Annotated in this window: 91 protein-coding genes (1 of these 91 running past the window's edge); 44 read left to right on the plus strand and 47 right to left on the minus strand. The window is 46.1% G+C overall.

What is annotated here, in order from left to right; translation table 11 throughout:
* On the minus strand, window positions 1-584 hold a 584-nt coding region (locus HCZ42_RS10540), incomplete at its 3' end, for an Ig-like domain-containing protein (RefSeq protein WP_254868938.1).
* Between the two features lie 498 nt (window positions 585-1082).
* Here HCZ42_RS10540 and HCZ42_RS10545 point away from each other — a divergent pair.
* Window positions 1083-1322, plus strand: coding sequence for an RNA recognition motif domain-containing protein (locus HCZ42_RS10545; protein WP_167420663.1), 240 nt, complete (start codon window positions 1083-1085; stop codon window positions 1320-1322).
* Window positions 1323-1429: 107 nt separating this feature from the next.
* Here HCZ42_RS10545 and HCZ42_RS10550 read toward each other — a convergent pair whose 3' ends face one another.
* Window positions 1430-2977 (minus strand): long-chain-fatty-acid--CoA ligase, encoded by a 1548-nt coding sequence (locus HCZ42_RS10550; RefSeq protein ID WP_167420664.1) that lies wholly within the window; start codon window positions 2975-2977, stop codon window positions 1430-1432.
* A 388-nt stretch (window positions 2978-3365) separates the two neighbouring features.
* Entirely contained in the window at window positions 3366-3545 is a 180-nt protein-coding gene (locus tag HCZ42_RS10555; protein ID WP_167420665.1) for a hypothetical protein, read from the minus strand.
* Window positions 3546-3746: 201 nt separating this feature from the next.
* Between HCZ42_RS10555 and HCZ42_RS10560 the strand changes: the two genes are divergently transcribed.
* A complete protein-coding gene (locus HCZ42_RS10560) occupies window positions 3747-4220 on the plus strand; it encodes a peroxiredoxin (protein ID WP_167420666.1) in 474 nt (157 codons plus the stop codon).
* A gap of 164 nt (window positions 4221-4384) precedes the next feature.
* On the opposite strand, the gene HCZ42_RS10565 is transcribed toward HCZ42_RS10560, so the two are convergent.
* The 3 genes from HCZ42_RS10565 to ppiC all read right to left on the minus strand — a co-directional run bounded on the left by HCZ42_RS10565 (window position 4385) and on the right by ppiC (window position 5907).
* Window positions 4385-4771, minus strand: a complete 387-nt coding sequence (locus tag HCZ42_RS10565) for a tautomerase family protein (RefSeq protein ID WP_167420667.1) — start codon at window positions 4769-4771, stop codon at window positions 4385-4387.
* Between the two features lie 250 nt (window positions 4772-5021).
* Window positions 5022-5270: a DUF3297 family protein gene (locus tag HCZ42_RS10570; protein WP_053407419.1), complete on the minus strand. Its 249-nt coding sequence runs from the start codon at window positions 5268-5270 to the stop codon at window positions 5022-5024.
* A gap of 358 nt (window positions 5271-5628) precedes the next feature.
* Window positions 5629-5907 carry a peptidylprolyl isomerase PpiC gene (gene ppiC / locus HCZ42_RS10575; RefSeq protein WP_008074841.1) on the minus strand — a complete coding sequence of 93 codons (279 nt, stop codon included), beginning with the start codon at window positions 5905-5907 and terminating at the stop codon, window positions 5629-5631.
* Window positions 5908-6109: 202 nt separating this feature from the next.
* On the opposite strand from ppiC, the gene HCZ42_RS10580 reads away from it, so the two are divergent.
* From HCZ42_RS10580 to HCZ42_RS10590, 3 genes are all read left to right on the plus strand, one after another.
* Window positions 6110-7045, plus strand: a complete 936-nt coding sequence (locus tag HCZ42_RS10580) for a chemotaxis protein (RefSeq protein WP_167420668.1) — start codon at window positions 6110-6112, stop codon at window positions 7043-7045.
* Window positions 7046-7237: 192 nt separating this feature from the next.
* On the plus strand, window positions 7238-8254 hold the full coding sequence (locus HCZ42_RS10585) for a diguanylate cyclase (RefSeq protein ID WP_167420669.1): 1017 nt from the start codon (window positions 7238-7240) through the stop codon (window positions 8252-8254).
* Window positions 8255-8446: 192 nt separating this feature from the next.
* Entirely contained in the window at window positions 8447-8713 is a 267-nt protein-coding gene (locus HCZ42_RS10590) for a putative hemolysin (RefSeq protein ID WP_167420670.1), read from the plus strand.
* Here the strand turns inward: HCZ42_RS10590 and HCZ42_RS10595 are convergent, their stop codons facing one another.
* Window positions 8714-9571: a YdcF family protein gene (locus tag HCZ42_RS10595; RefSeq protein ID WP_175579473.1), complete on the minus strand. Its 858-nt coding sequence runs from the start codon at window positions 9569-9571 to the stop codon at window positions 8714-8716.
* Between the two features lie 139 nt (window positions 9572-9710).
* Between HCZ42_RS10595 and HCZ42_RS10600 the strand changes: the two genes are divergently transcribed.
* Window positions 9711-11081 (plus strand): L-serine ammonia-lyase, encoded by a 1371-nt coding sequence (locus HCZ42_RS10600; RefSeq protein ID WP_167420671.1) that lies wholly within the window; start codon window positions 9711-9713, stop codon window positions 11079-11081.
* Between the two features lies 1 nt (window position 11082).
* Here HCZ42_RS10600 and HCZ42_RS10605 read toward each other — a convergent pair whose 3' ends face one another.
* Together HCZ42_RS10605 and HCZ42_RS10610 are read right to left on the minus strand one after the other, a co-directional pair.
* On the minus strand, window positions 11083-11961 hold the full coding sequence (locus HCZ42_RS10605; protein ID WP_167420672.1) for a LysR substrate-binding domain-containing protein: 879 nt from the start codon (window positions 11959-11961) through the stop codon (window positions 11083-11085).
* Window positions 11962-12020: 59 nt separating this feature from the next.
* Window positions 12021-13424, minus strand: a complete 1404-nt coding sequence (locus HCZ42_RS10610) for an FAD-dependent oxidoreductase (RefSeq protein WP_167420673.1) — start codon at window positions 13422-13424, stop codon at window positions 12021-12023.
* A gap of 324 nt (window positions 13425-13748) precedes the next feature.
* On the opposite strand from HCZ42_RS10610, the gene HCZ42_RS10615 reads away from it, so the two are divergent.
* Window positions 13749-15224: a peptide MFS transporter gene (locus tag HCZ42_RS10615; protein WP_167420674.1), complete on the plus strand. Its 1476-nt coding sequence runs from the start codon at window positions 13749-13751 to the stop codon at window positions 15222-15224.
* 90 nt (window positions 15225-15314) lie between these two features.
* On the opposite strand, the gene HCZ42_RS10620 is transcribed toward HCZ42_RS10615, so the two are convergent.
* From HCZ42_RS10620 to HCZ42_RS10650, 7 genes are all read right to left on the minus strand, one after another.
* Window positions 15315-15674 (minus strand): DUF3316 domain-containing protein, encoded by a 360-nt coding sequence (locus HCZ42_RS10620; protein WP_167420675.1) that lies wholly within the window; start codon window positions 15672-15674, stop codon window positions 15315-15317.
* A gap of 342 nt (window positions 15675-16016) precedes the next feature.
* Entirely contained in the window at window positions 16017-16922 is a 906-nt protein-coding gene (locus tag HCZ42_RS10625) for an EamA family transporter (RefSeq protein ID WP_167420676.1), read from the minus strand.
* A 58-nt stretch (window positions 16923-16980) separates the two neighbouring features.
* Complete coding sequence (phnR, locus tag HCZ42_RS10630; protein ID WP_167420677.1) at window positions 16981-17685, minus strand: phosphonate utilization transcriptional regulator PhnR; 705 nt, start codon at window positions 17683-17685, stop codon at window positions 16981-16983.
* Between the two features lie 9 nt (window positions 17686-17694).
* Window positions 17695-19413, minus strand: coding sequence for a putative 2-aminoethylphosphonate ABC transporter permease subunit (locus HCZ42_RS10635; protein ID WP_167420678.1), 1719 nt, complete (start codon window positions 19411-19413; stop codon window positions 17695-17697).
* 24 nt (window positions 19414-19437) lie between these two features.
* On the minus strand, window positions 19438-20550 hold the full coding sequence (locus HCZ42_RS10640) for a putative 2-aminoethylphosphonate ABC transporter ATP-binding protein (RefSeq protein WP_167420679.1): 1113 nt from the start codon (window positions 20548-20550) through the stop codon (window positions 19438-19440).
* Between the two features lie 141 nt (window positions 20551-20691).
* Complete coding sequence (locus HCZ42_RS10645; RefSeq protein WP_167420680.1) at window positions 20692-21102, minus strand: GNAT family N-acetyltransferase; 411 nt, start codon at window positions 21100-21102, stop codon at window positions 20692-20694.
* Between the two features lie 107 nt (window positions 21103-21209).
* The gene (locus HCZ42_RS10650; RefSeq protein ID WP_167420681.1) at window positions 21210-22220 is read right to left on the minus strand and encodes a putative 2-aminoethylphosphonate ABC transporter substrate-binding protein; all 1011 of its coding nucleotides are present in this window, start codon (window positions 22218-22220) and stop codon (window positions 21210-21212) included.
* A 293-nt stretch (window positions 22221-22513) separates the two neighbouring features.
* On the opposite strand from HCZ42_RS10650, the gene phnW reads away from it, so the two are divergent.
* Genes phnW through phnX form a run of 3 tightly spaced genes read left to right on the plus strand, consistent with a single transcriptional unit; the run spans window position 22514 to window position 25858 of the window.
* Entirely contained in the window at window positions 22514-23629 is a 1116-nt protein-coding gene (gene phnW, locus HCZ42_RS10655) for a 2-aminoethylphosphonate--pyruvate transaminase (RefSeq protein ID WP_167420682.1), read from the plus strand.
* Window positions 23630-23631: 2 nt separating this feature from the next.
* Window positions 23632-25026, plus strand: a complete 1395-nt coding sequence (locus HCZ42_RS10660) for an aspartate aminotransferase family protein (protein WP_167420683.1) — start codon at window positions 23632-23634, stop codon at window positions 25024-25026.
* A 10-nt stretch (window positions 25027-25036) separates the two neighbouring features.
* Entirely contained in the window at window positions 25037-25858 is an 822-nt protein-coding gene (gene phnX, locus HCZ42_RS10665) for a phosphonoacetaldehyde hydrolase (RefSeq protein ID WP_167420684.1), read from the plus strand.
* A gap of 59 nt (window positions 25859-25917) precedes the next feature.
* Here phnX and yjjG read toward each other — a convergent pair whose 3' ends face one another.
* Complete coding sequence (gene yjjG, locus HCZ42_RS10670; protein ID WP_167420685.1) at window positions 25918-26592, minus strand: pyrimidine 5'-nucleotidase; 675 nt, start codon at window positions 26590-26592, stop codon at window positions 25918-25920.
* Between the two features lie 95 nt (window positions 26593-26687).
* On the opposite strand from yjjG, the gene HCZ42_RS10675 reads away from it, so the two are divergent.
* The 4 genes from HCZ42_RS10675 to yiaY all read left to right on the plus strand — a co-directional run bounded on the left by HCZ42_RS10675 (window position 26688) and on the right by yiaY (window position 30050).
* Window positions 26688-27617: a LysR family transcriptional regulator gene (locus HCZ42_RS10675; protein ID WP_167420686.1), complete on the plus strand. Its 930-nt coding sequence runs from the start codon at window positions 26688-26690 to the stop codon at window positions 27615-27617.
* Between the two features lie 124 nt (window positions 27618-27741).
* On the plus strand, window positions 27742-27876 hold the full coding sequence (locus tag HCZ42_RS22035) for a hypothetical protein (protein ID WP_303047957.1): 135 nt from the start codon (window positions 27742-27744) through the stop codon (window positions 27874-27876).
* Window positions 27877-27949: 73 nt separating this feature from the next.
* Window positions 27950-28600, plus strand: a complete 651-nt coding sequence (elbB, locus tag HCZ42_RS10680; RefSeq protein WP_167420687.1) for an isoprenoid biosynthesis glyoxalase ElbB — start codon at window positions 27950-27952, stop codon at window positions 28598-28600.
* A 301-nt stretch (window positions 28601-28901) separates the two neighbouring features.
* Window positions 28902-30050: an L-threonine dehydrogenase gene (gene yiaY, locus HCZ42_RS10685; protein WP_167420688.1), complete on the plus strand. Its 1149-nt coding sequence runs from the start codon at window positions 28902-28904 to the stop codon at window positions 30048-30050.
* A gap of 104 nt (window positions 30051-30154) precedes the next feature.
* Here the strand turns inward: yiaY and HCZ42_RS10690 are convergent, their stop codons facing one another.
* Complete coding sequence (locus HCZ42_RS10690; RefSeq protein WP_167420689.1) at window positions 30155-30673, minus strand: NUDIX hydrolase; 519 nt, start codon at window positions 30671-30673, stop codon at window positions 30155-30157.
* Window positions 30674-30838: 165 nt separating this feature from the next.
* Here HCZ42_RS10690 and HCZ42_RS10695 point away from each other — a divergent pair, with 165 nt between their 5' ends.
* On the plus strand, window positions 30839-31837 hold the full coding sequence (locus HCZ42_RS10695; protein ID WP_167420690.1) for a 2-hydroxyacid dehydrogenase: 999 nt from the start codon (window positions 30839-30841) through the stop codon (window positions 31835-31837).
* A 58-nt stretch (window positions 31838-31895) separates the two neighbouring features.
* Here the strand turns inward: HCZ42_RS10695 and HCZ42_RS10700 are convergent, their stop codons facing one another.
* A complete protein-coding gene (locus HCZ42_RS10700) occupies window positions 31896-34256 on the minus strand; it encodes a Lon protease family protein (RefSeq protein ID WP_167420691.1) in 2361 nt (786 codons plus the stop codon).
* Between the two features lie 200 nt (window positions 34257-34456).
* Between HCZ42_RS10700 and HCZ42_RS10705 the strand changes: the two genes are divergently transcribed.
* The gene (locus tag HCZ42_RS10705) at window positions 34457-34951 is read left to right on the plus strand and encodes a hypothetical protein (RefSeq protein WP_167420692.1); all 495 of its coding nucleotides are present in this window, start codon (window positions 34457-34459) and stop codon (window positions 34949-34951) included.
* 32 nt (window positions 34952-34983) lie between these two features.
* A complete protein-coding gene (locus HCZ42_RS22185) occupies window positions 34984-35091 on the plus strand; it encodes an ABC transporter ATP-binding protein (RefSeq protein WP_439848997.1) in 108 nt (35 codons plus the stop codon).
* Between the two features lie 105 nt (window positions 35092-35196).
* Here the strand turns inward: HCZ42_RS22185 and HCZ42_RS10710 are convergent, their stop codons facing one another.
* The gene (locus tag HCZ42_RS10710) at window positions 35197-36096 is read right to left on the minus strand and encodes a LysR family transcriptional regulator (protein ID WP_167420693.1); all 900 of its coding nucleotides are present in this window, start codon (window positions 36094-36096) and stop codon (window positions 35197-35199) included.
* A gap of 341 nt (window positions 36097-36437) precedes the next feature.
* Here HCZ42_RS10710 and HCZ42_RS10715 point away from each other — a divergent pair, with 341 nt between their 5' ends.
* The 6 genes from HCZ42_RS10715 to HCZ42_RS10740 all read left to right on the plus strand — a co-directional run bounded on the left by HCZ42_RS10715 (window position 36438) and on the right by HCZ42_RS10740 (window position 45004).
* Window positions 36438-38129, plus strand: coding sequence for an L-lactate permease (locus HCZ42_RS10715; RefSeq protein WP_167420694.1), 1692 nt, complete (start codon window positions 36438-36440; stop codon window positions 38127-38129).
* Between the two features lie 229 nt (window positions 38130-38358).
* Window positions 38359-39495: an FMN-dependent L-lactate dehydrogenase LldD gene (gene lldD, locus HCZ42_RS10720; protein ID WP_053407384.1), complete on the plus strand. Its 1137-nt coding sequence runs from the start codon at window positions 38359-38361 to the stop codon at window positions 39493-39495.
* A 164-nt stretch (window positions 39496-39659) separates the two neighbouring features.
* On the plus strand, window positions 39660-42497 hold the full coding sequence (locus tag HCZ42_RS10725) for an FAD-binding and (Fe-S)-binding domain-containing protein (RefSeq protein WP_167420695.1): 2838 nt from the start codon (window positions 39660-39662) through the stop codon (window positions 42495-42497).
* A gap of 137 nt (window positions 42498-42634) precedes the next feature.
* A complete protein-coding gene (locus HCZ42_RS10730; protein ID WP_167420696.1) occupies window positions 42635-43423 on the plus strand; it encodes a PhzF family phenazine biosynthesis protein in 789 nt (262 codons plus the stop codon).
* A 197-nt stretch (window positions 43424-43620) separates the two neighbouring features.
* Window positions 43621-44220 carry a class I SAM-dependent methyltransferase gene (locus HCZ42_RS10735; RefSeq protein ID WP_167420697.1) on the plus strand — a complete coding sequence of 200 codons (600 nt, stop codon included), beginning with the start codon at window positions 43621-43623 and terminating at the stop codon, window positions 44218-44220.
* Window positions 44221-44383: 163 nt separating this feature from the next.
* Window positions 44384-45004 (plus strand): PGAP1-like alpha/beta domain-containing protein, encoded by a 621-nt coding sequence (locus HCZ42_RS10740; RefSeq protein WP_167420698.1) that lies wholly within the window; start codon window positions 44384-44386, stop codon window positions 45002-45004.
* A gap of 79 nt (window positions 45005-45083) precedes the next feature.
* Here HCZ42_RS10740 and HCZ42_RS10745 read toward each other — a convergent pair whose 3' ends face one another.
* The 9 genes from HCZ42_RS10745 to HCZ42_RS10785 all read right to left on the minus strand — a co-directional run bounded on the left by HCZ42_RS10745 (window position 45084) and on the right by HCZ42_RS10785 (window position 68583).
* Window positions 45084-45287 carry a hypothetical protein gene (locus HCZ42_RS10745; RefSeq protein ID WP_167420699.1) on the minus strand — a complete coding sequence of 68 codons (204 nt, stop codon included), beginning with the start codon at window positions 45285-45287 and terminating at the stop codon, window positions 45084-45086.
* Between the two features lie 367 nt (window positions 45288-45654).
* Window positions 45655-45867: a transcription antiterminator/RNA stability regulator CspE gene (cspE, locus tag HCZ42_RS10750; protein ID WP_167420700.1), complete on the minus strand. Its 213-nt coding sequence runs from the start codon at window positions 45865-45867 to the stop codon at window positions 45655-45657.
* A 334-nt stretch (window positions 45868-46201) separates the two neighbouring features.
* Entirely contained in the window at window positions 46202-48952 is a 2751-nt protein-coding gene (locus tag HCZ42_RS10755) for a M16 family metallopeptidase (protein ID WP_167420701.1), read from the minus strand.
* A 236-nt stretch (window positions 48953-49188) separates the two neighbouring features.
* Window positions 49189-50034 (minus strand): mechanosensitive ion channel family protein, encoded by an 846-nt coding sequence (locus HCZ42_RS10760; RefSeq protein ID WP_167420702.1) that lies wholly within the window; start codon window positions 50032-50034, stop codon window positions 49189-49191.
* 66 nt (window positions 50035-50100) lie between these two features.
* Complete coding sequence (locus tag HCZ42_RS10765; RefSeq protein WP_167420774.1) at window positions 50101-51012, minus strand: OmpA family protein; 912 nt, start codon at window positions 51010-51012, stop codon at window positions 50101-50103.
* A gap of 9 nt (window positions 51013-51021) precedes the next feature.
* Window positions 51022-54555 carry a hypothetical protein gene (locus HCZ42_RS10770; protein WP_167420703.1) on the minus strand — a complete coding sequence of 1178 codons (3534 nt, stop codon included), beginning with the start codon at window positions 54553-54555 and terminating at the stop codon, window positions 51022-51024.
* Window positions 54556-54602: 47 nt separating this feature from the next.
* A complete protein-coding gene (locus tag HCZ42_RS10775) occupies window positions 54603-65591 on the minus strand; it encodes a DUF11 domain-containing protein (protein ID WP_254868939.1) in 10989 nt (3662 codons plus the stop codon).
* 379 nt (window positions 65592-65970) lie between these two features.
* Window positions 65971-67200, minus strand: coding sequence for a peptidase T (gene pepT / locus HCZ42_RS10780; RefSeq protein WP_167420705.1), 1230 nt, complete (start codon window positions 67198-67200; stop codon window positions 65971-65973).
* 174 nt (window positions 67201-67374) lie between these two features.
* The gene (locus tag HCZ42_RS10785; RefSeq protein ID WP_167420706.1) at window positions 67375-68583 is read right to left on the minus strand and encodes a NupC/NupG family nucleoside CNT transporter; all 1209 of its coding nucleotides are present in this window, start codon (window positions 68581-68583) and stop codon (window positions 67375-67377) included.
* Window positions 68584-69086: 503 nt separating this feature from the next.
* Between HCZ42_RS10785 and HCZ42_RS10790 the strand changes: the two genes are divergently transcribed.
* Window positions 69087-69533 (plus strand): exoribonuclease R, encoded by a 447-nt coding sequence (locus HCZ42_RS10790; protein ID WP_167420707.1) that lies wholly within the window; start codon window positions 69087-69089, stop codon window positions 69531-69533.
* Between the two features lie 68 nt (window positions 69534-69601).
* Here HCZ42_RS10790 and HCZ42_RS10795 read toward each other — a convergent pair whose 3' ends face one another.
* Window positions 69602-70321 carry a carbonic anhydrase gene (locus HCZ42_RS10795; protein ID WP_167420708.1) on the minus strand — a complete coding sequence of 240 codons (720 nt, stop codon included), beginning with the start codon at window positions 70319-70321 and terminating at the stop codon, window positions 69602-69604.
* 276 nt (window positions 70322-70597) lie between these two features.
* On the opposite strand from HCZ42_RS10795, the gene epsC reads away from it, so the two are divergent.
* Together epsC and HCZ42_RS10805 are read left to right on the plus strand one after the other, a co-directional pair.
* On the plus strand, window positions 70598-71359 hold the full coding sequence (gene epsC / locus HCZ42_RS10800; protein ID WP_167420709.1) for a serine O-acetyltransferase EpsC: 762 nt from the start codon (window positions 70598-70600) through the stop codon (window positions 71357-71359).
* Window positions 71360-71368: 9 nt separating this feature from the next.
* Window positions 71369-72256, plus strand: a complete 888-nt coding sequence (locus tag HCZ42_RS10805) for a VOC family protein (protein ID WP_167420710.1) — start codon at window positions 71369-71371, stop codon at window positions 72254-72256.
* Between the two features lie 40 nt (window positions 72257-72296).
* On the opposite strand, the gene HCZ42_RS10810 is transcribed toward HCZ42_RS10805, so the two are convergent.
* Window positions 72297-73223 carry a LysR family transcriptional regulator gene (locus tag HCZ42_RS10810; protein ID WP_167420711.1) on the minus strand — a complete coding sequence of 309 codons (927 nt, stop codon included), beginning with the start codon at window positions 73221-73223 and terminating at the stop codon, window positions 72297-72299.
* A 220-nt stretch (window positions 73224-73443) separates the two neighbouring features.
* Here HCZ42_RS10810 and HCZ42_RS10815 point away from each other — a divergent pair, with 220 nt between their 5' ends.
* Entirely contained in the window at window positions 73444-74313 is an 870-nt protein-coding gene (locus HCZ42_RS10815) for an NAD(P)-dependent oxidoreductase (RefSeq protein WP_217702292.1), read from the plus strand.
* 14 nt (window positions 74314-74327) lie between these two features.
* A complete protein-coding gene (locus tag HCZ42_RS10820) occupies window positions 74328-75839 on the plus strand; it encodes an aldehyde dehydrogenase family protein (RefSeq protein ID WP_167420713.1) in 1512 nt (503 codons plus the stop codon).
* 92 nt (window positions 75840-75931) lie between these two features.
* Here the strand turns inward: HCZ42_RS10820 and HCZ42_RS10825 are convergent, their stop codons facing one another.
* Complete coding sequence (locus tag HCZ42_RS10825; RefSeq protein WP_167420714.1) at window positions 75932-77500, minus strand: sensor domain-containing diguanylate cyclase; 1569 nt, start codon at window positions 77498-77500, stop codon at window positions 75932-75934.
* Between the two features lie 301 nt (window positions 77501-77801).
* Between HCZ42_RS10825 and HCZ42_RS10830 the strand changes: the two genes are divergently transcribed.
* Complete coding sequence (locus tag HCZ42_RS10830) at window positions 77802-78731, plus strand: alpha/beta hydrolase family protein (RefSeq protein WP_254868940.1); 930 nt, start codon at window positions 77802-77804, stop codon at window positions 78729-78731.
* A gap of 56 nt (window positions 78732-78787) precedes the next feature.
* Here HCZ42_RS10830 and tdh read toward each other — a convergent pair whose 3' ends face one another.
* Both tdh and HCZ42_RS10840 read right to left on the minus strand, forming a co-directional pair.
* Window positions 78788-79819: an L-threonine 3-dehydrogenase gene (tdh, locus tag HCZ42_RS10835; RefSeq protein WP_167420715.1), complete on the minus strand. Its 1032-nt coding sequence runs from the start codon at window positions 79817-79819 to the stop codon at window positions 78788-78790.
* Window positions 79819-81015, minus strand: a complete 1197-nt coding sequence (locus HCZ42_RS10840; RefSeq protein ID WP_167420716.1) for a glycine C-acetyltransferase — start codon at window positions 81013-81015, stop codon at window positions 79819-79821. The genes tdh and HCZ42_RS10840 overlap by 1 nt, the downstream gene beginning before the upstream one ends.
* A gap of 198 nt (window positions 81016-81213) precedes the next feature.
* Here HCZ42_RS10840 and HCZ42_RS10845 point away from each other — a divergent pair, with 198 nt between their 5' ends.
* Window positions 81214-82134: a LysR family transcriptional regulator gene (locus tag HCZ42_RS10845; protein WP_167420717.1), complete on the plus strand. Its 921-nt coding sequence runs from the start codon at window positions 81214-81216 to the stop codon at window positions 82132-82134.
* 44 nt (window positions 82135-82178) lie between these two features.
* Here the strand turns inward: HCZ42_RS10845 and HCZ42_RS10850 are convergent, their stop codons facing one another.
* From HCZ42_RS10850 to HCZ42_RS10870, 5 genes are all read right to left on the minus strand, one after another.
* Window positions 82179-83630 carry a PepSY-associated TM helix domain-containing protein gene (locus HCZ42_RS10850; protein WP_167420718.1) on the minus strand — a complete coding sequence of 484 codons (1452 nt, stop codon included), beginning with the start codon at window positions 83628-83630 and terminating at the stop codon, window positions 82179-82181.
* Between the two features lie 115 nt (window positions 83631-83745).
* Window positions 83746-84105: a hypothetical protein gene (locus HCZ42_RS10855; RefSeq protein ID WP_167420719.1), complete on the minus strand. Its 360-nt coding sequence runs from the start codon at window positions 84103-84105 to the stop codon at window positions 83746-83748.
* Between the two features lie 130 nt (window positions 84106-84235).
* A complete protein-coding gene (locus HCZ42_RS10860; RefSeq protein ID WP_167420720.1) occupies window positions 84236-84619 on the minus strand; it encodes a cytochrome b562 in 384 nt (127 codons plus the stop codon).
* Between the two features lie 246 nt (window positions 84620-84865).
* On the minus strand, window positions 84866-85522 hold the full coding sequence (locus tag HCZ42_RS10865; RefSeq protein WP_167420721.1) for a hypothetical protein: 657 nt from the start codon (window positions 85520-85522) through the stop codon (window positions 84866-84868).
* Window positions 85519-86526, minus strand: a complete 1008-nt coding sequence (locus HCZ42_RS10870; protein ID WP_167420722.1) for a 5'/3'-nucleotidase SurE — start codon at window positions 86524-86526, stop codon at window positions 85519-85521. Before HCZ42_RS10870 ends, HCZ42_RS10865 begins: the two co-directional genes overlap by 4 nt.
* Window positions 86527-86971: 445 nt before the next feature.
* Between HCZ42_RS10870 and HCZ42_RS10875 the strand changes: the two genes are divergently transcribed.
* The 6 genes from HCZ42_RS10875 (at window position 86972) to HCZ42_RS10900 (ending at window position 94860) form a co-directional block, all read left to right on the plus strand.
* Window positions 86972-89851, plus strand: a complete 2880-nt coding sequence (locus HCZ42_RS10875) for an HD domain-containing phosphohydrolase (RefSeq protein ID WP_167420723.1) — start codon at window positions 86972-86974, stop codon at window positions 89849-89851.
* A gap of 365 nt (window positions 89852-90216) precedes the next feature.
* On the plus strand, window positions 90217-91719 hold the full coding sequence (gene zwf / locus HCZ42_RS10880) for a glucose-6-phosphate dehydrogenase (RefSeq protein ID WP_053407357.1): 1503 nt from the start codon (window positions 90217-90219) through the stop codon (window positions 91717-91719).
* Window positions 91716-92432 (plus strand): 6-phosphogluconolactonase, encoded by a 717-nt coding sequence (gene pgl / locus HCZ42_RS10885; RefSeq protein WP_167420724.1) that lies wholly within the window; start codon window positions 91716-91718, stop codon window positions 92430-92432. The genes zwf and pgl overlap by 4 nt, the downstream gene beginning before the upstream one ends.
* Window positions 92433-92471: 39 nt before the next feature.
* Entirely contained in the window at window positions 92472-93920 is a 1449-nt protein-coding gene (gene gnd / locus HCZ42_RS10890; RefSeq protein ID WP_167420725.1) for a decarboxylating NADP(+)-dependent phosphogluconate dehydrogenase, read from the plus strand.
* A gap of 79 nt (window positions 93921-93999) precedes the next feature.
* Window positions 94000-94314, plus strand: a complete 315-nt coding sequence (locus tag HCZ42_RS10895; protein WP_167420726.1) for a DUF4144 family protein — start codon at window positions 94000-94002, stop codon at window positions 94312-94314.
* 408 nt (window positions 94315-94722) lie between these two features.
* Window positions 94723-94860 (plus strand): hypothetical protein, encoded by a 138-nt coding sequence (locus tag HCZ42_RS10900; protein ID WP_167420727.1) that lies wholly within the window; start codon window positions 94723-94725, stop codon window positions 94858-94860.
* A gap of 134 nt (window positions 94861-94994) precedes the next feature.
* On the opposite strand, the gene HCZ42_RS22040 is transcribed toward HCZ42_RS10900, so the two are convergent.
* Together HCZ42_RS22040 and HCZ42_RS10910 are read right to left on the minus strand one after the other, a co-directional pair.
* On the minus strand, window positions 94995-96476 hold the full coding sequence (locus HCZ42_RS22040; protein ID WP_167420728.1) for a methyl-accepting chemotaxis protein: 1482 nt from the start codon (window positions 96474-96476) through the stop codon (window positions 94995-94997).
* An 11-nt stretch (window positions 96477-96487) separates the two neighbouring features.
* Window positions 96488-97015: a PAS domain-containing protein gene (locus tag HCZ42_RS10910; protein WP_254868941.1), complete on the minus strand. Its 528-nt coding sequence runs from the start codon at window positions 97013-97015 to the stop codon at window positions 96488-96490.
* 565 nt (window positions 97016-97580) lie between these two features.
* Between HCZ42_RS10910 and HCZ42_RS10915 the strand changes: the two genes are divergently transcribed.
* Window positions 97581-99698 (plus strand): HAMP domain-containing methyl-accepting chemotaxis protein, encoded by a 2118-nt coding sequence (locus tag HCZ42_RS10915; protein WP_167420729.1) that lies wholly within the window; start codon window positions 97581-97583, stop codon window positions 99696-99698.
* Between the two features lie 234 nt (window positions 99699-99932).
* Here HCZ42_RS10915 and HCZ42_RS10920 read toward each other — a convergent pair whose 3' ends face one another.
* Window positions 99933-101693: a sigma-54-dependent Fis family transcriptional regulator gene (locus tag HCZ42_RS10920; protein WP_167420730.1), complete on the minus strand. Its 1761-nt coding sequence runs from the start codon at window positions 101691-101693 to the stop codon at window positions 99933-99935.
* A 338-nt stretch (window positions 101694-102031) separates the two neighbouring features.
* On the opposite strand from HCZ42_RS10920, the gene exaC reads away from it, so the two are divergent.
* Window positions 102032-103552, plus strand: a complete 1521-nt coding sequence (exaC, locus tag HCZ42_RS10925; RefSeq protein WP_167420731.1) for an acetaldehyde dehydrogenase ExaC — start codon at window positions 102032-102034, stop codon at window positions 103550-103552.
* Between the two features lie 24 nt (window positions 103553-103576).
* On the opposite strand, the gene HCZ42_RS10930 is transcribed toward exaC, so the two are convergent.
* From HCZ42_RS10930 to HCZ42_RS10945, 4 genes are all read right to left on the minus strand, one after another.
* Complete coding sequence (locus tag HCZ42_RS10930) at window positions 103577-103768, minus strand: hypothetical protein (RefSeq protein ID WP_167420732.1); 192 nt, start codon at window positions 103766-103768, stop codon at window positions 103577-103579.
* Between the two features lie 157 nt (window positions 103769-103925).
* Entirely contained in the window at window positions 103926-105080 is a 1155-nt protein-coding gene (locus HCZ42_RS10935; RefSeq protein WP_167420733.1) for an HD-GYP domain-containing protein, read from the minus strand.
* Between the two features lie 187 nt (window positions 105081-105267).
* Window positions 105268-106047, minus strand: coding sequence for a sulfite exporter TauE/SafE family protein (locus HCZ42_RS10940; protein WP_175579478.1), 780 nt, complete (start codon window positions 106045-106047; stop codon window positions 105268-105270).
* Between the two features lie 154 nt (window positions 106048-106201).
* Window positions 106202-107032 (minus strand): DUF6279 family lipoprotein, encoded by an 831-nt coding sequence (locus tag HCZ42_RS10945; RefSeq protein WP_167420735.1) that lies wholly within the window; start codon window positions 107030-107032, stop codon window positions 106202-106204.
* A 290-nt stretch (window positions 107033-107322) separates the two neighbouring features.
* Here HCZ42_RS10945 and HCZ42_RS10950 point away from each other — a divergent pair, with 290 nt between their 5' ends.
* Complete coding sequence (locus HCZ42_RS10950; protein ID WP_167420736.1) at window positions 107323-109815, plus strand: bifunctional diguanylate cyclase/phosphodiesterase; 2493 nt, start codon at window positions 107323-107325, stop codon at window positions 109813-109815.
* A 151-nt stretch (window positions 109816-109966) separates the two neighbouring features.
* Window positions 109967-111562 (plus strand): BCCT family transporter, encoded by a 1596-nt coding sequence (locus HCZ42_RS10955; protein ID WP_167420737.1) that lies wholly within the window; start codon window positions 109967-109969, stop codon window positions 111560-111562.
* Between the two features lie 20 nt (window positions 111563-111582).
* Here the strand turns inward: HCZ42_RS10955 and HCZ42_RS10960 are convergent, their stop codons facing one another.
* Window positions 111583-112317: a UTRA domain-containing protein gene (locus HCZ42_RS10960; RefSeq protein ID WP_368484184.1), complete on the minus strand. Its 735-nt coding sequence runs from the start codon at window positions 112315-112317 to the stop codon at window positions 111583-111585.
* Window positions 112318-112534: 217 nt separating this feature from the next.
* On the opposite strand from HCZ42_RS10960, the gene HCZ42_RS10965 reads away from it, so the two are divergent.
* The 4 genes in view from HCZ42_RS10965 to HCZ42_RS10980 are tightly spaced (at most 9 nt apart) and all read left to right on the plus strand, a layout consistent with a single transcriptional unit that may run on beyond the window.
* A complete protein-coding gene (locus HCZ42_RS10965; RefSeq protein WP_167420738.1) occupies window positions 112535-113602 on the plus strand; it encodes an ABC transporter substrate-binding protein in 1068 nt (355 codons plus the stop codon).
* 9 nt (window positions 113603-113611) lie between these two features.
* Entirely contained in the window at window positions 113612-114418 is an 807-nt protein-coding gene (locus HCZ42_RS10970; RefSeq protein WP_167420739.1) for an alkaline phosphatase family protein, read from the plus strand.
* Complete coding sequence (locus tag HCZ42_RS10975; protein WP_167420740.1) at window positions 114415-115317, plus strand: ABC transporter permease; 903 nt, start codon at window positions 114415-114417, stop codon at window positions 115315-115317. The genes HCZ42_RS10970 and HCZ42_RS10975 overlap by 4 nt, the downstream gene beginning before the upstream one ends.
* A protein-coding gene (locus HCZ42_RS10980; protein ID WP_167420741.1) for an ABC transporter permease crosses the window boundary here: on the plus strand, window positions 115304-115343 show its beginning. The gene runs 749 nt beyond the window's last position; only the first 40 of its 789 coding nucleotides appear in the window; the start codon lies at window positions 115304-115306; its stop codon lies off the right edge, out of view. The genes HCZ42_RS10975 and HCZ42_RS10980 overlap by 14 nt, the downstream gene beginning before the upstream one ends.

Here is a 115343-nt window from a genome sequence, read left to right on the forward strand (position 1 = left end):
GTTGGCGCTTCGTTACCAGGAACGGTGGTATCAGCGACAGTGACTGCCACTGAACTGGCATCGCTCGCCAGCCCTTTATCATCATAAGCAACCGCGCTGATTTGGTGGTTACCAGCAACCGCGGTCCAAGTTACACTAAATGGTGCGCTGGTCGCTTGACCAACAACAACACCGTCAACTAAAAAGTCGACGCTAGCTACGTTACCGTCACTGTCGGCTGCATCGGCAGCAAGCGTGACTGCATTACCAACTTCTAAGCTATCTGTCGCAGTTGGTGAGGTTAGGCTCACTGTTGGCGCAACATTTTCACCGCCACCAGATGTTGTACAGCTATCTAGAAGTCTCCATTGAGCGTATTCGCCTTCAAAAGATTCCGGATCTTGATTTTCTGTCCAGTAGTTTGCTTGGTAGGCTTTACCATTGTACTGGACCTGATCACCACCGGTATAAATGACATTAGTTTGCCATTCTTCCAATGTAGAACAATCAACCGCCGCATAGCTGTTAAATGCCATAAGGCACGAAGCGGTTAAAGTGCTAAGAGTGAAGACACTCTTGGTCACTTTTGCTCGATGTAATCCCATAAGTCTTTCCTTAAGTTACTGTTTCATGTAAATAAAGCCTCCAGTCCTTACTCTGAAAGCTCTAATTTCTTTCACAAAACAACTTTAGGGAAGATGGCGAAATTCACACCGAATAAAGTGAAGAACTTCAAAATAACTCGCAAACAGAACGCACGATCACACAAACAGAACAGCGTTATTTTGCATCAATAACTAATTATTGGGATTTTCTTGCACGACAGAAAACCTGCTCATCATTTTGCCAACAAACTGAAAACCAGTTGTCACAAAATAAAAAAAACGCTCGGCAAAAATGTCATGCGTTAATTCTCTTCGAAATTCAGTTTTTCGTACTATTTATTTTGCCATACGAGGTCAATATATAACCGACATCGAGAGAAAACTCCCCCTGTGTGCGTTGTTATGGCTATATTATTTTATGATTAGTGAATTTTTGTTGGTCAGTGGCGCTGTTCCTGAGACAATGCTGCCGATTTTCTAAACCGAGACTGGTTCAATATGAAACTTTTAGTTCGCAACTTGGCACGTTCAATTACTGAGCAAGAGCTCCGAGTCCTTTTTTCTAAACATGGTTCAGTAACTATATGTAATCTTGTACTGGATCAGGAGACTGGCCAATCGAAAGGATTCGCTTTTGTTGAGATGCCAGACGACGCTGAAGCAAACAAAGCGATGCGAGAGCTGAACATGACGACGATCGATAAGAGCAAAATTCGAGTACGAGTGGCCGACAAGTAACTCGTTCAATGTTTTGTGTGAAAGCGTACGTTTAAAATAACTATTCTTTTAGAATAACTAAGGGCTACCAAACGGTAGCCCTTTTATTTCGAAATATACGATAGGTGTTAAGCTGCAGGTGTGTTGAGTTCAGATTTCAACTCACGCTTAAGAATTTTACCAGTTGCACTCATTGGTAACTGCTGACGAATTTCGACAAACCTTGGGTATTTAAACGCAGCAAACTGCTCTTTACCCCATGCTTTCAACTCATCCGCTTCAATGTATTGCCCTTCTTTTAACACGACAAACGCTTTAATCTCTTCACCGTACTCGTCGTTTGGAATACCAAGCACAGCCACCATCGCGACCGCAGGGTGTGTCATAAACACTTCTTCGATTTCACGTGGATAGACATTGAAACCACCACGAATGATCATGTCTTTGACCCGATCGACAATAAACATATTACCCGCTTCATCAAAACGACCAATATCACCAGTGTAAAACCAGCCATTCTTGATTGCTGTTGCTGTTGCTTCAGGGCGGTCAAGATACCCTTTCATCACGTTATGACCACGAACAATAATTTCACCTTCTTCACCAACTGGAAGTTCCTTACCTTCAACATCCACCACTTTTACTTCAACCCCTTGAACTGGCTGCCCAACAGATCCTGGGATACGTTCACTATCTAGATGGTTGAAACATGCAATTGGGCTGGTTTCTGACAAACCGTATCCTTCAAGAATTGGTACATCAAAACGCGCTTCAAAAGTACGAATCACTTCTTTCGGTAAAGAGGCGCCACCACTGATCGCAAGACGAAGCGAAGAAACGTCACAATCGAGATCTGCGTGATTTAGCCCGATGTACATCGTCGGTACACCAGCAAAAATATTGACCTTATGTTTCTCAATAAGTTGCAGTACCAGTTTCGGTTCAAAGCGCGGCACAAGTACCAGTTTTGAGCCGCTCAATACCCCTGCGTTAAGGTGTACAGTCTGACCGAACGTATGGAAAAGAGGTAGCGTGATTAGGTGAACTTCACGCCCTTTGCTCTGCATGATGTTTTGCGCGACCATCGCATTCATCACAATGTTGTTCTGCGTTAACTCTGCACCTTTTGGCAAACCTGTTGTGCCCGAGGTGTAAAGGATTACACAAACGTCTTCAGCATCACGAGGCACGTAATCTGCTAGCGGTTCAACGTCATGAGTGAATGCAGTCAGTGTTGGTAAGCCATTGTAATCATGCTGGCTTTGGTCTTGCGTCATAACAATCATCTTTTCGCAACCCTCGACCGCTTCAAATGCTATTTTGCCTTCTTTCGCCATTGGTAACTCGGGCGTACCTTCAAAGCAGAAATAGAATTTGGCTTTTGAATCCTCAAGGTGGTACTTAATCTCACGGGATTTTAACAGGACGTTGAGTGGCACGGCGACCGCTCCCGCTTTCTGAATCGCAAAGTAAACCAAAGGAAAAAACGGCAAGTTAGGGCAACTGATGGCAACTCTATCGCCAGCACCAACACCACTCTGAATCATTGCGTTGGCAATCTTTCCCGCCATAGCGTCAAACTGTGCGTATGTCAGTTCTACGTCGCCACACACTAAAGCTATTTTATCTGGTTTACTGGCAGCATTACGCTGTAGAGCAGCAGCTAGATTCATCATTTTTGCTTCACCTTTTTTGTTTTTCTTGAGTTACCTTGAGGATTAATACATGCGTTTAAAATTCTCGTTTCAAAGCTATTACTCAATAGGCGAAGTTTTATGTCAACAAAACACTTCCAAAATGTTAATCAATTGTGATCTGGTCAGTAAGAAATCGAATTTTACAAAATTCATTGAGGATAGCGATATACACTCAATTTCATTCAAATAAGGAATTAATAACCAATCATTAATAAGTATGAAAAATGAAAGTTCGAGCACATCGCGTGGCACAAAATTATATGCTAAGGCATCATTATCAGAAGAATTAGAACAAAGGGCGCCAATTAACACAGACGAAAAACCTAGCCCCACGTTCAGTGTCGGTGATGAAAGTCCAGCTCAGTCACTATGACTGGTGCTGTGGGTCATACAATGCAAAAGATTTAGGGAGGAAAAACTCACACGCTTGCCTGTCAGCGGTTGTAGGTTGACCCCACGCTCCACAAAGGTCTTTTGCATTGTCTTTGGTTCGGGTGAACTGCTTACAAGTGCCGCAACGTGGTACTTTTGTCGCTTTGCTGGTCATTATTTTTCCTCTCGAACGTACTATTACAAACTGTAATCAAATACCACGCTTGGTTAGTTGATTTAAGCCAACTCCGCAACCGATCGTTCAACGAAGCCACTGATGATCACAATCAAAGCGTATACCCTTATTTTCTGTCGGTGGTTATCACGTACTATCAAAACTAAACTAGTAAGACCCCAACCATGAAGGAAAACCAAAATGATTCAACAAGGTCAAGCTCTACCAGCAGCGACGCTCAGCCAACTGACAGCTGATGGAATGGTTAATCATCAAGTTACTGAGCTTTTTGCCAACAAAAAAGTGGTGTTGTTTGCTGTTCCGGGTGCGTTTACCCCTACCTGCTCTGAGTCTCACCTGCCCGGTTTTGTGGTTCTAGCGGACCAAATTAAGGCAAAGGGCGTCGATATTATCGCGTGTGTTTCCGTTAATGACGCATTTGTTATGCAAGCGTGGGGCGAAGCTCAAAATGCGAATGAAATCATGATGCTAGGCGATGGAGATGCAAGTTTCACTAAAGCGCTAGGTCTAGAAATGGATACTGCTGCTTTTGGTGGTGTGCGTTCTCAGCGTTACGCAATGGTGATTGAGAATGGTGTGGTGACACAGCTTAATGTTGAAGAGCCCAAGACATTTAAAGTGAGCAGCGCTGAAGCGATCCTCGCGAGTTTGTAATCCTCTTCCAAAGGCCGCTGAGCTATTCAGTGGCCTTTGTCATCCCATGCTCCCCTAGCCAATACTAACCGCGCGAACCCCTAGCTATGTATGGGTTTCCAGTGAGCAGCGCTCGCCCACTTGTGGATCATACTCAGCGTACTTTTATCTTTGATGTAGATAACTTAGACCTTAACTTTATAAGTTAAGTCTTTGACTTCATCACCAGTCATGCCCCTAAATCCCCAGCAGTGTGCTGGCTGCTCTTTTATGATGATCTCGATATCCACTGGCGAGATACCGAGTTCTGATTCGATGTTGGTAAACAGGGCTTTGATCAATGCCTTCTTCGTGTCTACTTGGCGCCCTTCCATCATGTTAATTTCAATCACAGTGTACGCATCTGAGCGGCCGCTGGGATAGAAGAAATTGGCTTTATCCATCGGCATAAACCGATGGGCTCGCTTGTCCTCAGGAAATCCCAACACCTGAGTCATTGATTGTTGAATCGCATCTGATAATTTGCGCGTGATGGGACTCAACTGCTCACGTATTCCATATATGACAATCAAAATTCTTCCTTAAATATATCGTGTATAGGTGCGTTGACTACGTTACGACGCCATCTGGTTAAAAGCGTCAGTATGCGCTTACATAAGTCATTAATGTAACTAGGTAAGTTCTTAGATACAACGCATTCATTGGTACGTTGAACCTATTGAATAAGGAGAGATTGGAAATATAAAAGAAGGCAGATGGAAACATTCAATACATAGAACCAAAGCGCTCTATGTATTGAAAAGAAGCAAAGTGGTCTTCGGTTTACTTGTAAAACGCTTCGACTTCACCTTTTAATTTGATCAGCATTGGATTACCAAAGCGATCTTTCGCTTTAGGTGAAGCAATTTTTACCCAACCTTCACTGACGCAGTATTCTTCAACATCTGTACGCTCTTTTCCGTTCAGACGGATACCGATGTGATGCTCAAAGCACTCAGCAACAAAGTGAGGGCTGCGAGGGTTACCCGCAAGGCGGTCTGGTAGTGTTGGTTTTGCGTTATTTTCGCTCATTTTTATGACCTGAAACAGTTAACTAGTGCGACATTCTAGCCAATGCCTGCCAAGCACTCAACAAACTTCCACGCCTTTTATTCGTGCCGTTCCCAGCAAACGTACAAAAAGACCGAGCAGATACACGAAGAGGTTTTGATACTTCCAAATGAAGGCAGACCTTGCTCACAAGCGGTTACCAGAATAAATCTTAGAAACCAGTTTGGCGTTTGAAAAGGGAAAAGATGAAAACGACAGGAAATAGTCGCTGGGACGAGGTTACTTAGCCATATGAAGCAAGAAATAAACGAGACATGAAGCAAGAAATAAACGAGACCAACAATGACGTGGTCTCATTCAGCAATCAATGAAGTCGTTTCTATGTGCGGTACAGCACTTTCACCACATGCCAACCGAACTTAGTTTTTACCAAATGCGGGACCAGCGTTTCACCAGAAAAACAGACTTTATCGAATTGAGGCACCATTTGACCGCGTTTGAATTCACCTAGGTCGCCACCACGTTTGCCAGACGGACAAGTTGAATATTTTTTTGCCAGCGTTTGAAACTTCGCGCCTTTTTTCAACTGCTTGATGATGTCTTCTGCCTGCTCTTTATGCTTCACAAGGATATGAAGTGCTGCTGCGGTATTTGCCATAGTATCGCCTTTGGTACCTAAATTAATCGGCGCGATTGTAGCGAATTCAATACGTATATTCACCCTTGAATGTAGGATGGCATACACTAAAAGGCGATTAAGCGCTCATTCAGCATCGAATTTCTCGCTTCTTCATTGAACAAGTCGTTAAATACATTACTATCTAATAAGACCCACAACTTTTGTGCACACGAGAATTTTCATGGCTAAGATCGCAAGCAAAGCAAATCAATCGCAAGGTATGTTGATGTTTACACTGACATCAAACAAGCAATTGTTCGCAATCGGCACGCTCAAGGTACGAGAGATTGTTCCTTTCCAACCTACGACTCAGATCCCCTACTCACACCATCATGTCGTCGGTACCATTACACTAAGGAATAAAACCATCCCGGTAATTAATATGCCTGCAGCGATTGGTTTTAGACCGATTCAACCAGAGGAATATCAGTCGTGCTATCTGATTGTGACTGATTGCTTACGTACCGTTGTGGCCTTTATGGTGCGTTCGATTGAGAAGATTATTGACTGTGATTGGAAGAGTATCGAGTCAGCGCCGAAGTCGACTGGCAGCAACGTTTTTGTCACTGGTATTACTCGCTACAACGATAAGATCGTTCAGATGCTAGATGTTGAATTGTTACTGTCGAAGATCTATCCACAGTACGAAACAACCTATATTCCAATGCTAACTGACATCGAACGCGAACGACTTAAAGCACTGAACATCCTGTTAGTTGATGATTCGTTGATTGCACGTAAACAACTTTCAGATGCATTGGATAGTATCAATATTCCGTATCAGGTGTGTAATAACGGTCTGGAAGCGCTCGAACTAATGCGAAGCGAAGCAGCACAGGGCAATCCGGTTAGCCTTCTAGTGAGTGATATTGAAATGCCCGGGTTAGATGGCTACGAATTGTCGTTCGAAGTACAAAGTAACGACAGACTCAGCAATGCTTATATCATTCTACACACCTCGTTATCGAGCGAGATATGTGTTGAACGAGCTAAGCAAGTTGGTGCCCATGAAGCACTAGAGAAGTTTAACGCAGGCGACTTAATCAAAGCCATGTTACGCGGCGCGGCGAAACTTGAAACAGGCTGTGTCACTGAACATATCGATGTCGATGTCTAGTCTTACCTCTCAAAACCCGCTGGCGTCGTTGCTAGCGGTTTAAACTCTACTCGGTAGAATGTCTCACTTTTGAGTTTTAGCTCTGATAAATAACATCGTTAGCGTCTATTTTATTGATATCAAATCAAGCAACTAGTTGCTAAATCGGCTAACCTTATTGCGATTACACTTCTAACTTAACTCTTATTCAGAATGACCGATGATGATTACAAGAGATCGACTGCTAACTTGAAAAAAGCGGTTCCTCTTATGATGAAGCACCACGTAGCAGCGACCCCGGCTAACTATGCTTTGTGGTATACCTATGTCGATAATGCCATTCCTCAACTGACTCGAGACCTTGACGAAGTGCTCGACTTGTATGGCGTATGTCCACCTGCAGCCGGTGCTCAACTTTACAGCAATTACGTAGCAAAACGAGCAGATACCAACATCAAAGATTTGCGCTCAAATATCGAGCTTTTGGTTGGTCAAGTCGCGTCCACAATGGCAGACACTTTAGTTGACACTTCGCAATTCTCAGAAATGATCGACAAAAGCTTCAAAGATATTGAAAAAGTCGAAGACGAAAACATGTCGCTTGAAGCAGTGATGAAGGTCGTTAGGCAGCTAGTCGATGAATCTAAAGAGATCCGTCACTCCACTAAGTTCCTCAACAACCAACTAGAGAATGCCAGTGAAGAGATTCAGCGGCTGAAGCAGCAACTCGCGGACGTGCAGAAAGATGCCCTGTTCGATAACCTGACGAGCTTATACAACCGTCAGTCGTTCGATGCAGACCTTCGCACTTTATGTAACGCTGGCAGCAGCTTGAGCTTAGTGTTAACCGACGTTGATAACTTTAAGAGCTTTAATGACAATTACGGACATTTGTTTGGTGATTCAGTTATTAAAGGCATCGCAAGACGTTTACAACTCAGTTCCCGAGACGGTATCCATGCTTATCGCTTTGGTGGTGAAGAATTTGCGCTTATCGTACCAAACAAGCCGCTACAGGTTGCCTGCCACTTCGCTGAAAACCTACGCCGATCGATTGAGAAACTGGCCATCAAAGACCGCCGCACCGGCAAACAGGTCGCGAACATTACTGCCTCTTTCGGTGTTGCAGAGCTTCACCCAGGAGAAGGCCCAGAAGCTCTCATTGAGCGAGCAGACGACATGCTTTACGAGGCTAAAAACCTTGGCCGAAACAAAGTGATGCCAGCTTAATTAGCTTTGCTCTCCATATAATCAGCTGCTCGGTTTTTATAAACTTGAGCAGCTAATACAAATCGTACTAAAACGCACTAATCTCATTTTTAATTTCTGCTTTAGCTAACGCTTTTGACAAGCACCAAACAAAACTTATTCACTCTCCCCTATACTGCAATTAAGTGTTTGACCCTTAACGGAGAAATAATAATGAAAAGAACACCTATTTTCTGCGCAATTGCTGGCGTGGTGTTGTTGGCGGGATGTTCAAGTGAACCGGATGAATACGAAGTAAAAGACTACCAGTCGATTGCAAATCCAGCCTCTGTATACTGTGTTCAGCAAGGTGGTGAATTGGAAACGGTGAATGAAAACGAGATGCGTGTGACCTACTGCGTATTCTCAGATGAAGACCGCACCGAACAGTGGGAATACTACCGCAATAACCACGATGAAGAAGGCAATCCTAAGCAGTAATTAGTGTGCTTGAGTGACCACTTCTGGATCCAATTGACGATTCAAAGTGGTCAACTCGTCGTGAAACTGTGCTAAATACCCTGCGACACTTTGCTGCGAACACGTCTCATCAACGCTCTCTATCACCTTTTTTAGCACTTCTATTCGTTTGACTAACTTAGGTTCTTGAACAAGCGCAGTCAATACAGACATTGTCCGCTGAGCGGTTTGAGTCACTTGGTGTAAAAGCCCTCGTTGAATAGGGAAGTAAACGCCCCTTACTACCCCCTCCAAGAAAACCCGAAAGACAGTCAACTCATCGAGTGCGAGAAATATCTGCCCTGCTTGGTTAGCGTGCGGATAAGGCACGCTGCAGTGGTGTTGAACGTCAGTCGAAATTGAGACATGTAGCCCCGCTTGTTGGCACTTCTCCAGCAACACTCGCAGCAAACCTTGTTCGTCCATTAATTCTTGGATTTGAAAGATGCGTTGTAAGTGGTAGTCATTACTGACAAATACCGCATTGACTCGCTGCCCTTGCTGCAATAAACCACTGGAAGTCAATTTTTGCGCGGCATTGTGGATGTTTTCAATTGTATTTAGTGACTGATCTTCAAGCAGTGTTTTATAAGATGACTGAGAAGAGTGGGTATTGAGCTGTTGGTAGTACTGATACATCGCCGAGGCTTCAGAGAGCGTTTGCCCTTTGGTCACGCCACCACAAAACACCAAAACACTAGTTGCTGGGTTAAAACGTGCGAGGAATGCTGGTAACGCTTCCACTCGTGAACGCCCTTCCGCTGTCAATGCGTTGTTTTGTAATCTTTTGCCAAGAACCAGAATGACATCGCGAATACACTCTTTATTACCACTTCTCAATTACGAACTCCTATTCAAAGATAGCTGTACAAAATCAACTTTTGTCTGTAGCTTAAATGAGTTAACAGTATGTTAACTATAATTAAGAGAGCCTGACCAACGGGCCATTACGCATGTCGATAACGTAGGAAAGAAGTCAATGCTGTCAATCTTTGATATTTTCAAAGTGGGAGTCGGTCCTTCCAGCTCACACACCAATGGCCCTATGATTGCAGGGTATCATTTTACTCAACAACTTGCTCCAGCCATGAGCCAAGTTACGCGCGTTCAAATTGATTTGTATGGTTCTTTATCTTTGACGGGTAAAGGCCACCACACAGATCGCGCCGTCATTCTGGGCTTGATGGGAAACAAACCTGATACGATCAAAATGACCAGCGCCAAGCAAGCACTGCAAGACGTACTAGATGGTCAAGGGCTCACTCTGCCATGCGGGCATGACATTGAGTTTTCGTATTCCACAGATTTGCTTTTCCACAGTGAAAACCTACCTTTGCACGAAAACGGAATGCAAATTACCGCGTTCGATGCTTCAGGCGAAGAACTGGCTAAAGAGACATATTACTCGATTGGCGGCGGCTTTATTGCGACAGCAAAAGAACTTGAACACGGCAGTGAAGAAGAACCTGTCAGCGTCCCTTTCCCATTCAAAAGCGCAGATGAAATGCTCGCTGTTGCGGAGAAGCACGGCTACAGCTTAGGCGGAATGATTCTACAAAACGAACTGAGCTTTAAAAACCAAGATGAAATCGACCGTAAAGCTGAGCAGATTTGGAAAGTCATGTCACTTTGTATGCAGCGTGGCTTTGAAACCGAAGGCATTCTTGAAGGCGGATTAAACGTTACGCGACGTGCTCCTAACCTATTGAAAAAGCTTGAGGCTAACGCTGCGATAGAAAATGACCCGATGGAAATCATGGACTGGATTAACCTATTTGCGTTTTCTGTCAGCGAAGAAAATGCGGCAGGCGGACAAGTAGTGACCTCTCCAACCAACGGTGCAGCGGGCGTTATACCAGCAGTGCTAATGTACTACCACCGTTTCATCAAAGAGCTGGATTTAAAACAGATCAAGGACTTCCTCGCTGTTGCAGGCGCTATCGGGATTCTCTACAAAACCAACGCGTCTATCTCGGGTGCTGAAGTGGGATGCCAGGGTGAGATTGGCGTGTCCTCATCAATGGCGGCAGCAGGTTTAACCGCACTGCGCGGCGGCAGCAACGAGCAAATCTGTATCGCTGCTGAAATTGCAATGGAACACTCGCTAGGCATGACCTGTGACCCAATTGGTGGCTTGGTACAAGTGCCTTGTATCGAACGTAATGCGATGGGCGCAATGAAAGCGATCAACGCATCACGCATGGCGTTAAAACGCACCAGCAAGTGCTTGATCTCACTTGACAAAGTCATCGAAACCATGTATCAAACAGGCAAAGATATGAACAAAAAATATCGCGAGACATCATTAGGTGGTCTAGCGGTAATCCACATGGCGCCGCCGTGTGAATAAGTCATTTTTGCGATGTCAGTTGTCGCTGTAGCCACTTAACAAAGCATACCGCACTCGCTTTATGCGGCTGATGGTTAATTAAATAGTGCCCTCCTTCTGTGGGCACTTTTTGTTGCCATAGCTGTGTAAGGCTGCCTTTAGTTAAGTGTTTCTGAACCAAAATATCTTTTACCAGCAATAGACCTAAGCCCTGTATTGCCGCATCAATTGCCAGTAGTGAATGGTCAAGCTGTAAGCATGGCTTGTTAAACCGTCCTATGTAACCTTGTGCTGCAAACCATTGCTCCCAACCTTGGCTATAACCCGTTGTGGCAATTTTTCCCGCCGCAACAATATCCTCTAACGTTATGTGATCCACATTCAAATAATCTGGTTTCGCGACCACCAACCAAGACTCGTCCACAAGACGCTCTGCATTGTGTGGGAGTGGGTGGCCAATACCATTCACAATTTCAATGTCCGTGGCCATACTGCCATTTGGAAACGCGCTTGAGGTGGTAGAGATCTTTAAATCAATATCAGGGTGATGACGGCGAAAGTCTGCTAATTTTGGTATCAACCACTGAGCACAAAAACTCTGTGCGATATTCAGGCTGACCGTGTCACGTCTATCTCGTTCAAACAGCTGCTTGGTCCCCGCCGACAAACAGAAAAAAGTATGGGTAAGTAGCGGCAGGTAATATTTGGCGTCTTCCGTTAGCGAGAGTTTAGCGCCAGTGCGTTCAAACAATACAGCACTGAGGTAGCCTTCAAGCAGCTTTACCTGCTGGCTAACCGCGGCTCTGGTAACATTCAGCTCTTCAGCGGCTTTCGTTAAGCTTTGGTGACGCGCGGCGGATTCGAATGCGCGCAACGCATTGAGTGGAGGTAAGAATCTCATATAAGGGCACAGTTAAAATGTTAAATTTGCCCTGCCTGTATTACACAAATATGATAGTGCTACATTTTGTCGGCTTTGCCCGCGGCACCGGCTAGTTTCGCCAACCATTTATCCAGTATTAAAGGCGGCTCTTCGCGATCTTCTGCCGCTTCTTTACGACGGACTGCATTGCGTACCAACATCGCCCCCATCCACCTAAATGGCTCTGGCGGGAATGTACCTAGAGGCCCTTTTGCCAATCCACATTGCGTCCACTCATTATCTAAATCCAATGCCATCGAAGAGAGAATTTTGCCACCGATACGGGTTTGCGCCACGCCATTGCCCGAATAGCCAAAGCCATACACTATATTTTTTTGCTCTTGTAGGTTACCGAAGAATGGCAAGCCAGTCGTCGAGCGATCAGAACCACCCGTCCAGCTGTATGCAAACTCACCGACTTTCAGTTGAGGAAAGAGTTTTTGAAACGATTGACTGAGTAAGTCCAGGTAACGTGTTTGACGGTTAAACATCGGATCAACTTTATTCCCAAACGAAAAGTGGTTTCCACCTTTGCCTAACATGATGCGCCCGTCCTTAGTATCGCGGTAGTAATGAACAAAAATTCTTGAATCCACTACTGTCGCACCTTGTTTCGGACCATGCTTTTTGAGCAACTCAGGGATGGGCTTAGTGATGACCATATCCGACGAAACAACCACAATACTGCGTTTAAACTGTTTAAAATGTTCAACCATCCACGCATTCAGTGCGAGCACTACTTTCTTTGCGATCACTTTGCCAAGTGGAGTATGAACGGTAGCGGGCTGACCGAAGTCCAACTTTGTCATCGGGGTATGTTCATAGATTTCTACACCTAGATCTAAAGCAACACGTCTAAGTCCACGAGCTAGCAGCGCGGGCTGAACACTAGCAGCTGCAGGAGAAAAGTACCCTTCAACATGCTGTTGTGAACCCGCTAGTTCAGCAATGTCTTGATCACGGCATTTAGACCAACTGTTGATGTTGTGCTTTTTAAGTTCACTAATGACTGGCGCCATAGTGCCTTGCTGTGCCCAATTGGTGGCCGTGTAGTAAGTGCCATTAAGGCAAAGCTCGGCGTCTATCCGCTTATCACGACAAAACTCATCAATTTCGTAAATGGCTTGCTCAGATTGTTGAACTAACCACGCTGCTTGTTGTTCGCCAAACAGGCGCTTTAAGGTTGGAAACTTAGTTGACCAAGTCAGCATACAACCACCATTCGCACCCGATGCGCCGCTGCCACATAAGCCTTTCTCTAAGATTACGACTTTCTTTTCAGGCGCTTGTTGCTTTATGAGGATTGCACTCCACAATCCAGTATAACCGCCGCCGACAACTGCAATATCAGCGTCATCGATTTGCCCTTTTAGTGGAAGCGACTGCGAGGATACTTCAGTTTCTAATGCTTGTTTAAACCAGTAGGAAGGTTGAGATTTCATAATAATGCTCTCAGTGAACGTTTTATTCACTTTAGCCAACTTGCTCTCCTTACCATAGCGAGCATATCTAACGGTTTGCGTAAGAATTTCTAACGCGGATATTCAACCAGTGAGTTATTGCGTGATCACACATACAAGCAAAAGTGGTCTTTAATGTGCTACGCAATCGTTTTGGATCAATTCCATTACAAAAGTTTATCCGAATTTAATAAAAAATCGTGCATAAAACCGGTTATCTGCGATAATTGTTTCAAATTATTACATACTAAAAATTAACAATTAATTGGTTTTTAATCCCAATTTAAAACCAAATGAGAGGCTGTTATGTGGAATAAACTCAACAAATCCATGATGTTCTGCCAAGCGATGTTTGGCTTATCATTCTATGGTGTGATGGTTATTTTGACTCGTTTCTTCTTAGAAGATTTAGGGTATAGCGAGGCCGATACCATGATGGTTGTCGGCGCATTTTCATCAATAGGACCACTTTTCGCGATCGCAGGTGGCTTTATTACCGACAAGTTTTTGGGTGCTTATCGCTCACTGACCATCGCGTACGGTACATTCGCAACTGGATATACCCTGCTTGTGCTTGGTGCATCAACGACTAACGTTCCATTAAGCTTGGTTGGTATCGCACTCGCGAGTTACGCTCGTGGTTTAATGTCTCCTTCATACCCAAGTCTTTACAAACGTACCTTTGCTTCTGAAGAAGACTTCGAGAATGGCTACCCTGTGAATTACTCTGTAAACAACGTAGGCGCACTGCTGGGTCAGTACTTGTTCCCAATGTTTGTGTTAGTGATCGGATTCCATGGCAGCTTCATGCTCTCTGCTGCTATGGCGGGTCTGGCGTTCATCACTCTCGTTATCTTTAACAAGCGACTGGTGGGTGTAGGTGCAGATATTGACCAAAAACCGGTCAGCATTAAAAACTGGGCTGCATTTTTGTCACTTTCTGTCGCAATGGTTGGTCTGGTATTTTTCATGTTCTCTAACATGACCATCGGACAAAACATTGTCTACGCGATTGGCGCAGCCGCGATTCTGTACTTCATCAGTTTGATGTTTAAATCGGGTAAATCCGATGCACTCAAAATGGGGACGATTTTGATCATGACGGTGCTGACCACGTGCTTTTTTGTGTACTACGGTCAGATGATGACATCAATGACAATGGTAACCATCAATACCATGCGTGGTGACTTGTTTAACCTGATCCCTATCGCACCAGAGGCGTCAATGGCGATGAACCCACTTTGGTGTATTGTCGCTGGCCCTGTCTTAGCGATGACATTCTCTTCATTGGAAAAGAAAGGCATTAACTTCTCTACAGCAACTAAGATTGGCTTCGCCTTTATTCTAACTGCGATTGCATTTGGTATTCTCACTATGGCAGTAACAAACATTGGAACAGATGTTGTGATCCGCCCTGAAATCTTCCTAGCGATTCACTTCTTCCAAGCATTTGCAGAAGTGATCGTTGGTAGCCTAGTGGTGGCATTTATCCTATCTGTCGCGCCAAAACATATTGAAGGGTTCTCAGTTTCACTCTTCTCTGTTGCTATGGCTCTTAGTGGTATCGTAGGTGCGGTATTCTCTACGTCTATTGCGCTTGAGAAAGGCCAGGAAATCACTCAAGACATCGTCAAGAATGTGTACGGCGACTACTTCCAGTTATTGACTGTTCTTGCTGTCGTTATGGTTGTGATCGCATTTGCCTCATCGTTCGTCATTCGCAAGATGCTGGAGTCTGCAAAACAAACGACCGAAGCTGAGCTGATTGAAGCAAAAAGCTAATTACGAGAAACAGATTTAGATAGTAAAAAGCCCCAAGCAAAAATGCTTGGGGCTTTTGTATTAGCAACGCATTAAACATCGTTCGAGTAACTATTCACGTTCTCTGAAACGATAGGTATATTTTACGTTCATAACAGGTTGATAGGCGATATCACCGTTACTTGTCATTACTTCTTTGATTGTAATCTGTGAATCAAGCAACTCTACAGATCTTTTGTCGACAAGGTCATTGCTGTTTAGAGATGCACTTTGACGTAATTCGCGAGGAGATTGTGCATTCACATCTTGAAGCATCATTTTACCAGCAGCATATGCTGCTTCTTTACTTGCAACTGGTTCTCCCGCCATACTACTAGTAGTTATACGTGTTTCATAAGAACCGGATAACCCCGCAGCAAATGAAGCTGTACTAACGAGAACTAAACCAACTAAAGATAGTACCTTAATCATAACTTGCTCCTTCCTTACCAATAGTTGAACTGAATCCCGCTCAACTTTCTATTTCTAAATGGTACGTAACATTGGACCGTAATGGATTCGAATAAATTGCACCTATTCGTCAGCTTTTTTGAACTAGCCAAATAAGAGCTAAATCTCTATAAACTATCCACTTTTGGTCTACATTATGCTTAAGAAATAATGTGCATTATTTCATTCAGTTGTTGCTTTGATTCTAGAATTAAGAAAGATAACCGTTCGCATCTAATAGAGTAATTGGTTATAAGATACACACTAAATATCATATAAATACCAGCAGTATCGGATATTAAGCACGAAAAACGGTGGACTTATCTATCGCAATGCTACCAATACCAAACCAAGTAGTATCATCACTGAACCAAACACCCGGGTAAGCAGTAATCTTTCAGACAAAAAGACGACGCCCAAAACCATGCCGATCACTATGCTCAATTGGCGTAGTGCTACAACGTAGCTAACATTTTCAGTCATCGTCATTGCCAGCAAAACCAGTCCATAGGTCGTCGACATCATAATCCCAGCAATCGTTGCTGAGCGACGGATTTGCCACGCTTCAACGATATCAACCCAAGATTTGCTCAGAGTCAGATAAATGACAAAACAAAGTGATATCGACCAGAACTGAAGTCCTAGATAGAAAATCGCGCTGCTAACATCACTGACTTGAGAATGAAACGTCTGGTCGAGTACCAATAATGCCTCTTTGTCGACTACAGAGTAGCCTGCGGTTCCTATCGCCGCGATCACCGCCCAGACCACGCCAAGATGCACATAGTTACGAACGTTCAGTTGACTAAAAGACTCCAAAGGGACAAACAGACAGCCAATGGTGATCAGTAAAAAGCCGAACCAAGTAAAAACCGTCAGCGAGTAACCCAACAAGACGGTTGCTACGCCGACCATTAAAACAGGTAGCGCACGAGCAATGGGATAAACCACGCCAATATCGGCTTGTTTATACGCAAATCCCAGTCCCAATAAGTAGATCATCTGAGCAACGCCACTGATGACAAGTAAATACCAAAACTGAGTTGGCATCGCCGCTAGACCGACGATATTGAAGTACCAAATGAGAAACGGTGATAGCAGCAAAGCCGCTGCAGTAGCACTCGATAGGAAAAATGCAGGTCCAGACGCAGTATTACTTTTACTAAGAAGATTCCAGCCAGCATGCAGAAAAGCAGAAACCACCACCAAAATGATCGCCAAGAGCGACATATCAAATCCTTATAAAAAAGGCTTCCTTGTGGAAGCCTCGGTCCTATTGCTGAAAGGGTTAACGTTGAAGCTCTGCGAGAGACTCAATACTGATCGCATCATGACGCCAATACTCGATATCGCAGTCGATCAACTCTCCATTTTGGTCATAGTTGATGCGTTCGACCACCATTGCAGGCGTCCCTGACGTGGCTCTTAGCGCTTGGGCTGTTTCACCTAAAAGCGTGCTGGTAGAAATCCGGTAACGCGTTTTCTGGTAAACCACGCCAAAATGCTCACGATAAATGTCGGTGAGCGAATTTGAGAGGTCGAAATCTAACAAGTTAGGAAACAACTCTGGGCGGATATAGTTGGTGACATAAACAACTGGACGCTCTTCCAAGAACCTCACTCGGTCGACACGATATACATCAGAGAAAGGCTGAAGATTCAGTAAACTTGCAGCTTGCTTGTTAGCTAGAATCCCTTTCGCCGCGACCACTTGCGTTTTAGGCACTCGATTTTGCGCCAGCGCCATATTGGGAAAGTTCAGTGTCTGAGTGGGATCGTATTTCAAAGGCTCAGGAGAAATAAACCAACCTCTCCTGTCTTCTCGATAAATTCGCCCTTCTGCTTCCAACAGGGACAACGCTTCACGCAAAGTTACACGTGTGGTATCAAATGATTCTGCCAACTTTCTTTCTGCTGGTAGTTTCTGTCTTGGAGACAACAAACCCGATTCAATTTGTTCGACAATGGAGTCTTTAATTTTAACGTACTGCACTTATTGTCCTTATCTGTTACGCCACGCTTGTGTTCGATTCTCTAACCATTTGCCCAGCGTCATGTGAAGCAACTTCGCTACTGCAGCCGACAGCATAATCATGACTGCCATTGCCGCCGCTGACCCCGTTTGCCCTGCATCGTCCATATTCAAAACCGATACCGAAGCAGGAATGGTGTCTGTCGAATAGATAAATACTACCGCAGAAGTGGTGGTTAATGCATTAATAAACAGGTAGCTAGCGATATCTAGAATCGCTGGCATACAAACCGGCAGCGTTACTTTTAAAAACAGCTTGTACTGCGGAAGTTTCACTGACGCAGCCGTCGCCTCTATTTCAGCAGGAATCTGCTTTAATGCTGTCAGTGCTGTCATGTGGCCAACGGTGTAATAATGCACCACTGTGTTAGCGACAAGAAAAGCCATCGTGCCATAAAGTACATTCAACGGGTTATTCACATCATTGAAGTAAAAGATATAACCTAGGCCTAACACCATACCGGGTACCGCCATCGGCATTACACTCAGCATCTGCATCACTTGTCGAACAGGAGAAAATGCACGCCCTTTTTCAATGCAATACGCACCAACAAAAATGATCGTGGTTCCTATAATCGCCGTCCATGTCGCGAGTGATAGAGAGTTAAAGTACGGGCTCCAGCCGTAAGTACTCATTTCCGCAAAGTTATAGTTGTTGAGGGTCAATGCTGTATTCCACGGCCAGAAAGTGACTAGCGAGCCGTATACCGCCATTCCTAACACAGCAACCACCGCACAAGAAATCAACGTGCAATAGACCAAACACACACCATCACGCACTGGATTCGGCTCGGGCTTGTAAGGCACTGAACGAGTATCGAACAGGCTTTTTTGTTTTCTCTGCACCCAGCGGTCTGCGGTAAAAGCAAACAACGCTGGAATCAACAATACGATACTGGTGACAGCCCCCATCGAAAAATTCTGCTGCCCGACAACTTGCTTAAAGATATCCGTGGCCAGAACGTTGTAGCTACCACCGATCACTTTTGGCACACCAAAGTCACACACCACCAGCGTGAATACCACAATCAAAGTGCTGATAAGACCATACTTAGCGGCAGGTAATGTGACGATAAAAAAGGTTTTGAACGGAGAAGTTTTTAGCGCACGCGCAGCTTCATACAATCTCGCATCCGATGTGCGCAGAGAGGTCGTCATGATCATCAACGCGTGTGGAAACGTCCAGAATATCAGACCAAGAGAAATACCAATTAAACCGTAAATTGAGTGCCCAGCTAAGAGTTCTTTTGCATTCCCCTGATTACCAAACAAGAAAATCAGACTGATGGCCGGAAGCAGAGACGGAGCTAAAATTGGTGCGGTCCCCAATACGTGAAATAGGCCTTTGAAAGGCATGTCAGAGCGGGTCAATGCGTATGCATAGCCAAATGACAACACACCGACGACAACGGTCACTAAAAGCCCGATTTTGAACGTATTACCAAGTGATTGCCAAAGCGCAGCTTGTGAAAAATAGTTGGCAAAATTTGCCAAACCAACAAAGTCCCCAGCACTGTTTTGCACACTTTTTACCATCATTGCCCATAGCGGCATAACGATAAACAGCACCATCAATACAGACAGTAGAGTCAAGAGCGCAAACAACACTACATTGTCACGGCTCAAACGACTTACCCACCCAGTTGCGCCTAGTGACGAGTTCGAAACTTTCATCGTTGGGTTACTCATAGTAGAAAACTCCAGGAAGAGGAACTACGCGGCGTTTTTTTTTAACTCAGAAGGGGTAGTCGCTGGATAAGCCAAGTTCCCTTGCTGTGCAAACTTCACGTATCGCAACTCGCCGACTGTTAAATTAAGTAGCTGCACCGCCTCGCCTGTTATATCAGCGTAAATTGGCGTTGCATGTTTATCGTCTTGTAGTTCGCACTCAACACGATAAAACGCCCCCAAAAACTCGCATGACTTGATACGCACAGGCAAAGCATCTGTGGCACTTTGAACAATTCGGACCCCTTCAGGGCGAACCGCAAGAGTAAAACGGTCGCCGCGCGACAAGTCGTAATTATTTACCTCAGGCAATGGCAACAAAGACTCCGCTACACGCAGGCTGGTATCGGTAGCTAAAGAGGCGTCGATAAAGTTCATTTTGCCAACAAATCCCGCAACAAAACGCGTCGCTGGACGCTGATAGATCTCTTGCGGCGTGCCGACCTGCTCAATCACACCGTGGTTCATGACCACGATGCGATCCGCCATGGTCAACGCTTCATCTTGGTCGTGTGTGACCATAATCGTCGTGATACCCAGTTTGCGTTGCAGCTTACAGATTTCATCACGCAGATGAACGCGCACTTTTGCATCGAGTGCAGACAAAGGCTCATCAAGAAGCAGTAACCCTGGCGATAATGCCAGTGCGCGAGCTAAAGCAACGCGCTGTTGCTGGCCACCAGAGAGTTGATTAGGAAACTTATGCGCAGAGGTTGGCAAACCTATCATCTCAAGCCAGTAGTCCACTTTTTCTAACGCGTCTTTGGTCGACATCCCTTGGTTTTTCAAACCAATAGCGATGTTCTCTTGAACGGTCAGATTGGGAAACAGAGCGTAAGACTGAAAGACAATGCCGAAGTCTCGCTTTTCAGGTGGCAGGAACGTGGTATCTTGGCCGTCTTGTTGAATTGCACCAGAAGTTGGTAAATCTAGGCCTGCGATTGCTCTTAGCAATGTGGTTTTACCGCAACCTGAAGGGCCAAGAAAGCAAACAAATTCACCTTTTTCGATCGCCAGTGAGATTTGCTTTAACGCGGTGAACTGTCCAAATTGCTTCACCACATTATCAATTTGTAGGTAAGGTTGGTTAGTTGACATAACACACTCTCCAAATGGTATATACCAACCTTAAATCTGCTTTATTGCAGTCGAATGACAAATTTATAGACGAAAGATGACAGCAAGATGAAACCGGAAACCGTATGGAGAGAAAACTCGTTAGATGCTAAGCCGTTATCGCTAGTCGTGCCATTCAACCGACATTCTGAAATAAGGGACGTCCCCTTTATAGAATCGCTCACCACATTTATTCATGGCAAAACGTTGATACAAACCAGCCGCCGTTTCGCGTGCATCACACCACAACTGACGGACCTGCTTCGCTTGTAAATCGCTGATGATTCTTTGCAAAACCTGACTGCCGATACCTTTACCTTGATATTCATGCAAGGTCGCGAACTTTCTTAACCGCGCACTACCGTTTTCAATAAATATCGATGCAACACAAACTAATTTGTCGCCGTCATATGCCCCATAATGCAGCCCTTGTTCGTCTTCTTCAACACGGCAAAACTCTTCGCTTTTACTTGGCCACAGCACAACAAATCGTATCGGCAGCGTTTCTTCTGCGCTGATTATTTTAATCTTCATAATGTTCCCTATTTAACCGAACACTAATGTGCCTTGCTTTAATACAGAATGCAAAAAGGAGAGCACAGGCTCTCCTTTGATTATTTGTCTTTATCTGATTAAACTGATTACGATTTAGGTTCAGATTTCGCGTCAAACTTCTCTGACCAAATCGCTAAAATATCGGCGCGCTTACTACCCATTTGCGCAAAATCCATCTTCGCCATATTAGCTTGTACGTTCGGGAAGTTCGATACTGTCGCTTTTACGTCTTTGTGAGCAACAACTGGGTACATTTCTACGTACAGCTCGTTCGCCGCTTTCGAAATTGACCAATCGACCACGCGTTTAGCCGCATCAGACTCTTTTACCAGACCAACCGCTTCTGATTCCCAGCCAATACCTTTTGGCGTAATCACATCCAAAGGCGCGCCCTGAGTCTTCAACTTCGCACCACGGCTTGCCATAGAGATACCAATTGCGACTTCACCCATCCCCGCTTGAACACATGGCTTAGAACCAGAGTGGGTGTAATGTGCGATATTGTTATCGAGCTTTTTCATGTAATCCCAAGCTTTGTCTTCACCCATATTTTGCAGCCATGCAGAAACCTGCATGTAACCCGTACCTGATGATGCAGGGTTTGGCATCGCGATATGACCTTTGTAAACTGGCTTGGTTAAATCTTCCCAGCTCATTGGTTTTGGCAAGTTTAATTGCTTAGCCACCACTTCGTTGAAACACACCGCATTAAAGAACGCATCGTTGCCAAACCACGCTTGGTTCGACTGAGGGTCATTCAGGCTAGCATTAAGCTCATTTACACCTTTTGGCGTGTAAGGTTTAAGAATACCTTCTTCTTTTAGTAACGCCATCGAAGAACCAGCCAAACCCCAAACGACTTCTGCACGAGGGTTGTTTTTCTCTGCCAGCAGTTTTGCGGTCATGATGCCTGTTGAATCACGTACCCACTTGATCGTTACGTCTGGATTTTCTTTTTCAAACGCCGATTTGTACTTGGCCAGAATGTCAGTTTCGAAAGCGGTGTAAACCGTCACTTCCTGTGCTGCGAACGCATTTGTTGCCAGCAGTGAAACCAGTGCAGCTAGCGATCCTTTCATCAAACGGTTTTTCATCATCTTCTCCAATTTAGACTGTTTCGTTTGAAGACCACTTGTTTAACGCTTCGCACTAACAATGTGGTCTGTACCAGTTGATGATATCCACCCTAAAATCTGTTTGTGACAAAAGCATGAACAAAAAATGGCAGTTGTGCGAAACAAAGACCAAATCGATTTTCGATAAATTTTCCTGCTGGTTTGATATTAAAGTTTTATGAAATCCGCCTGCGAGCTATTTACTCCGATTTTTTGCTGCTGATAAAGTACCAATAAATTCTGGTATACACCAAAAAAACAAAACGGATATTGTCATGAAGAACGAATACTTATTGCTGACCCCTGGACCACTATCAACATCGGAAACGGTACGCGAAGCTATGCTTAAAGATTGGTGTACTTGGGATGACGAATACAACAAAGACGTGGTCGAAGTAATTCGCAACAAGCTGGTTAAACTGGCGACTCAGCAAGATGGATACACCAGTGTGCTCATGCAAGGTAGCGGCACTGCATCTGTAGAAGCCACCATCGGTAGCATAATTGATAACAATGGAAAGCTACTCGTGGTCGACAATGGCGCTTACGGCGCTCGTATTGCTCAGATTGCCGACTACCTAAATATCCCATTCCATGTCGTTTCTCCTGGCGAAACATCACAGCCACACTTGAACGAGGTAGAAACGGCATTGGCATCGGATACCGCGATCACTCACGTCGCGATAGTCCACTGTGAAACCACCACCGGCATGCTAAACCCGATTGAAAGGATTGCAGCATTGGCAAAGCAACACAACAAAACCGTGATTCTCGACGCGATGTCGAGCTTTGGTGGCATTCCAATGGACATCGGCGAGCTTGGCATCGACTTTATGATCAGCTCTGCCAACAAGTGTATTCAAGGCGTACCTGGCTTTGGCTTTGTAATTGCAAAACAAGATGAACTCGAAAAATGCAAAGGCCGCGCGCGTTCACTAAGCCTAGATTTGTATGACCAATGGCACTGCATGGAGGCCAACCACGGCAAGTGGCGCTTTACCTCACCGACTCATACCGTGCGCGCATTTTACCAAGCGCTGCTCGAACTTGAGCAAGAAGGCGGTATCGACGCCAGACATCAGCGCTACCAAACAAACCAGCAAGCGTTAGTCGAAGGCATGCGCAAACTTGGCTTCAAGACACTGCTGAGCGATGAACTTCACTCGCCGATCATCACCTCTTTCTATTCCCCAACAAGTAACGCTTATGAATTCAAACGATTCTACGCTCAGCTCAAAGAACATGGATTTGTGATTTATCCGGGCAAAGTCTCTAACGCCGACTGTTTCCGTATCGGCAATATTGGCGAAGTCTACCCAGAAGACATCCAACGCTTAATCCAAGCGGTAAGCAAGTCTATGTACTGGGACGATAACGTGACGGCAGCGTAACCATGGATAACAACGTACAACCGACCCACTTTCGTAGCGAAGGCGATATCAATACCACGCCTGCACGCGACAAATGGAACAAATCGATTGCAGACCCAAACACCCAATCGCTGCTGAAAAGAGATAGTGATGTGTTTCTACATCAAGCAATGTCCACGCCGTGCCTAGACTCACTCGTAAGCGCAGAAGGTATTTACCTGCAAGATACCTCTGGTAAGCGCTACATGGACTTTCATGGAAACAATGTCCATCAGCTTGGCTATGCTCATCCACATATCATTAAGAAAGTGCAAGAGCAGATCGCCAAACTGCCTTTTTCACCTCGTCGTTTCACCAATGAAATCGCGGTTCAATGCGCAGAAAAACTCACAGAAATCTGTGGTGGCGAATTAAATCGAGTGTTGTTTGCACCTGGTGGAACCTCAGCGATAGGTATGGCGCTCAAACTTGCGCGTCATATCACTGGCAACTACAAAGTGGTCTCGTTGTGGGATTCTTTTCATGGTGCATCACTTGATGCCATTTCGGTCGGAGGTGAAGCCTGTTTTCGTCAAGGCATGGGACCATTAATGGCCGGTGTAGAGCGTATTCCACCAGCGGTTTCTTATCGTGGCGCGTTTCCATTCAATAACGATTCCTCAAATGAGAGTGGCGATGTCCACTATGCCGATTATCTTGAGTACGTCATCGAAAAAGAAGGTGGCGTTGGCGTTTTTATCGCAGAAGCCGTACGTAACACCGACGTTCAAGTACCAAGTAAAGCCTACTGGAAACGGATACGAGAAATCTGCGACAAGCATAATGTCATGCTGATCATTGATGACATTCCTAACGGTATGGGGCGCAGTGGCGAATGGTTTACCCACCAAGCTTACGGTATCGAACCCGATATCCTTTGTATTGGCAAAGGCTTAGGCGGTGGATTAGTACCGATTGCCGCGATGGTCACCAAAGACAAGTACAACACCGCAGAGCAAATCTCTATGGGTCATTACACCCATGAAAAAAGCCCAATTGGTTGTTCGGCTGCACTTGCGACAATCGAAGCCATCGAGAACGAAAATCTACTAGAGAAAACCAAAAACGACAGCAAATTCATGCGCGATGAACTGCTACGCATGAAAGAGCGGTACCCATTGATAGGCGACGTGCGTGGAATCGGATTGTTGTGGGGTGTGGAGTTGGTCATTGATAGAAAGTCCAAACAACGCGCCTACGATGAAGCAGAAGCCGTGCTCTACCAATGCTTGAGCAACGGCCTTAACTTTAAAGTCTCTCAGGGCAATGTGATTCAGCTTAGCCCTCCGCTGATCATTACTCGACAACAACTAAAACAAGCGCTGGCAATATTTGAACAAGCCATTGCTGACACATGTAAAGAATACAACTACTTATAAGGGATAACAGATGACTCTTTCTCCTTCACCGCTGCAAGCCGTCATTTTTGACTGGGCAGGCACCATTGTTGATTTCGGATCGTTCGCGCCAACCAGTATTTTTGTTGAAGCGTTTAAACGTGGTTACGACTTTGACATCACACTCGATGAAGCGCGTGAGCCAATGGGCCTAGGCAAATGGGACCACATCCAAGCCGTGGGCCGTTTACCGAGCGTCGCCAAACGTTGGCAAGCTCAGTTTGGTCGAGCAATGAATAGTGACGATATCGACCGTATTTACGCCACATTTATGCCGTTGCAGAAAGCCAAAGTGGCTGATCATGCTGCGCCAATTCTTAACGCCATTGAGGTTGTAGAGGGGCTTAAGCAGCGTGGCATCAAAATTGGATCTTGCTCTGGCTATCCTCGCGAAGTAATGGACGTTCTTATCCCAGCGGCGGCCGATTACGGCTACAAGCCTGATTACGTGGTCGCGACTGATGATTTACCTCAAGGTGGTCGCCCGGCCCCGTTTATGGCACTGAAAAACGTAATTGAATTGGGCGTCACTAACGTATCTGCCTGTATTAAAGTCGATGACGCAGCACCCGGTATCGATGAAGGTCACAACGCTGGCATGTGGACGGTGGGTTTGTTGCTGTCCGGCAACGAAGCAGGACTAACGTTCGAAGAGTACCAATCTGCGAGTGAAAAAACGCTGTCAATCGCACGTGAAAAAGCCCGAGCAAAACTCAGCAAAAGCGCACCGCATTACCTGATCGATACCATTGCAGATCTACCTGCGGTCGTGACTGAAATCGAACACCGAATCGCTGAGGGTGAACGTCCTTAAGTAACAAAAAAACGGGCGCCCTTTCTCAAGAGCGCCCGATAACTCATCTCTGTAAAACCTTAAGCTACCAAGATGTTTTTCAATTCATGTAATGAGTTTACGGTGTAGTTCGGCGCAATGCCCTGTACTTGCTCTGCGCTATTTGTATTCAACCAACAAGTCTCAATCCCAAAGTTGATCCCGCCGAGGATGTCGGAATGAGGATTATCACCCACCATCAGAATCTTGCTCTTACACGGATTACCCATCACTTCTAATGCGTGGCTGAAAATACCCGCGTCCGGTTTCGCAACACCCACCTCTTCAGAGATAATTACGTGGTCAAAAAACTCGGTCATGCCGGTGCGCTCTAAACGAATCGCCTGAAGTTCGGTAAACCCATTAGTAATGATGCCCATTTTGGCTTTGCCTTGCAGCGCTTCCATCAACTCTTTCGCACCCGGTAACAAGGTACAAATATCGGCCATCGCTTCTAAAAAGGCGCGGTTCAGCTCTTGAGTCGTCGTTTCGAGCTTAGCTGCCCACTCTTGAAAACGAGTATGCTTCAACTCGTGTGCAGTGATTTTTCCGTCTTGATAATCCACCCACAGCGGCTTATTAATATTCTGGTAATGCTCAAAATCTTGCTGGGTAAAATCAACACCTTTGCGAGAGAACATTAGCTGCATCCCTTTAAATGCATCAAAGTGGAACAGGGTCTCGTCAGCGTCAAATAAGATCCAATCGTACTTCATTTTTCTCTCCTCAAATTGGCCCTGCTAGTGTAGATTGTTTTCTATTAGATGATAATCTAAGAACACAGAAAATAATTGTAAACTAAAACTCAACTATGCACGCATTCTCATCTATTCCTGTTTTTGTTGCCGTCGTTGAATGCGGTGGGTTTTCACCAGCGGCGAACAAACTCAATATTACCAAGTCGGCGGTAAGCAAACGCATCAACCAATTGGAAGATGAACTGGGAATTCGACTACTCAATCGCACCACTCGAAAACTGAGCCTTACTGAAGCAGGAAAACGCTACTACGAGTATGTTTCGCAATCTCTTAATCTCGCGCAGCAAGGCATTGATGCGGTTACTGAGCTGCAGGGGAACCCACGCGGAAAGCTCAAGCTTACGGCGCCGATGTCATTTGGTGTATTGCACGTTGCACCTTTAGTTGCGGAGTTTCTCGCGCTTTATCCTGATGTGGAAATCGACCTGCAACTTGAAGATCGCATGGTGGATTTAGTCCAAGATGGTTTCGATTTAGGTATCCGTATTGGCAACCTGCCCTTGTCTAACCTCGTAGCAAAACGGCTGACACCCTGTCGCAGTGTGCTTTGTGCCTCGCCAAATTATCTGGATCAACACGGTTTACCGAGCAAACCTTCCGACCTATCCAATCACAACTGTTTGCAATACACCTATTATCGCGGAGGCTCTGAATGGGTGTTTGAGTCTATGGGTAATGAGTTCCGAGTCGTACCCAAAGGACGCCTAACCGTCAACAACAGTGAAGCGATCCGAAGAGCCGTCATCGAAGGCGTTGGTATCGCTCAGTTACCGACATTCATCGTCGCCAAAGACATTGCAGAGGGGAATCTCATTCCAGTGATGCAAGACTATCAATTGCCAATGCATGCGGTTTATGCGGTATTCCCAGAGCGTAAACACATGCCCGTCAAAGTGCGGACGTTTATTGATTTTATTAGTGAACGCTTAGGCGCGGACAACCCTTATTGGGACAGCATGATCAAAGACACGCTGAATCTGTGATCCAATGCCCACGAATAGCAATCCAACAACTTTCTTCACCAAATCATGATGTTAAGCAAGCAGGCGCAGATTAGAACCACTACCATTGAGCCGTTGTATTAAGCCAGCCAAACTGGAGTCTGCGATGAAACACTTTCTACCATCCAGCGTTATGCTCACCCCATTTGTAGTAAAACACTATCCAGCTCAGGATGAAGAGACCGAGATTGAAGCGCAGCAAGAAGACGAGCTGAAGCTCGTTGACGAAGAGGAAGAATGAGATCCACTTCAGGTCGAAAACGCTGAAAATCATCTAACCTAGATAGCGTTAAAGACAAAAGGAAATCTGAACAATGAAAAAAGTAGCCGTCATACTCAGTGGTTCCGGTGTATTTGATGGAGCAGAGATTCATGAAGCCGTTCTTGCGTTGCATGCGATTGAAAAACAAGGCGCGACGTGGCACTGCTTTGCACCAAATATCGACCAGCTCCACGTCATTAACCACAAAACCGGCGAAGAGATGGACGAGACGCGTAATGTGTTAGTAGAAGCGGCACGTATCGCACGCGGTAACGTTGAAGATGTCGCCAAATTAAACCCAGACGAGTTCGATGCCCTACTACTACCGGGCGGTTTTGGCGCAGCAAAAAATCTGACTGATTTCGCTGTCCACGGCGCAGAATGTAGCATCAATACCCACGTAGCGTCGGCTTGTCGCGCTTTTGCTCAGACCAACAAACCTGCGGGCTATTTGTGTATCGCACCTGTTATTATTCCGATGATCTACGAAAACGGTGTCAAAGGTACCATAGGTAATGATGCTGCGACTGCTGCCGCGTTCAACACCATGGGAGGAGAACACGTAGACTGTACGGTTGACGAGATCGTGTTTGACCAAGAACACAAAGTGCTATCGACACCTGCTTATATGCTAGCCAATTCGATTTCAGAGGCAGCTTCTGGCATTGAAAAACTCGTGAGCAAACTGATTTCCCTCGCCTAAAGTTGTATATTTATTCAACAAAAGCCCTTTAAATTTCTGTTTAAAGGGTTTTTTATTTTTACATCTATCAACAGCCTGCAACTCATCCAACCAAAAACCTGAACAAGCAACCCACATTAAGTCATTAAAAATAAATAACTTTATCAGTAAAATTATACAATTGAATGCATATCACAATTTCACATCAAACTACTCATTAAGAAGTAGGAGATTAAGTGAGTTCATCTATACTCAGTGAAAATATATGCAACCAAAAACTTATAAGCTCTTTCCAATAAACACATAACAATGGAGTAATACAATGACGAGTGCATTTTTCATCCCTACAGTAAATTTGATGGGCGCAGGCTGTCTTAAAGACGCAGCAGACAGTATTCAGTCAAAAGGTTTTAAAAAAGGTCTTATTGTTACCGATAAAATCCTTAACCAAATCGGTGTCGTTAAGAAAGTCCAAGACCTTTTGACTGAACGTGACGTCGAAACTGTAGTATTTGATGGCACACAACCTAACCCGACGATTTCTAACGTTAATGACGGCCTTGCGCTGCTGAAAGCGAATGACTGTGATTTCGTTGTCTCTTTGGGCGGTGGTTCACCACACGACTGTGCAAAAGGCATTTCTTTAGTTGCGGCAAACGGCGGGAAAATCGGTGATTACGAAGGCGTAGACCAATCAGCTAAACCAATGCTACCTCTAGTTTCTATCAACACCACGGCAGGTACTGCCTCTGAAATGACTCGTTTCTGCATCATCACTGATGAAGAACGTCATATCAAAATGGCAATCGTAGATAAGCACACCACTCCGCTAATCTCGGTGAACGACCCTGAGCTAATGCTTGCGAAACCAGCGTCTTTGACTGCCGCAACGGGTATGGATGCACTGACTCATGCGGTGGAAGCGTACGTTTCAACTGCGGCAACGCCGATTACTGACGCTGTCGCAATTAAAGCGATCGAACTGATTCAAGCTCACCTACGTACTGCAGTAAAAGACGGCGGTAACCTAGAAGCTCGTGAACAAATGGCTTACGCGCAATTCATGGCGGGTATGGCATTTAACAACGCATCACTTGGTTATGTTCACGCGATGGCACACCAATTAGGTGGTTTCTACGACCTACCACACGGTGTGTGTAATGCAATTCTTCTACCACACGTGCAGCGTTACAACGCGCAAGTCGTGCCTGCTCGTCTACGTGACGTTGCAAAAGCACTAGGAGTGAACGTTGAAGGTATGACGCCAGAGCAAGGTGCAGACGCAGCGATCGAAGCTATCGTGTCACTAGCGAAAGATGTTGGCATCCCAGCAGGCATCCAAGAGCTAGGTGCGAAGGCGGAAGACATCCCAACGCTTGCTGACAACGCACTAAAAGATGCTTGCGGTTTCACTAACCCTAAACAAGCGACGCACGAAGAGATCACCGCGATTTTCGAAGCTGCGATGTAATCTCTCGCGTAATCCAATACGGATTAACGACAGATCAAAAAGCCCTCGACGTATCTCGAGGGCTTTTTCTTTGTTGTTTGTTAGTATTTGGTATGCGCAGCTTGTTAAAGCATTTCTTTGGCAATCAAGTGCAGCAGATACGTTTCACGTTCGATGCTCATGCCTTTCTTCGGGCTTTCCGCGATGGTTTTTTCGTTGTGAGCAATCGCATCATGGATGTTGACCCAAACCGGCTTCATACCGTTTTTAACTTCGTAATCTTCATACGCCGTTTCGCCTAACTGCGCATCAATTTTGCAGCTATAGCAGTATGACGTCATGTGCATCACGTCTGCATCGTCTTTGTACCAAGGACGAAACTCTTCATAAATACCAAAAGGCTTGATGTTATGAATGTTGCGCGCGCCCGTTTCTTCCTGAAGCTCTCTGACCATACCAGCAATCACATCTTCACCTTCGTCCAAGCCACCACCAGGAATGGTGTAGTCATGGTAACGCTCGGTGTAGAGCAATAAGATTTTCTCACCTTCGACGACAATCGCACGTGCCGCTTTGCGCTGAAAAACAGTTTTGTCGTCCAAGTGTTCAATATCAGGGTGAACGGTAGTTTTTAGATGTCTCATGACTGCTGCTTGTTAGTCGAATTTGCGCAGATTCTACCACATCACCCTGTGCTCTCAAGCTCACGAGTCAAGAATGAATCCACAATAAATTGATGGTTTAATTTTTTACTATTTAGAGGTTCAATAAGAGCAATTCCCTCCAACATCTATTTTGAGAGGCTCTTTATGTTAGATGTCGCATTATTCAGCACTAAATCGTATGACGAAGTATCATTTCGCCAAGCCAATAAACAATTTGGCTTCAATCTTCATTTCCATGATTTCGCTTTAACACCAAAAACCGCCAAAATGGCGCAAGGTTCGCAAGTCGTCTGCCCGTTCGTGAATGACGATCTATCCGCTGAAGTGCTTAAGTCGCTTTCCGAACATGGGGTCAAGATGGTCGCCATGCGCTGCGCTGGGTTTGACCGCGTCGATTTGGACGCAGCCAAACAACTCGGCATCCAAGTGGTTCGCGTACCAGCTTATTCACCTGAATCTGTCGCTGAGCACGCAGTGGGCCTAATGATGAGCCTCAACCGCCGCTTCCATAAGGCTTATCAGAGAACCCGTGACGCGAACTTCTCGCTCGACGGTTTGGTAGGCTTTAACTTCCACGGTAAAACCGCAGGCGTCATTGGCACGGGTAAAATCGGTATCGCGACAATGCGCATTCTTAAAGGGCTAGGCATGAACATTCTCTGTTTTGACCCGTATGAAAACCCGCTCGCGATTGAAATGGGCGCGACTTACTGCAGCAAAGATCAGTTGTTTCAACAGAGTGATGTGATCACGTTGCATTGTCCAATGTCTGAAGAAAACTACCACTTACTCGATGAGAAAGCCTTCAATCAAATGAAAGATGGTGTGATGATCATTAACACCAGCCGTGGTGGATTATTGGATGCGTCTGCGGCGATCGAGGCGCTAAAGAAAGGCCGTATCGGCGCACTGGGTTTGGATGTGTATGAGAATGAGAAAGAGCTATTCTTCCGTGACAAATCTAACGATGTCATTGTCGATGATGTATTCCGTCGTCTATCCGCGTGTCACAACGTGCTGTTTACTGGACATCAGGCATTCTTAACCGACGAAGCGCTCGGTAATATCGCTGATACAACACTCGGTAGTGTTGCTGCGTTCCAAGAGGGTAAACTCTCTGGCAACGAACTGATCGAGTTCTAAGCATCAACAGATAAACTAAGGGCTTCCAATCGGAAGCCCTTTTTGTTGGTACTTTTAGTTACTTGCGTAGTGAATTGAGTTTCGCCTGAGCAATACCAAAGACGGTATTGATCGGGTAGCTGCCCTCTTCACTCAAAGTACCGGCTGGTTTACCCATAAATAGCTCGATTGCCTCAGTCACGTGGTCAATCGCCCAGATATGGAACTCACCTTTTTCGACCGCTTTCACCACGTCTTGTCTTAGCATCAGATTGTGAGTGTTCGCGCGAGGGATAATCACCCCTTGTTCGTGGCTGCGACCTTTGATGGTACACACATCGAAGAAGCCTTCGATCTTCTCGTTCACCCCGCCAATTGGCTGTGCTTCACCAAACTGGTTCATTGAGCCAGTAATCGCAATATCCTGACGGTTTGGTTGTTTCGAGAACGCGGATACCACGGCACAAAACTCTGCCATACTCGCGCTATCTCCATCCACGCCACCATAAGATTGCTCAAAGGTGATGGTGGTATTGAGCGGCACCTTCGCGGTTTTGCCGAACACCGATGACAAGTAGGCACTGAGGATCATTACCCCTTTGGAGTGAATGCTGCCGCCAAGGTCAACGCTGCGCTCAATGTCGATCACATCACCTTCGCCGTAACAGGTCGTCGCGGTAATGCGGTTTGGTGCACCAAACATATATTCGCTGGTACTTAACACCGATAACGCGTTGACCTGACCAATCGCCGTACCCTCAGTTTGGATCAGCGTCGTACCATTGACAAAGCCTTCCATCACCGTATCTTTCAAGCGGCTGACTCGCAGCTCTTGGTTTGCCAACGCTTCCTCTACATGGCTAGAGCGAATCATGTTTGAGTTCGCCTGTTTGGCCACATAATTGGACTCTCGAAGCAGGTTTGCGATGTGCGCGGAATGCAAAGAGAGCTTGTTCTGATCACCCGCTAATCGAGAACTGTGCTCAATAATGCGCGCAATCGCTTTGCGGTCACAATGCAGCATGTTGTTGTCATTGACGACGCTGGAAATAAAGCGCGCGTAATGCAGTTCAGATTCATCGGTACGCGTCATCTCGTCTTCAAAATCCGCGGTTACTCTGAACAATTCGCTAAACTCCGGATCGTAGTGCTGCAGCAACTGATAGGTACGGTAGTCACCGAACAAGATGATCTTCACATCCAAAGGAATCGGTTCTGGATCGAGTGATACTGTGCCAGTAAGGGTGACTTCTTTCTCCAGCGAGGTATAACTCAACTGGCGAGCACGTAACGCTCGTTTGAGACCATCCCAAACATATGGCTGTTCCAATACCTTTTGCGCATCCATTAACAGTACGCCGCCGTTCGCTTTGTGAAGACTGCCCGGACGAATCAACGAGAAGTCCGTAAACACGGTACCTTTGAACGTTGCAGTTTCGACATAACCAAACAACGAGTGGTAGTTCGGGTTCTCTTCCACCACAATCGGGAAGTCTTCTTCTTTACGGCTTACTAGAACGTTAATCTTGTAACGGCGCGGCAGTCTCTTATCCAGTGACGCACTGGCAATTTCTGCCTGCTCTTCACTTTTCTCTAAGAAAATATCGGCGTTTTCAACAATGTCTTTTTGTAGGTCTTTTAGATAAGACTTAATCTCTGGATAACGAGAATAGTCTTTCTTCAACTGCTTAATGAAATGAGCAATAACGTCGAGCGTGACTTCGTCGTTAAGCTTTTTGATCTTATCGCTGTACGACTCTTCCCATTCTGTCAGCTGTCTAACCATATCGCGCAATTGCACTTCTAGCGCATCAATGGTATCGCTGAAGTGTTCTTGCTCTTTTTTGCTCAGGTTGTCAAAGCTCTCTTCGGTGTGCATCTCTTCGCCATTCATTGCGACGAATTGATAGTCACCTTGAGTGGTGATGGTCAGGCTGATGCCTTGGGCTTTCGCCTCTTTGGCAATCTGTGCCAACTCCGCTTCTTGTTTTTGCGCCAACTGGTTTTTCAGTTTGTCTGCGCGGCTGTAATAGATTTCATTGTCGAACGCGAGTGGCAGCGCGTTGAGCAGTTTAGAGATGAGTTTCTCGATGTCTTGTCTGAATCGACTGCCCACTCCACACGGCAGCTTAAGTACCTTAGGTGTACGGACGTCATCAAAATTCGCCACATAGCACCAATCGTAAAGGTCATTTACGTCGTGTTTGTGTCGATTCAGATAACGCAAGATCATGGTGCGCTTTCCGAGCCCGTTCTGGCCAATCGCGTAGATGTTGTAGCCCTTCTCTTTGATCGACATCGCGAACTCAACCGCTTTCTGCGCGCGTTTCTGACCGACGATCTCATCGATTGGCGCCAACTCTTTTGTCGACTTGCTTGGCAACATTTCTAGCTCAGCAGCGTGGTAAAGCTTGCTAGCTTCTAGCCGTTGAATAGCCATCTCAAATTTCCTTATTATTCTAATATTCCACTAGTTTAGGCTAGATTTGGTTATATTTTAGTGACTTACGCACTATTTAAGTTCAAGTGATTAAATATCCACCAACTTATTTTTAATTTTTATTTAAATAATAATTATTTGCAATGGAGAATTAATTGCATTTAAATATGCAAGAACGTAATTCTGGTGGAGTATAAAACATGGATCTACAGCAGTGCTGGACTCACTATCTCAAAGCTGAACAGTTATTGGAACAAGGTCACTGGCCCGAAGCTCACTATCTGTATGATCAGGTGCTTTGCCACCTTCCAAGTCATATCCAATCCGCGCTCGATTGCAAAGAGACCAAGCCGTGTCAGTTTAGCTGTCTGCTTACTGGTTTGCGTGATGCCGCGGTATCGCAATCGGAAATTCTCAACAAACTAGGACAACACGACCGAGCGTTTGAACAGCTCAATCAAAGCTACGCACTACTGCAGTTCCTCTCGATTGAAAGCGCTGACTTAGTCAAAGCGACCTACCATATTCTGGATAAAAACAGTGAAGAGTTATTACAGCGTATGTCGGCCTTTTGTAGCGCGCAGCGTAACGCACAGTGGATGCTTGAGTTCGAACGAGTACAAAGAGCACACCACCATTTTGCATCGCTAAAAGCCCACTCCCCGATACCAGAAAGCGTTCGTCTCGTTCATTAAAATAAAGGAATACCCATGTCACAGACGAAGTTATGGAACAAGGAACGGCAGCTGAGATATTCCACAATCCACAAAGTGACTACACCAAAAAGCTCATTACAGCGTCGTTTGATTTGGAACATCCAGACAAAGTTGCCTAGAGCCAAAAGAGTTTCGGTTTGGCCGCCGAGTTCTATCAATCTATCGCTTCAACATTAGATTGGTAGCCAACATGCCGACGCAAGGATGCGTCGGCTTTATTGTTTCTAGAAGTAGTGAGAAATGGCCAAGTATCGTGTGCGGATATGCTCGATAAGCAATTTCACTTTGTTGGGCGGCTGACGGGTAAACGGATACACCGCATACACACCTAAGCGCTTGCCAACCTGTTCTGGGAACAAATCAACTAGCTGCCCGTTGCGTAAATCGTGGTAAACCAAACACCTTGGTACATACGCGATGCCATGCCCGCCGAGCGCCGCTTTTCGTAGTGCCGTCGCGTTATCGGTATTAAACGTACCTGAGACACCGACAATGTAGTTGCCCTTTTCGCCCTTAAATTCCCATTCACTCGCGCCAGTAGTTTGATAAGCGTATTGCAAACAGTTGTGGTCAACCAAGTCTTCGGGGCGGGCGGGTTTTGAGTTTCGCGCAATGTAGGTCGGCGAAGCACACACTACCCATTGAGAGTCGAGAATATGTCTGGCGATCAAGCTGGAATCTTCCAGATAACCGGTACGAATGACCAAGTCGTAACCGCCTTCAATTAAGTCGACAAAGCGGTTATTGAGCGACATATCGACGGTTAAACCCGGGTGCATGTTACAAAACTCCGCCACGGCATCGGCCAAAATTAAATCACCCGAAATGCACGGCACCGACATTTTGATGTGACCGCTTATATTCTCGCCAAAACCTGAAACCGCATCCATAGCTTCAAGAGTGGCTTGCTTCACATTTTTGGCTCCGTGTGTCAGCGCCTTTCCTGCCTCTGTGAGGGTTAATTTACGCGTAGTTCGATATAATAATTGAACGCCTAACTCCTCTTCTAGACGGGCAATTCTTTTGCTAACTACCGAATTTGTAAGACTATTTGCCTCTGCAACCTTACTAAAGCTGCCCATCTCTACTACCTGTGAAAACAGGATTAAATCGTCTGCACGCATCGCATTATGCCATTTTTGGAACTAATTATTTTCATTATTTCCCTATATCAAAAAAAAATAAAGGGGTAGATTCACCGCGAATTAACACAATTATCACAATCATAAAATCGAAGAGATTCTCAAGAATCCTGATTTAAGAAAGTAGTACCAATCTGGATAAGTAGTTGTACGGATAATTGCATCGAGGCGAATCACTTAACGCTCAACAAAACTAGGTTAATCTTTGGTTATCACAATTTTAATTACCAAGATCAACTCAGTCCTAAGTGAAGTCTAACAGCAATACGCGACCGAATGCTTATTTAGATTGGTATCCCAAGCGTGCAAGAGGATATGTACCAATGAGTGAAACGTTATTAGCCCTTGTGGCCTTCTCACCAATCGTGGTGGCGGCCATTTTACTTGTCGGCCTGAACTGGCCAGCAAAACGCGCGATGCCAGTCGCGTTCGGATTGACTGTTGTTATCGCCCTATTCTTCTGGGACATGACAACAAACCGTGTACTTGCGTCGGTTTTCCAAGGTTTAGGCATTACTGTCTCTGTATTATGGATTGTGTTTGGCGCAATCTTCCTACTCAACACACTTAAGCATACGGGTGCGATTGCAACAATCCGTAACGGCTTTACCAATATTTCTCCAGACCGCCGTATTCAAGCGATCATCATCGCATGGTGCTTTGGTTCATTCATTGAAGGCGCATCAGGCTTCGGAACGCCAGCGGCAATCGCGGCACCTCTGCTAGTTGCGATCGGCTTCCCTGCACTAGCAGCGGTACTGATGGGTATGATGATCCAGTCGACACCGGTTTCATTCGGCGCGGTGGGTACGCCTATCATCGTTGGTGTCAGCAAAGGTTTGGATACACACAACATCACGGAATCGCTACTGGCTAACGGTTCAACGTGGGAAGCATACGTACAGCAAATTACCTCTAGCGTTGCACTCATCCACGCGACAATCGGTACCTTAATGCCAGTTCTAATGGCGATGATGCTCACGCGTTTCTTCGGCAAGAATAAGAGCTGGACGGAAGGTCTGGATATCCTGCCATTTGCTATCTTCGCAGGTTTGTCGTTCACCATCCCGTACGCACTAACAGGCGTTTTCCTAGGCGCGGAATTCCCATCTTTGATTGGTGGTCTATTTGGTCTCGCGGTAGTGGTATCTGCGGCAAAACGTGGCTTCCTGGTACCAAAATCAACTTGGGATTTCGAAGACGAGAAGAAATGGCCAGCAGAGTGGTTAGGTTCTCTGAAAGTTGAGAAAGAAGAAACGCTGGCTCAACCAATGAGTATGGCAAAAGCATGGCTACCGTACGTATTGCTTGCTGTCATCCTAGTGGCGAGCCGCGTAAGCACAGACTTCAAAGCGATGCTAACGGGCGTAAGTGTTTCATTTAGCAACATTCTTGGCGAAGCAGGCATCAGCGCTGCTGTCCAGCCGCTATACCTACCAGGTGGCATTCTGGTGTTCTGTGCTCTACTTGCGGTTCTTATTCAATCTCGTAGCGCTACACCACTGATTAAAGCAGCGGGCGAATCAAGCAAAACACTGATTGGTGCAGGCTTTGTACTGGTATTCACTATCCCGATGGTGCGTATCTTCATCAACTCAGGCATCAACGAAGCTGACTTGGCAAGTATGCCAGTTACCACAGCAAACTTTGCAGCGGGCTTGGTTGGTGAAGCCTTCCCTGCGCTAAGTGCAACCATCGGTGCTTTGGGTGCTTTCATCGCGGGCTCTAACACGGTTTCAAACATGATGTTCAGCCAGTTCCAATTTGAAGTGGCACAAACGCTGACTATCTCAAGCGCAACAGTAGTGGCTCTACAAGCCGTCGGTGCTGCGGCAGGTAACATGATTGCGATTCATAACGTAGTAGCCGCGTCAGCAACCGTAGGTCTGCTAGGCCGCGAAGGTGCGACGCTACGCAAGACCGTTATCCCAACATTCTACTACCTTGTAGTAACGGGCATCATCGGCATGGTCGCGATTTACGGCTTGCAGATTACCGACGCGTTAATGAAATAACACTATAAGTTTTGGCGCTAATGCCTAATCCCCTGACAAGAGCGGACACTAGTGTCATTTTTAGCGGGTATTAGCGCCTTCTTCACATTAGATATCGATTTAGCCTTCACCAGAAAGGCTTATAACTAAACTGCTGTTACACATCGCTTCTCTTAACCGGTAAAGCGACATTTAAGTAAAGACCAGCTCAGCTTTCCTTGAAAGCACAGAATTAATAGGACTGATTATTATGATTATCTCTGCTTCAACAGATTACCGCAAAGCTGCTAAAGCCAAGCTACCTCCATTCCTGTTTCATTACATTGACGGTGGTTCATACGGAGAACACACCCTAAGACGTAACACGGAAGATTTGGCAGAGATTGCCCTAAAACAGCGTGTACTTAAGAACATGTCTGATCTGAGCCTAGACACTGAAATCTTTGGCGAAAAGTTTGCACTACCAATCGCACTATCTCCGGTAGGCCTAACAGGTATGTACGCACGCCGTGGTGAAGTTCAGGCAGCAAAAGCCGCAGAAAAGAAAGGCATCCCATTCACAATGTCGACCGTTTCTGTTTGTCCTATTGAAGAAGTCGCACCCGCTATCGAACGCCCTATGTGGTTCCAACTTTACGTACTGAAAGACCGTGGCTTTATGCGCAACGTTCTTGAGCGCGCGAAAGCAGCAGGTGTAACAACGCTGGTATTTACGGTTGATATGCCTGTACCGGGCGCACGTTACCGTGACATGCACTCTGGTATGAGTGGTCCTAATGCGGCATCGCGTCGTGTTTTCCAAGCAATGCGCCACCCACAATGGGCATTTGATGTTGGTCTATTCGGTAAGCCACACGACCTAGGTAACATCTCAACGTACCGTGGTGAACCGACTAAGCTAGAAGATTACATCGGCTGGTTGGGCGAAAACTTCGATCCATCCATCTCTTGGAAAGACCTAGAGTGGATTCGTGACTTCTGGGATGGCCCAATGATCATCAAAGGTATTCTTGACGTTGAAGACGCGAAAGACGCGGTGAAATTCGGCGCGGACGGTATCGTCGTATCTAACCACGGTGGTCGTCAGTTAGATGGCGTAATGTCTTCAGCGAAAGCACTACCAAGCATTGCGGACGCAGTGAAAGGTGACCTGAAGATTTTCGTTGACTCTGGTATCCGTACGGGCCTAGATGTGGTTCGTATGCTGGCGATGGGTGCAGACTGCGCAATGCTAGGTCGTTCATACATCTACGCACTTGCGGCGCAAGGTCAGATGGGTGTTGAAAACCTTCTTGACCTGTACGAGAAAGAGATGCGCGTAGCGATGACGCTAACAGGCGCGAAGAGCATTCAAGATTTGAATCGCGACTCGCTAGTTAATATCTAAGATGTAATTGAATAGGTGTCACAGCAATCTCAACCATTGTGTGGCACCTTTTTTATCGCTGGCACCAAGAATAAAAAACAATCATGCCAGTGCCGCCAACCAAAATAGGTAACTAAAACGCACGCTTAAATAGGTTGGTATACATACACAACAAGGAAGCAATGATGGCGAATTCAATAACACCAGCCACCTACGAGCAATTGGAAGTACTACTCGCTCTGCATATCGAACCAGAACGAATCATCACTCAAGAAGCGAAACGCTTAGCTTACGGCACCGACGCGAGTTTTTATCGCTTGGTGCCGAAAATCGTTTTAAGACTCAAGAGTCTCGACGAAGTCATCTATGCGATTCAAAGCTGCCGTGAGATGGGCGTACATTTCACTTTCCGCGCAGCGGGTACGAGTTTGTCCGGTCAAGCCGTATCAGACTCGGTACTAATCACCCTAACCGACGATTGGCGCGGCCACGAGATCATCGACAACGGCGATAAAATCATTCTACAGCCGGGCGTAATCGGCGCTGACGCAAACAAATACCTCGCTCCATTCCAACGCAAAATTGGACCAGATCCAGCGTCAATCAACACTTGTAAAATCGGTGGTATCGCAGCGAACAACGCCAGCGGTATGTGTTGTGGTACCGCGCAGAACTCTTACCGCACCATCGACAGCATCAAAGTGGTATTCAGTGACGGCACTCTACTCGATACCGCAAGCAAAGAAAGCATCGATGCGTTTAAAGTCACCCGCCCTGATATTATCGAAGGTCTACAAAGCTTGGTAGCCGAAACACAGAGCAATCGAGAGCTGAGTGAGCGTATTCGCCACAAGTACCGCCTTAAGAACACCACAGGTTACGCCCTTAACGCGCTAGTAGATTTTAGTGACCCGATTGAAGTGCTTGAACACCTATTAATTGGCTCAGAAGGTACGCTCGGTTTTATCGCAGAAATCACCTACAACACCGTAATCGAACACGCACACAAAGCGTCCTCATTGCTGGTATTTGCCGATATCGAAGAAGCGAGTAAAGCGGTCACCACCCTTTCAAAAACGCCTGTTGCCGCGGTTGAGCTGATGGACGGTCGCGCGCTACGTTCCGTTGCAGATAAACCGGGCATGCCAGCATTTATTCCAAAACTGGATTTAGAAGCAGCGGCACTGCTGGTTGAATCGCACGCCAGCAGCCAAGACGAATTAGAAAAACAATGCGAGCAGATCCTGGGCTCACTGAGCGATTACACCATTATTGAGTCAGTGCCTTTCACCTCGGACGCTAAAACGGTCGCGACGCTGTGGGGCATTCGTAAAGGCATGTTCCCTGCTGTGGGCGCGGTACGTGAAGTCGGCACGACAGTAATCATCGAAGACGTTGCGTTCCCTGTGGAAAACCTCGCCAACGGTGTACGTGATCTACAGGCCTTGTTCGACAAATACCATTACGGCGAAGCGATCATTTTTGGCCATGCGCTAGAAGGCAACCTGCACTTTGTCTTCACCCAAGGATTTGAGTCCCAAGACGAAGTCACCCGTTATGGCGGCTTTATGGATGATGTGGCAGAGCTGGTTGCGGTGAAATACCAAGGCTCATTAAAAGCAGAGCATGGTACCGGCCGAAACATGGCGCCGTACGTTGAGCTTGAATGGGGCAAAGATGGCTACGCGCTGATGCAACGTATTAAGACACTGTTCGACCCAGAAGGTTTGCTCAACCCTGGCGTCATCATCAATGACAGTCCAACCTCGCATATCGAGAACCTCAAACCGATGCCAGCTGCGGATGACATTGTTGACCGCTGTATCGAGTGTGGTTTCTGTGAGCCCGTGTGCCCATCACGCACGCTAACGCTCTCTCCGCGACAACGTATTGTGTTGTACCGCGAACTACAAAGACGCCGCGCCCAAGGCGAGGATGTTGAAGCGTCTGAGCTTGAGAAAGTGTTCGAGTACCAAGGTTTGGACACCTGTGCGGCAACTGGCTTATGTGCTGATCGTTGCCCGGTAGGCATCAATACTGGTGATTTGGTTAAGCAACTTCGCACCGCTAAATACCAAAAATTCACCCCGATTGCGAAGTGGACGGCTGACCACTTCACCACCACCACATCGCTCACGCGCGCATCGTTAAAAGCAAACCAAATCGCGGTGAAAGTACTGGGTGAAAGTGGCGTCTCGAAACTGGTAAATGGCGTGCGCAAACTGAGCCACAACAAAACGCCAATCTGGCTACCAGAAACACCGCAATCCAATACACATAAGTTGAATGATGCGCTTGAGCTTTTGGTTCGTTCAGATAAGAAAGTGGTTTATGTCCCGTCCTGTGCCTCTCGCACTATGGGCCAGCAATCCGACGCGCAAGACCAACGTAGCCTGACCGAAGTGACATTGTCGCTGATTAAGAAAGCGGGCTTTGAGGTGATCATTCCTGAAGGCATTAATGACCAATGTTGTGGTATGCCTTACGACAGTAAAGGCATGACGGATATTGCGACCACCAAATCACAGCAACTCGAACAAGCGTTGTGGAAAGCAAGTTTCGAGGGTGAATACCCAGTGCTAATGGACACCAGCCCTTGTGCCAAACGCAGTATCGAGAACTTCACTCAACCGCTAGAAATCCTTGAGCCAACCGGTTTTGTCTCTAAGTACCTGTTGCCGCATCTTGATATTGCCCAGAAGCAAGAGACCGTGATGCTACACGTCACTTGTAGTTCAAGAAGGATGGGACTGGAAGGCGACATGCTTAAACTGGCCAAAGCGTGTGCGAGTGACGTTATCTTACCAGAGCACATCTCATGTTGTGGTTGGGCGGGCGACAAAGGGTTTACTACTCCAGAACTTAACGCCGCAGCGGTACACCCGCTAAAAGAGCAAGTACCGAATAACTGTAGCCGTGGTTTTAGTAACAGTCGCACGTGTGAAATTGGCTTGTCGCACCACAGCGGCATTCCGTATCAGTCCATTTTGTACTTGGTTGATGAAGTCAGCTCATCACGCTAACAACTAAACTCTGGAGACTTGCTTCCTTAGCGCAATGTGAGGATGCCGAGCAAGTCTCCGCCTTTTCTGGCATTGACTTATCCCCATCCGTAGTATCAAATCATCTTTTAAACTAATTTCATATAAAGGGAACCAATATGATACTGGATATGTTTGTGTGTGATGCATTTACTCAAGAAAGGTTCAAAGGTAATTCTGCCGCCGTCGTGCCTTTACTAGACTGGCTTAGCGACGACGTCATGCTCAACATAGCCAAAGAAAACAATCTCTCAGAGACCGCCTTCGTCAAACAACTTGGCCTTGGTCACTATGAGATTCGTTGGTTCTCCCCTATTTGTGAAATCGAGTTTTGTGGCCATGCAACGCTCGCAGCTTCTTACGTTTTATTTCAACACTTTGGCGTCGAAGACCGCATTATTTTCGATACTCGCTACGTTGGCCCACTTGAGATTGAACGTGACCATTCTGGAAAGATCTTAATGGACTTCCCGTTGCGAGAACCAAGTGACACGGAAGTGCCTGCCGAGCTACTGCAAGGTCTATCACTGCCACCGGTCGCTGTACTGAGAAGCCCGCAAGCCTACTTCGTGATCTATGATGATGAACAGGACGTACTAGACGTGGTATCAAAGTGTGACCGTCTGAAACAGCTCGCGCCGTATGATGTGGTGGTAACGGCCCCTAGCAGCGATTACGACTTTGTCTCGCGTTATTTTTGGCCTGCAAATGGCGGCATCGAAGACCCTGTAACTGGCTCAATTCACGCAGGCCTTGCGCCTTACTGGGCAAAACGCTTGGGCAAAAATCACCTTATTGCGTATCAGGCGTCTGAACGCGGTGGCACGCTGTATTGCCATGTCACTGCAGATAAAGTGACCGTCTCAGGTTATGCTGTTTTGTATTCCCAAGGACAAATTCATATTTAATCGCACCCTTAGTTGGGCTAATACCAATCACAGTAAGTAAATGATCAGATATAGCGAAGGAACACCACTTGAGAACAAGGCTAAATTTTTCGATTAGTAGTTATTCTACAATCAAAAATTTCAACGCAGTTATCGAGTGTTTGAACAAGCTAGAGCGAGCAGTTATTTACTACGATTGGTATAAGTAGAGGTCTAAAGTGAAACCGATAGAAATTGGCGAAGCGTACGACAAGATTGCGCACCTTTGGGAGCACGCCAGCTTTAACCGCATGAATGGTGTAGAGCAGCATAGAAGAGCGTTTAAGTTTGCCAAAAACCGAGGTAAAGCACTCGATATTGGCTGCGGCTGCTCCGGACGTTTTATCGACTTGATGATAGAAGAAGGCTTTGAACCGACAGGGCTTGATGTCTCAACTAAGATGCTAGATTTGGCGAGACGACGACACCCGAATGTCGAGTTTATCCATAGCGATATTTGTATCCATCAACCTCTGGTAAAATACGACTTTATTACCGCTTGGGACAGCATTTGGCATATTCCGCTCGATGAGCAACGCGCGGTGATTACTAAGATTATCGGCAGCTTGAGTATTGGCGGCGTATTTATTTTCACATTCGGTGGTACAGACCAGCCGGGCGCGCATACCGATGACTTTATGGGACCAATAGTCTATTACTCGTCACTCGGTACGCAAGGATTCCTGAGCTTAATGTTGGAACTGGGTTGCACCATTCGTCACTTGGAATTTGACCAATACCCAGAGTTGCATACCTACATGATTGTCGAGAAAAGCTAACGACATCCAATCTACTTCGCAGCAAAACTAGCCTAACCTGTTTTGCTGCTCATTTCCCCAAGCTGTTTTTTTAAGTAACTATTTTCATATTTTGTGCTGATACGACTGGATAACACATTCTAAAACCGCGTATCTTATGCTTATCAGTTGTGCGGAGAGTTGTATGAAAATTATCATTTTACATGGGTTGTACATGCATGGGATGGTCATGCAGCCTCTGAGCCGCAGCCTAAGAACGTTTAACTATCGAACCAAGGTGCTGACGTATAACAGCGTTGCGATTAACAAACACAAACTGTTCCGAGAGATCGACGAGGCACTTAGCGCAGAGACACCCAACGTGTTGGTCGGTCACAGTTTAGGCGGACTTGTTATCAAACAATACCTTGCCTCACGTAAACCAAGTGCGAAAGAGATCTCGCATGTCGTTACTATCGGCTCACCGTTAAATGGCGCCTCTATCGTGACACGTATTCAAGACTTGGGATTGGGAAACATCTTAGGTAATTCGCCAAACTTTGGTTTAAAAGAGCATTCCAGCCGCTGGGATTTTCCACAAAAGCTCGGTAGTATCGCGGGCACTATGCCGATCGGTGCGCGAGCGTTGTTTTTAATGGATAATCAAAAGCCGTCAGACGGCACCGTTACGGTTGAAGAAACAAAAATTGAAGGGATGACAGATCATATTGAGACCACCAGCAGCCACACTAGCCTTATCTATGTGGCATTCACTGCAAAACAAATCGATTACTTTATCCGTCATAATCGGTTTCTACATAAGTAGGTGGGATAATTGTGACAATAATGATTAGAAGCGTTCTATCAGAAGCCGCTTATAAGGAAAAATGAGTTTCCTGTATAACCTACTTCTTTGAATTGATGAATCGTTCTGCGCTTGCGAATAAAGTGTCACACTTTTTCTTCTGCGTGGCATACTCGGAAGTACCTTCCGGTAAAGAATCAAGAACTTCTTTAGCACTTTGATATTCTCCAACCATCACTGCAAATCGGTCTTCAAAATCACTTTTGCGCATTTTTTTGCTTGGTTTTCTTACTGGTTTTCTCATATCGCCCTCTCACTTATAGATCCCATAGTTTCTTCTGTTCACGTTCTAACAGAATATCTTCGATCTTTTTTCTTATTGTATGAATACTGTCTGGAATTGCTTCTTGGACATGATTTTTCACTTTCGCTTTTTTCGAATTACAACGCGTTAATTTCTTTTTCAAAGGTTAATCTCTTTCTTTGACAAAATATAAAAAGTTCCCAAGAAAAACCTTGAGAACTTTAATTTAACCAGTAGTCTACAATTCTAAAAATGAATTTTTAAATCAAAGAAGCTGGTATTTACTCTGGAGTAAAATATGACGCGTTAGCATCGCGCCATTTAACTGCTGTATAGTCGCCAACCAAATAGGTTGTGCTAAAAATACTTACAGTACAGTAACGTTAGCAGCTTGAGGGCCTTTGCCGCCTTGCTCAACGTTAAAAGAAACTTTTTGGCCTTCAATTAATGTTTTGAAGCCGTCATTAGCGATTGCTCTGAAGTGAACAAACAGATCAGCACTACCATTATCTGGTGTGATAAAGCCAAAGCCTTTTGATTCGTTAAACCATTTAACTAAGCCAGTTGTTTTATTTGACATATATATCTCGATAGATTGATTAATTTATAAAGGAAGCTACTAAATAAGGAATGAAGAAAAAGGTATCGCAGGATAGATATGTCGAATGAAATCGAAAAAACTGAGAAAATCTTGAACTAAATATTTTATCAATAGCTCTCTGTTTGAGCTGACGTCACTATACACTAAGTACACGCAATAGATATACATTTCTTATTTTAATTTTAATAACTACTAAAATCAGACACTTAATAATTTATAGCAAGTATCTGTTAGCTCAATGATGTTAATGCTTAGTCATTCACAAAACAAAAACAGCCGCTAAATCGCGACTGTTTTATTCTTTTTACGATGGTTACTGCGCAGGTGATAAACTGTATTTTGTTTTCACAGTATTTGCACCAAAGGCCTCGGTTACTCTCTGGTTGAATTCTTCGAGCGAAATCGAGTTAGCCATTGCATCGGTATCTTTCAGCGCTTCGACGCCGTAACCGTGGATTAGGTAGCGAGTGTAGAACCAAGTTCTTTCGACTGGGTTCTCTTTTAATGGGTGCAGCGCGACTTTTAATTGCTTCGCAGCAATATCCAGCTCTTGCTGAGTTACGCCTTTCGCCAAATCCGCCAGTACCGTATCAATCGCTTGTTCTACCTTATCGACATCTTTAGGCGCGACCTGCGCGTCCACTACCCAATCAGTGGTTGGTTCTTGATCTCGTGATACCGAATAAGCATCCGGCGCGTAATCTAAACCAAGTTCCTCACGCACGTATTCGGTCAGACGTTTCGATAGCACACGTTGCAGCATATCATCGATAAATGCCGTGCGTGCAGTGTCCGCTCTAGCGTCTGAATTGATCACATTGACTGTGTATAGCGTGTTTTGCTCGTTATTTTCCGCCACCGTGACCAGCGCTTTTGGCTCAGGGTTGTATGCCACTTTGTAGCTTGGTGTACTCACCTTTTCCAAAGGAATAGAGGCAATGTAGTGGCGCAATAGCGGAGTCACATCGGCTGGTTTTAAGTCACCAACAATCACAAACTTGTTGCCACGATTTTTACCAAACAACTCGTGGTGAACCGCGCGAATGTCTTCTGGTGTCACCATCGATAATGCTGGTGCAGACTGATTGTATTTACGACTCTCAGGTAAGTAGATATTGCGGTTGAGCGCTTGTGTCCACTTACCGTGTGGCGTGGCTAAGTAGTTGCTCTGCTGCTGGATGTTTTCTTGACGAACCTTATCCAACTGGCGCTGATCGACATTAACGTTGGTCGTGATGTTAAAAATCACTTTAAACGCATCTGCCAACTTCTCTTTGGTTAGCGCCAGTTCTACCCCGTGGTGCGTACTGCTTATAAATGGGAATACTCGAATGCTGTTACGTGTTAAGTAGCTATCGAAGTCTGAGCCGTTGTAATCGCCTACTCCACTCTTAATCACTACAGGCACCGATAAGTCAGCGGCAGCGAACAAGTTTGGTGTTAGCGCCGCGTATCCGCCTTGGCTAGCGTAGATAACACTGACGTGCTCATCTGTCGTTGGGTCGCTCTCAAGCCAAACTTCTACGCCGTTGGATAGCGTCCAAACATGAAAACCCAACTCGTTAGTTTGCTGAGCAACCACTTGGCCTGAGGCTGGTGGCTCCGTCAATTGGTTGTCACCTGCCGCTAGCGCGATTGGCTTTTCCCCTTTTTCGGCAAACTGGGCTTTCAGCGTTGGGATTCCTGCGTTTAATGACGCGATGGCTTGTTCGTTTTCCGCTGCGCGAAGTACGACAAATTCATCAGACAGTAAGCTGTGGATCTGTGCATTAACTTTATCTAGGGTAATCGAGTCAACAAACTGCGTTAGCGCCGCGCGGTAGTCTTGCTTTGACTGATTAACCTCGCCCGTGGAGATCGAGTAAGACTTAGCTTCAGCGTAATCTGGCGCGTCTTGCTGTGACCAGTCATAATCTAGGTCGGTGAGTTGCTGTTTGTTCGCTGCGATAGACGCTTGGATATCGTTATCAGTCACGCCGTAATCTCTTAGCGTCGCTAACGTTGCGATAAGCAGTTGCTCGGCGGTTTCACGCTGCTCTGGAGAAAACGATACCGAGTACAACGCGACATTGTTCTTATCGATATCGATTGAAGCCGCAACTAACTCTTGAACTGGCACTGCTGCATCATCAAATGCCGCGCTCAGTTTGCGATTGATAAGCTCAAGTGCGAGGTTATCAAACCAATCTTCGATCTGCTTTTCACGCGACGTATACAGCGAAGGACCGCGGGTCGACATCAGTGTTAGGCTTGGCATATCGTACTGACCAACAGTATCTACGTAATCTGTTAGCGTTAAACGCGGCTTCTCGACCGTATTGTCTGGCGCGGTTTCAGCCGCCGTCCAGCTCGCGAATTTTTGCTCAATCAACTGCTGAGCGGCTTTTGCGTCCACATCACCAGTAACGATGATTTCAGCATACTGAGGATGATACCACTGTTGATAAAACGCTCTTAGGCTATCACTGGTTGTATTGCTAACTGACTCGACTGTGCCTACCGGGTCGATATGCTCCAGTTTAGTGCCTTGAATTAAGTGGTCGTAGTAACGTTCACTAAAGCCTTTGTTTTCCGGTCGGTTACGGCGAATTTCACCCTTGATCACGCCGATCTCTTTCTCAACTTCTGTTTGAGAGATCTCTAGACCGTCAGCAATATCACGCATCCACATCATGGCGTTTTCCAGTTGCGCATTATCAGGTAAATCGAGCTGGTAAACCGTCTCGTAGTAACTGGTGTAGGCGTTAATATCCGCGCCAAAAGAAAGCCCCGCAGACTCAAACATTTTGACTACGTCGTTTGATGTGAAATGGGTACTGCCATTAAATGCCATGTGCTCTAGGAAGTGCGCATAGCCCTTTTGCTGTTCGGTTTCATGGGCAGAACCGATATGAACGTATAAACGTAAAGATACGGGCTCTTTATCGGTTGGGTAGATATGGTACTTCACACCATTGTCGAGTTGGCCTTGTGTCCAATTTGGATCAGGCTGGATTGGTGTTGTGGGTGATGATTGTGTGCATCCGACGATAAAAATAGAAACGATTAATAATATTATTCGCATAATCATACTTCTTGTTATTTGTGTAATTGCACTATAACCCAAACGAATGATTTTGTTGAATCTATTCCACAAATAAATAACGGTTAATTTTGTACGTATTACATTACACAAAAGCTGAGTGATTTTAGTGACATACCAGACATTTGAGTGTGCTCACGCAAAATAAAAAGCCCGTCTAAACACTAATGCTTAGACAGGCTTTATTGGTTCATACTTTATAATTAGATTGTTGGCGCTCATTCAGCTTGTTTAGGAAAACGTTCCTCATATAACGCCATAAAGTCCGAGCGAATGTCTTGCTCAAGGTGAGTCGCTTTGTCGGTTGGACAGAACAACATAAAGTGTACGATCTGCTCCCCTGTCGCTGCGCTGGTAATGTGGATATGTGGTTCAGAACCTGGAAGGTCGACACCAGCGTGCTTCTCAATAACCGTATTGTAACGCTTAGCAACTTCATGGAAGTAATGCGTACGCTCATCAATTTTCTCGATCATCAGCGGCACAAGCGGATACAGGTTAACGAAGTCAGGTACTACGATGGAAAAGTTATGGAATACATAACGTTTCATAAAGTTGAGGTTCTTCACCGGATAGGTAAAGAACATGCTATTTGGCAACGTCGCGGTTTTACCCGTGTAGTGGTACTGGCCGTGGTAAAGGTCAATCTCTTGAATTACCGTCGCCATGACGTTGTGCTCAATCACTTCACCACAGATTTTGCCGACTTCAATCCAGTCACCGACGCGAAACGAGCGCGAACTCGCCCGCTGAATAGAACCAGTAAAGCAGAGGATAATCTCTTTTGATGCGACCACGATAGCCACGGCAATCGCCGTCACCGATAGCGCAAACTCGCTGATCTCCGATTGCCACAGGATAAACAGCAGCAGAACCGTCAAGGCGGACGAGCTATTCTTGGTCCGCGACATCCAGTTGCGACGTTCTTCCGAAACAAAGGCGACATCACCACGAATTTTCGACAGGATCAGGCGACGCAGCAAAGCGATTATCAAAATAATCAGCGCAGTAAACAACAATTTGTGAGTTAGAAGAAAATCGATAACGACTTGTACTTTCTCCACTCGGTACTCCTATTTATTCTTTTTGTTTTGTTAAAAAGGGGCATTATGCCCCCTTTCTCTTATTTGCTAGTTTTGAGGCTGTTGCTCCTCTGGCAGCTCACCCTCTTTAAAAATGACAAATGCGCGCCGGTTGAGTGCATTCGCATCCAGTGTTTGTTCTTGTGTGACAGGGTCTAGCTCACCAAACGATTTAACTTCCCACACATATTGCTTTGGATCTAGTTTCGTTTGCAAATATTGCAACACAGATTCCGCTCTTCGCTCCGCCAGCTTTTGGTTATAACTGATTGAACCTTGGTAATCGGTGTGACCAGCAATCAAAATCCGACCTTTCAAGCCCTGTAAGTTGCTAGAGAAATCATCCAACGACGGTTTGTCACGCTCTTTCAGGTCAGCTTTATCAAAGTCAAAGTGCGACGTCATCGCCATGAATACTTTACGCTCTGGCTTTGGCGGCTCACAGAAAGGGTTTTCCGCTTGAGTTTGGGTTTGTTCAAACAGCACGTAGGCGCGGCGGTTTTTCGCGTTAGCTTCTAAGCTTGTACCTTCGGCAATTGGTTTTGATTTACCGTAGAACTTCACTTCCCAATCGTAGCGTGAGGCGTCCAATTGAGACTGCATATATGCCTTCACGGCTTCGGCGCGTCGCAGTGAGAGCTTCATGTTGTAATCATCTGAGCCTTGATAGTCGGTGTGTCCGACAATCGCAATTTGACCACGAAGATTGCGAATGCCCTTAATCAGCTTATCTACCGAGGCTTTGTCTTCCTGTTTGAGGTCTGACTTATCGAAATCAAAATGCGACGCCATCGCGATACGGATATCTCGCTCAGGAACGATACATTCACGGATCAAAAACTTTTCCACGCGCGGATCACCAAACTTGTCGATGTTCTCTTTACTCACATAAGTATCTGTAGCGCAGGCGGATAGCACGCCCACGACCAACGGAATAAACAATAGGTATTTTAGTTTCATCATTGCCCTTTAGATCTTACCAACCAAGTTGAGGAATACGCCTTGCGCGTCGTAATCGTCGTCATTGGCAAGGTTACTGTCGAAACCAGAGAAGTTGTAGCCGACGCCAACTTTGAAGTTGTCTGACAGGTGTTTGTTGACTGAGATAAGCGCACCGTGCTCTAGCTCGTCATTTTGTGTATCGGTCTTCCAGTGATATTCCCCCGTCACGTCCCACTCTTTGATGATGTGGTAAGACGCGCTTAAACCGTATAGGTCGATATCACTTTCGACACGCGCAACACTACCCGATGCACGCTCAAAATCTTCCATTTTGTCTTTGTGCGCGTACTTAGCACCCACATCCACTTTCGCGTTAACCGAGTAAATACCCTCTACTTCGATGATATGCGACTCTTCGTTGGTGTAGCTGACGTCTCGGTCAAGGTTATCTTTATCCGCGATATAGGTATAACGGCTCAGCAGGTTCAAACGGTCATTGTAAATCGGGCGATAAGCAATACCGGCTGTTGCTTCAACAAAGCGCGCTAGTGTTTCATCGGTTTGGGCACTGACCGATTTCGAGTAGTTATACTTGCCAAACAAGGTGTACTCGTCCGTCAGGTGATGGGTATAGCGGTTGGTCGTCACAAACTGTTCGATTCGGCGTTTACTTGGGTCAACATTTTCGTTGCCTTTGTCGACCCTGAACTCGACCTTGTTTTTAAACGTAATATCATCCACGTCAACATTGGCAGTAAAAGTCACCGCTTTGCGTTGCGTTACTTCACGGATGCTAGGATCGCTCGCACTTGGCTTCTCGATTTCACCTTGTTGATAACCGATACCGAAGTCAACATCGTCACTCATGTCGTAACCAAAACCGAATGAGTCAATCTGCCCTTTGCCGTTGTTTTCATCAACAAACTGGTTCTCTTGATAAAAATCGACGCTGTCGGTTAAGTCGGCACGCTGACCAACGATGACATTGTTCTGCCCTTCGTAGTTGTCGTTGTCATAAGTTAGATAGGTGGTGTAGTCACTGGTTACGTCGTAGCTTGCGGTTGCCTGGGTCGCATCACCACGGTCACCTGTGGTGTATTCTGCGCCTAACGTCAGGTCATCAAATACACGGAACTCAGCACCAACCGTCACGCTATCGTTGTCATCGTACTCTTCGGTTTGATCAACCGTGGTTTGTCCTTTGACGTAGACGCTGTTGTCGTTGTCCCAGATGTAATCTGCTCTCAGGCCCGCGAGTGTGCCTTTACCCTTTTCGTTGTCACGATTGAGTTCTTCAATCTGTTTACCCGCTGCAGACACTTTGATGTGCTCCGTCAGCTTAAACTGACCTTCTAGCTCGGCTTGCTGGGTATCCGTTGTTTTCGTGCCATCAATTTTGGTCTCTTCCATCGACGTATAACGAGTAGCGAAGCTAAGTCTGTCCGTCGCTTGAAGTCTCAATTCGGTACCATAAGAGAGCTGTTCTAAGTCGTCACTTTGGCTCGCATAGCTGTAGCCTGCGTCTTTGGTTTTGTACCACGCTTTTACGTCATTGCCGACCAAACCAAAAATATTCGGTGCGATGTCATAAAGGTTAGCGACACCTTTCACCTGAATCGAGTCACCCTCACGATCATCCAAATCGTTGCCGATTGGCGTAAAGGTTAAACCGCCATCAAACGAGACAAAGTTTGAGTCGGTTTGTCGACCTTCACTGCGTGCAAATTCGGCTTTTAGATACGTCCCTTCTGTCGCACGTAAAGTGAGGTCCGTGCCGTAAGATTGGTAGTTCTGGTTATCTCGGTCTTCGGTTGCGTAGTTCACGCCAATACCGATGTAATCGTTGGCCCAACCTTTAATGCGACCACCGTAAGTCAGTGAATCAATCACATCCGAACCTTGTGGCACGTATTCATAATCCACCGCTAGGTAGTTTTCATAGCCACCAGCAGGAGAATCATCAATCACGCTACCAAAATTTTCAGAGATGATGTTACTTAGCGGGCGCATCAGAATAATACGGCCTTGGTATGGGTCGATTTCATAGTCACGACCAGACTGTAACGGCACTTCCTTCTCTGAAATGCCACTGTCTTTGTTGACGACTTTTACGTAAACCTTGTCACTGCCTGGTACCACTTCACCGTGACGTAAAAAGTACAGTGAGCCACCTGTGCCGAGTAATTCATCGTGTGCGAATGCAGAATCTGCCGCTGCTGCGAAGCCCACCACATTTAAACGGTCTTCACCAAACTGAGTAGTTGTGCGCGTGCGGAAGTCGCCTTTAAAACCATACAAGCTACGGTTGTAGTCATTATTGTCTGTGCCGGTTAAGCCCGTGTTGTAGTTACCCCACAACACTTGTGACTTGTCGTACTCCAGATCGATATACACCTTACCCTTGGTGTTGACGACTTTACGGATGTTCGAACCGTCGCCGTAGTCCGCGTAATAAAGCTCATCGTCATCTTCTAGAATATCGAACACATCTGACGTATCTGCAGCAAAAGGATGCTTAAACAGGTCTTTCACTTCGCCATCTTTACTGTCGAAGTGAGTGGTCATACGCAGTTTATCGCCAAACTTACCCTGACCAAAATACGCGATACGGCCTTGGTTATAGATATCATCTTGGTATTGGTAGTTCACCCCCAACGCACCCGTGTTGCCAGTGACATTGTTACGACCAATATAGAAATCGGCGATACCTGCTTGCGAGTAGTAAGTGTCTGGAATACGCACGTAGAGCTGGTAACGGCGCTCATCACCGTTATCGAAGATCACTTTCGTCGGGAACAGATATGCGTCTGCTGGTAGGAATTGCTCCGCGTAGAGTTCACCTTCTTCCACTTCAAATTCGTCTTCGCCGATAACGACTTTATCAACACCTTTTAGACCCGTACCGATAAACTTCGCCAAGCCCGCATTGGTCGGAATGTTATGGCGCATCAGCTTCGCTTTACCATAACGACGACCGATATCTTCTTCGCCGTCGTTGCGGTCGATTTCCACTTCAGAATCCGGCTTCACCAGATCAACAACACCCACGCTGGTGACATCCATATTGCCGTCTTTGTCCCACGCTTTAAAACGGAACTGGAGCTGATTGCCAACTTTAAACTGGTAGTCTAAATCGGTCGAACCATCCCAACTAATATCGATATCGTTAGCAAGCTCTGTGCCTTCAATCACTTTGATTGGATGCGCCAAAGAGCGGTCTTGCCCTTGGAAGATCTCCACTTGATAGCGCGACAGGTAGTAACTGTAGTTGGTGGTAATGGTAAAGTTGGCCTCGTCTTTGAGCTTGCCCTCTTCCACTTCCAACTCTTCACTAACGCTGACATCCATCACCGGTTCAAAACGCGTGATATCTCGACTCGCCCAGATAGCCCCTTCCTCAAGGTAAATGCGCGAGCTGTCTTCCTGTTTATGGAGTTCAACCTCGATCCCTGTGGTCGTGCTTTCAATTTTTTGCATCTGGCTGGTATCTTTTGCCGCTGCCATCACTGGGATGGCAGTCAACACACACATGGCCAATCGAGTTTTTCTGATTTTGTGCATTTGGCTCCCATTAATCGCGGGCAATAGTATTTTTTGTTGTTCCACGATTACTGCTTCTCATCTACTGCAACACTAAAGTTAAATTTGGTGAGTTTGTTCGGTGAAATTCTCTGCACCCTTGGGTTCTCACTAATGACTTTCATTCCGGTAGGTAACGAGTCGGTATCCACTTTCACCAAGAAGTTTTTGCCCTTCTTATCCAGTACCCACTGATCCGGCACGTGGTAACGGCCATATTGGTCCGTTTCAATCACAATGCCTTCCACCGTCAACAAGCGGATACCAGGGATGCCGTCTTCATAGATACCCTTGTTCTCAATTACGATTTCCCACAGGTACTCGTCACCGTCTTTGTAGAGGTTACGCGTCACATCGAGGTTCTCTGCGCTGAGGCCTTTGTTGCGATCACCCACGTGTTCTGTCGTCACTGTGCCGTCTTTGTGCAGCAATACTCGGGTTCCGCCTTTACTCTCCACGGTCAGGCTGATACCCGCGTTAGTCTTGGTAGAGAACTGGAACACCATCTTATTGCTGTCTGGCAAGGTGCGGTTACGTGATACGCCGTAAAGCTTGCTGATTTCAAAACCTTGAACCAAGGCAGACTTAGCACTGTGCTGCGACGAGTTACGGTAATTCAAATGCGCGCCTTCTGTGTCTTGAACGCGTTTACCGAACCATCGAGAGTCATTTGGCTCGACATCTTTCACCGGCATTTCGCGCCCGTTGCGGATCACCACGGTCGAACCCGGCACGTAGTCGTATGTTGGGATCTTCGCCGAAACGACAACATCAAACGCGGTGGCGTCAGCTTGGAAACCATCACGGTTATGGTCTTCAAAGACCTTGCCGATGATCGATGCGGAATCAAATAGTTTGTCTGGCAGAATCTCGACCGTTGCCGTAGCGGTATTAGATTTGGCGACTAATGCACCACTCACCTGACCTTCAGGTGGGGTCATGGCAACCGCCGTATTCACGTATTTTCCAAATGTCACACCAACCGTTACGCGAAGCAGGTATCGAATTCGGACTTTCTCTGTGATGATCTTCTCTGCGCCGCCATACGCCAGCATGTCGCCAACGTTAAACGTCATACTGCGCGTGACCGTTGGATCTTCTTTACTGTAAACATCGTCTGCGGTATCAAACTGACCATCTGGACCACTCTTGGTCATTTCTGTCGAACCTTGTACGTAGGCAAAGCCTGCTGGGTAACGGTCGACCAATTTCACGCCTTTGAACTCAGACTCATTGTTGTTTTGAATGATCACTTCATACTCAACCACGTCACCGACTTGGGCGCCGGTCTTGAGTGCTTCTTTGGTGATAAACAGATCGCCTTCGTTGTCGGCAAACTTCTTCACGTGAATAGTCACATCATCTGACGCACTGACACCCGTTGCCGGGTCGGTTACGGTAAAGGTGTTGGTGATGTCATCGTCCAGACCTTTATTGATTTCACCCGTAATGGTGATCACATAGCCGTTGCCCATATACGGTTGTAGATCGAGTGACAGCCCACCTTGAGGCAGTTGAAGGTCGACGTCTTTGTATTCACCAATCACAGTACCCGTTGGCCATTCTTCGATTTTCATCGTCCAACTGGTGAAGAGGGAATTGCCGTTTGCACCCGCGAGCTTGCTGATTTCATCCACCATCTGCGCACCAGACACCAGAGAAGACCCTTCGTTGCTGATACGCAGAATGTAGGTCAGCTCATCGTCATCATTGGTGTATTCGGCCGCATCGCCTTTAGTGGTGGTTTTATCGATCACAAAGCTGACAGACTTTGGCGTAATCATCGCGCTGACCGTTTCAACGGTTACATCTCTCGACTCCGTTTGAACTTCATCAATCTTATGTGCGGTGTTAATGATTTCGCCCATTGCGCGTGGATCCACCGTACCGGTAATCACGAACTCAGCGGTATCACCCGGTGCGATATCCATTGCGACATCAACGTCACTGTTGGCTGAAATTGAACCTGAGACCAGTTTCGAGCGGCTGTCGTTGCTCTTCACGTCGATAGTCCAATCGGTGAATGCGTTCACAACGTCACGGTTACCCGTCGTTAAGTCCGGACGAGTCTGCACCTTAATGCGCGACATCATGTCTTTTAGGACCACATCGTTAGCAAAACCTTTACTGTCGTTAAACAGCTTGATGCGGAACGTCGCTTTCTCTCCGGCAGTATAAATCGGGTCATCCGCCACTTTGGTAATGATCACGTTGTCTGGCTCAGGCAATAAGCTTGCGATAGCAGACGCGTGTTGTGCATGACCTGTATTGACCGTCATCGACGCTTTGTTATCGATTTGACCAATCGCGTAGTCATTCACTTTACCTTTGATCACCAACTCCAAAGTGTCTTTTGGTGCAAGTTGAACAACCGCATCAACATTTCGATTGCTGCCGCTTGGGTCGGGTGCAATAGACGTCAATTCATTGCCCTTCTTCACTTCTATCGACCAGTTATCAAACACCGGTTCTAACGTTCCAGCCGTCGTTTCAACCTTCATAGAATCAACTAAATCACGAAGTTGAATACCTGACGCAAACGCTTCATTTTGGTTGGTTAGCACAACACGGAAAGTCGATTCTTTACCCGGTTCATACGGTTCTTCAGTATTCGTTCCGGTTTCACCGACAAACTTTTCAATCGTGAGCGAGATTGGACGATTCAAGATCGTCGCATCTGCGGTCAACTGGGTTGAATCAGTTAAATCAACAATCGCTTGGTTGTAGATATCCGTCGTTGCGTAGCGATTGACCACACCATTGATGGTGAAAGTCACGTTACTCAGTGGCGCAATATCTGCGTAGGTATCGATATCTGGGTTCTTACCAGACGGAACAGAGGTCAGCGTGGTCGCCGCATCCGAACTTGACGTTGTGATGGTCCAAGATTCAAATGCGGGTCCGGTGGTGCCATCGACGAGTGTTACCAACACGTTGCTCATGATGTCCTGGATATGGACATTATCTGCGATACCTTCACCGTCGTTCGATACGGTAATGGTAAACGTTGCCGGTTGACCAGCTTGATAGAATTCTTGGTCGGCCGTTTTCTGCAAAGTCACCGCCGATGGTTTCGGCTTGATCACCGCACTTGGCTGATAAACGTTGCTGTTAAACTCAACATTCGCGGTGTTAGTGATCTCACCAACCGCTTTTTCATCAACTTCACCCGCAATCACGTAAGTGATGGTGTCGTTTGGCGCAAGGTCTACCTTATCGTTGATATCACTATTCCAACTCTTCGCCAATGAATCCACTTGGGTCATTGGGTCATTCGCTTCATAGTGGTAAGTCCAACGACTAAAGCCGGTTCTGTCCACTCCATCAGCGGTTTCAACCATCATTGAAGTCAGTAAATCTTTAACTTCTATATCGCTAGCAAAGGCCGCGTCTTGGTTAGTAATTTGAATAACAAAACCGTTCAGGGTACCCGGAGTGTAATACTCTTCATACGGCGTTTTGGTCACCACGATAGATGGAATCAACGGCGTGCTGATCGCATCGTCTTCAATTGTCTTGCCGTCATACTCAACGCTAACCACGTTGCGTACTTCACCAATAATTTCAGGCTTTAACGTCCCTTTAACCGTGATGGTCACAACGTCTTCTGGCGCGATATCTACACGATTATCGATGTAAGCCCCACTCAGTGCAGGTAAGGTTGTCGTGCCATTTTTTGACGTGGCATCAATCTCGATACTGCCCGTTTCAAATACAGAAATAGACGTGCCGTAAATCGTGTCAGAGACAACGGCGTTGACGAGATCTTTCACATACACATCGGTTGCCCAAACACGTTGGGTGTTGGTCAAAGTGATCGTGTACGTCAGCGTATCTCTCGCTTGATAAATGCTCTTATCAACTTCTTTCGAAACCGTTATGTCCGCGTCAATCGGCAGGTAAGTCGCACTGTCTTGCACAGGGTCTAAATTATCCGCGCTGACCTTAACCGTATTGGTAATTTCACCAATCACGTTGCCTTTAACCGTGCCTTCTAGGTGCAGCTCGATTTTCGCCCCCGGAGCTAAGTTGTACTTACCAGTAAAGCCATCCGCACTGTCGAAATCACTTTGCTCAATGGTGACGGTTTCACTCGCAGAACCTGGAACGATAGTGATGCTGCTTTTTGATGCATCCCATGAATCAAACACGTGGCTAGGCAACATGCTGTCGACCACGCTCGCTTTGATATCAGAGGCAAGGTCTTCAATCAGAACGTTTTGCAGATAACCACTACCAGTGTTTTCCACGACGATGTCAAAGCCAATCGAGTCACCCGGAGCGTATAAAGCGGGAGAAATTGACGCGTCTTTGGCTACGTTCAGTTGACCCGGTTGCGGGTAGATAAAGTGCTCACGCAGATCGTATTGAATTGAATCGACATACAGTGTGTTGCCAAACTTGCCCACGGCATCATCACGAACTAGACCAACCACATCGATTTTCAGCACTGTTGGTTCAACGTCTGCCGCACCTAATTTGACGATCGCGTCAATATCACCACTTGCCTGGATTGCGCTTGCATCGTTGTGCATTGCTCCAACATTTGAGATAAAGCTTGCCGTTGTTGTCCAAGACTTCAACGCTGTCTGCATGCTGCCATCTGCAGTTTCAACCATGAATTTTGAAATCGCATCTTCAACACGAACGTCGGCATTCGAGTCTGTTGTGTTGGCGATCAACATGGTAAAGCGTACTTCACCACCCGGCACATAAGTCGGTGTGTCGGTAAACTTCATCGCCCGAATCTCAGCTTCACCTTGGTCTAGAACAACTTCATTAGTCGATTGGCCGCCGACTTGAGCCACGTTAGTGATGGTGCCAGTTGCATCGTCGTCTACGGTACCTTGCAAGCCAAACACCACGCGATCGCCAGGCATCAAGTCGATGGTCGCATTCAGCGGCACCGAACCTGCGTAGTTGCCGTTAATATCAAAACGGTCCGCATCTGGCTGCTCTAACACTGTGGTTGAGAAACTGCTGAACGCATCGCTGCCTGTCGACGTTTTGATCGTGCTTAACTCATCGATAATCGCAACGTCGTTGGCAATACTTTCACCAGTGTTTTTGATCATCACCTGGTAGCTAACTAAACCGCCCGGGTTGTACTCACAGTTCTTACCAGTGCTGGATGGAAAGGTACAACTCCCCCCATCGGCAGTGGTATTGGTCACCAACTTTTCAAACTCAAGTTGTGGCGCGATTGGCGGAATCGTCGGTGTAGAGACACTATGACTACCACCCAATGCGTGGTTTGCGTCAATCACACCCAGAGCGTCATCACGGATCGTTCCTTTGATAACAAAGTGGACTTCTTCCGACGGCGCAATATCAACCATCAAGCTTAAGTCATCATTCGCATCGTAAGCAGGTAAATAGGTATCAACGCCCGAACCCAGACCTACCGTCATGGTATTGGTGATAGAGAAAGTGTCGAACGCTTGCTCAGTCGTACCGCCCAACACTTCAACCGTAATATCGGAAACGATATCGCGAATCTCTGTTTGGTCTGCCCATACCTTAGCTTTGTTATTGACGTTGAAGTTATAAATGACTTCTTCGCCCGGTTTATAGCTGTCGCCAGATGAGTAAGGACGGCCACCGATAGACACAATGGTCTTCGTCACTTCAAGGTCATCAGCGTCAGGTTTGATGGTCGAAGCTTGGAATACGCTGCCGTTGTAATACGGCTTAGCGACCACGTCACCAAGCGCATCTGGACGAATTTGTGTTTCAACCACAAACTCAACCCAGCCGCCCGGCGCTAAAGACAAGGTTGCAATATCAATGTCGCTGTTTGCGCCACCAGCATAGCCCGCGATGTCAGTAACCAATTCGTCCGACTTGGTCACTTTGACATTCCAACCGAAGGGGTCAAACGTCGCACCTTGCTGGTCATCCACCTCACCTGTTGCGTCTTGAGCAAGGCGTGAAGCGATCTTAGAGAACTGCTCTTTTAGTGACGCACCATATTCCGTGCCTTTACCGTTGTTTTCTAGACGTAGGCGGTAGACAACTTTTTCACCATCCGCAGTGTGATTGTAAGTGGTCTTCTTGGTTGCAAACGAGCTATCGGTGTATGCCACGTGAGATTTGGTTAGCTCAGCCGCCAGCATATCTACTCGTTCAGACGTCAGCGTATGCTTGTCGTTCACCTTGGCGACGTTTTCAATCGGACCAACCGCTTTTTCAGAAATCTTGGCTTTGATGGTGTACTTAACGTAAGTACCGCCATCGGCAAAGCTGTTACCAGCAAGGTTAAAGCTGGTATTGATGTTGTCGTTGTCAGTCACTGAACCTGCATCAGACAAGCCACTGCTATCTACTTCGCTGCTGATTTGCCATGAATCAAACGCTGCGCCAATTGTGCCATCAAAATAGTCTGTGGTGATGCCACGAATATCATCGACAACTGGAACATCTTTAAGGTGCGCGTTGTTGAGGTTTTTCAACATTATCTCGTATTGGATATAACCGCCTGGCGTATAACCACCAGTGAGCTCCGTTGTGCCGTCCGTGTCGAAAACCTTAGTGACGTGCTTAGAGAAATCATACTTCTGGGTATCCGCTTTCGACTGCGCACTGACGGTATCGCCATCGACTCTTAGCAAGTTAAGAATTTCGCCCACCGCGTTCTTATTCACGGTCGCCGTCACGGTATAATCAATGGTTTCACCAGCGGGAACAGACATATGAGTGGAGATGTCTTTGTTGTCAGCGATGGTGCCATCCAAGTCGACTTCCGCCGCCGGATTACCACCCACGACGTTTGGAACGATCGTCCAGCCATCAGGGAAAGCGGGGCCTTGTGTACCATCTAACAAACCGACTTCAATCGTTGAAAGTTCGTCAATAATCGGGATGTTATACGCTGAGCCTTTCCCATCATTTTTGATCGTTAGGTGGTAGGTCAACGGTGAGCCTGGCTGGTAGTTTTTCTGCTCAGTCGTTTTGCTAAATACTAAGTGGTAGTCGTAAGGTTCAACGGTAATACCGCCGATAGTAATGTTACCTGCCGCGTCTTCACGCACGACGCCTTCCACGGTGTAAAGCACATAGTCATCACCCGCCACGTCAATCGTGGTATTGATGTTTTCGTTGTCTTTTACTATCCCATCAAGCGTGCCGTCGGTTGTCCCGTCGCCGCCGTTACTGTCTTCTTTTTCTACCGCAACGCTAAATACATCTTCAAACGGGTTCGCTTTACTGCCATCAAGTAGCAATACGTCAACATCTTTGATGTTTTCAGACACTTTATGGTTGTTGTAGTAACCCTTCTGCGAGCTGACTTTGACTTTGTAAGTCAAGGTATCACCCGGCGCGTAGTAACGGCTGCTAACGCCATTCACCAGAAGTTCACGGGTAGTGTTACCACCACTATTAATTCTTCTCATCTCATGGTGAGAAACGTGGCTTTGCTGAGTCACTTCTTTAAAGTCGCGGTAGATGTACGCATCGTTGGCAAGAATATTGTCAAACGAACCAGACGCATTCAGTGAACCAACTACGTTGTCTTTAACCCGCGCACGAATTTTAAACTCACGGGTTTCACCTGCTTTAAGTGAGAAACTGGTACTGTCTGAACCTGGTGGATAGACTAGGTCTTCAGTCGTTTGACCTTGCCAACCCGCACCATCACCGTAATCAAACTCCCAGTACTCAAACGGAGACTGATCGTAATAGTCTGGGTATTGCTTATCTTTGTCGTTGGCAAGCACCGCTTTGATTTCGGTTAAACGGTCAACCAGCTTCAACTCGTTTGCCGTGTTCGCACTGTTGTTTTGTACGTAGATGCTGTAAATCACGTCTTCGCCCGGCACAAACAGTGTTTTGTCCGCGGTTTTTACTATAGATACGTTGAGCTTATCTTCGCCGCTGTCACCGATCTCGGCTGACGCAGATTGATTGAGCCCTGTTGCTGGGTCGCGAATCTCAACCGTGTTGGAAATTTCTTCTTTGTCGTAGTCGTTACGCACTAAACCGCGAATGGTGTAAGTAACGAACCCCATGCCTTGCGCGGTTTTCGGGTCAATATCTACCTTGGTATTAATATTACCGTTATCTGGGTAGTTAGACTTACTACCTGCATAACTGCCCGTTTTAAATGGTGAGTTATTGTCATCCGTCGCTGATGTAATCTTCCATTCCGAGAAGGCGTTCATACCAATGATGTCATCGTTTACCGCCACTTCATTGGCATAGCCCGCACCTCGGTTATACACAGAAACCTTGAAGTCGACCCACTCACCCGGAACAAAGTTGTCATTGTCAGTTGTTTTCACTACCACCACATCGGGTGTTTTGGGTTTCACCAATGCGGTATCAGACAATTGTGACTGAGAATCTGAATCAGGCGTTTCAACTCTCGCAGTATTTTTGATTTCGCCATAGACGATTTCATCACCGTTACTGCGGTCAATCTGCGCAACAATGGTGTAGATGATTTCAACGTTCGGCGGGATCTGCGCAACGGTGTCGAGGTCTTTGTTGTCTTCAAAGGTTCCGACATCAGTAAATTTGCTATTCCCGTTAAGCAATGGATTGTCCGACACAATCTCAGCGCTGATCGTCCAAGATGAGAATACTTGCTTCGTCGTCGTATCAGGCTCTAGCAGTTCCGCTTGAATGTTTGAAATTTCATCGACAACACGTACGTTGGTTGCATAGCCGTTCCCTTTCGGGTTTTTCACTCGAACTTGGTAGGTGACTTCGGTTTCTTGTTTCGCGTAGCTGGTCTGCTCACCGTGAAAACTTGAATCATTATTGGTCTTGACTGCTTTCGACATTTGCAGCGTGAAATCACGTGGGTCCGAACCTCGGTCGGCATACACGGTACCATCAACGGTAACGCTGTTTTGAATATGACCATTCGCCAGCGGGTGTATCTTTGCTTTGATGGTGTAGATGATGTAGGAGTGCGGCTCTAGTGTTGCCTGTACATTCAAGTCATCTGGATTTGTAAGTGTGCCCGAGATACCGGTATCGGTCGATGTCGCGGCAGAACCATCAGAGCGGTAAGCTTCTGCGGTGACTTCCCAGCTCATAAATGCGGGAATGATTTTCCCTGCCGTGCTAACGGTTTCAAGCGTTGAGATCTCATCGACAACGGGAACCATATTGGCAAAACCGTCACCATCGTTATCGATACGTATGGTGTAAGTAAGCACGTCACCCGCCGAATAATAACGGTTATCCACGTCTTTACTCGCGCGTAGGTTGTCGTCTGGCATCTGCACACCAGAGCCTTCTTCGCTCACGTTATCACTACAAGAAGCATCATCTAAGATTAAGCCAACGCTTGAATCATTCACTTCCGCAGTCAGTTTGTATTGGACCGTTTTGCCCGGAGCGATGTCTGGCGACATTGTGATCGGCGACGTTGTCCACGCACCGTAGTTATAGCTGCCAGGATCCGTACCCTGATCATCCTCGCTGCTCGCGGGTTCTAACTTCCAGCGTTTAAATGCCTGCCCTACCCCAGCACCGGCAGCTTGGTCTGTGGTGACACAGGTTAGGTCATCAACCACTTTCAGGTTGTTAGCAAAATATTTAGACGAGCTATTCGAAACGGTAATGTCGTATTCGACCGTTTGCCCCGGCACATACTGTGAAGCACTGGTGGTCTTTTTGATTGAGATTTCTGAATCATCAACGTTCAGGACGCGCTCAGCGCTCACTACCGAGCTAACTTGATCATCTTGAATAAAATCGCCATGTTGGTCATAGAGTGAAGCGGTAAGACCTTGAATATCACCAATCGCAACTGGCGAAATGTTAGCGGCAATTTCGTAGCTGATGGATTCGTTCGGATACAGTGAGATGGTGTCATCAAACGCAACATCGGTTAGAGTGCCAGTTTCGTTAATTGATGAATGAGAATTGGCGCCAATACCGGTGACACGAATCGTCCAAGTCGCAAACGGATTCCCCGTTACGTCGGTATGGTTGTGTTCGGATTGTAGGTTGTTGCCCAGACCAAGTGTCGATAGCACGCTATCAATATTGTGTTTGACGTTAAAGTCATGGGCTACGCCAGCACCGGTATTCTTCACTTCAATATTGAATACACGCTGTTCACCGACTATGTATGAGGAGGTCTTATTGACCGAGTGTGTGATAGTGACTTCTGCTTTTGCGGGAGGAGTAGTACGTTCCTCACTAATCACCACACCATCTTTGGTCGTCGAACTTGCAGACGTGACAATGTCACCTACCAAATCATCTGCAACAGTCGCGAGAATGGTGTAAGTCAGCGATCCGCCCACATCGATCTTCGCGTCCGTGACGTTAAGGTTATCACTGGTGGCAAACGTCCCTAACTCACTGCTACTACCTGACTCTTTACCGCTGATCGATACCGAGCTAAACGGACTAACAGAGTCACCTGAGATATTCTCAACAGAAAGTGACTTAAATGCCTGTGCAATGTCGAGACCTTGCACGGCATATTCGCCCGTATTGGTCGCAGTTAGAGTGTAAGTGAGGGTTTGTCCTACAACATACTCTGGTTTGTCGACTGACAAACTCAAGTTGTACTGGTAAGGAACCGGATTAAACACAGTGGCCTGTGGCGATTCGAACTGCTCTGGGGTTCCATCGCCGTCAACATCAAGGCTTACTTTGGCGTTGGGTAGCGTTATAGTGCCAGTAACGTCGTCACTCACTTTTGCCTGCATGCGATAGACAATTGAACCGTAAGGAAACAACTCCGCATCCACCACATCGAGGTTGTCGTTCGTGCTGGCATACGTGCCCGGTTCTGACGCATAAGTGAAAGAGGCAGTTGTCGTCAGGCTGGTAAAAGCTTTGCCACTACCTGATTCTGTCGACGCCAAGGTATCCCATACCAAATATTGCACAGCGACATTTTGTATCCTACTCGCCGTATTGTTTTTTACCGAGACTTCATACTCGACAACTTTACCGTTTTCGTAAACGGCTTCAACTGGCGAAACACTAACATCGATATCTGCCGCCAATGCGCGAACCGAGAAAGCAAGTAGAAGCAAAGTTAACAATGTATAAAGTCTAGAAGAAAACTGATTGAACAAACTGAGTTATCCCACTGTAAATAGGTTGTTATTAACTGCAAAAATACTTCGACAAGGATTGACGAGGTGTAAGTTATTGATCGGGGTTTTATTCGAGTGCGGATAATATACCAATGAATTGGTTATTTAAAGAACAGAATATATATAATAAAATTGATTAGTTAAAATGTAAGAATAAACTTACAATATAGAGTATCATAAGGGATATTTTTGAAATTTAGTTATTATAAAACAAAGAAAAACGCCATTTATTAAAAAGTTAAAATAAATGAAACAATATTTAAATTTGTTAAACAATGAGAGAATGAGCCTCAAGTCAATTGAAGCTCATTTTTATGGTGTAATATTATTTATACTGTAAAGCTATTCGATTAGATAGCGTAACAATCACATTTACCGCTTGTTCCATACCTTCTATCGTGATGAATTCATGAATACCATGAAAATTATATCCACCAGTAAAGATGTTCGGGCACGGCAACCCCATAAAGGATAATCTCGCACCATCAGTGCCACCACGAATCGGCTTGATTAACGGCTCAACATCACATGCTTCCATGGCTTGTTTTGCCAAATCAATAATATGCGGAAATGGTTCAACCATTTCTTTCATATTGAAATAACTGTCTGTTAATTTTAATTCAACTTTACCTTTATTTAAGGTCGAATTTAGCTCATCAACCTTTTGCTGCATAAAGGCTTTTCTTTGGGCTAAACCGTCACGTTCAAAATCGCGAATAATATAGCTGAGCTCACTACGTGCTACCGACATACGTGCCGATTTTAAATGATAAAAACCCTGATAACCTTCAGTGGTTTCCGGTGTTTCATCTTCCGGCATCATAAGTTGGAATTTGGCGGCGATATTCATCGCGTTCACCATCTTATCTTTCGCAGTTCCCGGATGAACATTTACACCGTGGCAAATCACATCGGCGGTCGTAGCATTAAAGTTCTCGTATTCCAATTCACCGACGGGGCCACCATCAATCGTGTACGCCCACTCTGCGCCAAACTTTTCAACATCGAATAAGTTTGCGCCACGGCCAATTTCTTCATCTGGCGTAAAACCAATGCAGATATCACCATGAGCGATATCAGGGTTAGCGATAAGATGCGCGACCGCGGTAAGAATTTCAGCGATGCCCGCTTTATTATCCGCACCTAATAATGTCGTACCATCAGCGGTAATTAAATTATGTCCATGAAGCTTATGAAGCTCAGGATATTGGATAGGAGACAGCACTTCGTCGCCTTTACCTAGTGCGATGTCGCCGCCTTGGTAGTCTTCAACAATCTGTGGCTTAACCTTTTTACCCGACGCATCCGGCGCGGTGTCCATATGGGCAATGAAGCCAACCGCTGGCACAGGATAATCAACATTGCGCGGCAATCTCGCCATCAAGTAACCGTTGTGATCGAGAGAAACATCGCTCAGGCCAAGATCGATCAGCTCTTGTTTTAGATGTTGGGCAAAGGTCATCTGCCCTTCACTACTTGGGCAATGGGCGTTATCTGGGTTTGATTGTGTGTCAAAGGTAACGTAGCGCAGAAAGCGTTGTACTAATTTATCCATCGTGTCTATCTCTTATAATGGCGCTCTTATCATTTGGGCGTAGGATCCATAGACCACATCCTACGCCTAACGATATGAGAGGCTTTGCTGTAAATCAGGTTTCCTTCTGATTAGCAAAAACACAAAAGCTCGGCACAAAGGCCGAGCTTTATTTTATAAGTAAAGTGTTACAACTTAGAGCAGGATAAAAATACCCGCCAAACATGCGCTCATCAGGTTGGCTAACGTACCCGCCAAAACCGCTTTGATACCTAGGTTAGCCACTTCAGAGCGACGCTCTGGGGCAATCACACCAATAGAACCAAGCTGGATAGCAATTGAGCCTATGTTAGCAAAGCCACACAGCGCAAAAGTAATGATCACTTGGCTGTGCTCAGAGAGCAGCGCTTTGTGCTCAACAAAGTCGATGAAAGCAACAAACTCGTTCATTACGATCTTCTGACCAATGTAAGAGCCCGCGGCTAGTACTTCATGAGAAGGGACACCGATCACCCAAGCCAGTGGCGAGAACAGATAGCCGAATAGCGCTTGCAGGGTGATGCCACTGAAACCCGCTACCTCACCTAAACTCTCAAGACCAGTGTTGACCATCGCGATTACACTGACGAATGCGATCAACATAGTACCTACGGCAACCGCGACCTTCATACCATTCATCGCGCCACTTGCCAGTGCATCGATAACGTTACTTTCTTGCGCTTTGTCCATCTCTACAGAGGATTGGTCAACCGGCGTATCACGTTCAGGAACGATAATTTTTGCCATCATCAAGCTGCCCGGTGCAGCCATAAAACTCGCTGCGATAAGGTACTTGAGTTCGACACCTAGCCCTGCGTAACCACCGAGCACACTGCCCGCTACCGACGCCATACCACCAGCCATTACAGCGAATAGTTCAGAGCGAGTCATACGAGAGAGGAAAGGACGAACAAGAAGAGGAGATTCACCCTGAGAAAGGAAGATGTTGCCTGTCGCAACGAGAGATTCAGCTTTACTGGTACCGAGGAATTTCTGGATGCCACCACCGATAAATTCGATGACTTTTTGCATGATACCTAAGTAATAAAGGGCAGAGATTAAAGCACTGAAGAAAATGATAATAGGGAGAACGCGAACAGCAAAGATAAAACCAGTATTGGCTAAATCACCAAATAGGAATCGAATGCCTTCATCGGCAAATCCTAATAGACTCGAAACACCACTACTTAAACTGGTGAGTGCGGCTTGTCCCCAAGGGAAATACAGCACCAAAGCAGCAAACCCGACTTGAAGCAACAATGCACGAGACACTGTTTTCCAATTAATCGACTTGCGACTTTCTGATAGTAGAACTGCACACGCTAACAGTACGACTATACCGATTAAGCCAAATAAAACATTCATTTAAGATAACCTCTACAAGCATTGAGTTGGCAGCTGGTCCGGTCCGTGGGGTCATTCACCATTCCCTGTGACGGCTTGTATTGGTAGAGCACTGCTCTTAACCGGGCGGAAAGTATAACGAACAAAAATAGATATTCATCACATATTTTTAAGCAAACGTTCAACTGTTCACTCTGCAATCAATATCGGTATTTACGAGTGTTTTATCGGAGGAAAAGATGAGAAGAAGAAATAATCTCGTACGCTGTTACACGCACATTATGGAGTAGAGTCACAGTTCGGAAAATACAATCATTCTTAATTGATAAAATACTTGGCTAACGCGATTTTGGCTTCTAGGTTTATATTGAGTGGTTTAACGTACCCTTAAATAATTCCTACTCCCTAACAACGTCATTGGCTTAACAACAAGCACAACCCAAGGCCCCACAATCATGTGGGGCTTTTATAATTGTGGCCTACGGGTATACAATACGCGACCGTTTTACGTTCGAGACATCACCATGCAACGCGACTACACTTACGCTTCCCTGTCACAATCCTCTCGTGAAGAGCTCGAAGAACTGAGCCTCAGACTTGTCCATCGTCTGGTTCCAGAAGAATCTATGAACGAGCTGTTTACTTTTGAGCACGATGAAAGTGAATCCGAAGACAAACTTCAAGAAGCGCAGTTTGACGCGATGCTAAGAATGAATGCCATTGCGTTGAGTGAACTGCCTGCATTGTTTAGCGAATCTGATAACAAGCAACAAAACATTGAACGCATGCAGCGTCTGTTGCTTTGGCATTTCTATGCAGTGTCTTTCCATTTAGAGCGAGCAATTCCGTTACAAACGCACTGTAATCACGTAGAAATCATCGTTAAGCAGAGCCCACAAAACGCTTTGGAATGGGTAACCACCCTGACAGACTTGCTCAGACAATATGCTCAAATCGCCCAAAATAGCTAAGCTGACTAGCGATTCGCAAATAAAAAGCCCGCCATCTTCGGCGGGCTTTTTCATATTCCATAGAATAATCAGTCTGTCAGCACTTTACGCGCGTTAAGCGGCTGAACCGGACGATTGTTGTGGCCCATCGCTTGTTCAAACTGGCCGATTTGGCCTGCGGACAAACTCTTCGCTTCTTTCATCACGAACCAACGTACGCCTTCGCTACAAGGCGGTGTCGTCAACGAACCATTGAAGCGATAGTAGTCATCCTCATTTGGCAGCAACTCCGTCAGTTTAAAGCTGCTCGAGAGAGATTTGGTCTCACCTTTTTGAGGCGCCGCTTCTAGCAACTTCGCTAGTTGAGGGTTAGCCGATTGTGCCTGATCAAACATCACAGCAATAACCGCTAAGTTACCGTCTTTATCTGCGTTAACAAAGTGTGCTTCTAGCGGATAGTGCTGACTTTTTACCGTGTTTTCGGATGGTGTATGGAAATGGAACTGAGCGAGAGAGAACTCCACACCATCCACTTTAAATGTATTTGCTCCCTCTACTTTCGCCTGCAAAGTGTGGCCATTGTTGGTGATACCCGTTACCACACCGGTGTAGTTGATATTAAGATCAACCAGATCGGCTTCAACAGGCTGATGAATATCAATTGGGCTTTGGTTCTTACCTTGGGCACATTCTGCTGCCACATTGCCCCAGTGCTCTGGACCATGTTCACCTTCATAACCCCAATTGGAGGCGTAACTCGAAGACGCAACTGCACTTAATAATGCCAACACTACAACGTTTTTCTTCATCATGATTCCTTTTGTTATGTTTGCTAATCGATGTATGTTAAGCACCCATAAATCTAACATTTACTATGGAATCTATGATTGCAGAGTAAATTTGGAAGCAGTCGCAATACTTGTACTGAGCACCAAATTGCGTCCAAACAAATCAAATACCTTGGTTCAAAAAATCAACGCCAGCCAGTGTTGCCTTAAGCGCAACAAAAAAGCCAATTGACCTTATTGTCCGCAATCAAAATCGCTATTTATACTGTTCTCATCGTTAACATTTGAGCAACATCAATGATTTGGTCAGACATCAATACACAAGCGCAAGGCCTAGTACGCAAAAATCCTCGCCTGCAGGATTACATCAATTCGAAAATATTCGCCTATGAAGACTTCCCTAGCGCGTTAACGGGACACTTAGCCGATAGCCTGCAAGAGCAGCTTAAGCGTTCACTTCTCAAAGAGTGGTTTGATGACGTCATCAACCATCACCCTGAAATAGCAACGGCAGCAGAAGCCGACATAAACCGGATAGTGAGCTTAAATCCCGCCTGTCCAGATCACTTAACCGCCCTACTTTCTTTTCGTGGTATTGCTGCGATCCAAGCTTATAGAATCGCTCACGCCATTTGGAATAGTGGCGATATCCAAAGCGCGGTACTGTTGCAAAACTGGATTTCACTGCAATGGAATATCGATATCCACCCAGCGGCTAAACTGGGACAAGGCTTGTTTATTGACCACGGGATTGGTTTAGTGATTGGTGAGACAGCAGTCGTCGAAGACGAAGTCAGTATCTGGCACGGCGTTACGCTTGGCAGTACGTTGAATGAAACCGGAGACAGACACCCTAAAATACGCCGAGGCGCTCTGATTTGTGCCAGCGCTAGCGTGCTTGGAAACATCGAAGTCGGTGAAAACGCTATTGTTGCGGCAAATTCTGTCGTACTAAAACCTGTGTCTAATGGCATTGTGGTAGCAGGCGCGCCCGCGAAACCTGTTGGTCAGGCTCCGTCGTCACTGGCTACTCTTTCTAATCAATCAGAACAAGTTTAGGAACCTATTATGAGCGCTATCGGACAGCAAACTTATGGTATTGACCATCCACTTGTCACCGTCAAAGACCACGCACGCGCACTAGAACAGTTCAGAGCGCTAGGGTTTAGCCCTTCTCCAATCAGTTATCATCCTTGGGGAACTGTCACCTCATTGCTGATGTTTCCCGGTAACTTTATCGAAGTGATTGGTGTCGATGACGAGTCAAAATTTGGCACCAACTCAGTGAATGGTTTCTGTTTTGGACGACAGCTGGGGGCGTTTCTACAGCGTGGTGAAGAAGGTATCTCCTTGGTTGCATTGCACAGTAAAGACGCAGATGCAGACCACGCGTCCCTAACCGAACGAGGGCTAAACAGCCAAGGGCGTATCGACTTTCGCCGTAAAATGACCTTACCCGACGGCAGCCCAGATGAAGCCGTTGTGTCGCTGGCACTGTTTATTGATGATGACACGCCGGATATCTCCAACTTTATCTGCCACCAACACCGCCCTGAACTGATTTGGGTAAAAGGCTGGCAGCAACACGCAAACGGAGTCACAGGGATTGTCGGATTGACTTACATTGGTGATCTCAACCTTTACCAGCAACGTTGGCAATCAATCTACCAAGATAAAGTCCAACGTTTTGGCGATAAAGTGGAAGTCGATAGTGGATGTGGTTGGCTACGTGCAGTTTCGCGTGATAAGGCTGAAACTGTTTTTCAACCCGTGGAGCTGCCAACGACGACCAGTGAACGTCCTCACGCGGTGGCGATGACATTGAACACCACCAGCCTGACCGGGCTGAAACAATTACTCCAAGCCAACAAGGTGCCATTTTATAACGATGAGCATCGCGTCATAATCCAGCCAGAACTCGCGGGGAACGTCATTTTAGAGTTTATTGAATCATAGCGGATTCAGCGCAGAGATAACGACGCATACGCTCAATAGCTCAAACGGCTGGTGTGTCGTTATCCAATTCTTGCTTAAAAAGCGCCACCAAGCATTTCATAAACTCACTTGGCCCCGGCCCGAGCTGCCTGCCTAAACGGGAAAATACCACCGAGCCCGTGTTGTTCAGCCGTTGATTGTCAAACGGCAAACTGTTTAAAGAGGTGTACCAATCGGGCATACTTTTTAGCATAAAGTTAGGCATGATGGTTGCCCCACCGTGAGAGGCGTAGCAGTGCAGCGCGGTCATGTTATTACTGATCACGTTAGGCGTGAGTGTGACGTTTTCTTCTTTTTCCACTTCTTCAATAAGCTGTCTTACACCGTGAGCCAAATCTGGCAGTGCAAGCGGATATTTCTTCAATACCGGCATGGTGATCGGTGTGGCTTCATTGTTGAGTGGGTGCTGCTTTCCGACCGCAATAATCATCGGATGAATAGCGGTGTAATGGGTGCGGATTTTTGGGTGCTGAGGCGGATTAAACACCACACCAATGTGCGCGTCGTCCTCTACCACTTTGCGTAATACATCGTTACCGCTGTGGATGGAAAGCACAATTTTGATATCTGGATATTTTTCGGCAAACACACACATCGCTTTACTGACGATGTTGATAAAACCTTCCCCAATAGCCAGCTCGATCGTGCCTGATTGCAAACCTTCCAAAGACTTTAAGTTATCCAGCAACAACTCTTGTTGGATCAGGTAGTGCTTGTAGTATTTCAGCAGCTCTTCGCCCGCTTCTGTGGGTTTAATCCCACGTCGATGACGCTCAATCAGTACCGTATCCAGCTCACTCTCCAGTTGACTGATTTGGCGGCTGACCGCAGATGGCGCGACATTGAGAAAGTCCGCGGCCGCCCTGACACTTCCGTGCTGAACGGCTTCGTAAAAGAACTTGATTCGGTTTTCCTGCAGGAAGCTCATACATCACCCATTGTGCGTTGCCGTCATCGCAACATTTTTTAGAATTGAGTTTATTGTTCAGAACACTATGCCTACTTATACTCCAAATCAAAGCAAAAACACTCATATTTATTAACAAAATCACAATCAATTCGTTTCATTCAGAGCCCAGCGTAGCCTGCAATTGGGCGCAAATCGGCAGCTCTCTGCGTGATTTAAGGACAAAAATAAGGATATGGATATGAAAATTGGCGTTATCGGCTTAGGAAATATGGGCTCGGGAATGGCAGCCACGCTGGCGAGAAAAGGTGAACAAGTGTACGGCTATGATTTGTCGACACAAGCACTTGAAGCGATAGCAACAAAAGACGTCACGCCGATTCATTCGCTCGAAGAGTTCACCGCACTTTGTAATGTCATCTTCCTTTCCTTACCGAAAGCCGAGCATGTCGAGCAGCTTTGCTTCGCGGACAACGGACTTCTCGCGCACGGGCACGCTGGCCTGACCATTATCGACACCACAACATCTGAAGCCGAAGTCAGCCGTAAGGTTGCTAATGCATTACAAAGCAAAGGCATTGAGTTTATTGATGCGCCCGTCTCTGGCGGCCCTGCAGGTGCGGCGTCCGGCACGATGAGTATGGTGCTCGGTGGCAATGAAGCGACAGTAAATAAAGTAATGCCCATTCTTGAAAAAATCAGCGCAGTGCAGGTCCACATCGGTGATGTTGGTGCAGGCAACATTGCCAAAATCGCCAACAACATGTTGTGCGCGGCGCATCTGATTACTAACGCGGAAGTGATCAGTATGGCTACTAAAGCCGGAGTCGACCCACATAAAGTGCTGGCAGGGATTAACGCCGGTTCAGGGCGTAGCGGCGTCAGCCAAGTGAACTTCGAAAAATGGATTCTTAACGGCGCTTATGACTCAGGTTTTACCATGGGACTGATGCGCAAAGATGTTGGCTTAGCAGAAAAGCTTGCGGACCAGTTAGAGCTGGACTTCCCTCTGTGCCGACAAGTGATTCAGATGTGGCAACAGAGCCAACAACTTTCTGATCACGATGACTTTAACCAGATCGTCAAACAATCAGACTGCGACCTCTATTAATCAAGGATGACACAATGAATAACGAACAGATTAGCGCATCACTAAACAAATACCTCGCAGCAGAACGCATCGGTAGCTGGGTAAACGGTGAGATCATTCTTGGCCATGGACAGCAAATCGACTTAGTACAAGCTCACGATGAACAAGTATTACTGTCGTATCAAGATGCCGATAACGAGCTGGTTGCCACACTCAATGAAGCGACGGGCATCGCTCAGCAAGCTTGGTGGCAACTTCCCGCCAAAGAGCGTGGTCGCGTGATGTACCAAATCGGCGCTGAAATTCGCAAAGAAGCGGAAGAGTTGGCGTGGATAGAGTGCTTGACCGCCAACAAGCCACTGGCGAATGCCAAAGGTGAAATCACCGCGGTGGCGGAAATGTTTGAATACTACGCTGGTTGGACGGATAAACTGCACGGCGAAGTGATTCCTGTGCCTAGCTCGCACCTCAATTACGTTAAGTACGAGGCGATCGGGACAATCTTGCAAATCACGCCCTGGAATGCACCGATTTTCACCGCCGGTTGGCAAATCGCTCCGGCGATCGCGGCGGGTAACGCGGTGATTTTGAAGCCGTCAGAACTCACGCCTGTCAGCTCGTTGATTCTCGCTTCACTGATTGAACGCGCTGGCGCACCTAAAGGGTTAGTTAACGTCGTCGCTGGCTATGGGCATACTATCGGACAGCAAATTATCGCCAGCGCAGATATTGGCAAAGTGTGTTTTGTGGGCTCACCAACAACTGGTTGCCACATCGCGATCGCGGCAGCCAAGCGAACTATTCCATGCGTACTAGAACTGGGCGGTAAGTCCGCCAATATCGTGTTTGAAGACGCCGATTTAGATAAAGCAATGAAAGGCGCGATGTCCGCAATCTTTGGTGGTTCAGGACAAAGCTGTGTTTCCGGTTCGCGCCTTCTGATTCAAGAGACCATCTTCGATAAGTTTGTCGCTTCAGTCGCATCTGCCGCTGAGCAAATCAAGGTGGGCAACCCAACAGATCCTTCCAGCGATATTGGTCCAATCAACAACCAAAAACAGTACCAACACGTTGCCACTATGCTTGACGTCGCCAAAGCCGAAGGCGCACGTGTGGTCGGCGAGCGAGCACCCAACCCAGAGACAAGTGGCTATTACATTAACCCAACGGTACTTAGCGGTCACAACGGTATGCAGGTAGCGCAACAAGAAGTCTTTGGCCCAGTAGTGATTGCGATCCCTTTTAAAGATGAAGCGGATGCAATACGTATTGCCAACGACAGCGAGTTTGGATTGGCAGGTGCGGTTTGGACCAATAACGTCGCAAAAGCACACCGTGTGGCGGATAAAGTCAAAGCTGGCACGTTCTGGATCAATAGCTACAAAACCATTCATGTTAGCTCTCCATTTGGTGGCTACAAACAGAGCGGCTATGGTCGTTCATCAGGGATTGATGTGTTACGCGAATACAGCGAAACCAAGAGTGTGTGGGTAGAAACCTCAGACTCTCCCGCGTTCAGTTTTAACTACGGAACTGTCGAAAGCTAAATAACAATTGCGGCTTAGAAACACATTAAACAAAATCCCCCTGAGAGTCTTTCAACCGCTCAGGGGGATTTTTTCGTTCAACAATATCGAAGTTATGCGCCCAGCTCAGTCCTGTTTCGACCATTTTCTTTCGCTTTGTACAACGCTTTGTCTGCTTCTTTCATCACGCTTTCGATCGGCTCAGGCTGACCAGCCCAATGTGAAACACCAATAGAGATAGTGATACAACTCACGACGGCAAAGTTATGGGTTTCCATTGATTTACGTATTCTCTCTGCGACTTCAAACGCTTGGTTTACATCCGTATTCGCAAGGAAAATCATAAATTCTTCACCGCCAGAGCGACAAACTATATCAAGGTCTCTCGCTTGCACTTTCATTAACTGCGCCACTTCTTTTAGTAGTTCATCACCCGCATCATGACCAAAGGTATCGTTGACCTTTTTGAAGTAGTCGATATCCAACGCCAGCAGTGAAAAAGGCATATTGCGCTCGCGTAAGTTTTCTACTGTTTTTTCTAAGCCGCGTCGGTTAAGTAGGCCCGTCATTGCATCTGTCATACTGTCTGAGTGGAGCTTATCAATAGTACTTGAGACAATATCGAATGCCTTTAGGAAACTGCTCTTTAAATGTGAGGCTTCAAAATACCACGGCTTGATTACTTTTAGCTCCTCAATGGTCGAAGCATGGTTATCAAATGCCTTCACTGTGCTTGCCAGTTGCCATAACGGTCTTGAAATATAGATTGCCGAAATCCAAATCAACAACAGCGTAAGCATTCCGATTGGAATCGATTCCCAGAACACTTTCCACATCTGCTCATCCAATAGAGTCAGCGTCAGTTCTTTCGGCCTTTGTGCGACAACGCCCCAGCCTGAACTTTGCACTGGCGCATAACCCGCCAGCATATCTATGCCAACCGAGTTAACGATATTTTGTCCACCATGTTGACCTTCGATTACCGCGTTAATCGCCTTATTGGTTACGATGACCTGTCCTATGCGATTTCTGTCTGGGTGATAAATCAGTGTTCGGTGTCTATCTACGACATAAAGATAAGAGCCATCTTTGTAACTGTGCTGGCCAAGCAACGTCATCAAGATGTTTTTCTTCTCTAGATAGATAGTCCCACCGATATAACCGAGGTAATCACCACCAGCAGAAAAGATTGGATAAGACAAACTAATCAAATAGTTGCCTGCTGGCGACACAAATGGGTCGGTAATCAAAGGATGCTGCGCATTAAGTGATTGCAACGAACGCTCACTCTTGAGCTTAACGCCTTTGATGCGCAGATTCTCCGGCGAAATAGAGACAATAACGCCATTGGCATTCACCACCACCACCGAGTTAAATGAGCTCGTCTGAGCGTGAAGGCGATCAACCTCCGTCGTCAACACTTCGTCGTCGTCCATTTTCGTCGACAAGTATTGAGCACTGTACTCCAACTGGCTCATGGCGGAGTCGATAAAAGCATCCGTCATCTCTGCCATTTTTTCCGAGTAAACACGGTTAGACTCGATGGTATTGCTGATGATCAGCTCACGTTGCACCCGGTAAGTGGAGTAGAACGAGTTAAGTAAAGTGATAACGACACTAAACACGCACAGCAGGAGAATCAGCTTTCTTAAGTTAATTTTTTCTTGGGCTCTTTTGCGCATCCGGCCGTGCCATTCCATATTCATATGATTGAACAACAAATCTAATTCACCAGGATTCTAATCGCAACCGATATAAATCCCTACAAAACAAGAAGTTTAAGTAACCAAAACGTTAGTCAGGTACAAGAATGCGCAGTATTGAGAGTTAGGCTTAGGTATTCATACTTCATATACGTTAACAACGCGCCATCCAAATAGAGAATAAACAACAACTAATATTTGAACTTTGTTTATTTCGAAGCCTCGTATTCAAAGCGAATAACTTTTAGTTTTGACTTATTGTTGAGGTTTTCAGGTCCGAATGACACTTAAAAATATACTGTTAGCACTGGTATTAATGTTGAACACCATGGTTGCGATGCACGTACAAGCATCCACAAACTTCACACTACAAAGAACAGATAAGACTTACATAAACTATTACTTGCACGAATCGAATCCCTCTAGCGATACGCTTTTGGTTTTAATCCAAGGCTCAGATTGCAACAGTGTGTATCACAACAAACTGATCAACGATAAGTTTGCTAAGGTTCTGCCTCAAGCCGATGTCCTGACAGTTGAAAAGTACGGAATCGAGAAGAGCCTTAGGTGGAATAAGGATCCGGAAAGACAAGATTGCCCTAACGCTTATCTAATTAATGACTCACCCTCACAGCGAGTGAAGGACTACACTCAAGTGCTAAACGCACTCAATCAGCATCGCGGGTACAGCAAGATCGTTTTAATCGGTGGCAGTGAAGGCGCCTTAATCGCCAATATCCTTGCTTCGCAATTAAGTGATATAAGTGCGACCATTTCGCTCAATGGCGGCGGGCGAAAATTTGTTGATGATGTATTACATAATATAAGGTCACAATCTCCCTCTGACGAAGCTTATAAACAAGCATCCGACGGCTTTATTGGATTTCACAACCACATATTAAATAGCAAACCGTTCGAATTGAACATGAGTGGGCATGGTTATAACTGGTGGAAAGAGATGTTTGAAATCGACCAGACTCAAGTTTTATCGAAAATTGCCACGCCAGTATTACTAATCCAATCCGGTCAAGATAAAAATGTCTCGGTAGACTTGGCTATCGCTCAAGCGAAGCAAATCTCTAAGAACCAACCAAATGTAACGTTTAAAGTATACGAGCAGCTTGATCACTCTTTTGAAGCAGTCGATGGTACTAGCCAAGTAGATGCGGTGATTAAAGGTATCCAGCACTGGTTAGCGCTGTATTTGTAAGAGCTTTAGAGACAAAAAAAGCGCTCCAGATGGAGCGCCTTTCTTATTTGAATTTGTTATTCCCAATCAAGGATAACTTTGCCGGAAGCGCCGCTGCGCATAACATCGAAGCCTTTTTGGAAATCATCAATCTTGTAGTGGTGAGTAATGATTGGCGTTAAGTCTAGACCTGATTGAATCAATGAAGCCATCTTGTACCAAGTTTCGAACATTTCGCGGCCGTAGATACCTTTGATCACTAAACCTTTGAAGATCACTTGGTTCCAGTCGATACCCATGTCAGATGGTGGAATACCCAGTAGCGCGATACGACCACCGTGGTTCATCGTCGTCAGCATTGAGTTGAACGCTGATGGGTTACCAGACATTTCAAGACCGACATCGAAACCTTCTGTCATGTTTAGCTCAGCCATTACGTCTTCAAGCTTTTGCTCGGCAACGTTTACGGCGCGAGTGACGCCCATTTTGCGTGCTAGCTCTAGGCGGTATTCGTTCACATCAGTAATCACAACGTGACGAGCACCAACGTGTTTCGCAACCGCTGCCGCCATGATGCCGATAGGGCCTGCACCTGTGATTAGCACGTCTTCACCCACTAGGTCGAATGACAGCGCAGTGTGTACGGCGTTACCAAATGGGTCAAAGATAGACGCGAGATCGTCAGAGATGCCTTCTGGAATCTTAAACGCATTAAATGCTGGAATCACTAGGTATTCTGCGAATGCACCTTCGCGGTTTACGCCGACACCCACAGTGTTACGACATAAGTGAGTACGGCCGCCACGACAGTTACGGCAATGACCACAAGTGATATGACCTTCGCCAGAAACACGGTCGCCAAGTTCAAAACCGCGAACTTCCTGGCCAATACCAACCACTTCACCGACATATTCATGGCCAACAACCATAGGCACTGGAATCGTCTTTTGTGACCATTCGTCCCAGTTGTAGATGTGTACATCGGTACCACAGATAGCGGTTTTCTTAATGCGGATCAGTAGATCGTTGTGACCAAGCTCAGGCTTGTCCACTTCCGTCATCCAGATGCCTTCTTCAGGCTTTAGTTTTGAAAGTGCTTTGATTTTCATTACTTGATGATCTCCATGTCACGACCCACTTCAATAAACGCGTCGATTGCGCGGTCTAGTTGCTCACGAGAGTGTGCCGCTGACATTTGTGTACGGATACGAGCTTGACCTTTTGGTACAACCGGGAATGAGAAGCCGATAACGTAAATGCCTTTCTCAAGTGCACGTTCAGCGAATTCTGCTGCGACTTTCGCATCACCCAACATGATTGGGATGATTGCGTGGTCAGCGCCACCCATAGTGAAGCCTGCTGCTTCCATACGAGCGCGGAAATGTGCTGCGTTTTCCCATAGACGATCACGTAGGTCGCCGCTTTCTTCAAGCAGGTCCAATACACGGATAGACGCGTTGACGATCGCAGGTGCAACCGAGTTTGAGAATAGGTACGGACGAGAACGCTGACGTAGCCACTCGATCACTTCTTTCTTACCAGAAGTGTAGCCGCCTGACGCGCCGCCCATTGCTTTACCCAGCGTACCTGTGATGATGTCGATACGGTCCATCACATCGTGGTACTCGTGTGTACCTGCACCCGTTTTACCCATAAAGCCGACTGCGTGAGAATCATCAACCATCACAAGAGCGCCGTACTTATCTGCTAGGTCACAGATAGCTGGTAGGTTAGCAACCACACCGTCCATAGAGAACACACCGTCAGTCACGATAAGCGTGTTACGAGCACCCGCTTCTTTCGCTGCGATAAGTTGCTGCTCTAGCTCTTCCATGTTGTTATTTGAGTAACGGAAACGCATTGCTTTACATAGACGCACACCGTCGATGATAGAGGCGTGGTTAAGAGCATCTGAAATGATCGCATCTTCTTTGCCTAGAATGGTTTCAAACAGACCTGCGTTTGCATCAAAGCAAGAGGTGTAAAGAATCGTGTCTTCTTTACCTAGGAATTTAGAAAGCTTTTGCTCAAGCTCTTTGTGGATGTCTTGAGTACCACAGATAAAGCGTACTGACGCCATACCAAAACCGTGCTGATCCATACCCGCTTTACCCGCTTCGATTAGCGCTGGGTGGTTAGCTAGACCAAGGTAGTTGTTCGCACAGAAGTTCAGAACTTCTTCACCGGTAGAGATTTTAACAGCCGCTTGCTGTTGAGAAGTGATTACACGCTCTGATTTGTATAGGCCTTCAGCCTTTACTTCTTCGATCTGATTTTGAATCTGTTCGTAGAATGCAGAAGTCATTTCAAATTCCTTCCTAGTTATAATTATCAAGCTTAATGCTTGCGTTAGTTCTGTGGCTTAGCGCCAGCAGTGAATTAACTTAAGTGTAAACGAAGCATCGTGAATCCATTATCCCGCTGGGTGGAAAAACATTGTTGAACCTGAGGCACAAATAAGCTCTACTAGACGCCATTGATGATGTAGTTAACGGTGAACCCTATGAACAACACTAAGCTGATTGCCCTACTCCCAGATTTGGCAAGTTTTATTCTGATCGTAGAGGAAGGCAGTTTTACCGCTGCGGCGAAAAAGCTCGAAGTCACCCCTTCTGCGTTGAGTAAGATGGTGACTCGTTTAGAAGCGTCACTGTCGGTCAAACTGTTCGAGCGTACCACTCGCACCTTAATCATCACCCGTGCCGGACAGCAGGTGTATGACCAAGCCGTAATTATGGTCAATGCAGCGAAACAAGCCGTTGAGTTGTCTGTTTCTGACCACACCGAGATAAGCGGCGCGCTAACGGTGGCGGCACCAGAAGCGTTTTTAAACTCTGTGTTGCAACCTTTTGTGGTTCCTTTTCTAAAGCAATATCCAGATATCCAACTCAAGTTGCGTGTCGCAGACGGTGAAATCGACCTGATTCGCGACAACATCGATATCGCGTTTAAATTAACCGACAAACCCGACGAGAATTTGGTACTCAAAGAGATAGGCAGCACCAACTTGGTTCTGTGCGCTAGTCCAGACTACATTCAGCAACGTGGCATGCCCTCTCACCCGAATCAACTTGTCGAGCACGACTGCCTTTATCTGGCGGAAAACGACCGCGACCATATCTGGGATTTCTTCAAAGACGATGAGTTTCACTCAGTGTCCGTCTCTGGCCGCTACGCGGTTAACCACTCCCAAATGCGCCTAACAGGGGTTAAGAACGCGTTGGGAATTGGCATCTTCCATGATTTCGTGATTGCAGACGCGGTAAAAAATGGCGAAGTAGTGCCCGTGCTAGCCAACTGGACGATTAAGAGTAACTATCACGGCGGAGTAGCGATGCAATACGCGCAAACCAAATACATGCCAGCGCGATTAAGAGCCTTTATTGATTATGTGAGTAATGAGTTGACGAATAAACTCGCTTAACAGATAAGAATATGGCCCGATAGACGGGCCATATTTATTGAGGATTACGCAAAGTAATGCTGTAAACGTTTCGAACGGCGAACCAGCAACCAATCCAGAACAAGGGTCACGGCAATGGTGAAGCCCGCCAACGGGAAGCACACTCCGATAACCAACAGACAGACCAGACCTGATTTCCAAATCGCATCTTGTTGGAACTTAGCAGGCACACCCAGCTTGCGTTGCCCGACGGGTCTTCTCTTCCACCACATCACCACGCCAGTGATTGAGATAGCGATAAATGCCAAACAGAACAGTGCGTTCAGCGCTTTGTTGATCACGCTAACATCCCCTTGATGGAGCGACACGCCGGCTGCCATTAGCTTCGCCATCAGCGTGTAATCGTCCCAAGTGACATCAACTAACACCTCACCTGAGTATTGGTCAAAGTGCGTGGTTCTATCTTGGCGCGGGTCAATCACATCTCCTGCCATTGAGTTCGCCGCCACGGTGTAGACGCCGGTTTCTGACTTAGGCATAAAGACTTTGAATTGCGTAAAACCCAGAGCTTTGGCTTGATCGATGATCTGGTCAATCGATACCGTGGCGTGGCTTGTCATACTTACCGTATCTGTGCCGTGATGGCCGGAATGATCTTGTACTTGTGATTGTGGCAATGTCGAATGCTCTAGATTCCAAGGCAGCTCTTCTTCACTACCATGATTGAGGCTCGCATGCGTTAAATTGGATTGCGGTTTTTCGCCCCAGGTGTAGTAAGTCGGGAAGGTATTCCAGCCTTGAACCATTTTCGCGCCCCATACACCAGCCCAAGCTAAACCGGATAATACGAACAACAACAGCACGACAGACAACACGCCGCCTAAGTTGGCGTGTATATCACGAAGCAGAACTCTAGTTCCCGAAGATACGCGCAGTTTTAAGAACCCCGCACGCGAAGCATTATCCGTCGGTAGCCACATGTAAATACCAGTGGCTAACAACAAGAGACTTAAGCTCGCGGCAATTTCGATCAAAAAGTCACCGGATTTACCAACCAGTAGCGTACCGTGAATATTATTAGCGAGTTCGTACCAACTCTCACTCCTCTCTATTTCACCTTGCACTTGAGCTGTGTATGGATTCACCGCAATAAGAAGTGATTTCCCGTCTTCGAAACGAATGCTGACCCTATTGGCAATATCCGGTTGTTTAGACGAAATAAATTGAGTAATTGCGGCTTCAGGATACGTTGATTTGACGACTGCAATTTGCTGAGACGCTGGTAGCGCTTGTTCAAGCGGTACGACAGAGAGAACATCTTGATAACGCAACTGTTCGATTTCATCGTCAAAGAGCATCACTAAGCCAGTCAAACTGAGCATAATCATAAAAGGTACGACGAAAAGCCCTGCGTAGAAGTGCCATCTCCATGCGAGAAAGTAGCGTGCTTTGGTTAGTGTTGTAGATTGTAGACGTGCGTTGTCCTTAGGTGGAGTCTGAGTTTGACTACCCAACATTACTGTTTTCCTTTTTCTAACGGCACAAAAAAATGCCCACTTCTTTTTCAAGAAATGGAGCCGTTTTGAGCCTGAACTTTACTAAACGATTTATAAAATTATTTTTTGAATTACGTTAAGAGAAAACGGTCTGTTGCGGCGGGGCTCGTGGGACAGCAATCTGGTAGCGCACGCTTAGAGCCAAAAAAGCGTACGGCTCGACTACGGTCAGTGTGTGTCGTGATGTGTAGAGAGGTGTTGGAAGTGAATCTTGGTGAAAACTCGAGAAATGACTAAAAGGACAAGGTTTGCTGTGCTGAGTTTCAACTTTACCTTCTTCAACCTGTACCAATTCAAAACCGTTGATGGTACACAGTGTCGCCCAGACACCTGCGCTAGCGCCATGAGCATTGATGACAGGCATCAAAGTAACAAGCACCCAGCTAAGGGCACTTGCTAGTAACATGGTTCGGTTAAACTTCGCTGCGCGTATCATTGTCACTCTCTCGTGGAATAGCGAGACTATATAACGAGTCGCTAACAATTTCCGTAACGAAAGCAGCAAAACTAAACCATGGTCATAACTTTATGTCGCGTACTGTAAACATCAGACACAACATAACAAATTAACCAAACAGCTTGCTCCAGATGCTCGGGTTTTTCTTATCGTGGTACTCTTCACGCAGCGCATCAACTTGTTGCAGTTCGGCTTTAGCCGCATTGATATCACCGGCATCAAGCTTCGCTTCCACGGAGTCTAACGCAAGCGAAAGCTTGTTAAACCCTTCTAAGTAGATATCGAATTTCTCAGGCGCGTACTCACCACGTTTTGATTGCTCAACCAGTTCAGACAAGTTCTCGATAGCCGTTTTCATAGTAGCGACTTCGGTTGCTTCTGCAGCGTGCTTAAATTCGATTTTCATCTGCTTCATGTTTGCTTTCAGGTCAACGTCTGCCGCAAACGCATGAGCAGAGGCAAAAAGAGCCAGGGCTGGAATTAACTTTCTCATTGTAATGTTCTTCTTTTATTGGGCTGTAAAACGGCAATGTTACTGAATTTTTTACTGAAAGTTGAGCGGCATTTTTGTATCAAACTATAAAGTTCGATACTTAGAGTGTCGCTCCATGCACGTGCAACACAATACAATCTGATAAATGAACTTAATTGTCAGTATAGCGGTCAATAATTGACTTGATTTGTGGGCTCTGCCAATAGCTAGGGGTCGCTAACAGAGCCACATGTATTCAGTAGGTACCTATTGTTTCACCCATACTTGTGGGAAGCTCGCCTCGGCACTTTCCAGCTCAATACTAAATAGGGATTGATTGTTTATTTTTAGTTCAGCAACGGCTTCCAGGTCCGGGATATTACAATTTTCTCCTTCGATAGAAAGTAATGCGACACCTTTGGGACTATCTAACAATGATAACTCTCCTCGACTAGAACAGCCCTGAGTGCTCATTGTCACAGTGCCATTTTTCTCGATGGCGAGGTGATGAGTTACACCACCTTTTATTGCACTGTAGATACCAATGTATTCTGTAATGCTCGTTTCCTCTGCCTCAACTGGACGCAATTGAAAACTTCCGTAATCAGAAATGCAACTTAGATTAACGTTGTCCTGCTGACATTCGTATTGTGCTTCGAAAAAACTAAATGTATCGTTTTTGTCAAGGACATTGGCTTTAGCAGTTTTTTGATGTTCCCTGTCATCCCAAGTACTTACAATGACGTCAGATTGACTGAGTACGGTTGCTTTAACACTGATAACATCATTGACCTCACTCTGAGCAACACCAGAGTAAACTCCTGCTACTAGGTTTGATGAGCTGTTATCGTTGTTACAGGCTGTCAACACAAAAGCTGCTATAAATGAAAGCAGGCATCGGGGCTTTAAGACTTCGCTCATCATAAGTTTAACCCGTCCAGTCTCTGTTCTGTCAGTGCCGCTTTTGCTCGCGCCGCCTGAACGTTGCCATCGATTGTACTAATGGTGATATAGCCATTTTTAACCGCGACACCCTCAGAGTGAGAGTCGCTGTCACCTGCATCACCCGAAACAAATCCAACACCATTTTTCCCAGCTAACATTGCTGCCGCAGCTATCTCTGCTTGGGTTTCGTTCATGCCTTGCTGCACCAAAATTGAAACCATGTAATCCACAATGCTTTGATTACTACCGAGATCTTCATAAAAACGCATTTCAATGCCGCCACCATTCCAACCCACATCGGTAAATTTATATCCAAGGTGGTTATCGAGATCCTCTGGCGTGTTGACGTTCAGTCCTGTGTAGGCGGGTAACAGAGGCTCACCATTAGGGCGATTGGCTTCCAACATATCTATAATTTTAACCATCACAGCCGCGATTTTAGCACCTTGATCATCAGAGCTTGCTGAATTTTCACTCGCGCTGACAGCAATCGCAGGTATACCGCGTGTCAGTGCAATCATAGTGGCACCAAGTGTGCCTGAGTTGTTATTCATATAGCCCAAATTGTTCCCTTCATTAGCTCCAGAAATCACTAAGTCCGGAGCTTTTCCCCATCTAGCTTGGGCGGCAACGTCAATACCGTACAACAGTGCCATAATAGGCGTGCCCTCGGTAAAATCTTCGTACGTTTTAGTCGTATCTGTATCACCAACGCAGTATTCGTTTTCTGCTGCCTTTGAATCATCAACATTCACCGATTTAAAAAAGTTAACCGCGCCACCTTTACCGCTTTGCCCTAAACAAGGCGCTGACATGATTACTTCGTGCCCATTGGACTCAAGTAGGCGTTTCATCTCTTTAATATTGTTGGTCGCCCAACTGTCATCATTAGTTAACACGATATTAAGTGCATTAGCTGGGTTGGTTAGTAAGATCCCTTGAAGAAGGAATAACGTTGTGAAAATGGATAGCTTGCGTTTCATAGAACTCTCTTAACTATATTGATTTTCAAGTACTTTGCTCCTTATTTATTAATTTATGATTAACGTTTTATGAATATAGATAATGCCGAGTGTTTACGGTCTAGATTTGACATGGATTCAGACCAGAGCCTGGTGATTGAGTGCTTTTACGGCAAGCTCGTTTCGATATGACAAGTATGTGTCTAATGCCCCGAAATACATAACTTTCAATAATCATCCAACCACAACAAGGCCACTAGGAGACTGGGCCTAGATATGTTGAATAACAAGTCATCCCCATTCGTCGAATGCCCTAGCAACATTGTTGGGCATTTTGCAGGTTTTAGAACGTGCATCGAAACAACATACTAGTAAGTAGCCATTATTTGCCTAATTTATGAACAGATTTTTTGCATGTTACCAAGATTGAATAATACTTATTGAGTCACGTATAAATGGGGTGAACATGAGAAAGCACCGCTACTCCCTGAGTATTCATATCACTAGCTTGTTCCTAATTCTGACCACGATCGTCGGTGGTGTACTTATCACAATCAGCTACCGACACGCGCAAGAATTGTTAACGAGCAGTGCCAAAGAAGTCGGCCGTGAAAACAGCGGCAAGCTAGAATCGACCTTTCAACAACAAATAGGACCGATTTTGACCACTCTCGACTTTATGGCGGTGAGTGAAGCCATTGAGCAGCAGGAAACCCCAGTCGCCAAACCACGCTTGCTCAGCTACCTCAGCCTAATCTTCAAACGTAACCCAAGCTTAGTGGCGCTCTATTACGCCAACGATGAAGGTGACTTCACTCTATTGAGAAGCTTACGTAACACACAAGACAGACAACGTTTCGCCGCACCGATGGACGCACACCTGATGGTCAACATCACCAAGACCGACGGACAAAATGATTTTTACTTCCTCAGTGAAAATTATGAAGTGCGTAAAGTGACCGAGAGCCAAGATAATAAGTTTGACCCCAGAGTTAGACCATGGTACCTCAATGCCGATATAGACGGAGAAATTCGACTGACAGAGCCATACTTCTTTTACTTCTTACAAACCAACGGCGTCACGCTTTCACGACGCACTCTCAATGGTAACAGTGTCGTTGGTGCTGATTTCACTCTTGGTTCTCTCTCCGCACAAATCTCCCAAATGGGTTATTCCGACAACAGTAAATTGGTGCTATTTGATAACCAATTTAAAGTGCTTGCGCAGCATCAAAGCGGAGCAACATTGGCAGCCAGTGATGAACAAATCCGCTCAGAGCTGGAGAATAGCGTATTCGCCACAATACTCGATCGAATTTCCAGCCAGCCGATATACGCCAATGTGGAAGACGATGAGAATAACTGGTCGGTGACACTGACACCCGTCAATCTCAACCAACATACCCGGCTCTTACTCGCTGAAGCGACGCCACAAAGTGATTTATTGGCAAATCTAATTTCGCTCCGTGATAAGCAGATTCTAGTGGCGGTGACATTATTGGCGTTCTGCTTCTTTGTCGTGTGGTTTGTTGCCCATCGACTTGCTAGTCCGCTGAAAAACTTGATGTATCAAACCGACAGCATTGCGCGATTTGATTTCAAGAAAACTCGCTATCCTAAAAGCGTGATTAAAGAAGTCGCCAATCTGACTCAGTCCATAGAACTGATGGAACACACGCTGCACGACCTGCTCAGCTTGCTGCGCGACACAGCAAGTAATCAGGATTTCTCGGTATTGGCGAAAACCATTACTCACCAAAGTTATCTGGTAACCAAAGCTGAAACGATTGTCCTCTATACGCGTGACTCAAGCGAGGGGGATTATGAGATCATGACCAACCACTCAATCATTCCTTTCAAAATCGATTTGAATGAGTTCTTTAGCTCAACCGCGTGGATTCAAAAAGATCTCGCCAAAGGGGAAATGCTGCACTTCAATCGCGAAGACAACTGCTTGGCTAAGTTCCGCGATATTTTCTACAACTCGGACATCTTCCTGTTCCCATTGCTCAACCGACAACAACAACTCGTGGGGATATTGTTACTTGGTTATGAGCGTGCGATTACACCAGCACAAAACGACAAACATGCGTTCCTGCGTGAGCTATTAAGCTTCGCGGAATTGGCAAAAGAGAACATTGATAAGATCCGCGAGCAGAAAGAAATGCTCAATGCGTTTGTCGAGTTAATCGCATCGGCGATCGATACCAAGTCTCCATACACGGGCAGCCATTGTCAGCGCGTGCCAAAACTCAGTGAAATGCTCACCAAAGCAGCGGACAAAGATACAAACTACTTTGCCGCGTTCTCTATGTCCCAATCGGATTGGGAAGCACTTTATCTCGCCTCTTGGTTACACGACTGCGGTAAAGTCACAACGCCTGAATATGTGATAGACAAAGCGACTAAGCTTGAAACTATCTACGACCGTATCCATGAAGTCAGAATGCGTTTTGAGCTATTAAAAGCGCAGGCGGAAATCGACTACTGGCAAGCGCTCTATGAAGGCAACGGGGAGAGCGCCGAACTGAAAGCGCAGCTATTATCAACACATCAACGACTCGATGATGACTTTGCCTTCGTTGCCAAATGCAACATTGGCGGTGAGTTTATGAATGAGGAAGACATCGAACGATTACACGCAATTGGGCGTTATCAATGGAAACGCACGCTGGACGATCAGCTTGGCGTGTCTTGGCTTGAAAAAGAACGCGCGGGCTCGCTTGTTCCCCTACCCGTCATGGAACCCTTATTAAGCGATAAACCCGTGCATCAGATTCGCTGGCCGCAAGGCGTGAATCCAAAAGAAATGTGGTCAGAGCCTTTTGTACTCGAGCCGGGTGAACTGAAATATAATCGTGGTGAGCTGTATAACTTAGCAATACAACGCGGCACACTGAATGATGAAGAACGATTCATCATCAATGACCACATTATTCAAACCATTACCATGTTGCAGCGCTTGCCTTATCCAGAGCATCTAAAAAGTGTGCCTGAAATTGCCTGTGGTCACCACGAACGAATGGACGGCAAAGGTTATCCGAAAGGACTGTCTGAGCAAAACTTGTCAATCCCAGCGCGAGTCATGGCGATAGCCGATGTATTTGAAGCGCTCACCTCGAACGACAGACCTTACAAGAAAGCCAAAACGTTGACTGAGTCGATCGATATCATGACCGCGATGGCGACATCAGGCCACATTGATCCTAAGCTGTATTTACTGTTCTTGGAGCAAGAATTGGATCTCAAGTACGCCGAACTCTACCTCAGCTCAGAACAAAAAACCGAATTTGACCGTAAAACTCACATCACGAAAGTGAAGAGTTACCTCAAATCTCTATTCTGAAGAATCCGTCAGAGCCACAGGTTGAAATTAGAATTAAAGCTCTAATTCCGCCTTGTCGTGGTTCTGAATCATCATGTATAAAAATCAATAACTTAGACAAAAATCAGTCATTATTTAATCGATTGCGTCTTCAAAGGTTGATGTAAGTCAAATACTCATAGACAATACGCTGCCGAATTGACAATAGTCTCGATATTTTTGCAAACAGTTGCATAGATATTGCTTTTGCCTAAGCCGTTTTAATGTTTTTGCCTATTTAAGTAATAGGTAAAACCTATTTTTATTATTTTTGTGCCGCTGATAGCTTGGCGCATTAGAGCCTTTTATAGGCGCAGAACAACTACCTCGTTTTGAAGGGAAAGATGATGGTAATACCAGAGAATAGCAGCATCGTGATTTTTGGTGCTTCGGGTGACTTAACTTATCGTAAGTTGATCCCAGCTTTATACCACCTTTACGCGAGTAAGCAGCTCCCAGACAACTTTGCGATTCTGGGCGTTAGCCGAACTGAGTACAGTGACGACTCTTACCGCGCGAAACTGAAGAAATCACTTCAGGAAATGGAAAAAACTGAGCCTGCAACATTAGATGCGTTCATTAATCATCTTCATTACCAAGCCATCAATACCTCAGATACCGCAGACTACAGCAAACTGGTAAGCCGTCTTGACCAACTTTCTGACCAATACCAGTTCGAGCAGCGCAATACGCTATTCTACTTAGCGACCCCACCTAGCCTTTACAGTGTTATCCCAGCAAGCCTTGCTGCACACGGCCTAAACAGCGAAGAAGATGGCTGGAAACGCCTCATCATCGAAAAACCGTTTGGCTATGACTTAGAGTCAGCACGCACGCTGGATAAAGAAATCCACGAGCACTTCCTTGAGCACCAGATCTACCGTATTGACCACTACCTAGGTAAAGAAACGGTACAAAACCTGTTAGTGTTCCGCTTCTCAAACGCGATGTTCGAACCACTGTGGAACCGTAACTTTATTGATTACGTTGAAATCACAGGTGCAGAATTCTTAGGCGTGGAAGAGCGTGGCGGTTACTACGATAACTCTGGCGCAGTGCGCGATATGTTCCAGAACCACCTGCTTCAAGTGTTAGCAATGGTTGGCATGGAACCACCAGCGCAAATCAACGCAGATTCAATGCGTGATGAAGTGGTTAAGGTTTTACAGTGTCTGAAACCATTGGACGAACAAGCGCTACGCAACGACCTAGTGTTAGGTCAGTACACTGCGTCTGACGTACGTGGTCAGCACCTATTGGGCTACCGCGAAGAAAACGGTGTAGCAGACGATTCTCGTACAGAGACTTACATCGGCCTGAAAGCCTACATCAACAACTGGCGCTGGAACGGTGTGCCTTTCTACGTGCGTACCGGTAAACGCCTGCCTACACGCGTAACAGAAGTGGTTATCCATTTTAAAGCGACACCACACCCAGTGTTCGGTCAAAACGCACCCGAAAACAAACTGATCATCCGAATTCAGCCAGACGAAGGCATCCAGATGAGCTTCGGTTTGAAAGAACCAGGTGCAGGCTTTAAAGCCAAAGAAGTGAAGATGAACTTCCACTACACTTCTCTAGAAGAAACGCAAATGCTGACAGCCTACGAACGTCTGCTGCTTGACGCACTAAACGGCGACGCAACACTATTCGCGCGTAGCGATGCGGTTGAAGCGTGCTGGCAGTATGTGCAGCCAATTCTGGACTTCAAGCAAGATCCACAATCGCTGTTTGGTTACGCGTGTGGTACTTGGGGACCAAAAGAAGCAGACGATTTACTGCAACGTGACAACCGTGCATGGCGTTTCCCTTGTAAAAACCTAACAGATACGGACTACTGCGAACTATGATCAACCATAAGATCTTCAACACAGCACAGCAGGTTGTGGAAAGCTTAGCTAACGACATGAAAGCGCTGAGCGAACAAGGACGACCTGTTCATATCTCACTGTCTGGTGGTAGCACACCAAAAATGTTGTTTAAGCTTCTAGCAAGCGACGCGTACGCAGAGTCAATTCAATGGCAAAACCTTCACTTCTGGTGGGGTGATGAGCGTTGTGTCGCACCTGATGACGCAGAGAGCAACTACGGCGAAGCTAACGCACTGCTGTTTAGCCAAGTGAACATTCCAACAGAGAACATCCATCGCATTCTTGGAGAGAACGACCCGCAAGGCGAAGCAGAACGTTTCGCTAAAGAGATGGCGGACGTTATCCCATGTGAAACCGGCACACCAGTATTTGACTGGATTCTGCTAGGTGTTGGCGCAGATGGTCACACGGCTTCTCTGTTCCCAGGTCAGACTAACTACGCAGACGAGAACTTATCTTTGGTTGCGTCTCACCCAGAGTCTGGTCAGCTTCGCGTGTCTAAAACCGCGAAAGTGCTCGAAGCAGCAAAACGAATCAGCTACCTAGTGCTAGGCTCAGGTAAAGTTGAAATCGTTCACGAAATTCAAACCACTCCGGCAAGTGAACTGCCTTACCCTGCAGCAAAAATCCAGTCTAAGACTGGTGAAACGGAATGGTACTTAGATTTAGATGCAGCGGCGAAAATCGTCTAGTACGGTCGCTCGTCCATTAGAGAAAATTGGAGAGAAATAATGAAAGGTGATATCGGTGTAATTGGCCTAGCAGTAATGGGTCAGAACCTTATCCTAAACATGAATGACCACGGCTTTAAAGTTGTGGCACACAACCGTACGGCTGCAAAAGTAGACGAGTTCCTAGAAGGCCCAGCAAAAGGCACGAATATCGTTGGCGCTTACTCGCTTGAAGAACTAGTAGAAAAGCTAGAAACGCCACGTAAAGTGATGCTAATGGTTCGCGCGGGTGATGTGGTAGACAAGTTCATCGACGCTCTAGTTCCTCTACTAGACAAAGGCGACATCATCATCGATGGTGGTAACACGAACTACCCAGATACAAACCGTCGCGTTGCAGCGCTACGTGAAAAAGGCATCCACTTCATCGGTACTGGTGTATCTGGTGGTGAAGAAGGGGCACGTTTTGGTCCATCGATCATGCCTGGCGGCGCTCCAGAAGCTTGGGAAGCGGTTAAGCCTATCTTCCAAGGTATCTCGGCAAAAACTGACGCTGGCGAGCCTTGTTGTGACTGGGTTGGTAATGACGGTGCTGGTCACTTCGTTAAGATGGTTCACAACGGCATCGAATACGGCGACATGCAGCTGATCACTGAAGCTTACCAATTCATGAAAGATGGTCTTGGTATGTCTGCTGATGAAATGCAAGCCGTGTTTGCAGAGTGGGACAAAACTGAACTAAACAGCTACCTTGTTGAAATCACCGCTGACATCCTTGGTTACAAAGATGAAGACGGTGAAGCTCTAGTAGAGAAGATCCTAGACACGGCTGGTCAAAAAGGCACGGGTAAATGGACAGGTATCAACGCGCTAGATCTAGGTATTCCTCTAACGCTAATCTCTGAATCTGTATTCTCTCGTTGTCTGTCTGCATTGAAAGACCAACGTGTTGAAGCTGAGAAACTGTTTGGTAAGACAATCACTCCAGTTGAAGGCGACAAACAAGAATGGGTTGACGCACTACGTCAGGCTCTTCTAGCGTCTAAGATCATCTCTTACGCTCAAGGCTTTATGCTAATGCGCGAAGCGTCTAACGAAAACGGTTGGGACTTAAACTACGGTAACGTTGCGCTAATGTGGCGTGGTGGTTGTATCATCCGCTCTGCATTCCTAGGCAACATCCGTGATGCGTACGAAGCGAACCCAGATCTAGCATTCCTAGGTTCTGATGATTACTTCAAAGGCATCCTACAAAACAGCCTAACAGCATGGCGTAAAGTGGCGGCTAAATCTCTAGAAGCAGGCATCCCAATGCCATGTACGACTTCTGCACTGACGTTCCTAGACGGTTACACAACAGCACGTCTACCAGCTAACCTGCTTCAAGCTCAACGTGACTACTTCGGTGCTCACACTTACGAGCGTATCGACCGTGAGCGTGGTGAATTCTTCCACACTAACTGGACGGGTACAGGCGGCGATACTGCGTCAACGACTTACGACGTTTAATCGCCGAGTCACATAAGCAGTTAATGAAAACGCACTATTCGTAGTGCGTTTTTTTGATTCAACGTAATTGGGAGCCTCTATGATTCACTGGCCTTGTATTTTGAAACTCACTGGCGACGATGAGTTAATTTTCGTCAAGAATCATGATGCCTTTATCGCTGACTGTAGCGACATGATTCTCCAAAACGAAGATCGCCTAATAGACTCACAAGGGAATACGTTTTCCATAGTAAATACGACATCCCCACTTACTCTACGCCCTACAGACGTGCGAATAGATGCAATGCAAGCATCAACTCTGATTCAAGAACACGAGTTTGCCAATGCTCAGGTGTGCATAATAAAGATGCATTTCACCAGCGTCGAACAAGCAATTAAAGCGATTGAAAACTAATTTTACACTTTTTTTTCATTAAAAATTTATCAAGAAAATCAACTCCATTGCTCTGAATTTATTAAAGTAATCTTCATCTCTTGTCCATTATTCTGCCTATCTCTTCATCAAAACCTGACCATACGGGCTTTTCAAATCCCTATTTATTGGCGTAAAATCCGTGACGCCTATCACATTAGAGTGTTTGGTCAACCGGTTACATAGGGTTAGACATTGCGATGATGGAGCGACAAAAGGTGGAGAATTTGTATACAGGTAATACCAACTACTCCTCCTTAAATAATTTCCAAACGGAGGATGTTTGCCAGCCGCAACTTCTCTAATTTGATGATGCGGACATAACGCGGTGTTGTGATTCGCAATGACTTAACGCTTACGGACGGTGTATTAACTAACTGAGGTTCTACGATGACTATTAATAAGTACTTTGTTTTTGTTCCACAAGCACAGGAACACAAATTCGATAAGGAAAATGACGTGGTTTTAGAGAAGGAAACTCAACGCCAGGCACTTGTAAAGCAAGCACAGCAAGAAGGCGGCCTATAAGGCTTTCCTTCACCTTTTAATTTGGCGAGGCTAGCCCTGAAAGGTCTGCGGATCAACCGCTAAATACTGGCATTTTAAAAGGAGTACATTATGTACTCCTTTTTACTTTCTATCGATTAATCGACTTAGCGGTTTTATGCATACTGCGCATGCTTCTCTTGCACGACATTGGTTATCGCGTTCACCACATCCATAGTTGCGTGTTCAGCGCCCTCAACTACCGAGAGCAGCTCTGCCAGTACATCATCGTCGCCTAACCAATCTTCCTTAACCAAATCCATCGCAAGGTGCATATTTTCATGGACCGCCGCATGGCTGTTTTCCATTAGCTTGAACGAACTAAGGTGACTGAAGGTAGCATTGCCCTCACCGTTGTAATACCACTGCCCTAAGCGGCAATTAAAGTGGTCCACTTGAATCGCGTCTGCTTCTGTACCGACACCGTTTCTCTCCAGCGCGATATAGCCGTTCTGCATGTAGACGATATGATCAAGCTTAATCAAAGAAGCAAATGACATATCTTTAGTCTCATTCGCCAGTTTGATCGTCGCTTCAGAAGCCGTCGCGACTTTATCAAAGCTGTCATGGAAATGGTCCACCTCATTCGCCACCATGCTGGTTTGCTGAGACACCTCGGTGGTTTGCGATACCACTTCATGAATACGCCCTGTAATCGAATGGATCGTCTCGCTGATGTTCTGAGTAGACTCCCGGGTTCTATCGGCTAGCAGACGGACTTCATCTGCGACAACCGCAAAACCACGCCCGACTTCACCAGCACGCGCCGCTTCAATCGCTGCGTTGAGCGCCAACAAGTTGGTCTGCTCAGCAATGCCAGTAATCACATCGATGGTTTCTGAGATACGGCCGCTTTCTTCACCCAGCGCCTGCGCGGTTGACTCCATGTTTTGCATACACTCGGTCATACTCGCTAACGCAATACGGATCTTCTCAACCAGCGCACGACTCTCTTCTGCACCATCGCGGCTTTCAGTCACAATGTTGAGTACGTCGTCCATCTTACTAGACAGATTCACCAACTCAGCCTGATTGTTTTTCAGGTTGCTAAGCAAGTTACCGGTATTGATACGATGAAGCTCACTCTTCAAGCGATTTTGTCGCGCAGAGGTATGAACTTGATGCATCGAATCTATCACCTTGTTAACCTCGTTCATCGTACGTTCAAAACCTTTTGGCATCCCTTCCGTCATCAATTTACGGTAGTACTTGCCTTTGCCCATAGCTTCAAAACTATTAGACAGTTCACGCGAGTTGGTTTCGATAATATCGAGGAAATCGTTGAGTGCCCAAGCGACAAAGCCGACTTCACCCAACCCTTTTGTCTCGGTGATACGAACATGTGTCTTACCATTTTTGGCTTGGATAAGCGCATTGTGGATACGCTCTAACGTTGAAAGATGACGGGTGTACTCACGGTACGCATAAGCAGAGAATACGAGTGCGGCAAACGCAAGGAGCAATTCATTTAAGGAAAAACCGTGATAATAAAAGCTAAAGCCCAACATACCCAAAGTAATGGTGAGAAACACCAAACAAACGAGGAGGAACTTTTGCCTAAGAAGAGGCACATTTTTACTGACGTGATTCTTTTGCATGATGAAGCCTCTTAGCGATGTTGATTAAATAAGTTAATGACGAACTCTTCATAACTCATATGATGGAGTTGCCTAACTTTATCGACCATCGCGCTCCAAGATACCTCAGGCGCTTTGCCACGATCGTGCTTACGCTCAATCTCTTTCATCTCATTATAGATTTCTTCAATCTCTTCTCGCGCTTTAAGCGGAGCACGACGACGCACAGAAAAATACCCGTCGAGCTTACCTTCTTTGACATCCGGAGTTACATTGGCAAACACCCAGTAATACCCGCCGTCCAAGGTGATATTTTTTACGAAACCAAAAAACTCTTCCCCAGCTTCAAGTGTTTTCCACAATCCGTAGAAAACACCTCTAGGCATGTCAGGGTGACGAATAATGTTATGGTGTTGCCCGAGCAAATCGCTCTCAGGATAGTTAGAAACGCGCATAAATACGCGATTGGCATAGACGATACGCCCTTGAGTGTCAGTTTTAGAGACGATGAATTCGTCGTCTGCAAAGGTGACTTCTTTATTAGTATGTTGAATAGACAAGTTATTGCCCCTAGCAAACTTATGGTTTATATGAATCAATGATAGTAAAAAGACCATCATTCGCAAATATTAACATCTATCTCAGTTACATTAGCTAACCATTTGATAATATTATTTATATATATAAAGCCTATGAGTTTACTCATTTCACAGTTACCCAATGTAACAAGTCTATTTATTTCGGCATTGCAAGATATTTGAGCTTGAGTATAGAAAGATCTTCCCATTACCCCCTACGTGCTTGACGAAGTTTCAGAGTGATCATGTTCTTATGAGCATCATAGATCAGCTAAATTGAAACTCGGCCACTTCAGATAGTTTCACTTCAGTCATAGCCCGAGGCTGGTATCGTCTCGAATGTCGACTAAACCGAGAAAAGCGCATATGCACTGCTCAATAATGCATATTATTTACACAATAAAGTGACCAAGATGCTGATATTGAATTTTAATAAGCGCAAACCGCATAAAGTGTGAAGCTGCTATACACACGTCACTAATAAAGGCATTACTTTCAAAGATACATTTATTCCATAACATTCATAATAACTATGGAGAGTTAATGCATGTTGAAAATAATAACAACAATAAAGGCTAGGCTAATTGCCGGTGTGATGGTGTTAATGTTGCTGCTATCTGCAACCGCCGGAGTAGGCGTTTATTATATATTTGAGTTAGATGACAACATTAATTTGCTAAGCGACGACATCGCACCCACGATTGAGTCGACTGATGACATGATCGCGTCATTATGGGAAAAAGGAACGGTTGCCAACGAAATTATGGCTTCTGAAAACATTGATGAGATAAAAACACTGTATCCAAAGTTTGAGGAACTCAACAATACTTTTCACAGTTCATACAACGAGCTAGAGAAATTGTTATCCAAAACTGAAGCTGAATTAGCAAATAAAGCAATGGAAGCCAACAAAAACCTCTCTTTAGCCATCGATAAAATGTATCAAGCACACACCACTGAGCTAATGGAAGAAATAGCGGCGAAGCGTCTGTTAGTTCAATTCGATAACAGTGGCTCAGAACTTATTACTGCATTGGACGAATTTGCCGAGGAAAACGAGGCAGAAATGGCCACGGCCGAAGAGCAAGGCGATATGCTGGAAGCGACTTATGGCAGTACAGCCGCGCAGGTAAACGCCATTCTTGGAGAGCTGTTTGAACGAGACTATCCCGTCGTAGAGGCGGCTCTAAAACTTCAACGCCTCGTGGTTGAGATGCAAGACACCGCTGGCGAATATCTCGCAGAAGAAGATATCACTAGACTGGATGCCATACGCCAAGAGTTTGACCACCTCTCTGACAATGTCACGTCATTGATGAAAGTGCTCGATGACCTCGCTGAAACGCAAGAAGATAAAGATGACGCGGTTAACTTGCGCGCCAACTTTGCAAAGTGGTACAAGCTCGCTACAGATGATGAAAAGTTGTTCGACAATTACCATGATCTGCTAAAAGCTGAATCACTCGCAGACGACTACATTAAAGAAGCAGAATCTTACATAGCTATCGCTGATAAAGCGCTAGAAGAACTGTCAAACTCTGCCGATGCTATTTCAGATTCCGCCGATCAGGTCGCGGCTAATTCTGTCTCTACAGCAGTGTCAACAATGGGGGTTGTATGGGTAGCGGCATTAGTTATTGGAGTTGTGGTCATCGTCGTTCTTATCAAGGCAATCATTAACCCAATTAATGATCTATTAGTAAGACTGACCGACATTGCTCAAGGAGAAGGCGATCTGACGCAACGAGTCAACGAACATGGAGGAGACGAAATTGCCAATCTGGGTAAAGCGTTCAATATGTTTGTCGCTAAGTTACAAGCTCTGATTACACAAATCGCAGCAGAGTCGAAAGACATTAACCAATCTATCGAAGCCATTTCAGGCTTATCGGTTACGGTCAACGACAGGGTGGCCCAACAAAGCGAAGATATTGACGTCGTAGTCCAAGCGATAGACCAGGTTAGTACGGCTGCAGATAGTATCAGTTCAAATGCAATAAGCTGTTCTGATGCCTCACGCAACGCGAGTCAGGATGGTGAGTCGGCTCGCCAAGTCGTCGATCAAGCAGTCAGTTCCGTTCAAGGACTAGCAAAAGATATTGAAAGTAGCTCCAAAGTCATTGACCAACTGAGCATAGAAGTCGAACACATCGTTTCGGTACTGGATGTCATTCGTGGTATTGCAGAGCAAACTAACCTACTTGCACTAAATGCCGCGATTGAGGCGGCCCGAGCCGGAGAACAAGGACGAGGATTTGCAGTCGTAGCAGATGAAGTTCGAACCCTTGCCTCTCGAACTCAAAATAGCACCAATGAAATTCAAGGCATGATAGAAAGCCTTCAACGCGGAGCTAATGAAGCGGTAACCTCCATGAGTCGTTCTAAAGAGGGAGGCGAAACTACTGTGAAGCTAGCAGGTGATGCGGGAGACGCCTTAACGCGAATCTCTGCAGCCATTTACCAGCTAAACGAAATGAACGAACAAATTGCCACCGCTGCAACAGAACAGCAAGCTGTCGTTGGTTCGGCCAATGAGAGTTCAAAACAAGTTCAATACGTGGTGGATGAAAGCCTTCAATCAGCGGCAGAAAACCTCAACTACGCCCGCTCAGTGAGTGAGTCATTAGGTCGTTTAAATCATCTAGTTGGTCAATTTAAAATATAAACCACTTTGAGTCAGACGAGATTTAACACTTCCCTTTGAAAAAAGCTCTTTCCCCATTTTGATTGAAAGGTGCATAACCAGAAATCAAAAAAGCGCACAGGTAACTCTCAAGTTCTTATAAGCATTCGACACCACAAACACCAAGCTGGCGTCTCAACCTTCCAGAAAAGCTCTTAAATGCTGCTTTGCTAATGAGTCCCTTTTGAAAACGGACATTCACTAAGGAGATGAGGGCTATTTCAACATTCCAAGCGCTTTAAGCTTTCTGTATATCGTATTGCGACTGACACCTAACACACGTGATACTTTACTGATGTTGCCGTCGTGCTCCTTGTAGACATCAATCAGCGTATTATTTACCGCGGATTTGAGGTCTAAGCACTCCGGCTTTTTACTTTCCGGTTCACTGTTCTCGAGTAGCGGTTTCGCTAAGTGGACAGGAATGTGCTCTAGGCGTAGCTCTGCTTCGTCATCGCCAATCAAACAACTTACCTTAAGTAAATTGTCGAGTTCTCTTAGATTGCCCGGCCAATCGTAGTTGCACAGCAGCGCCAGTAACGAAGAAGAGATCATCTGCTCACCTTCACTGTGTTTACTGTGTACGGCTTGGATGATTTCGGTTTTGTCCGCGCGTGCTCTTAACGCTGGCAGCTTAATCACTAAACCATTGAGACGATAATAGAGATCCTGACGAAACTTACCTTGTTCCACCAGTTGAAATAGGTCTTGGTGCGTTGCAGCAATGATCTGGATATCAACGTTATGGCTTTGAGTCGAGCCGACAGGTACGACAGTTTTCTCTTGCAGAACGGTCAATAAGCGGCACTGAGCATCTAGCGGCATCTCACCAATTTCGTCAAGGAAGAGAATCCCTTTATCCGCTTGGCGAATACGCCCTAAGTAGCCTTTCGAACTTGCGCCAGTAAACGCCCCTGGCGCGTGACCAAACAATTCCGACTCGATCAAATCTTTAGGCAATGCGCCACAATTCACCGTCACCAATGCTTGTTTATGTCGGCTACTATTTTGATGCAGAGCTTTGACAAACTCACCCTTACCTACCCCCGTTTCCCCTAGGATAAGCAGGCTAATATCTTTACCAATAACTCGGTTAGCTTGCTGCCACGCTTGTTCAATCAAATGGTCGCCATAGTGCAGGTCGCTGGATGCACTGATGGATTTACGGCTTGTTGACTTTTTACCCAGTGGGTATTTTTCGATGATCAAGCCAGAGCCCGACTTGCTTTCCTCGATGATCTCTTCCACCGACAGACCAAGTAATCCCGGCCTTGAGATAAGTTGCGACGCCAATTGGTTGTGCGCCACCACCTGCCCGCCTTCATTGGCAATAATGATGCCTTGCCAACCGGAGCTGAGCACCGATTTATCCATCGCAAGATCGATCTGTAGCGCTGCTTCAGGAATTTGCGACAATAGACGGTTTTCAACCAACTGCACCATGTTTTGCACCAGCAATTTGACCGTTACATCGTGTTCAGACTGTTCACTGGTAATGTCTAATACACCGACTAACTCACCTTTGTGATTAAACAGTGGACTGGCTGAACAACTAATGAAGCGGTGTTGCTTGATGTAGTGCTGCGCACCAACAATGGTGACCGCTTTTTGTTCATGCAGCGCCGTACCAATGGCATTAGTCCCTTTCAAACGTTCTTGCCAACACGAACCAGACGACAGCGCGATGGCCATTAACTTCTCGCGAAAGTGTTCTTGTCCCCAACTGGCGAGAATCACCCCTTCCGCGTCGGTTAACAACAAACGACTGTCCGTTCGTGCAAAGACTTGATTGAACAATGGCAAAGCGCATTGCTCAACCGCTTCAATGACGTTCTGCGCCGCATAACAACGCTGCTGCATTGCTGCACCGCTGAGTACCACGTCATCCGGTTTTTTAATCTCTCTCAGACCTGCTTCTTTGCTTCGATTCCATGAAGAAGCTAACCAATCATTGTTCTTTAACGTCTGCAATTCCATACCTGTCCCACTTCTGAACATTTTGAGTGTGTCATTTTGGAACACTTGAACATCTTATTAACAACTTAAACCACGGAGACGTTCACCAAGCTACACCACCTATCCTTTGATAACTCTAGCCTCACAACAAAATCACAACAAGTCGCTAACATCTGGTCTGTGATTTGCGTTGTTGATTAGGAAACAAAAACAACGGCACCCAGTGTGCTGTTACCGAATTAACCCAGTCGTTGCTCAGTTATCTCAAATGCTTACTGAACAAATATTGGCTTAGTTCGGTGACCTAATAAGTTAAATGAAAAACAATAACTTGAACGAGAAACAATAAGGATATTTCTATGATTTACGCACAACCAGGCAGCCCTGAATCTGTAGTTCAATTTAAGTCTCACTACGACAACTTTATCGGCGGTGAATGGGTGAAACCGGTGGGTGGAGAATACTTTGATAATATTTCTCCGGTAAATGGTCAGCCTTACTGTAAAGTCGCACGTTCTGGCGAAGCAGATATCAGCTTGGCGCTAGACGCAGCACACAGCGTCAGAGCTTCATGGGCAGCAACCAGCGTAGCAGAGCGTTCAAACATTCTTCTGAAAATCGCGGACCGCATTGAAGAACATCTAGAGGAATTAGCGGTCGCTGAAACTTGGGAAAACGGTAAACCGGTTCGTGAAACCCTAGCGGCTGACTTACCTCTGGTCGTCGACCACTTCCGTTACTTTGCGGGTTGTATCCGTGCGCAAGAAGGCAGCGCGGCAGAGCTAGACGCAACAACAGCAAGTTACCATTTCCCAGAACCAATCGGTGTGGTTGGTCAGATCATCCCTTGGAACTTCCCTATGCTGATGGCGGCCTGGAAGCTGGCACCAGCGTTAGCGGCTGGCTGTTGTATCGTGCTGAAACCAGCAGAGCAAACACCAACCTCTATCCTCGTTCTGATGGAAAAAATCGGTGATCTGTTACCAGCGGGTGTCATTAACGTGGTCAACGGCTTTGGTAATGAAGCCGGCCAAGCGCTTGCGACCAGTAACCGTATCGCTAAGTTGGCATTTACCGGTTCAACTCAGGTGGGTAACCACATTCTGAAATGTGCGGCGGATAACCTTATCCCATCAACAGTTGAATTGGGTGGTAAGTCACCAAATATCTACTTCCCAGATGTGTTTGACTTTGAAGACGAGTACCTAGACAAGTGTATCGAAGGTACTCTACTAGGCTTCTTCAACCAAGGCGAAGTCTGTACCTGTCCATCTCGTGTTCTGGTTCATGAAGACATCTACGACGAGTTTGTGGCAAAACTAGCGGCACGTGCAAAAGTCATCAAGCAAGGCAACCCGCTGGATACTGATACTCAAGTTGGTGCGCAGGCGTCTCAAGAGCAATTTGACAAGATCCTAAGCTACCTAGAGATCGGTCGCCAAGAAGGGGCAAAAGTGGTCTTTGGTGGTGGTGTTTCTGAACAGCCTGATTCAATCAATCAAGGTTACTACATTCAGCCAACGATGCTTGAAGGCCATAACAAGATGCGTATTTTCCAAGAGGAAATCTTCGGTCCGGTTATCGCTATCACTAAGTTTAAAGATGAAGCCGAAGCGCTTGAAATCGCGAACGACACTGAATACGGCTTGGGAGCTGGTGTTTGGACACGTGATGCAAACGTCGCGTACCGCATGGGTCGTAAGATTGAAGCGGGTCGTGTTTGGATCAACTGTTACCACGCTTACCCAGCTCACGCAGCATTTGGCGGTTACAAAAAATCCGGTATTGGTCGTGAAACTCACAAAATGATGCTGGATCATTACCAAAACACCAAAAACTTGCTGATCAGCTACGACGTAAACCCGCTCGGTTTCTTCTAAGCAAACCAACTGCAAGGGGCGTCTTTATGACGCCCTTTTTTTCTTCGATTGTTTGTATTTGTCCGAAAGATACAACGCAGCACTCGCTACAAGTGCAAGTACGGAAACTGTAAACAAAGCAGGCATGTTTAATATCCACGCCAACGTAGCGGCCAAGAATGCAACGAATAACACCAACCGACTGCTAGACATAATGCGACCGAGTTTTCTGCTCATAACGCCCCCTATTTACAGGAATGATAATGAAGTGTGGTGAGTTTGCCCCTATCCACACATTGATTGTCTCATTGGGCGAACAAAAAACGACCTAAATTAATCTCAAATCTTCTCACTGCGTGATGTAGCACTTACGTTTGATATTGGCCAATGCGCCCTAACACGCAATAGCTTGATTTGGATCGGCCTTGTCTAAGTATTTTTGTCGAATGGTGAGAAATTGATCGAGGTTAGTTGTCAGTACATCAACACATAGTGGGTCAAACATTATTCCGCTCTGCTGAATCACATACTGAACAACACGCTCGACGCTCCATGCCGGTTTATACGCTCGGCGGCTAAGTAGCGCGTCAAATACATCCGCCAAGGTAACAATGCGTGCTTCAAGCGGAATAGCATCACCAGCCAAACCATCAGGTAAACCTGAACCATCGTAACATTCATGGTGATGGCGGATAATGTTCTTGATAAAGCGCACCTCTTGCTCAGACACCGTATTCGGCCCACAAAGGCCGACAACATCTTCGATGATCCGCTCTCCATAAATCGTGTGGTTGTTCATCACTAAACGTTCTTCAGATGTAAATTGATTGGTGCTGAATAGAATCTCATCTGGAATCATGTACTTGCCAATATCATGCAGCGGTGCGTACTGGCGAATTTGGTGAATGAACTGGTGGTTGATATCCAAACCACGCTCCGATAGCAGCCGAGCGATCAACTCGCTGTACATACCCATCCGGGTGAGGTGCTCTTTGGTTTCAGGGTCTCTTGCGTGCCCCATGCTGAGCGCAATGTTCAACGAAGAGCGAAAATGCCTTTGGCTATCAAACAATTGAACAAATAAGTTGCTGACAGTTTGCGACAAGTAAGCAAAATCTTTGGCAACCGAATCTTGGTTAAAGAAACACGATTGTGAGGCGTTGATAAACACAAAGCCGATGGTTTTTTCTTGATAGGAAATAGGAAAAGTATAACTGCTGCGATGACCCAAACTCACCAACTCGCTAATACGCTCAGCGCTTGCCATCTTACCCAAGTCGTCGATCACTCGGATATCAGACAAACGCGCCACATTTCCCAATGATGAGTCGAGGTGGAGCTCTTGCTCTTTGAAATCGTAGCGGCCTGCCTTTGACAACTTATCTTTGACGTAATAATTCGAGACAATTTTTTTGTTGTCGACAAGCGCAATTGAGAAGCGAGATAACTCGCCGTAACTTCCCGTCGCCAACTGATAAACGAGGTCAAGTTTGGTCAGGATTCCGTTGTTCTTGGCAGCAATCCTGTTCAATTCAGAATAGTCAAGCATACGCTATCTAGCCCTAACGTTGAGTTTTAATTTATTGGAGTAATACCTCAAACCTAGACTAGAAAGTATCAAATTTGTAACAATTAAATCATAGCGGCATGCCGAAAGTTAGAAATCCATCATAAAAAAAATTGACTAATTTTTAATCTGCAAATCAAACGCACTCAAACTCATATCGATGCAATATTTAGCCTGCCAAGAGATAAACGTCGGTAAAGAAGTAAACGGTCATAACGCTACTGGACAACGCGACAAACCTGCGCACATGTTGTTGTTTGACTTGTCTAGAGACTCGCGCGGCGACGTAGCCACCTAACAGCGTTCCGAGCATGACAACTAAGCCACGGCTCCAGTCGATAGAACCTTGCGAGACGAAAATCACAATCGCGATCAAAGATACGCAGGAAGACACCAGTAACTTAAGGCCATTCATTTGATTGATATCTTTATATCCAGCCAATACCAAATAACTCAAGACAATGACGCCTAATCCAGCGTTAAAAAAACCGCCGTATGCTGAGACTGCCATAAGACACAAGGCTAATGCCAAGGTTGACCAGCGTGAGCTAAGCGATGCACCAGTGGCAATTTTTGTCGCGAGATCACCGACTTTCTCACCAAAAATAAACAGTAAGGTCGCAAATAGGAGCAACCAAGGAATCGCTTCGAGAAACATCGACTCTGAAATGTTAAGCAGCAGATATGCGCCAACGGCGCCGCCGACTAAGCTCCAAAATACGGTAAATGCGATCGCTTCTGGGTGCTTGGCGATATCCTGCCTGAAGCCATATGCCCCGCTAAGGTAGCCTGCACACGCTGCAAACGTGTTGGTCGCATTAGCGATAATTGGCGGTACGCCAACGAACAACAGTGTCGGGAAAGTGATAAAGCTGCCGCCACCCGCAACACTGTTTAATACGCCACCTAGCACACCGGCGATAAATAATAGAATCCATTCCATAATCATTGCTTTATAAGTATTTGTTAAAGCAATGTAACTCATTGTAATTGGTCAGTAAACGTCCGCTAGCTGGTTTAGTTATGCTCGTCTACATCAAGCAAACATTACTGGCTAGCCGTCACTGAATATTGATTGCCGAATATCTGTTACTTAATACCAGTTATTTAATATCCAAGGCAATTTCTTTCCAGTCCTGTAGCTCTTGGCGATAGAACTTGATCTGTTTTGGCGTGGTAGAGTTGAGTATCTGCACAAAGTAGCGGTCATTGATCTGTTTGTTGAACTGCAACTTTTGTTGCAGTCCATCATCAAAAAAGCTCTCCGAGTCAAACAACATCTGGTTGAGTTTGGATTCGAAATAGGCTTTGTCGCTGCGCTTTGCAAGCAGATCGTTAATCTGGATCCGCATCTTAGTTTGATGCTCAATCCAGTCGGGCGCGGTGATCATCAGTTCTTGACTCCACTGAGTGATCAGCGTTTGCTGTTCATCTGTCACCGAGCCCAACCAGTCGTCCAAGTTTTCTTCAATGCGCTCGGCGTATTTCTCACGTTGCTCTTGTTCGGTTCTTGCTAATGTGCGTTTCTTATAACGGGTATGTCTGATACGAATATTACTCATCAGCTCATCGGCCTGCTCGTCCGATAGCTGCTTGGCGATGTCGAAAACCTCCGGTTCAATCCGCTCTAGCAGCCGCTCACTATGACGGCGAAACTTATCTTGCTGCTGGTGTAACTCATCCAATGTAAAGGTATGCGGGTCAAGAGCAATCAACTGATCGAGATGTTCAACGTAGTTTGGGATCTCTTGGCTTTTATGCCATTCACTTAATACTTGCAGCTTATCGCTGATCTGCGTTTCTTGGTTATCATCGAGTTCAACAAAATCCTCAACGTATTCGATCAGAATCCAATCGAGATTGTCGTAAACCAGCTTTGTACTACAACCAAGCAGCAATAAACAAATGACGCTAACAATTCCCCAACGTTTCATAACACCTCCCTATGTGCACAAACTTAAGTATGAGCTGTATGTGTTTCGTTCCTCACTAACTCTGAACCAAAAACCAGCGCTTAGCCACCCTAACAATGTCTTAAGTTCGCTTCTAATTAAAAAATTTACATAGCTGTGTAATTCCCTGATTTTATTTGGGTTGCTTGTGATGCCGCTAGATAAAAACTGTTAATAACATGCAACTTGCTTGCTATTGATAGAATTAATTTGCAATACTCCGCGTTCCATCTTTGTTCAACTGATAGTTTACTAAGGCTCTTTACACTTCCATGGATGTTTTGACCGACAAAAAGTTGCTTAACTTAATAACCTACGCACCTGCAACGATCGTCGGCGCCTTCACCTTGCTTTGGCTTGCCCTTTCCATCACCGATATGGTGTTGAGCTCCCAGCAAGATCTTAAAGATTTCCAACAAGACTATCAGCAACGACAAGACACCATTCTTACTAAGCAAGTTGAGTATATCGCTCAACAGGTGAAATTTGCCCGCGAGCAAACCGAGTCTCAACTTGAAGAAACCATTCGTGACCGCATTTACGAAGCTCATCGTATTGCGACTCGTCTATATGAAAGCAACCGAAACCTACCAGAAGAGCGTGTAACTCGTATCATTACCGATGCGCTACGCGTAATGAGTTTTAACGAGGGTCGCGGTTACTTCTTTATCTACAAAACTAACGGCCTCAGTGTTATGCATCCACTGTTCCCTAATGTAGAGGGCAGTTCACTCTGGGATTACCAAGACTCGCGCGGTAACTACATCGTGCAAGATATGGGCGCTAAAGTAAAAGCAGATGGCGAAGGCTTCTATCATTGGTGGTTCGCCAAACCAGAGCAACAAAACGAGCAGTTTGAGAAAATCGGTTTTGGTAAATACTTTGCACCATACGATTGGTTTATCGGCACCGGGGAATACGTCGTCGACGTTGAAGACGATATCAAAAAGACTGTACTTGAGTGGATACGAAACCTAAGGTTTGGCCAATTTGGCTATATTCTGGTACTGGATGCGGACGGCACAATACTTTCGCATGTCGACTCAGATTTGATCGGTAAAAACGCGTTAGAGCTTGGCACTCAAGCCAACATTGACGGGGCGAAGCAGTTGCTTAACGCAGATAACGAGTTTGTTCGTTACTCGGCGTCGTATAAACCGGAGGGCGTAAGCGAGAGTGCTAAGATCAGCTACGTAATGAAAGAGCCTTCTTGGGGCTGGACCATCAGTGCTGGTGTCTACCAAGAAGAATACAATCGAGCGCTTAAAGAACGCCAAAGCAAGTTGGAAGAAGAGCAAAACGACGCCGTGGTGCAGATGATCATTATCAACACCATTACCACGCTGATCGTCGCCTTGTGTTCTTTCTGGCTCAGCCGTGGTATTGCCAACCGATTTAAGCGCTTCCAATCCCGTATCAGCAGTAACTTTCACCAACTCGAAGAGACAAAGAACAAGCTTGAATATCTGGCGCGCCACGATGAACTGACCGGACTGCCGAACCGTTCGTTATTGCACGAACAAATCTCGGTGGGCATCTGTAATTCTCGCCTCAACGAGCGTCAATTGGCGGTAATGTTTGTCGATTTAGATGACTTTAAGAAAGTCAATGATCTCTATGGTCACAGCGCGGGTGACCAATTGTTGAACCAAATCAGTAAGAAATTCGAAGCTTTCCTTAAAGCGGATGAATTTGTCGCCCGTTTTGGCGGCGATGAGTTTATCTTCAGCTTCCCAAATTTAGACAGTTTGGTCGAAACAGAGAGCAAAGTCGAACAGATCAAAGCCGCTTTTGAACAGCCATTTATCGTTGGTGGTCGCACAATTCACGCAAGCTGCTCGATTGGTGTGTCAATGTTCCCAACCGATGGTGACGACCCAGAAGATCTGATTTCGAAAGCCGACATCGTGCTTTACAAATCCAAAGCACGCCACAAAGGTGATGTACTGTTCTTCGACAACACTATTAATCAACAGGTACAACACGACTTCCTTGTTGAGCACGAGTTACGCCGCGCCATCGAACACAATGAGCTCACTATCGCTTATCAGCCACAATTCGAGGCAAAAACAGACAAGCTTTACGGTGTTGAAGCCCTACTGAGATGGCACAACCCACTGCTTGGTCAGGTATCGCCACTTGAGTTTATTTCTCTTGCAGAAGAAAACGGCTTGATTCATCGCTTAGGTGAGTTTGCAATTGACCGTGCCTGTGAAGAAATAGGCCGCCTGTTTCCGGACTCAGATAGCGACTTGCGACTGTCGATCAATATCTCACCGACTCAGTTGATGGACAACGGTTTCGTGTCGTTGCTGGAAAACACCGTTGCTAAGCATCAGCTTCCTAGCCGTCGTATCACTTTAGAAATCACAGAAAACGTACTGATCAACGATTTACCTAAAGTGACACCGATCATCGTCCGTTTGAAATCACTCGGTTTCACCGTTTCTCTTGATGACTTTGGTACGGGCTATTCATCGCTTAGTTATCTAAGTGCCCTGCCCCTCGATGAGCTAAAAATCGACCAAATTTTCATCGATAAAATGTTGAGTTCTGAACATAGTGACTCTTTGGTGAAAGCGATATTGGCGATCGCAGAGTCGTCGGATATGACTGTCGTCGCGGAAGGTGTCGAAACCCAAGCCCAGAAGGATGTTTTGATTCAATACGGCTGTGATGTCTTGCAAGGTTACTTTATCGAACGACCAATCAACATTGATCAACTGGCTCAAAAATACTCTGAGAAATATTTAGAGTTCAAATAATTACAATTCGTAGTAAAATCGGGGCGATTTTTGAAAAATGCTGTGCTAACATAGCTCGCTTTTTGACGCACCTCACAAATTATCGCAAATTTAGTGGGGATAAATGCACGTTTTGTTGTTAAAAACAAACCACAAAATAGCGAACTTTTAGATGTCTAATATTACGCAGTCAGTCAGCGGTGTCCCAAGTCATACAACCGTTGCTCCGACAGCTGACACAACTTCTCAATCCCTAAGCTTTTTCCATAAACTTGAACTGAATAATCCGGTTTTCTGGATAAGCGGCAGCTTTCTTACTCTGTTTGTTTTGCTTGCCATTACGAACTCATCAGGACTGACCCACCTTGTAAATACTGGGTTTGGCTACGCCACTGAATACTTCGGCGCCTACTGGCAGGTGCTGCTTCTCGCTAACTTTCTTATTGGCTTAGTGCTAGCACTTGGCCGTACTGGTTACGTCCGTTTGGGTGGTTTGTCCGCACCGGATATCGACACCTTCAAATGGTTGTCAATTGTCCTCTGTACTCTGCTTGCCGGTGGTGGCGTATTCTGGGCGGCAGCTGAGCCCATCGCTCATTTCGTAACAGCGCCACCGCTATATGGTGAGTCATCGCCAAAAACATCGGCGATCAACGCCCTATCGCAATCTTTCATGCACTGGGGTTTTCTTGCATGGGCCATCCTCGGCTGTTTGTCTTCGGTGGTGCTAATGCATTTGCACTACGACAAAGGCTTACCACTCAAACCACGTACTTTGCTCTACCCTATCTTTGGTGACAAAGCGATCAACGGTTGGATTGGTACGGTGACTGACGCGTGTAGCATCATCGCTGTAGCGGCAGGTACCATCGGGCCTATCGGCTTTTTGGGTTTGCAAATCAGTTACGCTCTGAACGCACTGTTTGGTATCCCAGATACCTTTGTCACTCAATGCATGGTGGTGTTATTTGCGATTGCGATGTACACCCTATCGGCGCTGAGCGGAGTAAGCCGCGGGATTCAACTTGTTAGCCGTTACAACATCATCCTGTCGGTGATATTGATCGCTTACATCCTGTTCTTTGGCCCAACTAGCTTTATCGTAGATGGCTATGTGCAAGGCGTAGGACGTATGGTCGATAACTTTATCCCAATGGCGCTCTACCGTGGTGATACCGGTTGGTTAAGCTGGTGGACCGTATTTTTCTGGGGCTGGTTTATTGGTTATGGACCGATGATGGCGATTTTTATCGCGCGTATTTCACGTGGACGCACTATTCGTCAGTTAATTTTGTCTGTGAGCATCGCTGCGCCACTTATCACCTGTTTCTGGTTTAGCATCGTTGGTGGCAGCGGTTTGGCGTTCGAGCTTGAGAATCCAGGTTTGATCTCTAGTGCGTTTGAAGGTTTCAACCTTCCGGCTGTGCTGTTGGCAATCACGTCAGAACTGCCGTTCCCATTGATTATCTCAGTGCTGTTCCTGATCCTAACCACCACGTTTATCGTTACCACTGGTGACTCGATGACTTACACCATCAGTGTGGTGATGACAGGTTCTACTGAACCGAACGCGGTCATTCGTTCTTTCTGGGGCATCATCATGGGTATGGTGGCGATCGCCTTGATTTCGATGGGTTCAGGCGGAATTTCTGCGCTGCAATCATTCATCGTCATTACCGCAGTGCCGGTTTCATTTATTTTGCTGCCGAGCATTTGGAAAGCGCCGAAGATGGCGAACCAAATGGCAAAAGACCAAGGTATTATCTAGTGCGAAGGCCTCTTCTGGTTTCAGAAGAGGCCTTCTTCTTTTTCACTGTCGATTCTAATCACGACCGCATCTGGTCGCCAGTATTCAAACTCAACATCCATGAGTTTCCAATCTTGTTTGTAGTTCACACGGCAAATCTTTAGCACCGGTTGCCCCTCAGCCAAGTTCAACGCCTTAGCCACGTGCGCTGGCGCCGCGGTTGGAATGACGTCAAAGCGTGAACGTCTGGTCTCATAACCGTATTTCCGCTTGAACAACCCGGTCAAGGAGAGAGTTAAGTTCTCCTCGAGTATCCCCTCAAACAAATCAGCCTGTAGTACGTTTTCTACAAACAACACCGCACGACCATCAATAAAACGCTGACGCTCTATCACATGTATTTGCGCCATATGATTCAGCTCCAAAGCTCGAGAATACACCTCGGTTGCGATCTCGGTTCGAACGCTGATAAGGCGCGTTTCGGCAATTCTGTCTTGTTCGCGGATCATCTGATGAAAATGCGAACGTGACAAGGGGTTGTAGTAAATACGCTCTGGCGAAACATACCAACCACGCCTTTCTTCACGATAGATAAGCCCTTCAGTTTCTAGCGAGACTAACGCGTCTTTGATCGTGATTCGCGTGGTAGAAAACAACACGCTGAGGTCACGTTCAGATGGCAACTTCTGCCCTTTTAGCATCATGCCTGTATGGATTCTTTCTCGTAAGCTGTTCTTTATTCGACTCAATTGGGTCGTTGGGGACGTTGTTTGCACTCTGAGTCCTGATCTAGTCCACGTTATGATTGGCGTTCAAGTTAAGCCAAGCAGGTAACAGAAATATGACACTGCGTTCAGCGTCATTTTTTAAGCAAATGAAACATAAGTGACACGAAAAATAACAAAAACTGTCAATGGAACTGCGATAAACCGTCACACTCGCCCCATAGCATACAAAGCGAACTTACTGACCTAGTCCAGAAGGATAGAGACAATGAAAACTTTGCTTTGCCGCACTACCGCGCTGTCTGCAGCGTTAATTGCTACCGCTTTTTCTGCGCACACTATTGCCAAAGACACAGACCTACAATCACTGGTGAAAGCAGCGCAGAAAGAAGGCGCGGTTTACAGCGTAGGCATGCCTGATAGTTGGGCAAATTGGAAAGGTACTTGGGCGGATTTGAAATCAAACTATGGTTTAAAGCACCAAGATACCGATATGAGCTCGGCGCAAGAGATTGCGAAATTTGAAGCAGAGAAAAAGAAAGCAACCGCAGACATCGGCGATGTAGGCTTTGCTTTTGCTCGCGTTGCGGTTAAGAAAGGCGTCACGCAACCATACAAACCGACAACATGGAGCGAAATCCCTGATTGGGCAAAAGACAAGGATGGCCACTGGGCACTCGCTTACACAGGCACAATCTCGTTTATCTCCAACAATAATCTAGTCAAAGACGCACCACAATCTTGGGACGACTTACTCAAAGGCGACTACAAAGTAACCGTGGGTGACGTCGGCGTGGCAGCCCAAGCAAACAACGCGGTACTTGCTGCAGCATTTGCTAAAGGCGGCAACGAGTCTAACCTCAAACCAGCCATTGAGTTCTTCAGCGAACTCGCAAAACAAGGTCGTCTGTCGTTCACCGATCCAAACATCGCGAACTTAGAAAAAGGTGAAGTGGAAGTTGCCATCATGTGGGACTTTAACGCGTTGAACTACCGCGACCAAATCGACCGTGAACGCTTTACAGTGGCGATTCCACAAGATGGTTCTGTGATTTCTGGCTACACCACCATCATCAACAAATACGCGCAGAATCCGAATGCGGCGAAGCTGGCACGTGAGTACATCTTTAGCGACCAAGGACAAATCAACCTGGCTGAGGGCTATGCGCGTCCAATCCGTAGCAATGTCACTCTTCCTCAATCAATCAAAGACAAGCTGCTACCCAACGACCAGTACACCAACGTACACCCGGTCACGAACTTTAAAGCATGGGAAAAATCAGCGCGCAAACTGCCACGTCAATGGCAAGAAAGCGTGCTAATCCACCAGCAATAAGAGGTCACTATGAGCAATAAGGTTATCCTTGTTGTTCTGGATGGACTGAACTATCAGGTAGCCCGCGACTGCATGGGCTACCTAAACGGTCTTTTGGAACAACAACGCGCTACTCTCTACCCGGTTCAGTGCGAACTACCATCGATGTCTCGCCCGCTATACGAATGCATCCTTACTGGTGTCAGGCCGGTCGAGAGCGGTATCGTCAACAACAACATCATTCGCTTATCTAAGCATGACTCGATTTTCAGCTTAGCAAAGTCACAAGGTAAAGTGACCGCCGCAGCCGCTTACCATTGGGTCAGCGAATTGTACAATCGTGCGCCGTTTGACGCAGCGCGCGATCGATTCACTAATGACAAGAACTTAAACATTCAGCACGGCTGCTTTTATCACTGGGACCACTACCCCGATGAAGCGTTGTTCCTCGATGCAGAGCATCTACGTCGTACCTATCAGCCAGATTTCCTCTTGATTCATCCGATGAACATCGATGATCTCGGACACAAGTTCGGCTTAGATTCGCGCCAGTACAGAAACAGTGCCCGCGCAGCCGACATCTACTTATCAAACTACATTGAACAATGGCTCAGTGATGGCTACCAAGTGATCATCACCAGTGATCACGGAATGAATAACGATTTGTCGCATGGTGGCATTCTACCGGAAGAGCGCGAAGTGCCATTCTTTGTGATTGGTGATCGATTCACCCATCAAGAGTGCCACATCAACCAGACCGATATCTGCGGCATCGTGTGTCAGCTCCTCGGCCTTGAACACCAAAAACCTTACTCTCAGGGATTGTTAGCATTATGAGCAGTTCTGCCATCTCTCAAACGCAACAAGTACCAAAAAATAGGATGTTAACGTCGCTTCACCGCTTTAAGCCGTTAATTTGGGTCACGCCGTTTGCGCTGTTTTTTTATCTGTTTCAGCTAGCGCCAATGATTTGGGTGCTGATTAACAGCTTTGTCTACGAAGAGGAATTTTCACTAGAGAATTACCTTGAGATCCTCGACTCTGACTTTATGTTGCAAGCCTTTGGCAACAGCCTGTGGTTGGCGGTGTGGTCGAGTGTGTTTGGCTTGGCGATCGCAACCCTATTGGTGTCATCATTGCGCCGACTGGACTCTAAAATCCGTGACGGTGTGATTGCCTTTACCAATATGAGCAGCAACTTTGCCGGCGTGCCACTATCATTCGCGTTCATCATCATCCTCGGTACCAACGGAGCCATTACCCTGTTGCTCAAACAGTATGGACTGATTGGCGATTTTGACCTTTACGGCAAGTGGGGACTGCTGGCGATTTATGTCTACTTCCAGATCCCGCTCGCGGTGCTTCTTCTATACCCTGCGTTTGATGCGTTGAGCGATGATTGGCAATCCGCCGCGTCCCTACTAGGCGCGAACACCGCGCAGTACTGGACCAAAATCGCCTTACCTTTGTTATCTCCTGCTCTGTTTGGCACCTTCATCATTCTCGTCGCCAATGCCATGGGCGCTTACGCCAGTGTTTACGCTCTGACGTCGGGGAACTACAACGTCATTACTATTCGTATTGCCAGCTTGGTTTCAGGTGACCTGTTCTTAGAACCGAATCTCGCCGCCGCTATCTCGGTAATGCTGATGCTGCTACTCGCTTTCATCACTGTCATTAACCAGTGGCTTATTTCCAAGAGTTACGCAGGGAAGAAATCCAATGCAACACGTTAATACAACTTGGCACAAAACCGTGGTTT

Origin of the sequence: Vibrio hepatarius (assembly GCF_011806575.1) — a bacterium.
In the GTDB taxonomy this organism is placed as follows: Bacteria; Pseudomonadota; Gammaproteobacteria; order Enterobacterales; family Vibrionaceae; genus Vibrio; species Vibrio hepatarius_A.

What these genes read in the sequence shown, in the direction of transcription:
- HCZ42_RS10545 (WP_167420663.1), top strand. Translation starts at nt 1,083, where the DNA reads ATGAAACTTTTAGTTCGCAACTTGGCACGTTCAATTACTGAGCAAGAG.
- HCZ42_RS10550 (WP_167420664.1), bottom strand. Translation starts at nt 2,977, where the DNA reads ATGATGAATCTAGCTGCTGCTCTACAGCGTAATGCTGCCAGTAAACCA.
- HCZ42_RS10555 (WP_167420665.1), bottom strand. Translation starts at nt 3,545, where the DNA reads ATGACCAGCAAAGCGACAAAAGTACCACGTTGCGGCACTTGTAAGCAG.
- HCZ42_RS10560 (WP_167420666.1), top strand. Translation starts at nt 3,747, where the DNA reads ATGATTCAACAAGGTCAAGCTCTACCAGCAGCGACGCTCAGCCAACTG.
- HCZ42_RS10570 (WP_053407419.1), bottom strand. Translation starts at nt 5,270, where the DNA reads ATGAGCGAAAATAACGCAAAACCAACACTACCAGACCGCCTTGCGGGT.
- ppiC (WP_008074841.1), bottom strand. Translation starts at nt 5,907, where the DNA reads ATGGCAAATACCGCAGCAGCACTTCATATCCTTGTGAAGCATAAAGAG.
- HCZ42_RS10580 (WP_167420668.1), top strand. Translation starts at nt 6,110, where the DNA reads ATGGCTAAGATCGCAAGCAAAGCAAATCAATCGCAAGGTATGTTGATG.
- HCZ42_RS10585 (WP_167420669.1), top strand. Translation starts at nt 7,238, where the DNA reads ATGACCGATGATGATTACAAGAGATCGACTGCTAACTTGAAAAAAGCG.
- HCZ42_RS10590 (WP_167420670.1), top strand. Translation starts at nt 8,447, where the DNA reads ATGAAAAGAACACCTATTTTCTGCGCAATTGCTGGCGTGGTGTTGTTG.
- HCZ42_RS10600 (WP_167420671.1), top strand. Translation starts at nt 9,711, where the DNA reads ATGCTGTCAATCTTTGATATTTTCAAAGTGGGAGTCGGTCCTTCCAGC.
- HCZ42_RS10605 (WP_167420672.1), bottom strand. Translation starts at nt 11,961, where the DNA reads ATGAGATTCTTACCTCCACTCAATGCGTTGCGCGCATTCGAATCCGCC.
- HCZ42_RS10610 (WP_167420673.1), bottom strand. Translation starts at nt 13,424, where the DNA reads ATGAAATCTCAACCTTCCTACTGGTTTAAACAAGCATTAGAAACTGAA.
- HCZ42_RS10615 (WP_167420674.1), top strand. Translation starts at nt 13,749, where the DNA reads ATGTGGAATAAACTCAACAAATCCATGATGTTCTGCCAAGCGATGTTT.
- HCZ42_RS10620 (WP_167420675.1), bottom strand. Translation starts at nt 15,674, where the DNA reads ATGATTAAGGTACTATCTTTAGTTGGTTTAGTTCTCGTTAGTACAGCT.
- HCZ42_RS10625 (WP_167420676.1), bottom strand. Translation starts at nt 16,922, where the DNA reads ATGTCGCTCTTGGCGATCATTTTGGTGGTGGTTTCTGCTTTTCTGCAT.
- HCZ42_RS10635 (WP_167420678.1), bottom strand. Translation starts at nt 19,413, where the DNA reads ATGAGTAACCCAACGATGAAAGTTTCGAACTCGTCACTAGGCGCAACT.
- HCZ42_RS10640 (WP_167420679.1), bottom strand. Translation starts at nt 20,550, where the DNA reads ATGTCAACTAACCAACCTTACCTACAAATTGATAATGTGGTGAAGCAA.
- HCZ42_RS10645 (WP_167420680.1), bottom strand. Translation starts at nt 21,102, where the DNA reads ATGAAGATTAAAATAATCAGCGCAGAAGAAACGCTGCCGATACGATTT.
- HCZ42_RS10650 (WP_167420681.1), bottom strand. Translation starts at nt 22,220, where the DNA reads ATGATGAAAAACCGTTTGATGAAAGGATCGCTAGCTGCACTGGTTTCA.
- phnW (WP_167420682.1), top strand. Translation starts at nt 22,514, where the DNA reads ATGAAGAACGAATACTTATTGCTGACCCCTGGACCACTATCAACATCG.
- HCZ42_RS10660 (WP_167420683.1), top strand. Translation starts at nt 23,632, where the DNA reads ATGGATAACAACGTACAACCGACCCACTTTCGTAGCGAAGGCGATATC.
- phnX (WP_167420684.1), top strand. Translation starts at nt 25,037, where the DNA reads ATGACTCTTTCTCCTTCACCGCTGCAAGCCGTCATTTTTGACTGGGCA.
- yjjG (WP_167420685.1), bottom strand. Translation starts at nt 26,592, where the DNA reads ATGAAGTACGATTGGATCTTATTTGACGCTGACGAGACCCTGTTCCAC.
- HCZ42_RS10675 (WP_167420686.1), top strand. Translation starts at nt 26,688, where the DNA reads ATGCACGCATTCTCATCTATTCCTGTTTTTGTTGCCGTCGTTGAATGC.
- HCZ42_RS22035 (WP_303047957.1), top strand. Translation starts at nt 27,742, where the DNA reads ATGAAACACTTTCTACCATCCAGCGTTATGCTCACCCCATTTGTAGTA.
- elbB (WP_167420687.1), top strand. Translation starts at nt 27,950, where the DNA reads ATGAAAAAAGTAGCCGTCATACTCAGTGGTTCCGGTGTATTTGATGGA.
- yiaY (WP_167420688.1), top strand. Translation starts at nt 28,902, where the DNA reads ATGACGAGTGCATTTTTCATCCCTACAGTAAATTTGATGGGCGCAGGC.
- HCZ42_RS10690 (WP_167420689.1), bottom strand. Translation starts at nt 30,673, where the DNA reads ATGAGACATCTAAAAACTACCGTTCACCCTGATATTGAACACTTGGAC.
- HCZ42_RS10695 (WP_167420690.1), top strand. Translation starts at nt 30,839, where the DNA reads ATGTTAGATGTCGCATTATTCAGCACTAAATCGTATGACGAAGTATCA.
- HCZ42_RS10700 (WP_167420691.1), bottom strand. Translation starts at nt 34,256, where the DNA reads ATGGCTATTCAACGGCTAGAAGCTAGCAAGCTTTACCACGCTGCTGAG.
- HCZ42_RS10705 (WP_167420692.1), top strand. Translation starts at nt 34,457, where the DNA reads ATGGATCTACAGCAGTGCTGGACTCACTATCTCAAAGCTGAACAGTTA.
- HCZ42_RS22185 (WP_439848997.1), top strand. Translation starts at nt 34,984, where the DNA reads ATGGAACAAGGAACGGCAGCTGAGATATTCCACAATCCACAAAGTGAC.
- HCZ42_RS10710 (WP_167420693.1), bottom strand. Translation starts at nt 36,096, where the DNA reads ATGCGTGCAGACGATTTAATCCTGTTTTCACAGGTAGTAGAGATGGGC.
- HCZ42_RS10715 (WP_167420694.1), top strand. Translation starts at nt 36,438, where the DNA reads ATGAGTGAAACGTTATTAGCCCTTGTGGCCTTCTCACCAATCGTGGTG.
- lldD (WP_053407384.1), top strand. Translation starts at nt 38,359, where the DNA reads ATGATTATCTCTGCTTCAACAGATTACCGCAAAGCTGCTAAAGCCAAG.
- HCZ42_RS10725 (WP_167420695.1), top strand. Translation starts at nt 39,660, where the DNA reads ATGGCGAATTCAATAACACCAGCCACCTACGAGCAATTGGAAGTACTA.
- HCZ42_RS10730 (WP_167420696.1), top strand. Translation starts at nt 42,635, where the DNA reads ATGATACTGGATATGTTTGTGTGTGATGCATTTACTCAAGAAAGGTTC.
- HCZ42_RS10740 (WP_167420698.1), top strand. Translation starts at nt 44,384, where the DNA reads ATGAAAATTATCATTTTACATGGGTTGTACATGCATGGGATGGTCATG.
- HCZ42_RS10745 (WP_167420699.1), bottom strand. Translation starts at nt 45,287, where the DNA reads ATGAGAAAACCAGTAAGAAAACCAAGCAAAAAAATGCGCAAAAGTGAT.
- cspE (WP_167420700.1), bottom strand. Translation starts at nt 45,867, where the DNA reads ATGTCAAATAAAACAACTGGCTTAGTTAAATGGTTTAACGAATCAAAA.
- HCZ42_RS10755 (WP_167420701.1), bottom strand. Translation starts at nt 48,952, where the DNA reads ATGCGAATAATATTATTAATCGTTTCTATTTTTATCGTCGGATGCACA.
- HCZ42_RS10765 (WP_167420774.1), bottom strand. Translation starts at nt 51,012, where the DNA reads ATGAAACTAAAATACCTATTGTTTATTCCGTTGGTCGTGGGCGTGCTA.
- HCZ42_RS10770 (WP_167420703.1), bottom strand. Translation starts at nt 54,555, where the DNA reads ATGCACAAAATCAGAAAAACTCGATTGGCCATGTGTGTGTTGACTGCC.
- pepT (WP_167420705.1), bottom strand. Translation starts at nt 67,200, where the DNA reads ATGGATAAATTAGTACAACGCTTTCTGCGCTACGTTACCTTTGACACA.
- HCZ42_RS10785 (WP_167420706.1), bottom strand. Translation starts at nt 68,583, where the DNA reads ATGAATGTTTTATTTGGCTTAATCGGTATAGTCGTACTGTTAGCGTGT.
- HCZ42_RS10790 (WP_167420707.1), top strand. Translation starts at nt 69,087, where the DNA reads ATGCAACGCGACTACACTTACGCTTCCCTGTCACAATCCTCTCGTGAA.
- HCZ42_RS10795 (WP_167420708.1), bottom strand. Translation starts at nt 70,321, where the DNA reads ATGAAGAAAAACGTTGTAGTGTTGGCATTATTAAGTGCAGTTGCGTCT.
- epsC (WP_167420709.1), top strand. Translation starts at nt 70,598, where the DNA reads ATGATTTGGTCAGACATCAATACACAAGCGCAAGGCCTAGTACGCAAA.
- HCZ42_RS10805 (WP_167420710.1), top strand. Translation starts at nt 71,369, where the DNA reads ATGAGCGCTATCGGACAGCAAACTTATGGTATTGACCATCCACTTGTC.
- HCZ42_RS10810 (WP_167420711.1), bottom strand. Translation starts at nt 73,223, where the DNA reads ATGAGCTTCCTGCAGGAAAACCGAATCAAGTTCTTTTACGAAGCCGTT.
- HCZ42_RS10815 (WP_217702292.1), top strand. Translation starts at nt 73,444, where the DNA reads ATGAAAATTGGCGTTATCGGCTTAGGAAATATGGGCTCGGGAATGGCA.
- HCZ42_RS10820 (WP_167420713.1), top strand. Translation starts at nt 74,328, where the DNA reads ATGAATAACGAACAGATTAGCGCATCACTAAACAAATACCTCGCAGCA.
- HCZ42_RS10825 (WP_167420714.1), bottom strand. Translation starts at nt 77,500, where the DNA reads ATGCGCAAAAGAGCCCAAGAAAAAATTAACTTAAGAAAGCTGATTCTC.
- HCZ42_RS10830 (WP_254868940.1), top strand. Translation starts at nt 77,802, where the DNA reads ATGACACTTAAAAATATACTGTTAGCACTGGTATTAATGTTGAACACC.
- tdh (WP_167420715.1), bottom strand. Translation starts at nt 79,819, where the DNA reads ATGAAAATCAAAGCACTTTCAAAACTAAAGCCTGAAGAAGGCATCTGG.
- HCZ42_RS10840 (WP_167420716.1), bottom strand. Translation starts at nt 81,015, where the DNA reads ATGACTTCTGCATTCTACGAACAGATTCAAAATCAGATCGAAGAAGTA.
- HCZ42_RS10845 (WP_167420717.1), top strand. Translation starts at nt 81,214, where the DNA reads ATGAACAACACTAAGCTGATTGCCCTACTCCCAGATTTGGCAAGTTTT.
- HCZ42_RS10850 (WP_167420718.1), bottom strand. Translation starts at nt 83,630, where the DNA reads ATGTTGGGTAGTCAAACTCAGACTCCACCTAAGGACAACGCACGTCTA.
- HCZ42_RS10855 (WP_167420719.1), bottom strand. Translation starts at nt 84,105, where the DNA reads ATGATACGCGCAGCGAAGTTTAACCGAACCATGTTACTAGCAAGTGCC.
- HCZ42_RS10860 (WP_167420720.1), bottom strand. Translation starts at nt 84,619, where the DNA reads ATGAGAAAGTTAATTCCAGCCCTGGCTCTTTTTGCCTCTGCTCATGCG.
- HCZ42_RS10865 (WP_167420721.1), bottom strand. Translation starts at nt 85,522, where the DNA reads ATGATGAGCGAAGTCTTAAAGCCCCGATGCCTGCTTTCATTTATAGCA.
- HCZ42_RS10870 (WP_167420722.1), bottom strand. Translation starts at nt 86,526, where the DNA reads ATGAAACGCAAGCTATCCATTTTCACAACGTTATTCCTTCTTCAAGGG.
- HCZ42_RS10875 (WP_167420723.1), top strand. Translation starts at nt 86,972, where the DNA reads ATGAGAAAGCACCGCTACTCCCTGAGTATTCATATCACTAGCTTGTTC.
- zwf (WP_053407357.1), top strand. Translation starts at nt 90,217, where the DNA reads ATGGTAATACCAGAGAATAGCAGCATCGTGATTTTTGGTGCTTCGGGT.
- pgl (WP_167420724.1), top strand. Translation starts at nt 91,716, where the DNA reads ATGATCAACCATAAGATCTTCAACACAGCACAGCAGGTTGTGGAAAGC.
- gnd (WP_167420725.1), top strand. Translation starts at nt 92,472, where the DNA reads ATGAAAGGTGATATCGGTGTAATTGGCCTAGCAGTAATGGGTCAGAAC.
- HCZ42_RS10895 (WP_167420726.1), top strand. Translation starts at nt 94,000, where the DNA reads ATGATTCACTGGCCTTGTATTTTGAAACTCACTGGCGACGATGAGTTA.
- HCZ42_RS10900 (WP_167420727.1), top strand. Translation starts at nt 94,723, where the DNA reads ATGACTATTAATAAGTACTTTGTTTTTGTTCCACAAGCACAGGAACAC.
- HCZ42_RS22040 (WP_167420728.1), bottom strand. Translation starts at nt 96,476, where the DNA reads ATGCAAAAGAATCACGTCAGTAAAAATGTGCCTCTTCTTAGGCAAAAG.
- HCZ42_RS10915 (WP_167420729.1), top strand. Translation starts at nt 97,581, where the DNA reads ATGTTGAAAATAATAACAACAATAAAGGCTAGGCTAATTGCCGGTGTG.
- HCZ42_RS10920 (WP_167420730.1), bottom strand. Translation starts at nt 101,693, where the DNA reads ATGGAATTGCAGACGTTAAAGAACAATGATTGGTTAGCTTCTTCATGG.
- exaC (WP_167420731.1), top strand. Translation starts at nt 102,032, where the DNA reads ATGATTTACGCACAACCAGGCAGCCCTGAATCTGTAGTTCAATTTAAG.
- HCZ42_RS10930 (WP_167420732.1), bottom strand. Translation starts at nt 103,768, where the DNA reads ATGAGCAGAAAACTCGGTCGCATTATGTCTAGCAGTCGGTTGGTGTTA.
- HCZ42_RS10935 (WP_167420733.1), bottom strand. Translation starts at nt 105,080, where the DNA reads ATGCTTGACTATTCTGAATTGAACAGGATTGCTGCCAAGAACAACGGA.
- HCZ42_RS10940 (WP_175579478.1), bottom strand. Translation starts at nt 106,047, where the DNA reads ATGATTATGGAATGGATTCTATTATTTATCGCCGGTGTGCTAGGTGGC.
- HCZ42_RS10945 (WP_167420735.1), bottom strand. Translation starts at nt 107,032, where the DNA reads ATGAAACGTTGGGGAATTGTTAGCGTCATTTGTTTATTGCTGCTTGGT.
- HCZ42_RS10950 (WP_167420736.1), top strand. Translation starts at nt 107,323, where the DNA reads ATGGATGTTTTGACCGACAAAAAGTTGCTTAACTTAATAACCTACGCA.
- HCZ42_RS10955 (WP_167420737.1), top strand. Translation starts at nt 109,967, where the DNA reads ATGTCTAATATTACGCAGTCAGTCAGCGGTGTCCCAAGTCATACAACC.
- HCZ42_RS10965 (WP_167420738.1), top strand. Translation starts at nt 112,535, where the DNA reads ATGAAAACTTTGCTTTGCCGCACTACCGCGCTGTCTGCAGCGTTAATT.
- HCZ42_RS10970 (WP_167420739.1), top strand. Translation starts at nt 113,612, where the DNA reads ATGAGCAATAAGGTTATCCTTGTTGTTCTGGATGGACTGAACTATCAG.
- HCZ42_RS10975 (WP_167420740.1), top strand. Translation starts at nt 114,415, where the DNA reads ATGAGCAGTTCTGCCATCTCTCAAACGCAACAAGTACCAAAAAATAGG.